A 103035-nucleotide genomic window follows, 5' to 3' on the forward strand; every position below is an offset into this window, starting at 1 on the left:
ATCCGCCGCACGCTCACTGACCCGATTGGATGGCCATGCCCAACCCGTTCGACCCTTCCATGCCCGCTCAGCGTTCCGACGCCGCTGCACGCCAGGCCGACCTGGAACGCGCCGCACGCCTGCGGAGACTGTCAGACGAAGACAGGGATGTGATCCGCCTCGCCAATGAGCCCGGCTATGGCCGCTGGCGTGAGCAGATCATCGCCATCGGCGGCTGCGGGCACCCGGTGTACCTGTCCGGCTCGACCATCACCCGGGACGGGGCAACCGGTGAGATCCTCTCCGCCTACTCCACTGCTGGGGAGCCTGGGGAACGCCTCGCCGTGCGCTGCCGCAATCGCCGCGCCTCGGTGTGTGCCCCGTGCTCGCGCCTGCACGCCGGGGACACCTTCCACCTGATCCGCGCTGGCCTGTCCGGCGGCAAGTCCGTGCCGGAAGCTGTACGGGAACGGCCCCGGCTGTTCGTCACGCTGACCGCGCCTTCGTTCGGCCCGGTGCACCGTGCGACCGATGGTAGGCCGTGCCGTCCGCGCCGGGATGATCCCCGGTGTGATCACGGGCTGCCCTCCGGCTGCGGCCTTGCCCACACTGACGGTGACGCGTTGGTCGGTCAGCCGCTGTGCCCGGCCTGCTACGACTACGTGGGCCATGTCCTGTGGCACGCGCATGCCGGGCGGCTGTGGGACCGCTTCACCACCGCCGTACGCCGCCACCTGGCCACCACCGCCCACGTGCCGCGATCCCGGCTCGGGGAACTGCTCACGGTGTCGTTCGCCAAGGTCGCGGAGTACCAACGCCGGGCGGCCGTGCACTTCCATGCCGTGGTGCGCCTGGATGGTCCTGGTGGGCCTGGTGATCCGCCTCCGGTCTGGGCGACGCCGGATGTCCTCCTCGACGCCGTGCACGATGCTGCCGCGTCTGGCTTCGTGACCGTGCCCGACTCGGACGCGTACGGCACGGAACGGGTGGCCTGGGGTGCCCAGCTCGATGCCCGGCCGATCCGGGCCTTCGGCGATGGTGACGGCTTGTCCGATGAGGCGGTTGCGGCCTATGTCGGCAAGTACGTCTCCAAGGGAGCTGCTGACACTGGTGCCGGGCTGGACCACCGCATCAACGGCCCAGCCGACATCCGCGCCGCCGTGGTGAGCAGCCACGTACGGGCCCTGATGGGCGTGTGCTGGCGGCTGGGCGGCCTGCCGGAACTGGAGCCGCTGAGGCTGCGCGCCTGGGCTCACACGCTCGGCTACCGGGGCCACATCCTCACCAAATCCCGCCGCTACTCGACAACGTACGGGGCGCTGCGGGCTGAACGCGCCGATCACCAGCACGCCGGTACCGGCCTGGCCGACAACCCCGACGCGATCACGGAAGCGGCCTGGCGCTACGTCGGCTCCGGCCACACCCCCGGCGCCGCACTCCTCGCCGCCGGAATCGCCGAAGACCTCGCCATCAACCGCGAGGTAGGACGCGAAGAGCGTGAATTCTTTTGACGCGCCTCTCTGATAACAAGGAGGACGGGGTAGCAGAGAGGGAGAGAAGGGAGGAGGAAGCTGCAAGGGACTGGATAGAGCGTCATGTCCGGGAGTCCCCGCCATTCTCGGATGATCAGCTGCGAGGCATAGGGGAAATCTTGGGAGTCAGGCTTCGCCGGAAGTCTTCCAGACGGGCTTGAGTAGATTCACGTCGAATGCCTTGTTCCCCTTGCCTCCCGGGAGCGTGATGACGGCGTGCAATGCCCGCTTTATCAGTTCTCGCTTCTGAGTCAGTGTCTTCGATCCCCACGATTCGGCGATGTTGGTCTCGGCTGCCTCGGCTGCGGCCTTCATCGCCAAATGGTCGGCCTGGTCGCTGCGAAGTTCCTTGATCTGACCTTCCATTGCAGGGAGGTTTCGGAAGAAGGTTTCATCATCGATCTTGCCCTGATGCCACTGGCTTTCGAGTGCCTTACGGCTCGCCACCGCACGCTCAAGGTCGTCCTCCTTGCCCCAGTCAGGGACGTCGCGTGCGGTGGTAGCCGCCTCGGCCTCAAGCTTGGCGATCACCAATTCTTCAATCCACTTGTCAGTCTTGTCGCCGCGCCGGTACGTCTTATTGCACCCTCCGTCGACGTTCTTCTTGCACATGTACGCGTGCTCATACTTCAGCCACTTATTGGCCTTGATGCCGATCATCTTGTTGTTGCAGACGGTGCCGTCCTCAAGGGTGCTGCCGCATCGCAAGATCCCTGTGAGCAAATATTTGTGAACCAAGCCACCGCGCGGATGGCCCGTACCGTGGCCGCGCTCCCGGATCGTCGCTGTGACGGCGAACCATTTCTTGGGGCTGATGATCGCATCCCATTCTCCGGTGACCGGTTGCTCGTCACCATCCCGGATCAACTCGCCTTTGATCTGTCGGTATCCGCACAGGCGCGGATTCACAAGAACCTGCTTCACGGTTTGATATTGGAAAGGGTTACCACGGCTGGTGATGAACCCTGCTTCCTTCCAGCGGGCCGTGATCTCCGCAATGGATGCCCCCGCAATCACATCGTCCACAGCCTGGCTGATCGCCTCGGCTTCGTCCGGGCGCGCAGTGATCTTGTCGTCGTCCCATCCGAAGGGCCGCCATGCCGACACGGACTGACCCCGAATGGCCCGGTTGCGGTGGCTGTTGCGGGAACGGCGCTGCTTCTTCCGGGTCTCCGCCAACGACATCGCGACGCCGACGAGACCCTTGATCTCGAAGCCCTCGGCGTAGAGGTCCTGCATCCCGTTGGAGTCGTGATAGACGCGGTCCTCCTGGTTTGTGAAGGCTCGAAGGTAACGCTCCCAGTCGCCGGGACGGCGGTACAGACGGTCGTCGTTCACGGCCATCACGCCATGGATGGGGTAGCCCTCGGGTGTCTGGCCGGCGGCAAGATCCTTGACCAACTGCTCGAAGTCGTCGCGGATCACCTCCTCTTTACTGGCGCTCTTGTCGTTGTCGGTGTAGCGGTAGACGACCAGCCAGTTGAACTTGCCCGCGTTGGTGGTCATCTCGCGGTGCTGATCTTCGATGCCGTGGGCGTCCTTGGCCCGACCGTCGAACGAGATGCGCGCGTAGCAGACCACGCACTTGAGGGTGGGGTCCGCTGCCAGCATGGCGCGGACTTCCTCGACGGATGGCAAGTCTTCCGGCACTCCCCGGAGCTTCTTGATGATCTCTTCGCGCTGTCCCATGCCGCCCCCTGTGGCTGCGAATGACCTGGTGGGACGACCGTACCTGATGTGTGTCTTCTATGTATGTTCTTCTCGATGAAGATCTCGCAGGACATCCGGCGCCGGCACGGCGGCGACCTGTCGCTGGACCCGGAGGAGGGCATGCGCCAGAAGTCCGAGGAGTTCGCGGCCGCGGGCAACCGGGTGTATCTCCCGATCGCCGACTAGTCCGGGAGGGGCACTAGTTCGGCTTGTTGTCCGGCCCGCCGAAGTCGGGGCTCGTGAAGTCGGGACTGGTGAAGTCCGGGCTGGTGAAGCGCCGTCCGGGCTCCGGGGATTCCTCGGGGCCCGGACTGGTGAAGTCCGGGCGGGAGTAGCCGAGGTGGGGCATGCGCGGGCCGCCCGTATTGCCGTCGTACGAGGAGGGGGCGGGGGCGGGTGCGCGGGGGGTGTCGGCGGCCTTGGCGAGGGCCTCGGCCAGGAAGGGCCGCAGGCCGCGTTCCAGCAGGGCCCGGCGCCAGGCGGCGCGGGCGAGGGCGACCTCGGGCGGGAGCTCGTCGGGGCCGTCGTGGAGGGCGGTGGAGCCGTTGCGCAGGGCGGTGAGCAGTAGGCCGACCATGGCGACGACGATGCCGAAGACCGCGACGCCCGCGAAGAGCCAGCCCACGCTGATCAGCGGCGCGGCGATGGCGGGCACGGGGTTTCCGAGGCGCAGCGCGTAGCCGACGACCAGGACGATGACGGCCGCGGCGCCGGCCAGCATCGGGGTGAGGACGGCGACGACGGCGAACAGCCCGGCCCCGCTTCCGTCCGGATCGGCGACCGGGGCCACGGCGGCCGCGTACCCCATGCCGGAGGAGACGGTGGGCGCGGTGGGCCCCATGGAGCCGACGCGGGCGCGTTGCCGCTCCTCGGTGGCCTCGCGCACCTGCTCGCGCACCTTGCGGTAGTGCTGGTACTCGGGCGCGGCGCAGGCGGCGATCGGCTCGGCCGCGCTGAGTGCCATGGTGCGCAGCTGTTCGGTGTTGAGCGGGTTGCCGCCCTCGTCCAGAGCGGCCTGGGTCTCGGCAGAGTGCAGCACCTCGTCGAGGGCGCGCTCGAAGTCCGCGCGGTCCTCGTTGAGCAGATGCTGAGCGCTGTTCATCTACATCCCCCGATGCTCCGTCTCCGGCCCCTCTCCGGAGCCCCGGCGGAAGTGGAGGAGAGCGTGCCTACGGATAACCCCGATGGTAGAGCGAGGAGGTGACAGCGTGACAGAGAGTTTGCGGAAAATGGCAGGCTAGGGCAGAAGTGGCAATTGCGCGACCAGCAGCTTGCCGTCCATGGTCACCCCGCCGTCCATCGCCACCGCGAGGTCGTCCGCGTACACATGCGGCCCCTCCACCACCGGCACCGCCCGTTCCTCGCCGTCGGCGGTGTGGTCGCCGCCGACCTCTCCGAGCAGGTACGGAATGGGGCTGTGGCCGTGCACGACCCGCTGCCCGCCGTAGGTGGCGAGCAGTTCGCGTGCGGCCTCTGGGCCGTCGTCGCCGCGGAAGGCGAAGCGTTTGGTGAACTTGCGGAACAGCTCCCAGCATTCGTCCGCATCGCCGCGCTGAAGCACGCCGGTCACCGCGTCGTTCATGGCGTCGATGGTGGTGCCGTAGTCCAGGTACGCGGTCGTGTCGGAGTGCAGCAGCAGGTGGCCGTCGGCGACGGTGGCCGCGTCGAGGCGGGACATCCAGGCGATGTGGTGGTCCTGGAGCCGTTCCATGTCGGTGGTCTGGCCGCCGTTGAGCCGCCAGGCGGCCAGGAAGGAGGCGGTGCCGGCCACGGAGTTGACCGGGGTGTCGCCGAAGCGGTGGGCGCCCAGCAGCAGCAGCTCGTGGTTGCCCATGAGGGCCTTGGTGTAGCCGCCGGCGGCGGCGGCCTCGGCGGAGAGCTGCATCACCAGCTCGATGACGCCGATCCCGTCCGGGCCCCGGTCGGTGAAGTCGCCGAGGAACCACAGCCGGGCGGTGCCGGCCGACCAGTGGCCCTCGGCGTCGATCAGCCCGGTCGCGTACAGCGCGTCGCGCAGTTCGTCGATGTACCCGTGCACATCGCCGACGACGTAGAGCGGCCCGGGGCGCGCCTCGGGTGCGGTGATCACCGGAAGATCGCGCTGGGTGGGGGTGTACTCCGGTGGGTACGCCTCGTGCTGCTCGTGCTCCCCGGCCACGGGGGCAGGGGCCAGCCGCGCGTCGGCCCGTGTGGGCTCGTAGCCCGCGGGCGCGGTGCCCACCGGGCTCCAGCCGCCAGCCGTCGCTTGTACGGGTCCCTGACCGGCCCCCTGAGTCATCGACCCCTCCACCTTCGCGCCGCCATCCGCCCATCATAGGAATGACGAAGTCGCAGCGTGACACACCTGGCTAGCGGGATTTCGGCGGGTGCCGACAAATCGCCACGCGGCGGGCGTTACTTCCGCCGGCTTCCCTTTGGTCCGCTTCCGGTTCCCGCCTATTCACCCGCGCCGCGCGGCGGACTGACCGTCGTGCGGGGCTGCCGGCGCTGCGACGAGGTGCGGACGATGAGGTCGGTGGGCATCACCTGCTGGACCGGGCTGCCGCTGCCGCCGCCCTCGATGGCGTCGATGAGCAGCTGGACGACGGCGGTGCCGATCCGGCCGGGCTTGAGCGACAGGGTGGTGATCGGCGGCTCGGTGGTCGCGTACACGCTGCTCTCGCTGCAGCAGACCAGCAGCAGGTCGTCCGGCACCCGCAGCCCGTATCTGCGCGCGGCGGCGAGCAGGTCGGTGCCGTTGGGGTCGAAGAGCCCGTAGACGGCGTCCGGCCGGTCGGGGCGGGCGAGCAGCCGGTCGGCGGCCACCGCGCCCGCGCACGGGTCGTGGGCCGGATAGGCCTCGTAGACCGGCTCCTGCCCGACCCGCGCGCACCATTCGAGGTACGCGGTGGTGGACAGCCGGGTGTACGTGTCCGTGCTGGTCCCGGTGAGCAGGCCGATCCGCCGGGCGCCGGCGGCGGCCAGGTGGTCGAGGATGTCCAGGACGGCGGCCTCGTGGTCGTTGTCGACCCAGGCCTGCACGGGCAGATTCCCCGCCGGGCGGCCGTCGCTGACCACCGGCACGCCCTGGCGGACGAGGTCGGTGACGACGGGGTCGTGGTCGGAGGGGTCGATGACCACGGTGCCGTCGAGCGCGACATTGCTCCAGACGTCGTGCCGCGAGGACGCGGGCAGGATCACCAGGGCATAGCCGCGCGCGAGCGCCGCCGAGGTCGCGGCCCGCGCCATCTCGGCGAAGTACGCGAACTCGGTGAAGGTGAAAGGTTCTTCCCCGTATGTGGTCACGGTCAGGCCGATGAGGCCCGATCTACCGGTGCGCAGTGTGCGGGCCGCAGCCGATGGGCGATAGCCCAGTCGGTCGGCGACCTCGCGCACATGGCGACGGGTGGCATCGGGCAGTCGGCCCTTGCCGTTGAGCGCGTCGGAGACAGTCGTGATCGAGACACCGGCCGCGGCGGCCACATCCCTGATGCCCGCCCGCTCCAGCCGGCGTCCGAACGGCCGGCTCGCCTGGTGGTTCCCTGCTGCTGTCATGGCGAGCCGATAGTAGGGCTCGGGTGGTCCGTTCGCGGGGCGTCGCGGAAGCAGCTTGACAGATACGTTTCTCCATGGCTGAGGCAGCCATCCAGCCTTGCATTCACAGGCGACACACAACATCGGGCGGTGCTTACGGACGTCCGCGCGACGATCTCCTGCTGAATGGTCCAGATTTCACGGAGGTATCAACTCACCTGTACGAGGGACGCGCGCCAGGGGTCGCGCCACCGGCGCACAGCCCTCTACCCAGGCCTCCCCCGGTCGCTTACGCCCTCGTATGGTGTGGTCATGAGCCCACGACTGCGCCCGGAGCTGGACGGCATCCCCATCTACAAGCCGGGGCGGCCCCCGGCCGTGATGGACGGGGTGACCGCATACAAGCTGTCCTCCAACGAGAACCCGTACCCGCCGCTGCCGGGCGTGCTCGAGACCGCTGTCTCCGCCGCGCAGTCCTTGAACCGCTACCCCGACCTGGCCTGCACCGCCCTGCACGCCGAGCTGGCCGACCGCTTCGAGGTGCCGGTCTCGCACATCGCCACCGGCACCGGCTCGGTCGGCGTGGCCCAGCAGCTGGTCCAGTCGACGGCCGGCGCGGGCGACGAGGTGATCTACGCCTGGCGGTCCTTCGAGGCCTACCCGATCATCGCGCAGATCAGCGGCGCCACGTCCGTCCAGGTGCCGCTGGACGCCGACGAGAACCACGACCTGGACGCGATGGCGGCCGCGATCACCGACCGGACCCGGCTGATCTGCGTCTGCAACCCCAACAACCCCACCGGCACCATCGTCCGCCGCGCCGAACTGGAGCGCTTCCTGGACCGGGTGCCCTCGGACGTCCTGGTCGTCCTGGACGAGGCCTACATCGAGTTCGTGGCCGACCCCGACTTCCCCAACGGCGTCGAGCTCTACCGCGACCGCCCGAACATCGCGGTGCTGCGCACCTTCTCCAAGGCGTACGGCCTGGCCGGGCTCCGGGTCGGCTTCGCCATCGCCCACGAGCCGGTCGCCGCCGCGCTGCGCAAGACCGCTGTGCCCTTCGGCGTGAGCCAGCTCGCGCAGGACGCCGCCGTCGCCTCGCTGCGCGCGGAGGACGCGCTGCTGGAGCGGGTGGAGGCGCTGGTGGCCGAGCGGGCCCGGGTCCACGAGGGGCTTGCCGCCCAGGGCTGGACGCTGCCGGAGACGCAGGCCAACTTCGTCTGGCTGCGGCTGGGGGAGCGGACCCTGGACTTCGCGGCCGCGTGCGAGCGGGCCGGCGTCACGGTCCGGCCGTTCCCGGGCGAGGGCGTACGGATCACCATCGGCGAGACCGAGGCCAACGACGTACTGCTGCGCACGGCGGAGGCTTTCCGCAAGGAGCTGTAGGAGTCCGCAAGCAGCCCCCGCGCTTGGCTGTCAAGTACCAAATAGGCTGATCAGCACCATGGCGTTCCCCCGTTTGCCCCCTCCCACCCCCCGGTGCGAGGGGGCAAAACTGTGTCAGTCATAATTTATCTTGTGAATGCGTTCACTTTCACAAGCGACGCTCAGCGGCCCGCCGGGCCAGTAACGAAGGAGGCGTGACGTGCAGCTCGCGCTGGACTCCGTCATCGTCGCGCGATGGCAATTCGGCATCACCACCGTCTACCACTTCCTCTTCATCCCCCTGACGATCTCTCTCGCCGCCCTGACCGCCGGCCTGCAGACGGCCTGGGTACGGACCAGCAAGGAGAAGTACCTCAAGGCGACCAAGTTCTGGGGCAAGCTGTTCCTGATCAACATCGCCATGGGTGTCGTCACCGGCATCGTCCAGGAGTTCCAGTTCGGCATGAACTGGTCCACCTACTCGCGGTTCGTCGGGGACGTCTTCGGTGCGCCGCTCGCCTTCGAGGCGCTGATCGCCTTCTTCTTCGAGTCCACCTTCATCGGGCTGTGGATCTTCGGCTGGGACAAGCTCCCCAGGAAGATCCACCTCGCCTGCATCTGGATGGTCTCCATCGGCACCATCCTGTCCGCGTACTTCATCCTGGCCGCCAACTCCTGGATGCAGCACCCGGTCGGCTACCGCTACAACAAGACCACCGGCCGCGCCGAGCTCACCGACTTCTGGCACGTCCTCACCCAGAACACCACCCTCGTCGTGGTCTTCCACACCCTCACCGCCTCCTTCCTCACCGGCGCCGCCTTCATGCTGGGCATCGCGGCCTACCACCTGGCCCGCAAGAAGCACGTCCAGGTGATGCGGACCTCGCTGCGGCTGGCGCTGGTCACCGCGGTCGTCGCGGGCCTGCTCACGGCCGTCAGCGGTGACCTGCTCGGCAAGGTCATGTTCAAGCAGCAGCCGATGAAGATGGCCGCCGCCGAGGCCCTGTGGGACGGCCAGTCCCCCGCCCCCTTCTCGGTCTTCGCCTACGGCAACGTCGCCGAGGGCCACAACACGGTCGCCATAGACATCCCCGGCCTGCTGTCCTTCCTGGCGGCGGACGACTTCACCTCGTACGTCCCCGGCATCAACGACGTCAACAAGGCCGAGCAGGCCAAGTACGGCCCCGGCGACTACCGGCCCAACATCCCCACCGCCTACTGGGGCTTCCGCTGGATGATCGGCTTCGGCATGACCTCCTTCGCGGTCGGCCTGGCCGGACTGTGGCTCACCCGCCGAAAGCTGTGGCTCGCACCCGAACACCGCACCGGCGACGACGAGCCACCGCATCTGATGCTGACCAAGGGCAGGCGGCTCGGGCCGACCCTCTCGACGTGGTACTGGCGGATCGGCCTGCTCACCATGGGCTTCCCGCTGATCGCCAACTCCTGGGGCTGGATCTTCACCGAGACCGGCCGCCAGCCCTGGGTCGTCTACGGACTGCTCAAGACCTCGGACGCGGTCTCTCCCACCGTCTCCACCGGCGAAGTCCTCACCTCGCTCATCGTCTTCACCGCCCTGTACGGGATTCTCGCCGTGGTCGAGGTCAAGCTCCTCGTCAAGTACGTCAAGGCCGGTCCGCCCGAACTCACCGAGGCCGACCTGAAATCCCCCACCAAGATCGGCGGCGACGATGACGACGCCGACCGCCCCATGGCCTTCTCGTACTAGAAACGGAGACGGACATGCACCTTCACGACGTCTGGTTCGTTCTCATCGCCGTCCTGTGGACCGGCTACTTCTTCCTCGAGGGCTTCGACTTCGGCATCGGCATCCTCACCAAGGCACTCGCCCGCGACCGTGCCGAACGCCGCGTCCTCATCAACACCATCGGCCCGGTCTGGGACGGCAACGAGGTCTGGCTCCTCGCGGCGGGCGGTGCGACCTTCGCCGCCTTCCCCGAGTGGTACGCCACCCTCTTCTCCGGCTTCTACCTGCCGCTGCTGATGATCCTGGTCTGCCTCATCGTGCGGGGAGTCGCCTTCGAGTACCGCGCCAAGCGGCCCGAGGAGGCGTGGCAGCGCAGGTGGGAGACCGCGATCTTCTGGACCTCGCTCGTCCCGGCCGTCCTGTGGGGCGTCGCCTTCGCCAACATCGTGCACGGCGTCAAGATCGACAAGGCGGGGGAGTACGTCGGCGGCTTCTGGGACCTGATCAACGTCTACTCGGTCCTGGGCGGTCTGGTGACCCTGACGCTGTTCACCTTCCACGGCGCGGTCTTCGCCTCCCTCAAAACCCTCGGCGACATCCGCGAGCGCGCCCGCCGCTTCGCGACCGGCGCGGGCATCGCGGCCGCCCTGTGCGCGTCGGCCTTCCTGATCTGGACCCAGCTCGACGGTGGCGACGCCAAGAGCGGGGCGACGGCGGCCGTCGCCGTCCTCGCGTTGCTGGCGGCACTCGGCGCGAATCTGCTGGGCCGGGAAGGCTGGTCCTTCGCCCTCTCCGGGATCACGATCGTCGCCGCCGTCGCGACGCTCTTCCTGACCCTGTTCCCGGACGTCATGCCGTCCTCGCTGAACGACGCCTGGAGCCTGACGGTCACCAACGCGTCCTCGACGCCGTACACGCTCAAGATCATGACGTGGTGCGCGGGCATCGCGACCCCGGTGGTGCTGCTGTACCAGGGCTGGACGTACTGGGTCTTCCGCAAGCGCATCGGCACCCAGCACATCGCCGACTCCGCCGCGCACTGACGGCCGTGCACTGAGAGGTGTGTTTCACGTGAAACCGATCGACCCCCGGCTGCTGCGCCACGCCCGCGCATCCCGCGCCTTCATCGCGGGTTCCGTCCTGCTCGGCCTCGCCGGGGCCGGGCTGGTCATCGCCCAGGCCATGCTCATCGCCGAGGTGGTCGTCGGCGGCTTCCAACACGGCCTCGGCGCCGGCGAGTTGCGCACCCCGCTGGTGCTGCTCGCCGCCGTCGCGGCCGGCCGGGCAGCCGTCGCCTGGCTCACCGAACTGTGCGCCCACCGCGCCAGCGCCGCCGTCAAGTCCCAGTTGCGGGGACGGCTGCTGGCCCGCGCCACGGAGCTGGGCCCCGCCTGGCTCACCACGCAGCGCAGCGGCGAACTCACCACCCTCGCCACGCGCGGCGTCGACGCCCTCGACGACTACTTCGCGCGGTACGTGCCGCAGCTCGGCCTCGCCGTCGTCGTGCCGGTGGCGGTGCTGGGCCGCATCGTCACCGAGGACTGGATCTCCGCCCTGACGATCGCTCTGACGCTGCCGCTCATCCCGGTCTTCATGGTGCTCATCGGCTGGGCCACCCAGGCCCGCATGGACCGCCAGTGGAAGCTGCTGAGCCGGCTGTCCGGCCACTTCCTCGACGTCGTGGCCGGCCTGCCCACCCTCAAGGTCTTCGGCCGCGCCAAGGCCCAGGCCGAGTCCATCCGTGCCATCACCGCCGACTACCGCCGCGCCACCCTGCGTACGCTGCGCATCGCCTTCATCTCCTCCTTCGCCCTCGAGCTGCTCTCCACCCTGTCCGTCGCCCTGGTCGCCGTCGGCATCGGCATGCGGCTCGTCGGCGGCGGCCTCGACCTCTACACGGGGCTGGTCATCCTCGTCCTCGCGCCGGAGGCGTATCTGCCGCTGCGGCAGGTCGGCGTCCACTACCACGCGGCGGCCGAAGGCCTGGCGGCGGCGGAGGAGGTCTTCGCCGTCCTGGAGACCGCGCCGGTCGTACGGGGCACGGCCGCGGCGCCCGACCTGCGTACGGCCACCATCACCGTCGACGGCGTCGCGGTCGCGGGCCGCCTCGGCGAGACGTCCCTGACCGTCGCCGCCGGCGAAACGGTCGCCGTGACCGGCCCCAGCGGCGTCGGCAAGACCACGCTGCTCGGCGCGCTGCTCGGCTTCACCGAACCGACCTCGGGCCGCATCCTCGTGGACGGTACCGACCTCGCCGCGTACGACCCCTCCGGCTGGCACCGCCAGATCGCCTGGGTCCCCCAGCACCCCCACCTCTTCCCCGGCACCATCGCCGACAACGTCCGCCTCGCCCGCCCCGACGCCACCCCGGCCCAGGTCCGTTCCGCCCTCGCCGACGCCGGTGCGGCCGACCTCGACCCCGGCGCTCTGCTGGGCGAGTCCGGCGCCGGTCTCTCCGCGGGCCAGCGGCAGCGGGTCGCCCTGGCCCGGGCGTTCCTCGCCGACCGTCCGCTGCTTCTGCTGGACGAGCCCACGGCGAATCTGGACGGCGACACGGAAGCCGCTGTCGTGGCGGCGGTCGAGCGCCTCGCGGTGGGCCGCACGGTGCTGCTCGTTGTGCACCGGCCGGCGCTGCTGGCGGTGGCGGACCGGGTGGTGCGGTTGGGCTTCGCCGATGCGGGTGGCGTTGTCGGCCGCGGGTCGGTGGCCGGGTTGGGCCAATCCTCCCCCATGGCTTCGCGTGGGGGGACCCCCACCTCGCTTCGCTCGCTTCAGGCGGACGGCCTACCCACAACCCGGTCGGCGAATTCAGCCCGTCCGGCGTTTGCGGACCCGGGGGAGCCGCACCCCGCAGGGGACCGGAGCGTGCTGCGGCGCGTCCGCCGCCACGGCGCCGGGGGCGGCCAGGGCGGCCGCTTCGCGGCGGCGGCCGGGCTGGGGGCGGTCGCGCTGCTCTGTGCGATCGGGCTGATGGCGACGTCCGGGTGGCTGATCTCCCGGGCCTCCCAACACCCGCCGGTGCTCTATCTGATGGTCGCGGTCACGGCGACCCGGGCGTTCGGCATCGGCCGCGCCGCGTTCCGGTACGCCGAGCGCCTCACCGCCCACGACGCCGTGTTCCGGTCGCTGGCCGACCTCCGGGTCGCCGTGTACCGCCGCCTGGAGCGGCTCGCGCCCGCCGGGCTGCGGGAAACCCGCCGGGGCGACCTGCTCTCCCGCCTGGTCGCCGACGTGGACGGGCTGCAGGACTACTTCCTGCGCTGGCTGCTGCCGGCCGCGACCGCCGTGACGGCCGCAGTGGTCACCGTGGGCTTCACCGGCTGGCTGCTTCCCGAGGCGGGCGCCGTCCTCGCCGTGGGCCTGCTCGCCGCGGGAGCCGGGATTCCCGCGCTGTCCGCCGCCGTGGCCCGCCGCGCGGAGCGCCGTATCGCCCCTGCCAGAGGGGAGTTGTCGACGCAGACCCTGTCCCTGCTGACCGGCACCGCCGAGGTGACGGTCGCGGGCGCGATGCCGGCCCGCCTCGGCGCGGCCGGCGACGCGGACCGCACCCTCACCGCGGTCGCCGCGCGCTCCGCCGCCGGAACGGCGCTGGGCGCGGGGCTGTCCGCCCTGGTCACCGGGATGACGGTGGTGGCCTGCGCCGTCGTGGGGTTGCAGGCGACCACGGGCGGCCGCCTGCAGGGCGTGGCGCTGGCGGTGATCGTCCTGACGCCCCTCGCGGCGTTCGAGGCCGTCGCCGGGATGCCGCTCGCCGCTCAGCACCGGCAGCGCAGCCGGCAGGCGGCAGGCCGGGTGTACGAGATCCTCGACGCGCCGGAGCCGGTCAGTGAGCCGGCCCTCCCGGCCCCGGCCCCGGAGAGCCCCTTCCCCGTCGCCGTACGAGGCCTGACGGCCCGCCACCCCGGCCGGCGGGCCCCGGCCATCACCGGCATCGACCTCGACCTCACCCCGGGCCGCCGGATCGCCGTCGTCGGCCCGTCCGGCTCGGGCAAGACCACGCTCGCCCACGTCCTGCTCCGCTTCCTCGACCGTGAGAGCGGCACGTACACCCTGGCCGGCCAGGACGCCGCCGAGCTCGACGGCGACGCCGTACGCCGCCACATCGGCCTGTGCGCCCAGGACGCCCACATCTTCGACAGCACCGTGCGGGAGAACCTGCGCCTGGCCAGGCCCGGCGCCCCCGACGCGGACCTGAGCGAAGCCCTCGCCGCCGCCCGCCTCGACCTGGACCTCGACACGGCCGTCGGCGAGCACGGCGCACGGCTGTCCGGCGGCCAGCGCCAGCGCCTCGCCCTGGCCCGGGCGCTGCTCGCCGGCTTCCCCGTCCTCGTACTGGACGAGCCCGCCGAGCACCTGGACCTGCCCACCGCGACGGCTGTCACCGCCGACCTGCTGGCCGCCACCGAGGGCCGTACGACGCTCCTGATCACCCACCGGCTCAGCGGTCTGGAGGCGGTCGACGAGATCGTCGTCCTCGACCACGGCCGGGTCGTCCAGCGCGGTACGTACGCGGAGCTGGCCGCCGCCGACGGACCGTTCCGCCGGACGCTGGAGGGGGAGCGCGCCGCTGATCTGCTGACCGCCTGATCAGCACCTACGCTCGATCCCATGGCAGAACGCCTCGCCAGGCTCCTGGACGCTGTGGACTCCGTCAGCACCGCCCTGCTCGCCGACGACGCCGGGCAGGCCGGGCAGGCCGGGCAGGCCGGGGCCGGGGGCGCCACGAGCGCCGTGAGCGCCCTGGACGTCGTCGCCACCGAGGCCCGCAAGCTGGCCGGCGCCGACGCCGGGCTGGTGCTGCTGCCGACCGGCGAGGGCGGCCTGGAGGTCGTCGCGGCCTCCGCCGACCGGCCGGAAGGGCTGGTCGGCACCGTCATCGAGCCGGACAGCCCGGTCGTGGAGCACCTGCTCGCCGGGGAGCCGGTCTTCATCGACGACTCGGCGACCGACCCCCGGATGACCACCGCCATCGCGCCGCGCTTCGGCCCGAGCATGATGCTGCCCCTGCGCAGCGGCAGCCGTGTCATGGGCACGCTCGCCCTGCCGCGTCTGCGGGGTGAGCCCGGCTACACCGCCGAGGAGCACCTCTTCGCCACGCAGTTCGCCGCCCAGGCGGCCCTCGCGCTGCTCCTCGCCGACGCCCAGCGCGACCGCGAGCGCCTCGCCGTCTACGAGGAGCGCGACCGCATCGCCCGTGACCTGCACGACCTCGTCATCCAGCGGCTCTTCGCCACCGGCCTGATGCTGCAGGGCGCCCAGCGCCGGGCCGACGACCCCACGATCGACCCCGAGATCAAGGACGGCATCGGCCGGGCCGTCGACGAGCTCGACGCCACCATCCAGGAGGTCCGCACCGCCATCTTCGCGCTCCAGCAGAGCCCCGCCGAGGCCCCCTCCGGGCTGCGCACCCGCGTCCTGCGCGAGGTCAGCACCGTCGCCGTGCCGCTGGGCTTCCAGCCCTCCGTGCGCTTCGTCGGCGCCATCGAGGCCCGGGTCGGCGAGCTGAGCGCCAAGAACCTCGTCGCCGCGCTCCGCGAGGCCCTGTCCAACGCGCTGCGGCACGCCGGGGCGTCCCGCATCGACGTCGTCATCGACGCCACCGCCGTCCTCGCCGACGGCTCGGCCGGCGTCCGCCTGGTCGTCTCCGACGACGGCGTCGGCATCCCCGCCACCGGCCGCCGCAGCGGCCTCAACAACCTTGCCCGCCGCGCCGAACTGCTCGGCGGCACTTCCACCTACGGCCCGCGGCCGGACGGCGCCGGCACGGCGATGGTCTGGGAGGTCCCGCTCTGAGGGCCGCCGACTACCCCAGGATCCGTTCGATGACGGCCGCCACCCCGTCCTCCTCATTGGCCGCCGTACGGTGCGTGGTGGCCGCCAGCACATCGGGGTGCGCGTTGGCGACGGCGTACGACGTGCCCGCCCACGACAGCATCTCCAGATCGTTGGGCATGTCGCCGAACGCCACGACCTCCGCCGCCGTGATGCCCCGCTCCGCACAACACCGGGCCAGCGTCGTGGCCTTGCTCACCCCGGCCCCGCTGATCTCCAGCAGCGCCGAAGGACTCGACCGGGTGATCTCCGCGTACGTCCCCGCCACCGCCCGCGCCGTGTCCAGGAAGACGTCCGGATCGATGGCCGGATGCTTCGCCAGCAGCTTCAGCAACGGCTGATGGCCCCCGGCATCCACCAGCAGCTCCTCCACCGGCGCCACCACCGCCTCCACGTCCGGGTCGTACGGCACATACTCCGGGTCGTACGCGAAGCCCCCCGTCCGCTCGACCGCGAAGGTCGTCCCCGGCACCGCCGCCCGCAGGGCTTGGAGCACCTGCAGCGCGTCCCGCGCGTCCAGCGGATAGGCCGCCAGCAGCCGGTCGCGGTGCAGGTCGTAGACGGCGGCGCCGTTCGCGACGATCGCCATCCCGTGGCGCGCGGTGTGCTCGGCGACCACGCTCATCCAGCGCGCCGGGCGGCCCGTGACGAAGAAGACCTCGATCCCCGCGGCTTCGGCGGCCGCGAGCGCGGCGATCGTACGGGCCGACACCGTCTTGTCGTCGCGCAGCAGCGTCCCGTCGAGGTCGGTGGCTATCAGCCGTGGCGTGGTCGGGGCCGCTGTGCGGGCGCCGGTGGACTGGGGAAGCTTGGTGGCTGAGGTCACGCGCTACATCCTCCTGTATACGGTTTTACGATGCCGAGTGCGACCAGTGCAGCACGGAGCGCAGTCGGTTGTCAGTGCCGGGTGCCACCATCGGGACATGGAGAAAGCAGAGCACGCCGACCGTGAACCGGTGCTGCTGGGCGAAGCTTTGGGCACCGTCCTGGACGGCATCCGTTTCGCCGCGCGCACCTCGATACCCGTCGCCGGCCCGACCGCTGGCCCGTCCTCCGCCTGCGACCACTGCGGCTCGGCCGCCGAGTGGCACCTCACCGTGCGCGGCCGCTGGATCATGATCGAGCCCGGCGCCTGGCCCACCGGGGCCATCCCCGCCGGCCGCCGCTGGCGCATCGCGGGCGACGGCACCGCCGTCAACCTGCGCTCCGCCGAGCCCTCCGACACCTGTCGCATCACCCACTTCGACATCTGCCCGGCCAGTCCCGCGCCGGTCGAGTCGCCGGTCCTGCTCTCCCTCTGGCGTCGCAACGCCCGCCGGGGAAGGGCGGATACGGCGGAAAGAGAGGTCAGCTGAGCTGGGCGGCCGCCTCGGTCGCGATGCGCTCGAAGACACCCATGTCCGCGTCGAAGACCGATCCGGGCACCGGCCAGTGGATCACGATCTCCGTGATCCCGATCTCCGCGTACCGGCCCGCGTAGTCCACAAAGGCGTCCAACGACTCCAACGGCCGCTCCGCCGTCGACCCCTGCAACAGGACGCGGTCCAGCTCACTCGTCTCCCGGTCGATCTCGGCGCAGGCGATCTCCAGCTTGTCCAGTTGCCGCGAGACCACCGCGGGGCAGTCCTCCACCGGAATGTCCCCCGGCCCGCGCGGATCGCCGTACGTCACCCACGCCTGCCCGTACCTCGCCGCAAGCTTCAGCCCGCGCGGCCCCGTCGCCGCCACCGCGAAAGGAATCCTCGGCCGCTGCACACACCCCGGGATGTTCCGCACCTCGTGCGCCGAGTAGAACTCCCCCTCGTACGTCACCACCGGCTCCGTCAGCAACCGGTCCAGCACCGGCACGAACTCCTCGAACCGGTCCGCGCGCTCCCGCGGCGACCACGCCGCCTGCCCCATCGCCGTAGCGTCGAAGCCCGTCCCGCCGGCCCCGATGCCCAGGGTGATCCGGCCGTCGCTCACATCGTCCAGCGTGATCAGATCCTTGGCCAGCGTCACCGGATGCCGGAAGTTCGGCGACGTCACCAGCGTCCCCAGCCGCATCCGCTCGGTCGCCGCCGCGGCCGCCGTGAGCGTGGGCACCGCCCCGAACCAGGGCGCGTCGCGGAAGCTCCGCCAGGACAGGTGATCGTAGGTGTAGGCGGTGTGGAAGCCGAGGTCCTCGGCGTGACGCCACACCTTCTGGCCTTCGGACCAGCGGTGGATGGGGAGGATGACAGTGCTCAGACGCATAGGAACGAGGTTACGGTCAGAATGCTCATGATCACCGACCGGACCTTCCGGGGCGGCCTACGATGACGGGATGCGGGTGCTCGTTGTCGAGGACGACCCCGGGATCGCCGATCTCCTGGTGCGGGGACTGAACCGGGCCGGCTATGAAGCCGGCAGCGTGTCCAGCGGACAGCAGGCACTGAGCGCCGTCCCGGAACCCGACGTCGTCCTGCTGGACCTGGGGTTGCCCGATGTGGACGGTATCGATGTGTGCCGTCGGCTGCGCAGCCGCTCCGGTGTGGCGATCATCGTGGTGACGGCCCGAGGCGAGGAAGGCGACCGGGTCGCCGCGCTCGACGAAGGCGCCGACGACTATCTGGTCAAGCCGTTCGGTCTGGCCGAACTCCTCGCCCGGATCCGGGCGGTGCTGCGACGGGTCCGCCCGGTCGACTCAGCCGGACCGGAGCTGCTGCGTCACGGCCTCCTCGTCGTGGATCCGCGCACCCACAAGGTCACCGTCGGCGAGCGGGAGGTGGCGCTCACCCCGAAGGAGTTCGACATTCTGGAGGCCCTCGCCGTCGACCCCGGCCGGGTGGTCACCCGGCAGGAGATCCTGGAACGAGCCTGGGACGCGCACTGGTACGGCCCGACCAAGGTGCTGGATGTGCACGTCGCCGCGCTGCGCCGCAAGCTCGGCGTGCCGGGGCTGGTCGAGACGGTGTACGGCAGGGGCTTTCGCCTCGGCACGCCGGACACGGCGCCGGACACCGTGCCGGACACGCCCACCGAGCCACCCGCACCACCGGTACCTCGATGACCCGGCGGATCGCCTTGGCCGTCATGGCACTGGTCACCGTGCTCCTGGTGCTGGCCGTCGTTCCGCTGGGGCTGTCGTTGTCCTCGCGCGAGCGCACGTCCTTCCGGGACAACGTCGAGGCGGCGGACCGGGCGATCGCGGCCGCCGCGGAGGAGCACCTGTCCGACCGGCATACGGCCGCCTCGACGCAGCAACTGCTGAACGGCGCGAAGCAGGCGAGGGACTGCGCGGCCGTCTTCGACTCCGACGGCAGCTTGGAGGCGGCCACCAGCTGTCCGGGACAGAAGGCCGCGGAAAAGAAGAAGGCCACCGGGGACTGGGCCGACCTCGCCCGCGGGGTGATCGCCGATCCGGAAACGGTCGCCCGGGAGAGTGACGACCGGCTCGTCGTGGCGGTCCCGATCGGTGACACCGCGCACCCCGTCGGCGCCGCAGTGCTCTCCCGGTCGGCACAACCGATGAACGACCGGATCTCGACGATGTGGTGGCGGCTGGCGCTGATCGGGGCGGGCGGCCTGATCGCCGGCGCGCTGCTGGCGGTGGCGCTCGCCCGCTGGGTCGGCCGCCCGCTGCGGGTCGTGGACGCCGCCGCCCGGGAGCTGGGCGAAGGCCGGCTGGAGGCGCGGGCGGCCGGCGGACGGGGGCCCGACGAGGTACGCAGGCTCTCGGCGACCTTCAACACCATGGCGGCCCGCATGGAGACGCTGATCCACGGTCACCGGGCCGTGGTCGCCGACGTCTCGCACCAGCTGCGTACGCCGCTCACCGCTCTGCGGCTGCGACTGGACGTACTGGCGGCGGACGCCGACGACGACATCGCGTCCGAACTCGCGGCGGCCCAGGAGGAGATCGGCCGCCTGTCCCGGCTGGTCGACGGACTGCTCGCGGTGGCCCGGGCCGAGAACGCCGTGCCGCGGCCGGTTCCGGTGCGGGTCGACGAGGTGGTGGAGGACAGGGTCGCCGCCTGGAAGCCGGTGGCGCAGGACAAGCAGGTCACGCTCACCGGCCGGTGTCCCACCGGGCTGACCGCTCACCTGGGGTCGGGGGATCTGGAGCAGGTGCTCGACAACCTGCTGGCCAACGCCCTGGACGCGGTGGGCGAGGGTGCGCGGGTACGTATCGAGGGTCACGCCCGCCGCGACCGCGTACTGCTGGCGGTGTCGGACAACGGCCCGGGCATGAGCGTGTCGGCGCGTGCGGCGGCCTTCCGGCGGTTCGGCAATCCGGAGGGGTCGGGCACCGGCCTGGGGCTGGCGATCGTGCACCGGCTGGTCACCGCCAACGGTGGCGTGGCGCGGCTGGAGGACGCCCCGGGCGGCGGTCTGACCGTCGTCCTGGAGCTGCCCGCCGGGGAGTCCTGACCACCTCAGGGTCTTCGGTATTTCCGGGTCTTAACCACTTCTGAAGACTCCCTGAACGGGTTCCTGACGGGCCGCGCGGCAGCCTGGGGGAGGAAGCACCGCCCTCGCTGCGAGGAGTTCTCTCCCATGTCCTTTCCCGACCCGCCCCGGTCCCCGCACCACCGCCCCGACCCCTCCGTCATGGCCGCCGTACGCCGCCGTGACCAGGGACGGCGGCGAGTGGGCCGCGCCACCCGCTGGGCGGTGGTCGCCGCCGTCGCGGGCACCGCCGCGCTCGGCGCGGGCTACGCGCACGCGATCCCCGGCGCCTCCGGCCAGCCGTCCACCACCAGCGGCAGCAGCACCCCGAGTACCTCGGGCCGTCCGCACTCCCCGGCGCACGCCCCCGGGACGACCTCGCAGGCGCCGCAGACCCAGTCGGGTGCGTCATGACCGCCCTTGCGGACCCGGCCGTACGGCGTGGCGAGCCCGCCCGTACGTCCTTCCGTGCGCTGGGCACCACGGCGGAACTGCTCACCGCCGACCCGGCCCGTGCTGACCTGGCCCTGGAGGTGTTGCGGGCCGAACTCGACGCCGTCGACGCCGCGTGCAGCCGCTTCCGCCCCGACTCCGAGCTCAGCCGTGCCAACGCCGCCGCAGGCACCGGCCGTCCGGTGCCGGTCGGGGCGCTGCTGGCCGAGGCACTGGGGGTCGCGCTGCGCGCCGCCGAACTGACCGAGGGGGCCGTCGACCCCACCGTGGGCCCGGCCATCGCGGCACTCGGCTACGACGTCACCTTCGCCGCGATCGCCCGGAACGGCCCGTCGCCCGTGCTGCGGCCCGCCACCGGATGGCGCGCCGTCGGCTGGGACCCGGCCCTGCGGCTGCTGGCGCTGCCCGCCGGTGCCGCGCTCGACCTGGGCGCCACCGCCAAGGCCCTGGCCGCCGACCGGGCGGCCCGCAAGGCCGCCCGTGCCACCGGCTGCGGGGTCCTGGTCAACCTCGGCGGCGACCTGTCGGTGGCCGGCCGGCCACCGGAGGGCGGGTGGCGGATCGCCATCGCCCACGACCACGCCGCCGTGCCCACCACGGAGGGACCGGTCGTCACGGTGCACGGCGGTGGCCTCGCCACCTCGGGCACCGCCGTCCGTGCCTGGCGGCGCGGCGGCCGGACCCGGCACCACATCATCGACCCGGTCACCGGCGACTCGGCGCTCGCGATCTGGCGCACCGTCACCGTGGCCGCCGCCTCCTGCGTGGACGCCAACACGGCCACCACCGCCGCGGTCGTCCTGGGCGAGCGTGCCCCCGGCTGGCTGCGCGGCACCGGGCTGCCCGCCCGGCTGGTCCGGGCCGACGGCTCCGTACACCGCCTCAACGGATGGCCGCCCGACGACGCGGCGGGGGGAGGTCCCCGATGACCGCCTCGGCGCACGCCCTTGTCGCGCTCGCCTCCTCCGGACCGAGCCCGCTCTGGTACGCCACCCGGGCATCCGGCACCGTCTCCTTGCTGCTGCTCACCGCCACGGTGGCGCTCGGCATCGCGGCCGGCGGCCGGTACGCGCCCCAGCGGATCGCCCGGTTCGAGGTGTCATCGCTCCACCGCAACCTGTCCCTGCTCACCCTCGCCTTCCTCGGCCTGCACATCGCCACCGCCGTGAGCGACAGCTACACCTCCATCGGCTGGTCGGCCGCCTTCGTCCCGCTCGCGTCGTCGTACCGGACGCTGTGGGTGGGCCTGGGGGCCGTCGCCCTGGACCTGCTGCTGGCCCTCGCGCTCACCAGCGCGGTCCGCCACCGCCTGGGGCGCCGCCGGTGGAAGGCGGTGCACTGGCTGGCGTACGGGGCATGGCCGGTGGCCCTCTTCCATGCCGCCGGGACGGGCACGGACACCCGGCTCGGCCCGCAGCTCGTGCTGTACGCGGCCTGCCTGGTGAGCGTGCTCGCCGCCGTCGGATGGCGGATCGCCCGCGCGACCGGCGATGCGGCGCGCCGGGCCGGGGTGTGGGCGCCGCCCGCCTCCGTACCGCTGCCGGTGACGTTCGGCGGGTCCGGGGCGAAAGACGCAGGAGAAGGAAGAGGAAACGAGTGAACCCCGACACGACCGACACCCTGACCCCGCGCTCTGCGCAAGGCGTGTACCCCCCGGCCGGCCCGTACGGGGCCCGTCTGCTGCACGGCTGGTACGAGACCGGCCGGCCCGCGGGACTCGCCGAGCACCTCGGCCTCTACGGCCCCGCGCCGCTGGCGGCGGCCGACGGGGCGCTGGTGAAGGCCGTCGAGCAGGCCGGGCTCACCGGCCGGGGCGGCGGGGGGTTCCCGACCGGCCGTAAGCTCCGCACCGTCGCCGGGAAGCGCGGGCCCGCGGTCGTGATCGCCAACGGCATGGAGAGCGAACCGGCCAGCAGCAAGGACGAGACGCTGCTCTTCCTCGCCCCTCATCTGGTCCTGGACGGGGCCGTACTGGCCGCCGCGTCGGTCGGCGCCACCACGGTCCACCTGTGCCTGGCCCGTACCCGCGACGGGCAGGAGCGGCAGCTCGCCCGGGCGGTGGAGGAGCGTCGCCGCGCCGGTACGGACCCGGTCCCGGTGGAGATCCACACCCTGCCGCACCACTTCGTCTCCAGCGAGGAGACCTCCCTGGTGAACTGGCTGAACGGCGGCGAGGCCCGGCCGCAGGCCACACCGCCCCGGCCCTTCGAGAAGGGCGTCGGCCGACGGCCCACCCTTGTCGACAATGTCGAGACCCTGGCCCATCTCGCGCTCATCGCCCGCTACGGTCCCGCCTGGTTCCGGGAGAGCGGCAGCCCGGAGACCCCCGGCACGACCCTGGTGACCGTCTCCGGCGCGGTCCGCACCCCCGGCGTGTACGAGGTGCCGATGGGCGGTTCCGTCGCCCGGGCCCTGGGCGTGGCGGGCGGTCCCACCGGCCGGCTGCGCGCGGTGCTCGCCGGCGGCTTCTTCGGAAGCTGGCTGCCGGTGCCGCTGAACGGCGTGGCGCTGGGCCGGGGCGCCGGAGTGCTGGCGGCGCTGCCCGAGGACGCCTGCGGCCTCGCGGAGACGGCCGCCGCGCTGGCCTATCTGGCAGGCCAGAGCGCCCGGCAGTGCGGGCCGTGCCGCTTCGGACTGCCGTCCGTGGCCGAGGACTTCGCCGAACTCGCCTGGGGGCGGCCCGGCGCGGCGCTGCTGGAGCGCGTGAACCGCCGGCTCGGTGTGCTTCCCGGCCGTGGCGGCTGCCGTCACCCCGACGGAGCCGCCCGGCTGGCCGCCTCCGCGCTCCGGGTCTTCGGCGACGACGTGCTCCGGCACGTCCGCTACGGGCCGTGCTCCCCCGCGTACGACGCCCTGGTCCTGCCGGTGCCCCCCGCACGGCCCCCGGGAGAGGAGGAATGGCGATGAACGAGAACGACCGGGCACTCGCCGTCGACTTCACCGTTTGCGACGGCCACGGCCTGTGCGCCGAACTCCTCCCCGAGCTGATCGGGTTGGACGAGTGGGGCTATCCGGTGCTCCGGGCCGCCATCGTCCCGGCCGGGCTGCTCCCGGACGCCCGTCGGGCTGTCGCCGCCTGCCCGGTGATGGCCCTGCGGCTGAGCCGGTGAAGCGGCCTGCCCCCGACCGTCCGGTCGGGGGCAGGCCTCACAGCTGTGCGAGGTCGGGCTACTTCTTGAAGCCGTAGTCCATCAGCTTCTTCGCGTCCGACGTGCGGTTGGTCTCCGAGGTGGACGCGAGGACCGTGCCGATGACCGTCTTGCCGTTCCGGGTGGCGGCGAAGACCAGGCAGTACTTGGCCTCCGGGCCCGAGCCGGTCTTGATGCCGATCGTGCCCGTGTAGGTGCCGAGCAGCTTGTTGGTGTTGGTCCACGACATGTAGCGGTAGCCGCCGCTCTTCGTCGTGACCTTCTGCTTCGTCGACTTCGTCTTCACGACGGTACGGAACGTCGAGTACTTCATCGCGCTGCTGGCGAGCTTCGTCAGGTCGCGCGGCGTCGAGTAGTTCGCGCCGCTCCCGATGCCGTCGAACGAGTCGAAGTGCGTGTTCGTCAGGCCGAGGGTCTTGGCGGTGGAGTTCATCTTGCCGATGAACGACGTCACGCGCTTGGCCCGCGTGGTCCCGGTGCCGTACTTGTCGGCCAGCGCGTACGCCGCGTCGCAGCCGGACGGGAGCATCAGCCCGTACAGGAGCTGGCGGACCGTCACCTTGTCGCCGACGATCAGGTGGGCCGAGGAGGCGTTCTTCGCGACGATGTAGTCGCTGTACGCCTTCTGGATCGTGACCTTGGAGTCCAGGTTGAGGTTCTTCTGCGCGAGCACCACCCGCGCCGTCATGATCTTGGTGGTGGAGCCGGTGGAACGACGAGTGTCCGCGGCCTTGGTGAAGAGGGTCTTCCCCGTGCCGTTGTTCATCACGAAGCCGCCCTTGGCGACGATCGTGGGCGTCGCGAGCGTGGCGGCCGACGCCGGAGTGGCGAACGCCGCGGCCGTCAGGACGGCTCCCGCGGTGACGACAACCGCGGTTGCGCGACGTATGCCCTTTATGCCGGTTATCAAGATGAGTGCTCCAAATGCCCCTGTGGTGCGGTCACATGACAATACTGCTCACTCACGAGACTCCTGAGACCGGGTAATGGATGTGCTCTCGGTGAAGGTTTTTTCCGGACCTCCACACCTCTGCGCGGACCACAGCCCGCGCCCTCGTTACTCCGCCCGGGTGGCGTTCATGTGTATATCGGCGCATCCAAGGTGCGGCTTCCACGAATCCGTGCTCGCTTTCCCCATCATCGGAGCAGGTTGATCGCCGTACATGAGGAAGTGAGAGGCCCATGTCCATCGCCAAGGTCACGACGTTCTGGAACGCCTTCATCGCCGTGCTCGTGAAGTGCGTTGCCGCTCTGGGAACCACGGTCACGTCCAGGGCCGCCAACGCGGCCACGCCGCGGCCGGCTGCCACCGAGGCCGCCGAACCCACCCGCCGCAACCTCCTGGCGACCATCCCCTCCCCCCGGTCGTTCGAGCCCCTCCCCGACCGGACGCTGCCTCCCACCATGAAGCAGCGCATCCGCGCCGAACGTCACGGCTCCTCCCCCGCCACCCGCAGCCTCCCCGGCGACCCCGGCGACCCCACCGACTCCCCGGCACCAACCGTCGCCGCCTGACACCCGGAGGCCGACAACTGGCCCTCCAAGGAAGCCCGGACCCCGAGTGGACGGTCGACCCGCGGCGTATGGCCCCTACGGGGAAGTCAGCCCGGAGTACGACACGGAACCAGCCCCCAGGGGTGACGACGGGGTGTGGCGTACGCCACTACCGTCGGGCCTGTGACTGTGATCGCCACTGAAGGCCTGACGAAGCGGTACCCGAGGGTGACCGCGCTGGACCGGCTGACCGTTGACATCAAACCCGGTGTGACCGGGCTTGTCGGGGCCAACGGGGCCGGTAAATCGACGCTGATCAAGATCTTGCTGGGCTTGTCGCCCGCGACGGAGGGCGGGGCGAAGGTCCTCGGGCTGGATGTGGCGACCGAGGGTGCGGCGATTCGCGCCGGGGTCGGGTACATGCCCGAGCACGACTGCCTGCCGCCTGACGTGTCGGCGACGGAGCTCGTCGTGCACATGGCCCGGATGTCCGGGTTGCCGCCGACGGCTGCCCGCGAGCGCACCGCGGACACGCTGCGGCATGTCGGCCTGTACGAGGAGCGGTACCGCCCGATCGGCGGTTACTCGACCGGTATGAAGCAGCGGGTGAAGCTGGCCCAGGCGCTGGTCCACGACCCGAAGCTGGTGCTGCTGGACGAGCCGACGAACGGCCTGGACCCGGTGGGCCGGGACGAGATGCTGGGGCTGATCCGGCGCGTCCACACGGACTTCGGGATCTCGGTGCTGGTGACGTCGCACCTCCTGGGGGAGTTGGAGCGGACCAGCGACCACATCGTCGTCATCGACGGCGGGACACTGCTGCGCGCCGACTCCACGAGCGACTTCACGCAGGCCACCGCCGCCCTCGCCGTCGAGGTGACCGACAGCGAGGAGCAGCTGCTCGAGAAGCTGACCGCCGCGGGCCTGACGGCGCACTCCGACGGCCGGCTGCTGCTGGTGGACATCGTGGGCGAAGAGACGTACGACACCGTGCGCGACGCGGTCGCGGAGCTGGGTGTCGGGCTCGTACGCATGGAGCAGCGGCGGCACCGCATTGCCGAGATCTTCCGGGGAGAGTCGCATGACAGCGCAGCCTGACGTCACCCCTGACGTCATCCATGACATCGGCTACCGCCACTACGACGGCCCGCGCCTGGGCCGGGCGTACGCGCGGCGGTCGCTGTACTCGCAGAGCCTGCGCGGTGCGTACGGCCTGGGCCGGTCGGCGAAGTCGAAGGTCCTGCCGATGATTCTGTTCGCGGTGATGTGCGCCCCGGCGGCGATCATCGTGGCGGTGGCGATCGGCACCAACATGACCAAGCTGCCGGTCGAGTACACCCGGTACGTGATCATCATGCAGGCGGTGATCAGCCTCTTCCTGGCCGCCCAGGCCCCGCAGTCCGTCTCGCTCGACCTGCGCTTCAAGGTCACGCCGCTGTACTTCTCGCGCCCGATCGAGCGGATCGACTACGTCGCCGCGAAGTTCGCGGCGCTGGCCACCGCGCTCTTCGCCCTCACCGCGATCCCCGTCGCCATCCTCTATATCGGGGCGCTGCTCGCGAAGTTCGACTTCGCCGACCAGACGGCCGGCTTCGCCAAGGCACTCCTGGCCGAGCTGCTGCTGTCGCTGCTCTACGCGGGCCTGGGCCTGCTGATCGCGGCGCTGACGCCGCGCCGGGGCTTCGGCGTGGCCGCGATCATCGCCGTCTTCACCCTCTCCTACGGTGCCGTCTCCAGCGTCCAGGCAGTGGCGTCGGTGCAGGGCAACCCGGGGGCGATCGGCTGGCTCGGCCTGTTCTCGCCGGTCACCCTCATCGACGGGGTGCAGACGTGGTGGCTCGGCTCCACCTCCTCGTACGTCGACGCGGCGGGCCCGGACTCGGCACTGGCCGGAGGGGTCTTCCTCGTTGTCCTGCTCGCCGTGATCGGCGGCTCGTTCGGCCTGCTGATGCGCCGCTACCGAAAGGTCGGACTGTCGTGACCACCCTGTCCATCGACCATGTGTCCCGCTGGTTCGGGAACGTCGTGGCCGTCAATGACGTCACGATGACGATCGGCCCCGGCGTGACCGGCCTCCTCGGCCCGAACGGCGCCGGGAAGTCCACGCTCATCAACATGATGGCCGGCTTCCTGTCCCCCTCCACCGGCAGCGTGACGCTCGACGGCGCCACGATCTGGCGGAACGAGCAGGTCTACCGCGAGATCGGGATCGTGCCGGAGCGGGAGGCGATGTACGACTTCCTCACCGCCCGCGAATTCGTGGTCGCCAACGCCGAGTTGCACGGACTGGCGAATCCGGGCGAGGCGGCCCGTAAGGCGCTGGCCACGGTCGAGATGGAGTACGCGCAGGACCGGAAGGTGGCGACGTACAGCAAGGGCATGCGGCAGCGGGTGAAGATGGCCTCGGCCCTGGTCCATGAGCCGTCGGTGCTGCTGCTGGACGAGCCCTTCAACGGGATGGACCCGCGGCAGCGGCTCCAACTCATGGATCTGCTGCGGCAGATGGGCGCGGACGGCCGCACCGTGCTGTTCTCCTCGCACATCCTGGAGGAGGTCGAGCAGCTCGCCAGCCACATCGAGGTGGTGGTCGCCGGGCGGCACGCCGCGTCCGGGGACTTCCGGAAGATCCGGCGGCTGATGACGGACCGCCCGCACCGCTATCTCGTACGGTCGAGCGACGACCGGGCGCTCGCCTCGGCGCTGATCGCGGACGCGTCCACGGCCGGCATCGAGCTGGACTGGCACGAGAAGGCGCTGCGTATCCAGGCGATCGACTTCACCGGCTTCACCGAGCTGCTGCCGCGCGTCGCCCGCGAGCAGGGCATCCGGCTGTACGCGGTCTCGCCGTCCGACGAGTCCCTGGAGAGCGTCTTCTCCTACCTGGTCACGGCGTAAGGAGCCGGAGCGATGTCTACTGTCTACAATCCCACCGTGGCCCGGCTCACCTACAAGGCCCTGCTCGGCCGCCGCCGGGCGCTGATCCTCTTCGCCCTGCCGCTGCTGCTGCTCGTGATCTCGGGCGCCGTACGGGCCTTGACCGGCGCCGACGACTCGACGGCCGCCTCGATCCTCGGGGGCTTCGCGCTGGCGACGATGGTGCCGCTGATCGGCGTCATCGCGGGCACCGGCGCCATAGGGCCGGAGATCGACGACGGGTCGATCGTCTATGTGCTGGCCAAGCCGCTGAAGCGGTCGACGATCATCCTCACCAAGCTCGTGGTCGCGATCGGCGTCTCGGTGGTCTTCTCCGCCGTGCCGACGATCCTCGCGGGCTACATCCTCAACGGCAACAGCCAGAATCTCGCGATCGCCTTCGGCGCCGCGGCGGCCGTGGCCTCGGTCGCGTACAGCGCGGTCTTCCTGCTGCTGGGGGTGGTGACCCGGCAGGCGGTGGTCTTCGGGCTGGTCTACGCCCTCGTCTGGGAGTCCCTGATCGGCAACCTGGTGCCGGGGGCGCGGACGCTGAGCGTGCAGCAGTGGGCGCTGGCGCTGGCACAGAAGGTCGCGGGCGACGGCAGCGCGGTCAGCTCGGACGTCGGGCTGCCGCTGGCGCTGGTGCTGCTGGCGGGCGTCACGGTGGTCGGCGCGTGGTTCGCGGGGCAGAGGCTGCGGACGCTGACGCTGGCGGGCGAGGAGTGAGCGGCTTACGGACGGGTAGGGCTCGGGGCCTGTCCCGCGACAGGCACTGACCCGAAAGAGTGGTCTTCGCCGGGCGGCGAGGCACGGCTCACGGCGTAGCGAAGTTCGGATAGTCACATTTACGGGTATGTCCGAGCCTCCGCTGGTCTTCGCCGCAGGCCTGTTCCTCGTCGCCCTCGGCCTGCTGCTTGCCGTGCTCACCCCATGGCTCAGCAGGCGGACGAGTGCGATCCGACTCCGGATTCCGGCCCGCCGCATGCCTGTCGCCGCCCGCCACCGGGCTACCGCTGCGGCGCGGGTGGTCGCCTGATCATCCAATCCCACCTGACGCACTACTTGAACCCTCAATGGAATAGCGCTACGGTCGAAGAAGTTGAAAGCCGTACCAACTAGTCCTCAGGAGTTCATCATGGGTCTGTTCAACCGCAAGTCCGAGAGCGACACCGACACCGTCACCGCCGGCCCGGACCTGGCCCACCTCACCGGTGACTACACGATTGACACGACCCACAGCGAGATCGGCTTCTCCGTCCGGCACGCCATGGTCACGACCGTGCGCGGCCAGTTCGCCGAGTACGACGGCAAGCTGCATCTCGACGGGAAGAACCCGTCCGCCTCCTCCGCCGACGTCACGATCAAGGTCGTGAGCATCGACACCAACCAGGAGCAGCGCGACGGCCACCTGCGCACCGGCGACTTCTTCGACGCCGAGACGCACGCGGAGATCACCTTCCGCAGCACCTCCGCCGAGCAGGTCGACGAGGAGACCTACCGCCTCGCCGGTGACCTGACGATCAAGGGCATCAGCAAGCCCGTGACCATCGACTTCACCTTCAACGGTGCCGCCAAGGACCTCTACGGCAACGAGCGAGTCGGCTTCGAGGGCTCCACCACGATCAACCGCACCGACTGGGGCCTGACCTACAACGCCGCCCTCGAGACCGGTGGCGTCCTGATCGGCGAGAAGGTCAAGCTCAACTTCGACATCTCCGCAGTCAAGGTCGCCTGAGCAGTCCGAAGCGCCATGCCCGAAAATGGGGTGGATGGCTGCCGACGAAAGCACCACGCAGCGCCGCCGCGTCACGCTCCACCTCAGTGACGCGGCGCGCTTCGTCGTATCCCGGGCCGTGCCCTGGGTGCGCTCCAGCCCGGGCACGCACCTGTGGCTGCTGATCCTGGCCGTCAACAGCGGCATCCTCGCGGTGGTCTCGCCGGAACTCCGCGAGTTCCTGCTGCATCACAACAGCACCAACCTCGTGGAGCTGCGGGCCCACCCCGTACGCGTCCTGATCGTCAGCGCCCTGTGGATAGAGTCGCCGTCGGCCTTCGCGCTCTACTTCCTCTTCTACGAAGTCGTCCACGCCCCCGCCGAACGCTGGCTCGGCACCGCCCGCTGGCTCGTCGTGGTCGCCACCGCGCACGTCGGCGCGACCCTCATCAGCCAGCGGGCCGTCCTGATGGGCATCAGCTACCACCGGCTGCCCAGATCCCTGGCCTACACCGTCGACATCGGCGTCAGCTACGGCCTCGCCGGCATCGTCGGCGTCCTCACGTACTACATGCCCCGGCGGCCCAGGCCGCTGCGTTGGCTGTACGCCGCCGCCGCGCTCGGCTTCTTCGGGTACCCCCTGCTGAGCAGCGGCCGCACCTTCACCGACCTGGGGCACTTCTCCGCCCTGCTGATCGGCTTCGCGTGCTACGCGCTCACGCCCCCGGGAAGAGCCCTTCGAGCACCGCGGCGACTCCGTCCTCGTCGTTGGAGGTCGTGACCTCGTCGGCGACGGCCTTCAGTTCCGCATGGGCGTTGGCCATGGCCACGCCGTACGCCGCCCACGCCAGCATCGGGAGGTCGTTGGGCATGTCGCCGAAGGCGATGGTGTCGGCGGACCGCAGACCGAGCCGCCGGGCGGCCAGCGACAGACCGGTGGCCTTGGTCAGGCCCAGCGGGAGCAGTTCGACGATGCCGATGCCCGACACCACGACGCCGACCAGGTCACCGGCGGCGGCGCGCGCCACGGCGGCGAGTTCGTCGTCGCCGACCGACGGGTCCGGGTGCTGGACGAAGATCTTGGCCAGCGGCTCGGCCCACAGCTCGTCCCGGCTGGTCATCCGCCCGTCGATGGGCTTGTCCCAGGCCAGCTCGAAGCCCGGCCCGACCAGGTAGCCGCCGTCCAGCCCGTCCCGTACGAAGCCGAGCTTCAGCTTGCCGGTCTCGGCCTCGATCTTGGCCATCGCGAGCTGCGCCGTCTGCCGGTCGAGGGTGACCGAGGTCAGCAGCCGGTGCTCACCCGCGTGGTAGACCTCCGAGCCCTGGCCGCAGACGGCCAGGCCTTCGTAACCGAGGTCGTCGAGGATGTGCTTGGTCCGGGATGCCGGGCGCCCGGTGACGACGATGTGCGCGGCGCCCGCCGCGGTGGCCGCGGCGAGCGCCCTGCGGGTGCGTTCGGAAACCTGGTGGTGGCTGTTGAGCAGCGTTCCGTCGAGGTCTGTGGCGATCAGCTGGTACGGAAGAGCGCTCACTTGGCGACCGGCTCCAGGACCTCGCGCCCGCCGAGGTAGGGCCTCAGCACGTCGGGGACGAGGACGGAGCCGTCTGCCTGCTGGTGGTTCTCCAGCAGCGCGACGATCGTGCGCGGCACCGCGCACAGCGTGCCGTTGAGCGTGGCGAGCGGGCGGGTGCCCTTCTCGTCGCGCATCCGGATCGACAGCCGCCGGGCCTGGAACTCATTGCAGTTGGAGGCCGACGTCAGCTCGCGGTACTTGCCCTGCGTCGGGATCCAGGCCTCGCAGTCGAACTTGCGCGAGGCGGACGCGCCGAGGTCCCCGGTGGCCACGTCGATCACCTGGAAGGGCAGGCCGAGCGAGGTCAGCCACTGCTTCTCCCAGTCCAGCAGGCGCTGGTGCTCGGCCTCCGCGTCCTCGGGCGCGATGTACGAGAACATCTCGACCTTGTCGAACTGGTGCACCCGGAAGATGCCCCGGGTGTCCTTGCCGTACGTACCCGCCTCGCGGCGGAAGCAGGGGGAGAAGCCGGCGTAGCGCAGCGGCAGCTTGCCGGCGTCGACGATCTCGTCCATGTGGTACGCGGCGAGCGGGACCTCGGAGGTGCCGACCAGGTAGTAGTCGTCCTTCTCCAGGTGGTACACGTTCTCCGCGGCCTGGCCGAGGAAGCCGGTGCCCTCCATGGCGCGCGGGCGGACCAGCGCGGGGGTCAGCATCGGGATGAAGCCGGCGGCGGTGGCCTGCGCGATGGCCGCGTTGACCAGGGCCAGTTCCAGCAGGGCGCCGATGCCGGTGAGGTAGTAGAACCGCGAGCCGGAGACCTTGGCGCCGCGCTCGACGTCGATCGCGGCGAGCAGTTCGCCCAGCTCCAGGTGGTCCTTGGGCTCGAAGCCCTCGGCGGCGAAGTCGCGCGGGGTGCCGATGGTCTCCAGGACGGTGAAGTCCTCCTCGCCACCGACGGGTACGTCGGGGTGGACCACGTTGCCGAGCTGGAGGAGAAGGCGCTGGGCTTCTTCCGCTGCCTCGTTCTGCTCGGCGTCGGCGGCCTTGACGGCGGCGGACAGCTCGCCGGTCCTCTTCAGGAGGTCGGCCTTCTCATCGCCCTGGGCCTTGGGGATGAGCTTGCCGAGTGCCTTCTGCTCGGCGCGCAGTTCGTCGAAGCGGTGACTGGACGACCTGCGTCGTTCGTCGGCGGAGAGCAGGGCGTCGACGAGCGCGACATCCTCTCCACGGGCGCGCTGGGAGGCGCGCACACGGTCGGGGTCCTCACGAAGCAGGCGAAGGTCAATCACGAGGACAGGCTACCGGTGCGGGGGCCTTCCCTGCGACAAGTTAAGGGCTTTATGAGGGGTTTTGTCCGATTCGGAGAAAAGGGGAGGGAAAAGCGATAACGGCCATAAAGTGGCCGTCAACCGAATTCTGTGTATCCCTCATGGGGGCGCAGTGCCCTTGTGGACAACGGGAGTTGAGCAGGTCCGGTGGTTGAGTTATCCACAGGGCGGGGTGGGGATTCCCCCGTTGTCCACAGGTTGTGTGTGCGAACTGTGGAAGACGGAGTTGATCATTCCGGGGGCTGAGTGCTCGGCTATGGATTCCCGGTTCAAACCCGTCTCACACTCCCCTTCGAGTGATATCTCTTCCCTCTATCGAGTTGTTCGAAGGGATGGCGCTGACGAACGGGCGCTCAGGGGTGACGTGCGCCACTGTGGACGGAGTTGATACCCCTGTACCGATTTGTCGACTAGGTCGGACTGCTCTGTCGACTTATCCCCAGGTAGTCCTCAGGGCCTGTGGATAACTTCGTGGATAACTCGAGCCCGGCTCCGGAACGGCTCAGGCGCGCCCGTCGAGCGCCCGGCCCAGCCAGTCCGCGGCCGCCGTGAACTCATCGTCGGTCGTCCCCTTGCGGACACTCGGCCGCACCTCGTCCGCCCGCGGGTACGACCCCAGGAACCGCACCTTCGGGCAGATCCGCTTCAGCCCCATCAGCGCCTCGCCCACCCGGCGGTCGGTGATGTGGCCCTCCGCGTCGATCGAGAAGCAGTACTGCCCGATGCCCTCGCCCGTCGGCCGCGACTCGATCCGGACCAGGTTCACCCCGCGTACGGCGAACTCCTGCAGCAGCTCGAGCAGCGCGCCCGGGTGGTCGTCCCCCAGCCAGAACACCGCCGACGTCTTGTCCGCCCCGGTCGGCGCGACCGGCCGCGCCGGGCGGCCGACCAGGACGAAGCGGGTCTGCGCGTTCGCCGCGTCGTGGATCTCGGTGACCAGCGGCTCCAGCCCGTACGTCGGCGCCGCGAACTCGCCCGCGAACGCCCCGTCGAAACGGCCCTCCTGCACCAGCCGGGCACCGTCGGCGTTCGACGCGGCCGACTCCCACACGGCGTGCGGGAGATGCGCCGCGAGCCAGTTGCGGACCTGCGGCTGGGCGACGGGATGTCCGGTCACCGTCTTCACATCCGACAGCTTCGTCCCGGGGCGTACCAGCAGTGCGAAGGCGATCGGAAGGACCACCTCGCGGTAGATGCTGAGCGGCGCGCCCGTGGCGAGCTCGTCGACGGTGGCCGTCACGCCGCCCTCGACCGAGTTCTCGATCGGCACCAGCGCGGCCGCCGCCTCGCCGTTGCGGACCGCGTCCAGCGCGGCCGGCACCGAGACCATCGGCACCAGCTCCCGCGTCGCGGCCTCCGGGAGGGTCCGCAGCGCGGCCTCGGTGAAGGTGCCCTCTGGTCCGAGATAGGTGTAGCGGCTCGCCGGCGACATGCGTTCAGCCTAACGGCTGCGCGCCCTCAGGCCTCCAGCAGGCGCTGGCCGACGTATTCGCCCTCGGCCGGGCCGCCCGGGACCGCGAAGAGGCCGCTGGACTCGTGGCTGAGGAAACGGGAGAGCCCGTCGCCCCGGTCGAGCTTGCGCTGGACCGGCACGAAGCCCGTCAGCGGGTCCGCCTGCCAGCAGACGAAGAGCAGACCGGCGTCCGGGGCGCCGTCGTCCCGATACCCGTCGTGGTAGGAGAAGGGCCGTCGCAGGATGGCGGCGCCGCCGTTGGACTCGGGCTTGGCGACGCGGATGTGGGCGTCGCCGGCGATGGCGAGCACGCCGTCCGTGAACTTGTCGAGGTCGACCGTGGTCGTCTCCGTACCGCCCTTGCCCGCCGACAGGGGTGCGCCGTCGGACTTTCGCCGGCCGATGACCTTCTCCTGACGGTCGAGGGAGAGGTTGTCCCAGGAGTCGAGCAGCATGCGGATGCGGCGTACGACCGCGTACGAGCCGCCGGCCATCCACTCGGGCGAGCCGGAGGACGGGACGAAGATCCGCTCGTTGAAGGTGGCGTCGGTCTGCTTCGGATTGTTCGTGCCGTCGATCTGGCCCATCAGATTGCGGGCCGTACGCGGCTCCGCCGTCGCCCCCGGCGTGCGGTTGAAGCCGTTCATCTGCCAGCGCAGGCGGGCGGCGTCCCCGGCCTCCTTCTGGAGGATGCGCAGGGCGTGGAAGGCGACGAGGCCGTCGTCGGAACCGATCTGGATCCACAGGTCGCCGTTGCTGCGCTTCGCGTCGAGCGCGTCGGCGGAGAAGTCGGGGAGCGGAGCCAGCGCCTCCGGTAGTTGCCTCTGCAGCCCCGCTTTGGCGAAGAAGGTGCGGCCGAAGCCGAAGGTGACGGTCAGCGAGGACGGACCGGCGTCGAGGGCGATCTGGTTGTCGCCGCTCGGCGTCCTGCCCGCCGTCATGGCCTCGGCCGCCGCCGACCAGCGGCGCAGCAGCGCGGCGGCGCCCTTGCGGTCCGTACCGGCGGCGAGGTCGAAGGCGACGAGGTGGCCGCGGGCCTGGAGTGGGGTGGTGATGCCGGCCTGGTGGGTGCCGTGGAAGGGGACGGTGGCGGCGCCGACCGACGCCAGGGCGGTGGGCTCGTCGCGCAGGGCCGACGCGGCGACGGCGCCGCTCGCGCTGCCAGCGACGAGCCCGGCGGCGCCGGCCGCGCCCGCTGTGCCGAGGAGGCGACGCCGCGAAATGGTGCTGTCGTTCGTCATCAGTTGATCTTCACTGTCTTCGTTTCGGTGATCTGGTCGATGTCGGAGGTGCGTACGGTCACGGCCATCAGCCACGCGCCGGGCATCGGCAGCTGGACGGTGGTAGAGGCCCAGTGGCCGGTGTCGATCTTTCCCAGGGTGACCGGCAGCGGGCCGATCTTCTTCGCGGTGAGGGTGAAGGCGACCTGCACCTCCGGGACGTCGCGGGCCTTCCCGTCCGTTCCGGTGATCAGCAGGTGCAGCTCGTTCTGCCCGGACGTCGCGGGGTCGAGCGTGACCTCCGCCGTCCCCTTGCCCTTCGGCCCGCCGGTGTCGAAGGGGAGCGTCACATCCAGCGGGTCCGGGGTCTTGGTGGCCGGCGCGGTCACCGTGCCGGCCGTGGTCGTCTCGGCGGCCGCCCGCCCCGGCTGCGTACCGGTCAGCACGGTGGTGACCGCCAGCACGGCGATCGCCACCACCACCTCGGCCAGGACCGACTTCCGCAGCCCCGTTCGCTCCGGGTCGGCGTCCCGCGCCTTCTTGGCCCGGTTCCTGGCCAACGCGGCTTCCTGGCGGGCCAGTTGGTCCGCCCGTTCGTCGCCGCCCTGGGCGCGCGCGCCCACCGGCACCTTGGCGGCCGCCGTCGTTGCCGTTGCCGGCTTGGCCTCGCCCAGGCGCGCGGTCCAGCGCCGCGAGAGCCAGGCCAGCTCCACGAGCAGGACGACCAGGCCGACCTTGACGCACAGCAGCTGCCCGTACGAGGTCGAGAAGAGCGCGTTCCAGGAGCCGACCTGCCGCCAGGACTGGTAGACGCCCGTCGAGACCAGCGTCACGACCGCCCCGAAGCCGATCCGCGAGAAGCGCCGCACAGCCTCGCGCTCGATGCCCTGTGTGTCCTGGCCCTTGAACAGCGCCGTCAGCAAGGCCACCAGCCCGCCGAGCCACACCGCCATCGCCAGCAGATGCAGGACGTCCACCGGCATCGCGACCGAGGACTGGATCCCCACCGACGCGTGCTCCGCCATCGCCCACGTCGCCGCCAGCCCGCCCGCGACGACCGTGCCGCCGATCGCCAGCCCCCACGCCAGGTCCTGCCGCTCGACCGGATCCTCGCGCTTCGCGTACGTACCGAACAGCACCGCGATGAACACCGCCCCGGCGGCGAGCAGCAGCAGCCGGGACAGCAGCGCCGCCCCGGGCCGGGTGTCCAGCACGTCCCGTACGGCGCTGAGATCGAAGGCGTCGCCCAGGCCACCGCCGTTCGCGTACGGCGCGCGCAGCATCAGCAGCGCGAGCGTCGCCGCCACCATCGCCGCCCAGCCGCCCACGACGAGCCGCCGCATCGGCCGCAGCGTCGCGCCGCGCGGCCAGCACACCCCGAGGAAGACGGCGGCGCCGACGAGCAGGGCGTAACCCGCGTACGAGATGTAGCGCGCGATCCCGTAGAGGGTGCCGACCACGCCGCCGCCGGCCTCCTGCTGGGGGAGCGCGACGGTGGTCTTCGACGGCGCCCCGATCGAGAAGGTGAAGGCGCCCGCGACGGGGTGGCTGTCCGCCGACACCGCCTTCCAGGCGACGGTGTACGTACCGTCCTTCAGGCCCGACCGCAGCGCGACGGCCGCCGTCTTGGCGCCGCCCGCGGTGGCGTGCGGCTTGCCGGTGTCGGCGCGGCGGCCGTCCGGGCTCAGGACGCGGACGGAGTCGTCGGCGAGCAGCACGCCTTCGGAGAAGGTCAGCTCCACCTGCGTCGGCGCGGTTTTGACGACCGCACCCTCGCCGGGGGTGGTCGTGAGGAGGGCGGCATGTGCCGACGCCGGGGCGGCGGCGCCGATGATGACGGCGAGCAGGGCGGCCAGGAGGACGAGCGCGCGCCGGACGGCCGTACGGCGGCTGCCCCCATGGGCTGTGTGCATGGCTCTCCTCAGTTCAGTTCCCCGGCCGGTAGCCGGCCGGCTCGACCGGCACTTGCACGTTTATCGCGTCGGCGCCGCGGAAGTGCAGTTGCAGCGGAACCTTCTCGCCGGCCAGCGGCTTGTGCTTCAGGTCCATCAGCATCAGGTGGTTGGCGCCGAGGCCGAGGACGAGCTTGCCGCCGGCCGGCACGGTGAAGGAGCCGACCTCGTGCATGCTGCTGTTCTTCGTCGTATGCATGGTGATGTCGGCGGCGAAGCCGCTCGTGACGGAGGTGAGGGTCGCGTCCGCGTCCCCTGTGTTGGTCACGGTGAAGTAGCCGGCCGCCATGTCGGCCAGCGCAGGCTGCGGAATGTAGGCGCCGCTGACCTTCAGCTGCGGGCCCTTCGAGGCGCAGCCGGTGAGAACGAGTGCCGACGAAGCCACCGCCGCCAGGGCCGCGACCGCGGCGAGCGCCGCGCGGTGCCTCACGGGTTCTTCCCCTTGATGATGGTCGGGAGGTCCTTCAGGAACTGGTCGGACGTCGTCCCGGACATGTAGAGCACATGCGCCATGTCGTCCTTGGGCGAGTACGCGAGCACCTGGGCGCCGTGGGTGGACGTGATGGAGCCGTCCTTCTCCTTCACCGGCTTCTCGACGTCGATGCCGACCGATCGCGCGCCCGCCTGGATGGTGGTGAAGTCGCCGGTCAGGCCGATGAAGCTCTTGTCCTGCGCGTTCAGCCACTCACCCAGCCGCTTGGGGGAGTCGCGGGCGGGGTCGGTGGTGATGAAGACGACCTGGAGCTTGGCCCGGTCGGAGGCGGAGAGCTTCGACTTGGCGATGGCGATGTCGCTCATCGTGGTCGGGCAGACGTCCGGGCAGTGCGTGTAGCCGAAGTAGAGCAGCATCGGCTTGCCCTTGGTCTCCTTGACCAGGTCGTACTTCTTGCCGGCCGTGTCCGTGAGGATCAGGTCCGGCTTCGGGAAGGGCGTGTCGACGACGGTGCCGGCCTCCTGCGAGGCGGTGATGACGGCGGCCGGCTCGCCCGACGAGCCGTCGGAGGAGCTGCCGCAGGCGGTGAGGCCGAGGGCGAGGGCGGCGAGCACCGCTCCCGTGGGCCAGTGACGTGGACGCATGAATCGATCCCCAGGAAGAGAGTTACGGGGCCGGGCCGGTCAGGCCGACGGAGTGGTGCGGCGGCGTCCGGCGAGCACGCCGAAGCCGACGCCCAGGATGCCGATGACGATGCCGAGGATGCCCAGGATGCGGGCGGTGGAGTCCGTGCTGTCGGCGGCCGCGGTCTCGGTGTGGTCGGCGACGGGGGAGGCGGAGGCGGGGGACGTGGCCGAGGCGTCGTGGCTGTGGCTGTCCGACGAGGCGGCGGTCAGCTCCAGGGTGGGCGCCGGGTGCTCGGGTTCGGCCTGGCCGGTCTGCTGCTCCTCGATCCAGCGGACGACCTGCTTGTTGTCGTACGTCTGGAGGGTCTTGAAGACCAGCTGGTCCGCGTCCGCGGGCAGCGGGCCGAGCGAGACCGGGAACTGCTGGAACTCACCCGGCTTGATCTGCCCGCCGCTCCAGGTGATCTTCGTGACGGCCTCGTTGACCGTCCCGTCGTCCGTCTTCAGCGGCGTCGTGAGCTTGCTCTTGGTGACCTTCACCGTCCAGCCGGCCACGGGCTGCGTGGCCACGGACGCGATGGGGTGGTCGGTCGGCAGATTGACCTCGACCTTGGTCGTCGAAGCGCTGTCGTCCTCGTTCGGGACCTTGAACGACACCGTGCTGTAGCTGCCCTTGGCGGCCGTACCCGGCTGCACCGAGACATGCGCGAAGGCGGGCACGGCGGCGAGCAGGACGGCGGTTCCGGCGGCGCCCGCGACGACGACGGCGCGGCGGCCGGATGGATGGTTCTTCAGGTTCTTCATGGCTGCAGGTACTCCACAGTCAGTCAGTGGTGAATGAACGGGGGGATGATGGCGCGCGCACGGCCCGCCACGGCCCCCTCCACCACTCGAACGTGAAGCCGGGGACGCCGCGGGTCAGGCCGCGAGACCCAGCGCCGGTGGCCCCCGCCGCGCCACGCTGTGCCGCAGCCGTACGGTGCGCGGCCGCCGCCGTCCCTCCGCGAACCGGGCCTGCCGGGGCAGGCCGGCGGCCGCTTCGCCGACGCTTCCGGCCACCAGCACCCGTACGAGCGCGAACGCGTACCGCAGCGACCGGGCCGACAGCCGCACCAGCCGCCACAGCGCGGCCTCGCCGCCCCGCAGCAGCCAGCCGGCGACCAGCGCGGCCAGCAGGTGCCCGATGACCATGGACAGCGAGTACGAGCCCATGGCGTCGGCGGTGCTGGTGTGAGCCGTGGTGCCCACGCCGGACATGCCCGACATGCCCGACAGGTGCGACGGGTCGAGCCCGGCACTTCGTACGACCCGCTCCGCCGTGGCCGGCGTCAGTCGCACGCCGTGGCCGTCGCACAGCAACCGCCCGGCGAGCGTCATCAGCCCCGCGCCCCGCGAGGCGGCGGCGGGCCGGGCGCACATCTCCCCGGCGTTGAAGAGCGCGTGCAGACCGAGCTGGCCCACCACCAGCCCCGCCGCGATGCCCGGCAGTGACCGCTCCCGCCCGGCCAGCGGCGCGGCGAACCCGAAGACCGCCACCCAGCCCGCAAGCAGCGGCAACCAGCCCACCACGTGGCCGGAGGCGAGGGTGTGCGCGGCCGCGGACAACACGACGCAGACCGCGGTGAACACCGCGGCCCGCAGCAGTCGCATATCGGCGCCGGCGCGCACGGAGAGAGCCATGACGAGCGTCATCTTCTCACCGTCTTCTCACCCCGTGTACGGCAGGGCCCGGCTCGCGATAAGGTGCGCCGCGCGCGCCCAGCCGCCCCTTTTACACCCGTGCGCCGGGGTCCGGCATCCGCCGAATGAGCGGTATCACGTCAACAGGGCGATTGCATCCGGCTCTTCGCGGCAATACGTAGGGGTATGTCGAGCCGCAGCCAGGAGGCTGGAGCATGAGCATCTGGTGGTCCCTCCATTTGCGGCGCGAGGCTGCGAGTGTTCCGCTCGCCCGACGTCTCCTCATGGGGACCATGGAGACAGCGGGCGTTGATCCGGACATCTCCTACGACCTCTCCGTCGCCCTCACCGAAGCGTGCGCCAACGCGGTCGAGCACGCCGCCGAAGGCGAGTACAGCGTCACCGCCCGCATCGACGGTGACCGCTGCCGCATCGAGGTCGCGGACTCCGGTCCCGGCTTCTCGTACGAGCAGCGCGCCTACGCCGCGCACCGGCTCGTCCGGCCCCTCTCGAAGAAGGACCAGGCGTCCACATCCGAGCACGGCCGCGGGCTGTTTCTCATCGAAGCGCTCGTGGATCACGTCCATTTCCACAACCGGCCCGGACACGGTGCCGTCGTCAGCTTCGACAAGATCCTCAAGTGGCGCGACGACTCCCTGCTCAAGGCGTCATAGACCGGCCCGCCCCCGCGAAACCCGGGGGCGGGGCGGCCTTTGCCCAGCTGTCAGGCGTCAGCTGTGCGTGTGCGAGCTGATGTGCGCCCGCAGATCCTCGCCGAATACCGCCAGCCGCTCACTCATGGCGCCCACCACCTGGTGCGTGGCGTCGAGCCGCCGGTCGATGCGCTCCACGCGCACCGAGATCCCGGCGATGACCGGCCCGAGCTCGCGCAGGGCGGACCCCACGTCGTGGAGGCATGATTCGACGTTCGTCACCCGCGCGTCGAGGCTGTCCAGGCGTGCGCCGATCGGACCTTCGAGGATCCGTACGGTGGCCTTGGCGGCGGTGTCGGTGACGAGATCTTCGAGCGAGACGTAGCCCGTGGACGGTTGCTGCGGTACGCGTCCGGCCGTCTCCTCGGCGTCGAGGAGATACGTACGGACCTGGCGGGCGACGTCGCTGTCGCGCAGGAGCATGGCGACGTTGAGGACGGTCCGGCGGGCGTAGAGCGTGAGGTGGGCGCGCCCTTGTGGATAACTTGAGTTTGAAGTGGACAGAGTGTCCACTTCAAAGCGTCGCAGGTCAGAGCCACGTAGCGTCTGTAGTCCGTTGTCTGTGAGCTCGTCACGATGGCGCTGAGTGAGCTTGTGGATAACGTCCTTGTGGACGCCGAAGTAGTCCGCGACGCCCTGCGTCGTCACATGCAGGCCGTCCGGCAGTAGCGCCAGCGCCTTCACCTTGTCGAGGACCTCGGTGCGGCCCACGACACTGTCGCGCAGGGCGCGCGACTCGATCAATGCGGTTTCCGGTGGCATGGAGATGCCTTCCCGTGTGGAATCGGTCGATGGCATTGCCCGTATCCAGGGCCAGGAGTGAGGGCTGCTCACGTATTCCACTCACTCTGCGACCGGGGGCTTTCTGTCAGCAGCCCGGCCATCCGCCACTTCACGCACTCTCGACGCCTCGAACTCCAGTTGCCCTCACGCATACGGGACAACGAGCCGATTAACGTACAGTCACGGCATGTTGATCGAACGCGAAGGATCACTGAGTCACGTCCCCGAGGCGTTCGGGCCGGTGGTGGAGGCGGCGCGGGAGCGGATCGCCGGGATGTTCGGCGGCGGGCGGCTGCACAGCGCGTATCTGTACGGGAGCATCCCGCGCGGCACGGCGGTGCCGGGGGTGTCGGACCTGGACCTGCTGCTGGCGCTGCGCGTCGAGCCGACCGAGGCGGACCGGGCCGACGCCCGCGCGCTCGGGGCGGGTCTGGACGCGGACTTCGCGCAGATCGACGGAGCCGGGGTGGTGCTGTCCAGCACGGAGACGCTGCTGAGTGAGCCGGAGCGCTACGACCTGGGCTGGTTCGTGGCCTGCCTGTGCACGCCACTCCTCGGCGAGGACCTCGGCCAGAAGCTGCCGCGCTACGAGCCGACCTCACTGCTGGCCCGCGAGACCAACGGCGACCTGGGCCAGAAGCTGCCGCCATGGCGCGAGCGGGCTGCGGCCGCCGTGACGGACGACGAGCGCAGGGCGCTGTGCCGGTTCGTGTCGCGGAAGGTCGTACGGACCGGGTTCACGCTGGTGATGCCGCGGTGGGGCGGCTGGACCAGTGATCTGGCCGAGTCGGCGCGGGTGTTCGGGCGGTACTACCCGGAGCGCGCGGAGCAGATGCGGGAGGCGGCCGGGCTCGCGCGAACGCCGAGCGCGGATCGGGCCGCGCTCGGCGTTCTGCGGATGCTGCTGGACGACCTCGGGCCGTGGCTGGCGGCGGAGTACACCGCCGTCCACGGCACGAAGGCCGTCAGGCCGGTCAGCCCTTGAGGGCCGCCATCCAGCTCTCGACCTCGGTGGAGCGGCGGGGCAGGCCGGCCGAGAGGTTCCGGTTGCCGTCGGCGGTGACGAGGATGTCGTCCTCGATGCGGACGCCGATGCCGCGGTACTCCTCGGGGACCGTGAGGTCGTCGGCCTGGAAGTAGAGGCCGGGCTCGACGGTGAGGACCATGCCGGGCTCGAGGGTTCCGTTGACGTACGTCTCCGTGCGGGCGGTGGCGCAGTCGTGGACGTCGAGGCCGAGCATGTGGCCGGTGCCGTGGAGGGTCCAGCGGCGCTGCAGGGCCAGTTCCAGGACCCGGTCGACGGGGCCGTCGAGGAGGCCCCATTCGACGAGCTTCTCGGCCAGCACCCGCTGCGCGGCGTCGTGGAAGTCACGGAAGGCGGCACCGGGCTTGACGGCCTCGATGCCGGCCTGCTGGGACTCGTAGACGGCGTCGTAGATCTTGCGCTGGAGGTCGGTGAAGCGGCCGCTGATGGGGAGGGTGCGGGTGACGTCGGCGGTGTAGAGGCTGTGGGTCTCCACGCCGGCGTCCAGGAGCAGCAGCTCGCCGGAGCGCACGGGGCCGTCGTTGCGGACCCAGTGCAGGGTGCAGGCGTGGGGGCCGGCGGCGCAGATGGAGCCGTAGCCGATGTCGTTGCCTTCGACGCGCGCCCGAAGGAAGAACGTTCCTTCGATGTAGCGCTCGGAGGTCGCCTCGGCCTTGTCCAGCACCTTGACGACGTCCTCGAAGCCGCGCGCGGTCGAGTCGACGGCCTTCTGCAGCTCCCCGATCTCCCACTCGTCCTTGACGAGTCGCAGCTCGGACAGGAACTCCTTCAGTTCGGCGTCCCGCTCTGCCGTCACCTTGTCGTGCAGTGCCGCCTCGAGGCCGGCGTCGTAGCCGCGTACGACCCGGACCGGGCCGGTCGCCTCGCGCAGCTCTTCGGCCGCCTTGCGTACGTCCCTGCAGGGCAGCCCCAGCAGCTGCTCGCCCTCGGCGAGGCTGTTGCGGCGGCCGGTCCACAGCTCGCCCTGGCCGTCGAGCCAGAACTCGCCGTTCTCGCGGGAGGAGCGGGGCAGCAGATAGGCGGTGGCGTCGTGGCCGCCGTCCGCACGGGGTTCCATGACCAGGACGGCGTCCTGGGTCTGGTCGCCGGTGAGGTGGACGTACTCGGTCGCGGCGCGGAAGGCGTACTCGGTGTCGTTGGCCCGCGTCTTCAGGTTGCCGGCCGGAATCACCAGGCGGTCCCCCGGGAAGCGGGCGGACAGCGCGGCGCGGCGCTTGGCGGCGTACGGGGCCTGCTCGACGGGCTGCAGGTCGTGCAGCTCGGTGTCGGCCCAGCCCGACTTCATCACTTCGGTGAGCTCGTCGGAGACGGCCGGGTACAGGCCGTTCTTCCGCTGCTTGATGGGCTCGTCACCTTCCGGGTTCTCCGGGGCGCGGTCCTCGGCCACGTCATGCCTCCTCGTGTAGACCAGGACCATCGTAAGTCCGTACCGGGCGGCCTCCGGCCGGTCAGTCGAAGCGTGCCGCGAGCAGCACCACGTCCTCCGGGCTGTCCAGCTCGTCCAGCCCGCCCGGGAGGACGGTGTGGAGGACGTGGTCGACCAGCACCCCCGGGTCCTCCAGGGCGCCGCGCGGCGCGGAGGCCGCGGCGGCGTGGAGGCGGGCAAGGGCACGGTCCATGGGTTCGCCGGTGCGGTGCAGGAGGCCGTCGGTGTAGAGGAGCAGGGTCTCGCCGGGGCCGGCCTCGAACTCGGCACTGGGTGCCTCCCAGCAGGAGAGCATGCCGAGCGGCGCGGACAGCGAGGTCTCCAGGAACTCGACCCGCCGGTCGCCCACGACGAGCGGCGGGCAGTGCCCGGCCCCGGCCAGCAGGACCTTGCGCAGCTCGGGCTCGGCGTAGCCGAACAGCGCCGTCGCGGCCCGGGCCGGTTCGGTGAGCCGCAGCAGCAGCTCCAGGTCGGAGAGTACGGCGACGGGGTCCTCGCCCTCCATCACGGCGTACGCCCGCAGGCTGGCCCGCAGCCGCCCCATCGCGGCGACCGCGCTCGGCCCCGAGCCGGTGACTCCACCCACGGCGAGGCCGAGGGCGCCTTCCGGCAGCGGGAGGGCGTCGTACCAGTCGCCGCCGCCGCGCGGCCCGGTGCGGTGCCGGGCGGCGAGGCGGACGCCGGGGACGCGGGGGAGCCGGGTGGGCAGCAGTTCGTCACGGAGGGTGGCGACGGTCGTACGGGCCCGGGCCAGCTCCACCAGCCGGGCGAGGTGCTCGGTGGCGTACCGGCAGTAGAGCCCGGCGAGGTGCCGCTGGCGCTCGACCGGCTGGGCGGGTTCGTCGTAGAACCACACGGCGGAGCCGAGCGCGCCGGCCACCTCGGCGCTGAGGCGGAGCGAGTAGCTGGCGCCGAAGCCCAGGTGAGCGGCGACTTCGCGGTGCCGGGGGTCGAGTCCGGCCTCGTGCAGCAGGTCGGCGTGGATGATCTCGGCGGCGGGCGCGGCCACTTCCGCCGGCACCGTCTCGATCGTGCCGAGGTCGGCCCGGCCCAGCCCGAAACCGACGGTGGTGTCCGGGCCGAGCAGGTCGGCCGGTTCGAGCATGGCCAATCCGCGTCGGGCGCCGAGCAGCGCCCCGCCGGCGCGCAGCAGTTCGCTCAGTGCGGCCTCCAGGGTGCTGGTTGCCGCGAGACGCTCCGTGAGCTCGTGGAGCGTCGTGAGATCCGAGATCCAGGAGGCCAACCGGTCCTGGATGGCCGCCAGTTGGTCGACCGGTCGGAAGTCTCCACGGCGTGGCTGCTGTTCGAGCATGGGCGCCGTGGGAGCGGGAGTGTGCGCCGATGTCGGAATGGGTGGGTTGATTCCGGCCACTTTTGGAAGGCGCGCGGCTGTCATGGCCGTCGGCTTTCACGATCTTCGTCGGAGCGGGCGCCCAGCTCCGCAGAGCAGCGCATTTCTGTCAATAGCATCGCAAACCCCCTGGTCATGCTGCGCCGCTATCAATGGCTTCACTTGTACCGCCTGATGCGGGGCATGTCCAGGATTGCCCTGGTAGACGGGCCGGTGTCGGAAACCGTATCCTTCACCGTCACCCTCTGCACCTTGGCTGAAAAGAGACACCGGGTGCCACAATTGGGGGTCGACTGTTGGGGTTCGACAGCGCGTCATATCCACGACAGTGGGTACGTACGAGGTGGGAGCAGGCGGCCAGGAACCCGGCGCCCGGCTCGAGCGTCTTAAACCACGCAGGCCGAAACTCCCCCCACGGCGGGGTGTTCGCACGGCGCACAGCCCAGCGGGACTACACAGAGCAATCGCAAGCAGGTGCCAAAGTGTGGCAAGCGCCATGCCGGCGCCACCCCCCGCCATGTTCCACGCTCGGCTTGAGACGTGATGCGCTGCCTCGTAAGCGGTGTGCTCCAGGTTACGTTGTGTAATGGGCAGATCCCTGGCTCCCTGAGCTCCCCTAGCGCTAACGGAAAGGACGAGCGCAGATGCGCGAGATCCTCGGAAGGCGACGCAAGAGCAGTCCGGAGCTGCTGACCGCGGCCCTCCTCTGCGCCGAGCAGTGGCGATGGCCCGTCGTGCCCGGTGCGGGCCCCGACCCGCGCGGCGGCCGGCGCAACCCGGCGGAGTTCGACTGTGCCTGCCTGCGCCCGGACTGTCCGGTGCCAGGTGCGCATCCACACGATCCCGGCCTGCTCGGGGCGACCTGCGATCCGCGCATGGTGCGCTGGTGGTGGACCGCGCGCCCCGATATGCCTCTGGTGCTTGCCACCGGCGAGCGCGTCTCGGCGGTGAGCCTCCCGGTCGCCGCCGGTCGGCGGTCGCTGGAGGTCTTCGACAAGCTCGGCGTCCGGCTCGGCCCGGTGGTGGCGAGCCCCACGCGGATGGCGCTGCTCGTCGCCCCGTACGCCCTGGAGGAGCTCGGCGAACTCCTCGACCGCCAGGAGTGGGTGCCCACCTCGCTCCGCTATCACGGGCAGGGCGGCTACGTGGTGCTGCCGCCGTCGCCCGTCGGGCCCGGGCAGGCGAGCTGGGTCCGGCCGCCGGTCGTCGAGGCTGCGGCGGATGCCGGGACGCGGGCTCCGTGGCTGCCGGACATCGGGGTCGTCATCAACACCCTGGTGCAGGCGGGCACGACCGAGCCCGACGGCACGCGGCTCACGTACTGAAGGTCTGAGGCCCCGGAGGGTGCCGAGGACCTGAGGGTCACTCTTTCGGGTTGGAGCAGGGGGCCGTTGTCCGGCGAGCGCCGCGCGGCCCTCTGATCAGGCCTGTTTCTGCCGCTATGTTCGGCCCATGAGCCGGATGGAGCGTGCCTCGAACCTGCGCCTGATCGCCCTCGCGAGCGTGGTCGCGATCTTCGCGCTGATTCCTCTGGCCGCCGCAGTCGCCGGCCCGCCCAGCGGCAGGGAACGCGGCCTGCTGGACCGCCTCCCCCTGCTGGGTACCGAGGAACCCGCCGACGAGCCCGCCCCCGAGCCCGACGACACCCGGCAGACCGCCTCCTGCGGCCCCCAGCTCGCCTCGCCCGACGGCCTGAGGGCGCAGACCTGCACCCTCACCGAGGACGGCGACACCTGGGCGCGTACGTACTACCGCAATGCGACCGGCCACCAACTCAGCGGCGTACTCACGCTGATGCGGCCCGACGGGCGGACGGTGCAGGTGACCTGTCCCATCGCGGCGGACCGGCGGACGGGAAGCTGCGAGACGCCGCGCGAGCGGACGGTCCCTGATGCCTATGCGGCAGTGGCGGAGATCGCGACGAAGGACGCGGACCGGCTGGTGCTGCGCGCCGGGTCCGGGCACTGAAGAGGCACTGAAGGGCGCCGAAGGGTGCAAAAGGGTCACGTGCGGCCACTGACAGGCCGGAAAGTTGAACGTCCGGTCGCTGGCGACGGGGGATGCACCAGCGACCGGACTGTTTAAACGGTAACAAGTTTTCGCTCGTACGCAAATTCGTACGCCCGGCTTCGCCGGCGGCAACGGCCCTTAACTACTGGGCCGTAGCGGAGTTGTGACCAGGATCACGTTCGGCCGTGCTCGGGCTCGGTTCGGGCCCGGCTCCGGCGCGGGCTCAGCTGAGGGTGATCTGGCGGTTGGTGAAGCCGCTGCGGGCCCGCCGCTCGTCGGCGTTGAGCGGCGCGTCGGAGGCCAGCGCCTCGGCCAGCCGCTCGGCGAACTCGGCGGCCGGCTTCTCCACCTCGTCCGCCGTCACCCCGACGGGCAGGTCCCACACCGGCACCAGCAGCCCGTGCGCCCTGAACGAGCCGACCAGGCGCGTGCCTTCGCCCAGCGAGGACGTACCGGCGGCGTGCAGCCGGGCCAGCGCGTCGAGCAACTGCTCCTCCGGATGCGGCATGACCCAGCGCAGGTGGTTCTTCTCCGGCGTCTCGCACCAGTACGCCGCGTCCACCCCCGTCAGCCGTACGGTCGGGATCGCGGCCGCGTTCGCCCGCTCCAGGGACGCCGCCACCTCGCCGGTCACGCCCTCCGCGTTCTCCAGCCAGAACTCGAACCCGGTGTGCACGACGGGCGCGAACGGCGCGTCGGGGTCCAGCAGATCCTGCAGCCTCGGCCCGTCCGGCGCCGGCCGTTCCCCGTCCACCGGCGAGCCCGGCTCGGCGGCCAGCGCGCGCTGCAGCGTGTCGGCGAGGTCCCGGCTGATGTCGCCCGACGCCGTGTCGTTCTGCAGCCCGAGCAGCACAGCGCCGGTGTCGCGGCGCAGCCCCGGCCAGGCCATCGGCAGTACGGTCGCCAGCGTCACGGACGGAACGCCTTCCGGCAGCCCGCCCTTCAAGGTCAGCTCGACGGTCGCGGCCGGCACCAGCTCGCGCAGCGCCACCCAGTCGCATTCACCGGGCAGCCCCTCGAACGGCCGCCGCACCAGCTCCGTCACCGCGTGCGCCGCCTCCCGGCCATGGCACGCCTTGTACCGCCGCCCCGAACCGCACGGGCACGGCTCGCGCGCCCCGACGACCGGGATCTCCCCGGCGTTGATCTGCGGGGCACTGGCCTTGGACGTCTTCGTCGGGCGCTTTTTCGCCATGGCTCGATCTCTCCCGGTAACGGCTGTGTTCCGGCCAGAGCCTAGCGGTCGGCGGCCTGCGGAAGGTCCTGTGAAGGCCTGCGGAAGGTGTTCGTACCCCTACGGAAGGTCTTCGAAGGGATCGGCGAAGTCGATGGGCACCTCGATACGCGGCGCGAGGTCATCCCGCCGGGCATGCCTCCCGCGTATCGGCAGCTGCGCCCACACCGTCACCTCGCCCGGCGCGTCCCGCACACCCCACCGCAGGGAAAGGCTTCGCACGATGCCGAGTCCGCGCCCGCCGCGCGCCGTGAGCGACGGGCTGGCCGGAAGCGGGCGGGTCGGGCCGCCGCCGTCCGTGACCTCGACCGTGAGCAGGCCGTCCTCGTCGATCCGCCAGGCGGCCCGGATACCGCGGCCGTCCCCGTCGCGTTCCCCGTCCCGCCTGCCGTCCGGATCAGCGCCGAGCGCCCGCGCGTGCCGGCACGAGTTGCTGAGCAGCTCGGACAGGATCAGCACCGCGTCGTCGATCACCGTGTCGGGAACTCCGTGCGAGAAGAGCTCCTTGCGGAGTCTCCGCCGCGCTTCAGCGACGCCCGTCGGACCATGGGGCAGGGCCATGGTCGAGGACGTCGGCACCTCTTGGGCCACCACCAACGCCACCCCCGAGACCTCCTTCACCCCACGCCACGGGATGGATGCCCTCCCGGCCTGGACCGGAAACCGGCCAACTGCGATCTCTTGGGGCACTCACACCGATCGAACACCGTGCGAACGCGCCGGTGCACTCCGTGTAAAACTTCGGCTCACCGGCCGAGCTGGGACAGCACCTGCTTGGGGCGGTTGGTGATGATGGCGTCCACCCCGAGCCGTACGCACAGCTCGACGTCCTGCGGCTCGTTCACCGTCCACACGTGCACCCGGTGCCCGGCCCGGTGCAGCTTCGCCACGTAGCCGGGGTTGGCCCGCAGGATGCGGATGCTGGGCCCGGCGATCCGTACGCCGGCCGGCAGCCGGCCGTCACGGTGCCTGGGCAGCACGTACTGCATGAGGAAGACCGTGGGCAGGCTCGGCGCCGCCAGCCGCACCCTGCGCAGCGAGCGTGACGAGAAGCTCATCACACGCACCGGGGACGGCTCGCCGGGCGCCGGCTTGGCCAGCCCGAAGCGGCCCAGAAGCTCGAGCAGCCGGTCCTCGACCTGGCCCGCCCAGCGGGTGGGGTGCTTGGTCTCGATGGCCAGTTCAATCCGCCGATCGGTGTCCGCGATCAGCCGCAGCAGCCGCTCCAGGGTCAGTACCCGGCTCAGATCCTCGGGATCGCCGTCGAAGCGGTCCGGGGCCTCCGCGTCCGCGTGCTGACCCTTCCACGAGCCGAAGTCGAGCGCGGCGAGATCGGCCAGCTCCATCGCGGAGACGGCGCCCCGGCCGTTGGACGTACGGTTGACCCGCCGGTCGTGTACGCAGACCAGCGTGCCGTCGGCAGTCAGCCGGACGTCGCATTCGAGGGCGTCGGCGCCGTCCTCGATGGCCTTGCGGTAGGCGGCGAGCGTATGTTCCGGGACATCCTCCGACGCTCCCCGGTGGGCGACGACCTGGATCGGATTCCCACCCGGGACGGCATCCCGGCCCGCACGCACATAAGTCACCGGGCTATCGTGCCACCGCGGAGCGGTCCAGCCGGTCCGCCGGGTGTTTACGGCGGTCTGACACCCGGTGGGAAAAGCTGTGTCCAGCCTGTCGGTTGCACTGAAAAATAGTGAGCCGCCACACACCCGCGTCCTTCCCGCGTCATGATGTTGAGGAGAACAGCTGTGAGCACCGAGAACGAGGTCGGCCCGGCTCCGGCTGCACCGGCGTCCGCGCCGACGCCGGAGCCGTCCGTGCCGCCCGTGCCGGAGGCGGAGCCGAAGACGGCCCAGCTGCCCACCGTGCCGCCGGCTCCTCCCGCCGCCCCGCCGGCGGTTCCGGCCCAGGCGCCCGCTGTGGCGCAGGCGGGGCCGCCCGCGGAGCAGCCCAGCGCGCCGCCGACCGCGCCGCCGGCCGCCCAGACCGCGCCGCTTCCGCCGGTCCCGGCCGCCTTCGCCGCCGCTTCGGCCGCCCCCGCCGGTCCGGCCGGCCCCGACTGGGGCGCGCCGCCGCCCACCGACCCGTACGGAGCCCCGTTCCCGGGTGCGGCGCCCGCGCCGAAGAAGCGCGGCAACGGTGGCCTGGTCGCCGCCGTACTCGTCGCCGCGCTGCTGGCGGGTGGCGTCGGCGGCGGCGTCGGCTGGTGGGCCGCCGACCGCTCCGACAACGGCTCCAGCTCCACCACGGTGGCCTCGTCCGGCAACTCCAAGGACCTCAGCCGCGCCTCCACCTCGGTCGCGGCCATCGCCAAGAAGGCCCTTCCCAGCGTCGTCACCATCGAGGCCACCGGCACCTCCGAGAGCGGCACCGGCACCGGCTTCGTCTACGACAAGCAGGGCCACATCCTCACCAACAACCACGTGGTCGCCCCCGCCGCCAACGGCGGCAAGCTCACCGCGACCTTCTCGAACGGCAAGAAGTACACCGCCGAGGTCGTCGGCCGTGCCTCCGGCTACGACGTCGCCGTGATCAAGCTCAAGGGCATCAGCGCCTCCCAGCTCACGCCGCTCGCCCTCGGCAACTCCGACACCACCGAGGTGGGCGACGCCACCATCGCGATCGGCGCCCCCTTCGGCCTCTCCGGCACCGTCACCACCGGCATCGTCTCCGCCATGAACCGCCCCGTCGCCTCCAGCGACGGCACCGGTTCCTCGGCCTCGTACATGTCGGCCATACAGACCGATGCCTCGATCAACCCCGGCAACTCCGGCGGCCCCCTCCTCAACGCCGAGGGCGCCGTCATCGGCATCGACTCCGCCATCCAGTCCACCGGCAGCTCCGACGGCACCTCCCAGTCCGGCAGCATCGGCCTCGGCTTCGCCATCCCCATCAACCAGGCCAGCCGCGTCGCCAAGGACCTCATCGCCACCGGCGTCCCCGTCTACCCGGTCATCGGCGTCTCCGTCGACTCCAGCTACACCGGCGAGGGCGCCAAGATCTCCACCGGCTCCGGGGCGATCACCTCCGGCGGCCCCGCCGACAAGGCCGGGCTCCAGGCCGGCGACGTCATCACCAAGTTCGACAACACCGTGATCGACTCCAGCCCCACCCTCATCGGCGAGATCTGGCAGTACAAGCCCGGCGACAAGGTCACCCTCACCTACACCCGCAACGGCACCTCCCACACCGCCTCCCTCACCCTCGGCGAGCGCAAGGGCGACAGCACCAGCTGATCACCCCCCTCCCCCCGGACCCGTTAGGCTGTCCCCGCGTCCCCCCACCCGGGCGGACGCGGGGTGGGTTGCCCGAGCGGCCTAAGGGAACGGTCTTGAAAACCGTCGTGGCAGCGATGTCACCGTGGGTTCAAATCCCACACCCACCGCACGTGAACGGCCCCTGACCAGGCAGATCGGTCAGGGGCTGTTGTGTTGCGTGCTGCCCGTGGATGCCCGCCGTTCCCCGGTGTTTTCCGCTCGATCGGGCACGACTGGGGGCACGTACGGGGCCTTCTGATCCGTAGCTACCCAACCCTCCAACCGGTGGACCTGTGTGGCGGGTCGCGGATCTGTCCTCCGGGGCGGCTGCGACGCTTCGCCCATGGCACCCAAGGCAGGCACCACCGAGAGTTCGGCAACGGCGCGAGTCGTCCTGCTGACACTCGCGGCCGGTCAGTTCCTGATGGCGCTCGACAGCTCTGTCATGAACGTCTCGATCGCGACGGTGGCCGATGACGTGGGCACGACGGTGACGGGTATCCAAGGCGCCATCACGGCCTACACCCTCGTGATGGCGATGTTCATGATCCCCGGCGGCAAGGTCGGGGCGCTGATCGGCCGCAAACGCGCGTTCATGATCGGCTGCGGCATCTACGGCTGCGGCTCGCTGGTCACGGCGCTCGCACCGAACCTGCCCGTGCTGCTGCTCGGCTGGTCGTTCCTCGAGGGGATCGGGGCGGCGCTCATCCTGCCGGCGATCGTGGCCCTCGTGGCTGGCAACTTCCCTGCTGAACGCCGCCCCGCCGCCTACGGACTGGTCGCGGCCGCAGGGGCCGTGGCGATCGCGGTCGGGCCGCTCATCGGGGGTGTCGCGACGACGTACTTCTCCTGGCGCTGGGTGTTCGCCGGTGAGGTTCTGATGGTGCTCGGCATCCTGGTGCTTGCCCGCCGCATCGCCGACGCTGCGAGCGACGAACGCCCTCGCATCGACCTCGTCGGCGCAGTGCTCTCCGCCCTCGGGCTCGGGATCTTCGTCTACGGGGTACTCCGATCGGATGAATGGGGCTGGTTCAAGCCGAAGCCCGACGCGCCTTCATGGCTCGGGGTTTCCCTGGTCGTGTGGCTGATGCTGACAGGTCTGCTTCTGATCTGGCTCTTCCTCCGCTGGGAGGCCCGCCTCGTGAAGCGGCACAGGGAACCACTCATTGACCCAGCAATGTTGCAGAACAAGCAGCTCACCGGCGGGCTGACGATGTTCTTCTTCCAGTACCTCGTGCAGATGGGTGTGTTCTTCGTCGTACCGCTCTACCTGTCGGTTGCCCTGGGTTTGTCCGCGCTCGCGACCGGTGCCCGCATCCTGCCGCTCTCGCTGACATTGCTGGCGGCCGCGATCCTGATCCCGCGCTTCCTCCCGGACGTCTCTCCGCGGCGGGTGGTGCGGCTCGGGATCCTTGCGTTGCTCGCAGGCGCGGTGGTCCTGATGGCCGCGCTCGACGCAGACGCCGGTGCGGAAATCGTCACCATCCCGCTCCTGTTGATCGGGCTCGGCATGGGCGCGCTGGCGTCCCAGCTCGGGTCGGTCACCGTGTCCGCAGTACCGGAAGAACAGAGCGCTGAAGTCGGCGGTGTCCAGAACGCCGTCACCAACCTCGGCGCCTCGATCGGTACGGCACTCGCCGGGTCGATCCTGATCGCCGCGCTCACGTCTTCGTTCCTGGCCAGCGTCGATCAGAATCCGGCGGTTCCGGCCGACGTCAAGAGTCAGGCGACCGTCCAACTTCAAAGTGGCGCACCCTTCCTGTCGGACGCCCAGCTCAAGACCGCCCTCGACGAAGCCGGCACAAGCACGGAAGTGACCCAGGCCGCGCTGGACGCAAACGCCGAGGCCAGGGTCGACGGCCTGCGCGCTGCACTCGCCATCCTCGCCTTCGCCGCTCTCCTCGCGTTGTTCTTCACCTCACGGATCCCGAGGACCCAGCCCCGCTCGACGGAGGTGTAGCCGCGGATGGCCTTGTTGTCGGGCCATCCCCGTGCGACGGCCCCCACCGCACCTCGGGGCAGTGGATAACGGGCTGATCATTGCGTGGGTTCAGATCCCACACCCACCGCACAGGTCGGCGTAGGTGCTGGTCAGATGGGGTGCACCTTTCGGAGGTGCACCCCATCGGCATGCGCCCCACCTCACCCGTATCCCAGGCTTGACCAGCCCGTATGGGCCATCTGTGGGCCAACATGTGCCCGCCCTCCAAGCACCGGATGGGCAAAGGGCAGTCACAGGTCAATCACGGTGTTCTCTTATGAACAACCGACAGGCTCTGCGTAGTTGCCCAAGCGATGGGAGAGCCGTCATGAACGACTACGACCACACAAGCCACTCGTCGGCCGGGTCAGCCCCGGCGACCATGGCCGCGCAAGCACGCCGGCCAAGCGTAGGGCGGTTGCTGTCGAAGAAAAGGGGTGGATGGATCGTGGCCGCCGGGCTGACGTGTGCGATGGCCGGACTCACCGGTGCCGGCACGTCGGCCGCGGCGGAAATCTCGTCGTCCGGGTCGCCCCTTTCGGCCGCAGCCACGCCCGCACCGACCGTAACGCCCACCGGCGGGCCCGTGACCGGGCCTGCCGCCGGGGGTGCGACCGGCATCGTCGACACCACGTCCACGTCGGGCTTCACCTTTGCGACGGCAACGGGTGTGGAGCTGACCGTCGACGAGGTGTCCTCCACGACCTACAAGAAGGGAACCCGCCGCATCTCGGCGAGCGCCGTGAAGGAGGGCGCAAGCGTCCTCGTCCTGGGGACGGTGGACAGCGCGACCATCACGGCTACGCACGTCATCGTGCAGCCCGGGGGCGACGGCGGAGCTGCGGCTGCCGAGGCGGCAGGGGTGATCCCCTTCCAGCAGGGGACGCCGTCCCCGACGAAGTCGGTCGGTCAGATCCCGGTCTACACCGAGGGAGAGGGGACGATCCTCAGCGGGACGACGGCGGACAAGGCGACGAAGGCCGCGCAGGCCGTCGTGCCCGGAGGCATCGTCGACCGCGTGGTGGAGCTGAGCGGCGGCGAGTACGAGGTCCACAACATCAGCATCAACTGGCCGCACCACGTCTTCGTCAACAAGGACTTCAAGGTCGTCGGCTACGAGTAGCCGACGCGACGGAGCGCCGGTGCCGGTGGCCGGCGCGGGTTGCCCCTGGCGGCGGGACGCCAGGGCATGGCAACGATGTCACCGTGGGTTCAGATCCCACACCCACCGCAGGTGAGCGGCCCCCGACCAGGTGACTCGGTCGGGGGCCGCTCTCGTACGTGTGGCTCGTGAGGGACCGTCGTTCCCCTGTCAAAGGCACTGGGCCGGCCCCGACTTCGAGGGAGGTTTGGGGATTGTCCGGGAATGTGGCGGAACGGTTCGGCCGTTGGGGGGCACGGGATTCGGGGGTCGGTGGGGGCGGCGGGATGGGCAGGGGGCGATATTGGAGGTTTGTCGACAGATCGTCACGCTTGCGAGCTAAATGACCCGGGAGGTCCGGTTGGGCGGGGATGGGGTGGGCAACTCTGATCTCGGCGACGTCGCAGAGCCGGCGGGGCGGTCGGCCAACCGGACCCCGCGAGCAAGCACCCCTGAAGGAGAATTCATGGCAAGCATCCGTACCGCTCGTGTCCTGGCCGCGATGGCGGCACTGCCGCTGGCGGCGGCGCTGTTCGCCGGGACGGCGATGGCTGACAACGGGGCGATCGCGGGCAACGGGTCGAATGCGACCGTGGTCAGCAACAGCGGCGGCAATGTCCGCGGTGACAACTTCGGCAGTGTGACGACGACGCAGCAGGCGGCCACGGGGGCGGGGGCGTCCAACCAGAACAACACGGCGAGCGTGGTGGGTTCGGCGTTCACGGAGATCCGGCAGTCGAACTGGGCCATCCACTTCGCACCGCAGGGATGACGGGGACCCGGGCCGCCTGAGCGGTCCGCGCAAGGGCGGCTGCGCGACGGCATCCTCAGTGCCGTCGCGCAGCCGTGTCCGGGAGGGTGAATTGTTTGTCCACAGGGTGTGGAAAACTTCTGGCCGCTTGACAGGATGGCCAACAGGAAAGAATCTGACGGGTAGTCAGATCAACTCTCTGGTGAGGCCGCCCCGTGCTCATACCCGCGCAGAACCGGACAACACCGGACCTCCTCGGCCGCCTCAAGGCGTACGAGGGCCAGGCTGCCGCCACCGGGGCGGCCGGCAAGGACCCGGTGAACCCGGCGATGATCCGGCACTGGTGCGAGGCCATGGGCCATGCGGTGCCGGAGGACGGAGCGGCGCCGGCGGCGATGTTGCAGGTGTGGACCATGGGCGGGCTGTCGGGGCACGGGGGCGGTGGGGGTGCCAGGACGCCGGCGTACGAGGAACTGCTGGCGCTGCTGGACGAGGCGGGGTGTACGTCGGTCGTGGCGACCGACAGCGAGCAGGAGTACGTACGGCCGCTGCGGCCCGGTGAGCGGATCAGCTTCGACACCGTGATCGAGTCGGTGTCGGCCCGGAAGTCCACGAAGCTGGGCGCGGGGCACTTCGTCACCACCCGGACCGAGATCCGGACGGCGGGGGGCGGTGAGCTGGTCGGCACGCATCGCTTCCGGATCCTCAAGTACGCGCCCGCGCCGCAGAAGTCCGCAGGGCCAAGCCGCCCCCGGCCGGTCGTCAACCGTGACAACGCCGGTTACTGGGAGGGCGTTCGCGACCACCGCCTCCTCATTCAGCGCTGCACCGGCTGCGGCGCGCTGCGGCTGCCCTGGCTGCCCGGCTGCGATGCGTGCGGCTCGCCGGGGTGGGACACCGTACAGGCGGGCGGTGCCGGCGTCGTCCATTCGTACGTCGTCATGCACCATCCGCCTTTCCCCGCCTTCGAACCGCCGTACGCGGTCGCGCTCGTGGAGCTGGCCGAGGGGGTGCGGCTGCTCGGGAACGTGGTCGGGGTGGCGTACGAGAAGGTGCGGATCGGGATGGGCGTCGGCCTGGAATTCCTGCGGGTGGACGAGGACATGACCGTGCCCGTGTTCCGGCCGGAGGTGTGAGGTGGAGGTCGGCGTGGTGCTGCCAGAGCTGCGGATTCCCGTCACGCGCACGCTGATCGTCGCGGGGGCGGTCGCGACCCGCGACTACCAGGACGTGCACCACGACGCCGAGGCCGCGCGGGCCAAGGGCTCGCCGGACATCTTCATGAACATCCTGACGACGAATGGGCTGGTCAGCCGGTACGTCACCGAGTGCTTCGGCCCGGCGACCACCATCAGAAGGTTGAAGATCACGCTCGGCGCGCCCAACTACCCCGGCGACGAACTGACGTTGACCGGGACCGTGACGGCGGTGGACGGCCCGTGCGTCACCGTCGAGGTCGTCGGCGCGAACGGCATCGGCCGGCACGTCACCGGCACCGTCGAAGTCGAGCTGGAGGTGGCGGCCCGATGAGCGTACGGAGCCGGGACAACCTGGGCGGGCGGGCGGCGATCGCCGGGATCGGGGCGACGGAGTTCTCGAAGGACTCGGGCCGCAGTGAGCTGAAGCTGGCGGTGGAGGCGGTGCGGGCGGCCCTGGACGACGCGGGGCTCACGCCGGCCGACGTCGACGGCATGGTGACCTTCACGATGGACACCAGCCCCGAGATCGCGGTCGCACAGGCCGCCGGGATCGGGGAGTTGGGCTTCTTCTCGCGGGTGCACTACGGCGGCGGCGCGGCCTGCGCGACCGTGCTGCAGGCGGCGATGGCGGTCGCGACCGGGGTGGCCGACGTGGTGGTCTGCTACCGGGCCTTCAACGAGCGGTCGGGGCGCCGCTTCGGCTCCGGGGTCCAGCACCGCGAGCCGTCGGCGGAGGGCGCGGCGCTGGGGGTGAACCTGCCGTCCGGGCTGCTGACCCCCGCCTCGTGGGTCGCCATGTCGGCACAGCGATATTTGTACGAATACGGCCTTGATGCGGAGGTCTTCGGCCACGTCGCGGTCGCCGACCGGCGGCACGCGGCCACCAACCCGGCCGCGTACTTCTACGGCAAGCCGATCACCCTGGCCGACCACGCCGCCTCCCGCTGGATCGTGGAGCCGCTGCGCCTGCTCGACTGCTGCCAGGAGACGGACGGGGGCCAGGCGATCGTGGTGACCTCCGCCGAGCGGGCCCGCGATCTGCGGCATCCGCCCGCGGTGATCCGTGCTGCCGCGCAGGGCGCGGGGCGGGCGCAGGAGCAGATGACCAGCTACTACCGGCGGGACCGGGACCTCGCCGGGCTGCCCGAGATGGCCGTCGTGGCACGGCAGTTGTGGCGGACGGCCGGACTGGGGCCGGAGGACGTCGACACGGCGGTGCTGTACGACCACTTCACGCCGTTCGTGCTGATGCAGCTGGAGGAGTTCGGCTTCTGCGGCCGCGGCGAGGGCGGCGCCTTCATGGAGGCCGGCCGGCTGCCCGTCAACACGCACGGCGGGCAGCTGGGGGAGGCGTATCTCCACGGCATGAACGGCATCGCCGAAGGCGTACGCCAACTGCGCGGCAGCAGCGTCAACCAGGTACCCGACGCCGCGCACGTCCTCGTCACCGCCGGGACCGGGGTGCCGACCTCGGGGCTGGTGCTGGGCGCGGACTGAGGCCCCCCGCAGCCCAGCAACCTGTCCGCGCCCGGCCCCGGCGGCGTCAGTCGCCCAGGCCCGCCCAGAACTCCGCGAACGTCAGCAGCCCGTCCTCGTTGATGTCCTTCGCCGCGATGACAGCCTGCGCCACCGTCTCGCTGACATAGGGGTCACCGAGCTCGGCCATGACCTTCTTGTACTCGGCCGCCGTGATGTACCCGTCGCCGTCCAGGTCGTACCGCTCGAACGCCGTCCGCGCCGACTCAATGTCCGCCATCGAAAGCTTCCCCTCCGTGTGTGCAGCTTGTCTGACCCGCACACATTAGCGGCGGTCGGTTTTACGGATAGAACAACCCGGGAGTCGCGGTGTAGACCCGGATCGGATAGTCACACGACCTCTCGAAAAAGGCCGGCGCCGACGACCGAGCCGCCAGCGTCTCGCCCCGCGCGTCCAGACCGTCCGCCATGACCGGCAGCCCAACAAGGGCAATGAGGCCGGCCACCCCCGCCAGCGGTCCGCGCCGCCACAGGGCGACCGACGCCACGACGGCCACCACTGCCGCCACCGGGATCAGCGCGAGCGCCGCGTACGTGTAGTGGTCCGGGGCCAGAGCGGCATGGCACAGCGCGTACTCCCTCGGCTTGCCCCCTGCCAGCATCGGCACCCGCTCGGCGAGGGCGAACAGCGGCAGCACCACGCCCGCCCCGGCCAGCAGACCCGCCCACCTACGACTGCGCACCCCAGCCATCCGCTTCCCCCTCCATCAGCGCCGCGATCTGTGCCACGCTCCACTCACCCGCCGCCCCCGGCCGCGCCGCCAGGTACTCGGCGATCCTCCCCGCCTCCCATGCCCCCGCCTCGACCAGCCCGGCGGCCAGATGCCCCAGATAGTGGGCGGCCGGCTTCCGCCAGGCCACGTCGGCGAGGGCCCAGGGCGCGGTGCAGGTCAGCAGTGTCCGCCCTTCGATCTCCCCGGCGCACACCACCGTCTCGTACCGCCCGTCCCCCAGCGTGACCCGCTCCCCCACCGCCAGCGTCCCCAGGTCGACGGCCAGATCGGCGTCCGGCAGCCGGTGCATCTCCTGGGTGGCGATGTCCGCGAACTGCCTGGCGGTCAGCAGATGCGCCCGGCCCCACACCACCCCGGGCGCATCGGGATCGTAGAAGGCCATCCCGCCGGTCCACCTCTTCGACTCGTACGCGAAGTAGACGCTTCCCGGCAGCTCAACGGCCACCGACCGCTCCGGCGGGCGCGGATCACGGCAGCCGCCCAGGTAGCGGGCGAGGCGGGCACCGTGCATGTTGGAGCCGTAGGACGCGTACCAGACCTGCATGGAAGCGCACACCTCCGAAGTTGGCAGCTCCTCCATTGAACCGAGTTTCCTCCTTCAACGTGATCGAACAGTGAGCCCTCCGGACGCCGCGCCCACCGCGGCGTCCATGCGGAAGTACGTTCACGAATCGGAGTCCACGGCCATGAAGCTCGCCAAGCGCCTCACCCTCACCGCCGCCGCCCTCGCCACCGCGGGCGCCGCCCTCCTCGCGACCGCCGCCTCGGGCCAGGCGGCGGACCAGCACCCGGTCCCGGCGCTCACCGGCATCCCCGCCGCGCTCCAGGTCCCGGACGGCAACCATCGTGTCGCCGTCCTCGACGCCAAGGGCGTGCAGACCTACACCTGCACCAACGGCGCCTGGACCTTCCTCGAGCCCGCCGCCACCCTCTGGGCCGGGAACGACCCCGCCAAGCAGCCGCTTGCCCTGCACTCCCGCGGCCCCGTCTGGATCTCCACCCGCGACGGCAGCGCCGTCAACGCCGCCGCCGCAGCCAGCGTCCCCCACGACGGCGCCATCCCCGAACTCCTCCTCAAAGCCACCGCCACCCGCGGCAACGGCCTCTTCGGCGACATCTCCTACGTCCAGCGCCTCCGCACCCACGGCGGCCTCGCCCCCACCACCCCCTGCACCGGCACCGCCCAGATCGGCGTCCCCTACTCCGCCACGTACGCCTTCTACGCCCCCACGCAGTGAGCCACTGCCCCGGGTACGACAAAGCCCCCTCCGGGATGATCCCGGAGGGGGTTGCTGTGCAGCCGGACCCAATTGGTCGTATTTATGGCTATATGTATCATTGTTACACCGCTTCGTGCCCCTAGGAAGGAGATCATCATGGGTGCCGAAGGGACATCGGGGACGGTGGTACTCGTCCATGGCGGTTTTGTCGACGGCTCCGGCTGGCAGGGGGTCTACAACCTCCTGAAGAAGGATGGCTACAGCGTCAGTGTCGTCCAGAATCCGACGCTGACACTCGACGGTGACGTCGCCGCGACCAAACGCGTCATCGATGCGCAGAGCGAACCGGTCATCCTCGTTGGCCATTCCTATGGCGGAGCGGTCATCACCGAGGCGGGGAACAGTCCCAATGTAGCGGGGCTCGTCTATATTGCGGCCTTCGCGCCGGACCGGGACGAGTCGGTGAACACGCTCATTGCCAACCCGCCGCCCGGAGCTCCCGTACCGCCGATTCTGCCGCCGCAGGACGGCTTCCTATTCCTCGACAAGGCGAAGTTCCCTGCTTCGTTCGCAGGCGACGTGGATGCCGAACCGGCCGCGTTCATGGCCGACTCGCAGGTCCCGTGGGGCGTTGACGCTTTGAGCGGCACGATCAGCGAGCCGGCGTGGCGGACCAAGCCCAGCTGGTATCTCGTCGCGACCGAAGACAAGATGATCCCCCCGGCAGCTCAGCGCTCGATGGCTGAGCGGGCCGGCTCAACTGTTGCCGAAGCCGCCGGTAGCCACGCGATTTTCCTGTCGCAGCCGGCAGTCGTTGCCGCGATCATCAAGAAGGCCGCTTCCGGAGTGCGCTCAGCCACGCGCTGAGACGACCAGAGCGCTTCCGGCTGCATCAGGCCGTCGGTACAAGGCTGAGTTGGCAGAACCGATGCCACCCGAAGGCGTCAGCTGTCCGAAGCGATGGGCGGCGGCTGATCAAGGGCGTTGCTGTACTTCGCTGCTGTACGGCACGAAAAAGGCCCCTCGGGAATGATCCCCAGGGGCCTCTGAGCTGCTGTGCACTCGGCAGGATTCGAACCTGCAACCTTCTGATCCGTAGTCAGATGCTCTATCCGTTGAGCTACGAGTGCTGGTGCTTCCCGGCGCTTTCCGGCCGGTCTGCGTTGCGGGAACAACATTACATGACCGGCCGCGTGAGGTGAAATCCATTGCCCGCACCCATGCTGAGCTGGGAAAACGCCGGAAGCCCCGGCCGGTGATCGGCCGGGGCTTCCGGACTGGAGCGGAGGCTGAGGGATTTGAACCCTCGATGGGATTGAAGTCCCAAACCGCATTAGCAGTGCGGCGCCATAGACCGGACTAGGCGAAGCCTCCAGACACGCCCGCGCGAGCGGGTGTGTGCAGATGATGGCACAGCCGGGCGGGCTGTCACCAATCGCAGACCAGGTTACTAGGCCTCGTACGGGCAGAGCAAAGCTGTTCCGCGGCGACGCGCCCACGATCGGGTGGATCAGGGGGGTGCGGGGGTGCGGGGAGGTAGGGACGGGGGCATGCGAATGAGCCGAATGACGCTGGCCGCCCTGTGGGCCGTCGGGCTGCCGTTGCTGACCGCGACCGGCGCGAGGGCGGCGGGGCCGGTGCCCGTGCCGTTGGGGGTGGACCGGCTGACCGTGACGGTGGACGACGGGGAGGACCACGTGGCGACGTATGAGCTGGTCTGCCATCCGGCGTCCGGGACGCTGCCGGACGCGCAGGCGGCGTGTGACCGGCTGGACGCGCTGGGAGGGCCGGTGGGGCCGCCGCCGGCGGGGCAGATGTGCACGATGATCTACGGCGGCCCGCAGAAGGCGACGGTGGTCGGCACCTGGCGGGGGGCGCCGGTACGGGCGCGCTACAACCGGGCCAACGGCTGTGAGACCGCCCGGTGGGACGACATGGCGCCGGTGCTGCCCGTGGCCGTGCCGACGGAAGGTGACGGACGCCACAATTCCGGATGGCGGCCGTGAACACTTCCATCCCGTACGGGACATGAGCATCCACGACCGCTGGCCCAACGACTGCCCGTACACTCGCTCTAGTGACAGGCCGCGAAGGCAGCGGCAAGATGGGCCGCCACCGGCAGCGCGGGGTCCACCGGGCCACCGCCAGCGGTGTGCGGCACATGCGGTACATCAGGGAGGACGCGTCTCGTGAGCAGCAGGCCATCCCGAGGCGCTGCTCGCCTCGCGGCAATACTGGACGCCCTGCCTGACGCGCTGCTCCTGGTCAACGCCAACGGCACCGTCGTCAACGCCAATTCGATAGCCCTGGAGACTTTCGAGTCCCCCGGCACGGCCCTCGTCGGGCGCGGGCTGCTCGACCTTCTGCCGGCCTTCGACTCCAAGCGCATCCCGGGCTCCATGCGGCGGCCCGATGACGACGACGGCCGGACGAAGCCGACCCGGATGGTCGCGCGGCGCACCGACGGCAGTGAATTTCCGGTGGAGGTTACGAGCGCGAATATCGACGACGCGCGCACCGCCTTCGCGGAGACCTACAGCTACACGGGCGACGAGCTGCTGATGCTGGTGGTCCGCGACCTCACCGGCGCCCTCGACACCGAGGCCGAACTCGCCCGCCAGCAGCGGCAGACCGAGATGATCCTGCGCGCCGCGTCCGAGGGTGTGGTCGGCGTCGACACCGAGGGCAGGGTGGTGCTGGTCAACCCGGCCGCCGCGCAGATCCTCGGCTTCCGCGCCACCGACCTCGGCGGCCAGGAGCTGCACCCGCTGATCCAGCACTCGCGCCCGGACGGTTCCCCGCTCCCGTACGAGGAGACCTCGCTGGCGGAGACCCTGCGTAGTGGCCTGAAGCACCGGGTACGAGGCCAGGTGCTGTGGCGCAAGGACGGCAAGGCGGTCCCGGTGGACCTGACGACGGCGCCGGTACGGGAGGGCGAGCAGCTGGTCGGCGCGGTCATGACGTTCACCGACCGGAGCCGCTTCAACGCCCTGGCCGCGCGCCACGCGCAGCTTCAGGCGGTGCTCAGCGAGTCGCTGCGCGGGCCGATCGACGAGCTGCGCGGCGAGCTGGTCGGCCTGGCCGCCGACCCGGCCGGGCACCTGTGGCCCGAGGCCAACCAGATCCTGCACCACCTCGCCGCCGGATACGCCCGCATCACCACCCTCATCGACAATGTGCTGGCCTTCCAGCGGCTGGACCGCGGCGAGGACAAGCTGGAGCGACTGACGACCTCCCTGGACAAGGTTGTCGCGGCGGGCGTCGAGGGCGCGGTCGAGCTGATCGGCCCCGGACGCGCGCAGTACGCGGTGCACGCGCCGCCCATAGAGGCCACGGTGGACGCCGACCGGCTGGCCCAGGCGGTCTCGCACCTGATCGCGGACGTCGCCGGGGTCGACGCGGCCGGGAACATCCCGGTGCTGCCCAGCGGCGGTGACTCCACGATCGTCGTGGCGGCGGCGCAGCGGGGCGATGTCGTACGGATCGAGGTGCGCGGCCCGCACGCGGGCGGCGACCCGGTGCATCTGCCCATAGCGCGCGGCATCGTGGAGCGGCACGGCGGCGTGCTGCAGACCCACGAAGTGCCGGGCCAGGGCAGCGCGTACGTCCTCGAGGTGCCGGTCGGCCCGGGCAAAGGCGCGGCGGCCGGCACGGTGAAGGAGCCGGTACGGGAGTCGGAGACGACGGTCATGCCGTTGCCGGCCGAGCCGATCCGGGGGACGACCACGAAGCCGGGCCCGCCCCGGCAGCGGCAGGCGTCGGAGGACGCGTCGGTGGCCGGTCCCGCTCCCGCCGGCGCCATCGCACTCCCGGCGGCGGCCACGGACACCCCGAGCGGCCGGCGCCGTGCGCTGCGACAGCCGGCGGACCAGACCCCGGAGCAGCCGGCCCAGCAGCCCCACCAGCCCGAGCATCCGCAGCCGCACCCGGAACAGCCGACGGGCCGCCGCGCCAGGCGCCCCGCCGCCGATGACAGCCAGGCGGGCCAGTCGGGCCAGGTGGGCCACCCCGGTCGGCCGTCGGGCCTCCCCGCGCTGCCCCCCGCCACGGCCGACGCCCAGGAAGCGCCCACCGGGCGTCGGGCCCGCCGCGCCCCGGAAGCCCCGGAGTGGCCGGAGGCGAACGGCTCCGCGCAGCGGCGGCCCTCGGCGATCGTCGACCCGCGCAAGCTCCCGGCGGCGGCCGAGGAGCGTCCGGCCATGCTCGAACTCGAGGCCCCGCCGCAGGTCGTCCAGCAGCAACAGCCGCAGCAACAGCCGCAACTGCCGCCGCAGCAGCATCCGTCGATCCCGGAGCAGACCCAGCGCGCCCCGCAGTCGCAGCTCCAACCGCAGCCCCAGGTCCAGGCCCCGCAGCCGCAGCCCCAACCCCCGGCCCCCCAGCCCCCCCTGCCCCAGGCCCAGCCGCATCCCCAGGGCGACACCCACGGCAGTCGGGCGATAAGCGTGCGCACCCTCGGCCAGGGCGTCCCCTTCGCCCAGCAGATCGCCGAGCAGACGCAGAGCGCCCCCAGCGGCCGCCGGCGCAAGCTCAACGCCCCCGCCGAGGGCGAGGCCCGCCCGCACCCCACCGTGCCGGAGCAGCAGCAACCCCAACAGCAGCAACCGCAGCAGCCGTCCGCCCAGCAGCCGCAGTCCGCCGGCCGGGCCTATGCCATAGGGGCCCCCACCGAGAGCGACGAGGGCCCGGAGCCGCTGGACGGCCCGAACGGCGCGGTCGACGTGACCGACGAGAGCGTGGCCGTCCTGGGCGAGCCGCGTCGGCTGCTCGTGTGGCCCGAGCCGGACGTCTCGACCCGCCAGGCGCTGACCGACCGCGGCTACCGACCGGTGATCGTACGCAGCCGGGAGGAGGTCGACGCGCAGGTCGCCGAGCCGCCCGCCGCGCTCTTCGTCGACCCGCTGACCGGCCCGATCACCCGCACCGCCCTGCAGTCGCTGCGCCAGGCCGCCGCCCAGGCCGAGGTCCCGGTGCTGGTCACCGCCGGGCTGGGGCAGGCCACCCGCGAAGCGGCGTACGGTGCCGATCCCGCCGTACTCCTCAAGGCGCTTGCGCCGCGCGACAGCGAGCAGCATCCGCCCCGGGTGCTGCTGGTGGAGAGCCATCTGCCCATCGCGGAGGCGTTCACCGGCACGCTGGAGCGGCGCGGGATGCAGGTCGCGCAGGCCGGTTCCGAGGCGGACGCGATGACGATCGCCTCACAGGTGCATCCGAACCTGGTGGTCATGGACCTGATGCTGGTCCGGCGCCGCAGGCACGGCATCGTGGACTGGCTGCGTGCCAACGGGCAGCTCAACCGCACTCCGCTGGTCGTCTACACCTCGGTGGACATCGACCCGGCCGAGCTGCCGCGGCTCGCCTCCGGCGAGACGGTGCTGTTCCTCGCGGAGCGGTCGACGAGCACGGATGTGCAGTCCCGGATCGTCGATCTGCTGAGCAAGATCGGTTCCTGACGCTCTTTCGGCTCACCCGAGTCGCAGGTGATCGTCCGTCATGTTCCGCTCGGAACGTCAAGTTGACCGCGCCCGCCCCCGGTCGGGTGCCGCACCGTTTCGAGGAACGCATGACTCAGCGATACGTCCCCGTCATCCCCCGGGCGCTCGCCGCTCCGATGCTCGCGCTGTCCCTGTTCCTGATCGTCGGACCGATGGGCGGCGTGGCATCGGCGGAGGGGCCGAGCGCGCCGGCCGAACAGGCGGTCGCCAAGGCCCGGCCCCGCGTGACGGACCGCGCACTGACGCTTCTCACTCCCACCACCGCCGACACCATCACCACCCGCCGCCCGGTCTTCAGTGGAACGGGCACGGCCGGTGACGTCGTCACCGTCTGGCCCGAGGACGGCGACCTGTACTGCTACGCCATTGTCGGCACGGACGGCAAGTGGATCTGCACGCCCACCCGGGACCTGCCGGTCGGCAACCAGGTCATCGCGGTCAACGAGTCCACCCCCGGCACCCCGGGCTCCAAGGGCCTGGTGCGGCTGCGGCTCTTCGTCACGCCGAATGCCACGACCACGGAAGAGCCCTGCCCACCCGGCAAGGACGACCAGAAGGACGACCAGAAGAAGAAGGACGACCACCACGAATGGGACCACCACGAGTGGGACCACCACTCCATCTTCGACTGGTGATCACCCCCATACGCGTACGGAGGGCGGCCCGTACCGCCCTCCGTACGCCTGTCCGGCTCAGCCCAGCCTGGTGACGTCCAGCTTCCCGTCCGCGTAGTCCCGGCGGATCACCTTCTTGTCGAACTTGCCGACCGAGGTCTTCGGCACCGCGGGGATGATCGCCCACCGTTCCGGCAGCTGCCAGTGCGCGATGCGCGCGGCGAGGAAGGCGCGCAGCGATTCGTACGTGGCCGTGGAGCCCTCCTTCAACACCACGGTGGCCAGCGGTCGTTCGCCCCACTTGTCGTCGGGGACCGCCACGACGGCCGCCTCGGCGACGTCGGGGTGGGCCATGAGGTGGTTCTCCAGCTCGACGCTGGAGATCCACTCGCCGCCGGACTTGATGACGTCCTTGGCCCGGTCGGTGAGGGTGAGATAGCCGTTGGCCGTGATCGTGCCGACGTCTCCGGTACGCAGCCAGCCGTCGGGGCTGAACTTGTCCTCGGGGCGGATCGGATCGGCGCCCGCGCCGCCGTAGTAGGCACCGGAGATCCACGGCCCGCGCACCTCCAGCTCGCCCGCCGACTCGCCGTCCCACGGCATCTGCTCGCCGTCCGGGCCGACGAGCCGGGCCTCGACGCCCGCAGGGAAGCGGCCCTGTGTGACGCGGTAGGACCACTCCTCCTCGGGCGAGAGGCCGGCCGGGGGGTGGGCGACGGTGCCGAGCGGGGAGGTCTCGGTCATGCCCCAGGCGTGGCAGACCTTGACGCCGTACTGCTCGTCGAAGGCCTTCATCAGGGCGGGCGGGCAGGCGGAGCCGCCGATGACCACGGCGCCGAGGGAGGAGATGTCGCGGGGCTTGGCGGCGAGTTCGGCGAGCAGGCCCTGCCAGATGGTGGGGACGGCGGCGGCGTGGGTCGGCCGCAGGGTCTCGATCATCTCGGCGAGCGGGGCGGGCTGCAGGAAGCGGTCGGGCATCAGCAGGTTGATGCCGGTCATGAAGGCGGCGTGCGGGATGCCCCAGGCGTTGACGTGGAACATCGGGACGACCGGCAGGGTCGTGTCCGCGGTGGTGAGGGCGAAGGACTCGGCCATGTTGACCTGCATCGAGTGCAGATAGATCGACCGGTGCGAGAAGAGCACGCCCTTGGGGTCGCCCGTCGTGCCGGAGGTGTAACACATGGCCGCGGCCTCGCGCTCGTCCAGCTCCGGCCAGTCGTACCTCGTCGGGCGGCCGGAGATCAGCGCCTCGTACTCGTGGACGGTGGCAGTGCTGCCCGCCAGGAGTGAGATGTCGCCGGGGCCGACCACGACCACGTGCTCGACCGACTCCATGGCCGGCAGCAGGGGGGCGAGCAGCTGCAGCAGCGAGCCGTTGACCAGGACGACGCGGTCGGCGGCGTGGTTGGCGATCCAGACGAGCTGGTCGGCGGGCAGCCGCAGATTCAGCGTGTGAAGGATCGCGCCCATGGAGGGGATCGCGAGATAGGCCTCGACATGCTCCGCGTTGTTCCACATCAGGGTGGCCACGCGCTCGTCGCGCTGGACCCCCAGCTCGTCGCGGAGCGCGTTCGCCAGCTGTACGGCACGTAGTCCCGTCTCCCGGAAGGTGCGGCGCTGCGGCTCGGCGTCACCGGTCCAGGTGGTGATCGTGGAATCCCCGTGCACTGTGGTGCCGTGCACCAGAATGCGGGTCACTGTCAGCGGAACGTCCTGCATCGTGCTCAGCACGGGGCCTCCTCGAAACGCGGCTACGCGAGGGTAGGCCTGCCCGTGCGGATCAGGGTCGGACAGGCCCTCGTCCGCGATTCTGGCTCCATACCGCGCGGTATGTCACTACCCAACGAGCAATTCGGGGTCTTCCCGTAGTTTTGACAGGGCGCGCGACACCGCGCTCTTCACTGTGCCCACCGACACCCCGAGGGCCTCGGCGGTCTGCGCCTCGCTCATGTCCTCGTAGTACCTGAGCACGACCATGGCCCGCTGCCGGGTCGGCAGCCGCGCTATCGCACGCAGCATCGCGTCGCGCTGTGCCTGGTGCTCGGCCCCGTCCGGGACCGAGTCCACCGCGGCGGGCTCGGGCAGCTCGTCGGTCGCGAACTCGTCGACGCGGCGCTTGCGCCACAGGGAGGTGCGGGTGTTGACCAGGGTGCGGCGGACGTAGCTGTCCAGGGCGCGGTGGTCGTCGATGCGCTCCCAGGCCAGGTAGGTCTTGGTCAGCGCGGTCTGCAGCAGGTCCTCGGCGTCGCTCGGGTTGGGCGTGAGCGAGCGCGCGGTACGCAGCAGCGCCGGGCCCTTGGTCCGTACGTAGCGGGTGAACTCATAGCGGGTGAACTCGCTGCTGCACACAGGCGTGGTCATGGCTCAACGCTATGAGCCGGGCCCGGCCCGGCGGATCCGCCGCAAGTCCCGAAGCGGGATCACCCTCAAGGAGTACGCCGGGGGCTGTCCTCACCTCCCGGGGGTGTACACGGACCCCGACTACCCCGAGACGATCGCCACGGGGGCGTCCATGCGGTTGCGGTCGATGTGCAGCTGCCGGCCGCCGTGCCGCTCCTTCACGTTGCCCGAGTACTGATGGATGCGGCGGTGCGGCTGCCAGGCCCCGGGGGACAGCATCGGCTCCCGGTGCACGGTCGGCGGCACCCGCCAGCGGGCGAACCAGATCACGCTGGGCATGTCGGGGATCCCGGCGGCGCGGGCCCGGCTCATGTGGGCGATGCCCGAGTCCGAGCTGCTGTAGAAGCCGGGCAGGTAGCCGGCCGCCCTGACCCGGCGGTTCCAGGCCCGTACGAAGGACAGGGTGGGAGTGGTGCAGCGGGCGCGGGTGACGCTGTACGCCTCCATGTCGAGGTAGAGCGGGCTGCGCGGGGCGAAGCCCAGGCCTGCCGCCCGGCTGACGGCGTCCTTTGCCTCGGCGGTGCCCTGGCGCCAGGGGTGGTGGCGGCTGATCCTGTGTTTGCGCTTGGCCTTGCTGAAGGCGCAGGGCGACTGCGAGCCGACGTAGATCGGGAGGACGTGCCAGCCCATCCGGTCGGTGCTGCGCACCCAGCCGCGGGTGAGGTGGGGCTGCTTGCGGCAGGCGCGCGCGGGGCCCGCGTAGTAGACGCCGACCGCGCGGTAGTCGGAGCGCAGCCAGGCCCGCATGGTGCGGGTCGTCGGGGTGTGGCAGGTGTCGAAGCCCCAGCCGCTGAAGATGCGCGGGCGCCCGAGGGCCGCGGCCGCGGAGCTGCTGCCCGTGGCGTCGTTCTGCGATCCGTCCAGTGCCTCGTCCGGGAACTGCCCACGCGGCGGGTCGACCTCGTCGGGCAGTCCGGCGACGTCCGGCAGACCGGTGATGCCGGCCAGATCGCCCACTCCGGTCACGTCGTCGGGGTCGCTGTCCGGCCCCGACGCGGCCACAGCCGCAGTGGCGGTGAGCAGGCAGAGGAGCACTGCCACGATCGCCGTCACAAGTCGGATGATCGGATTGCATTCGTGCATATGCCGAGTCAACGGTCAGGCCGTGTTCGCACCGGTCAGACACGCAGGGGGTTCATCCGTCTGCGTCACGCCTCGACGACGAAGAGCTGCGGCACCTCGGTCGCCCCGCACAGCCGCAGCGTACGGGCGTGCAGCGGCGGGCACCGCAGGACGAGCCGTACGGCCGGGTCGAGGCAGGCGACGCGGTGGACGAGGGTCGCGGCGCAGTGCGCGTCGATGAAGGACAGCTCGGTGAGGTCGATGATGCGCGGGGTCCCGGCGGGGCCGTCGAAGGCCTCGCGGAGGCCGAACTCGAACTCGGCCCGGGTGGCCAGATCCGCGTCGCCGCTCATCCAGAGGATGCCGTCACCGTGCTCGACGCGCAGCGCGTCCAGGCTCTGCAGTACGGACGCGGGGTGCGCGGCCGAGACCCGGCCGATGAGTTCGGGCGTGAAGCGACGGAGGTCGTACTCGCAGATCGCGGTGAAGCCGATGCCGGCGAAGACCGGGGTGAGCGCGGCCTCGTAGTCGATCAGGCTGTCGTGGTCGACGCCCGGCCGCAGCACCCACGACATGTCGCCCACGGCGCGGATGCCGGGGAAGCCCAGGCGGTGGGCGTCCTCCGTGGCCTGGACCCAGGCGGCGACCCGGGCCTCGGGCTCGAACCCGGCGTGCGGGTCGTACCCGGGTATGTCGTTCACCACGACGAGGCTGCCCCGCACCAGCGCCCGCCCGGCCGGCACGCCGAGCCCGGCCAGGTGGTTGACCGTTTCTTCCACGCTGGTCCCCGGGTCGGTGAAGAACATCACCAGTTCGCCCCTGGACAGCCCGATCTCGGCGAACGCCGCACGGATGTCCCACCGCGCGGCCTCGTCGTCGAACCCCAGACACGCATGATCCCCCGACGCCATACGGTCGACCGAGACCGCGCGAGGGCCGGTACCCCTGTCCATGCCGCGAACGTACGCCCGGCCCCGCCCCCGGTCGCCCTCTGGATCACCTTTGACCGCACTCTGTTTCTTTACGGCACCCCCTGGCCGCCGATGTCCCCCTCCACACCCGGACTTGCCTACCCCCGCAGTCCGATCATCAGCCCGCCACCACCTCCGCGAGCTGCCGCCACCCCGCCCGGGGGAGTTCCGCCCTGCTCTGGCCCTCCACGAGGAGTTGCAGGGCGACATGATCGGCGCCGGCGGCGTGGAAGTCGGCGATGCGGCTGCGGATGCGGTCGGGGGTGCCCCAGGCGGTGAGGGCGTCGACGAGGCGGTCGCTGCCGCCGTGAGAGAGGTCCTCTTCGGTGAAGCCGAGGCGGAGCCAGCTGTTGGTGTAGTTGGGGAGGGTCATGTAGAGGGCGAGGGTGCCGCGGGCGATGGCGCGGGCGCGGTCGGGGTCGGCCTCGAGGATGACCTTCAACTCGGGTGCGAGGAGGGGGCCTTCGCCCAGGATGGCGCGGGCCTGGGCGGTGTGCTCGGGGGTGACGAGGTAGGGGTGCGCGCCGGCGGCGTGGTCGCGGGAGAGTTCCAGCATGCGGGGGCCGAGGGCGGCCAGGACGCGGCGGTCGGCGGGGACGCCGGCCTTGTCCAGGTCCCCCAGGTACTGGGCCATCGCGGCGTAGGGCCGCCGGTAGCGTTCGCCGGCGAGGGCGGCGTGGCTGACGCCCAGGCCCAGCAGGAAGCGCCCCGGGTGGGCGGCTTCGAGGTCGGTGAAGCGGTCGGCGGTCTCCTCGGCCTCGTACGACCAGATGGGGAGGATGCCGGTCGCGAGGGTGATCGACGAGGTGGCGGCCACCAGGGGAGCCGCGTGCTCGACGCCGCTGCTGCCGCCCAGCCAGATGGCCCCGTAGCCGAGTTCCTCCAGCTCGGCGGCGGTCTCGGCGAGTTCGCCGGCCCGTGCGGGGTCCTCCGAACGCAGTGCGGTGTGCCAGATTCCGTAGCGGCCGACCGATGGCTTCACAGCTTCCTCCACCCAGAGTGTTCGATCCTGATCGTACGAACCTCGGAGTGAGTGAGGCTATTCCACTCCTTTAGGACTCCTTCATTCCGCTCTCATGTGCGGGTCCTAGCCTTCCCTCAAAGACCGCACCGACCACGGACAGTCTTTTCTCAGGTAATTCACAGATGACGAACAGTCTTCTCTAAGAAGCGACTCACAGGATTGCCACTATGACCGCGTCCTCATCTCCTGCAGCCGTCGACCTCACCCGCCCCGACGGTTCACCCGTCCGGGTCCTCGTCGTCGACGACGAAGCTGCCCTCGCAGACCTTCTGTCCATGGCCCTGCGGTACGAGGGCTGGGAAGTCCACACCGAAGGCAACGGCACCGACGCCCTGCGCTCCGCGCGCGAGTTGCGACCGGACGCCGTGGTCCTCGACGTCATGCTGCCCGACATGGACGGCCTGGAAGTGCTGGCGCGGCTGCGCCGGGAGTCGCCGGACGTGCCGGTGCTCTTCCTGACCGCCAAGGACGCCGTCGAGGACCGCATCGCCGGACTGACGGCCGGCGGCGACGACTACGTCACCAAGCCGTTCAGCCTCGAAGAGGTCGTCGCCCGGCTGCGCGGCCTGCTGCGCCGCTCCGGCGCGGCCGCGGCCCGTACGGAATCGCTGCTGGTCGTCGGCGACCTCGTCCTCAACGAGGACAGCCACGAGGTCAGTCGCAGCGGCACCGGGATCCACCTCACGGCCACCGAGTTCGAGCTGCTGCGCTACCTGATGCGCAACCCGCGCCGGGTGCTGAGCAAGGCGCAGATACTCGACCGCGTCTGGTCGTACGACTTCGGCGGCCAGGCCAATGTGGTCGAGCTCTACATCTCCTACCTCCGGCGGAAGATCGACGCCGGGCGCACCCCGATGATCCACACGCGGCGCGGCGCCGGCTACCTGATCAAGCCGGGCGAAGCGGTGTGACGCCGTCGTGACAGCCGACGTACTGGCAGGCCGGGTGGCCAGGTCGGGCCGGTCCGCCTCGGGCCGGGCGGGCAGGTCGGGCCGTGCGGCCCGCGGGGTCCCGCCCCGGCCCGACTATCGCCCCGGTCACCGGCCGCGCCGGGCCCTTTCCCTGCGTACGCGACTGGTCCTGTCGTCGATCGCGATGATCGCGGTGGTGTGCGCGGTCATCGGGGCGGTGACGACGATCTCGCTGCGGTCGTATCTCTACACACAGCTGGGCAACCAGGTCTCGGCCGTCGCGGACCGTGCGGCGGGACCGCTGGCGGCCCATCAGAGCAAGTACGGCGACGAGCTCGGCTTTCTGCGCAGCCCCGGCCTGCAGCCGGGCGTCATCGGCGCACACCTCACCGACAACCGGGCGGTGACCTCCGCCGGAATCGGGGTGCAGATCACGCCGGGTGAGGCGGTGGAGGTCCAGCAGTTCACGGCCGCGCAGAAGGCCGTGTTCGCGTCCGTGCCGCTGGACGCCGGGACGCACACGGTCACCATCCCCGGCTACGGCACGTACCGGGTGCAGTTGGTGCACACCGCCGCCGACACCAGCGGCTACACCGTCATCGGGCTGTCCACCACCGAAGTCGACGACACCATCAGCACCTACATCACCATCGAGGCCCTCGTCGCCGCCGCCGGGCTGATCGCCGCGGGCCTCGCCGGCTCCCTGATGATCCGTTACTCGCTGCGCCCCCTGCACCGCGTCGCCGCCACCGCCGCCCGGGTCTCCGAACTGCGGCTCGACAAGGGCGAGGTGGCCCTCTACGACCGCGTCCCCGACGGCGACACCGACCCACGCACCGAGGTCGGCCAGGTCGGCGGCGCGCTCAACCGCATGCTCGGCCACGTCGCCGGGGCGCTCAACGCCCGCCAGGAGAGCGAGACCCGGGTCCGGCAGTTCGTGGCCGACGCCAGCCATGAGCTGCGTACCCCACTGGCCTCGATCCGGGGCTACGCGGAGCTGACCCGGCGCGGCCGGGAGCAGATCGGCCCGGACACCCGGCACGCGCTGGGCCGGATCGAGTCCGAGGCCGCCCGGATGACGACGCTGGTCGAGGACCTGCTGCTGCTCGCCAGGCTGGACGCCGGGCGGCCGCTGTGCCTGGAGGCCACCGACATGTCGCCGCTGGTCGTGGACGCGGTCAGCGACGCGCGCGCGGTCGGCCGGGACCACAGGTGGCGCCTCGACCTGCCCGACGATCCGGCGTGCGTGCTCGGCGACCCGGAGCGGCTGCACCAGGTGCTGACCAATCTGCTGGCCAACGCCCGTACGCACACCCCACCCGGCACCACGGTGGTGGCCCGGGTCGTGCCCACCGACTTCGAGGTCCTGGTCGAGATCGCGGACAACGGTCCCGGCATCCCACCGAACCTGCTGCCGCACGTGTTCGAGCGCTTCGCCCGTGGCGACGCGTCCCGTTCGCGGGCGGCCGGGAGCACCGGACTCGGCCTGGCGATCGTGCAGGCGGTGGTCACCGCGCACGGCGGCCGGGTGAGCATCAGCAGCGTCCCCGGGGAGACGGTCTTCAGGGTTCATCTGCCTGTAACGCACTCACAGGTGGGTCTCAGTTTGGCCACAACGTCATGACAGGGCGTCGCCGCAAAGTAGATGCCATGCGCACTCAACAGCTCCCGCCGAGTGGCACGTCGTCCCCTGATCTGGGGGCCCTGCCCGCTCGAGAGCACCTGGCTGTCTCGCAAACCGAGCCAGTGCTCGATGTCGTGATCCCCGTATACAACGAGGAGAAGGACCTCGAAGGTTGTGTGCGCAGACTGCACGCGCACCTCGCCCGGACCTTCCCGTACCCCTTCCGTATCACCGTCGCGGACAACGCCAGCATCGACCGCACCCCCGCCGTGGCCCAGATGCTGCAGGCCGAGATCCCCGAGGTCCTGTCCTTCCGACTTGAGCAGAAGGGCCGCGGGCGGGCCCTGCGGACCGTGTGGTCCGCCTCCGACGCGCCGATCCTCGCCTACATGGACGTGGACCTCTCCACCGACCTGAACGCGCTGCTGCCGCTGGTCGCCCCGCTGATCTCCGGCCACTCCGACCTCGCGATCGGCTCCCGGCTGGCCCGGTCGTCCCGGGTCGTGCGCGGCGCCAAGCGCGAGTTCATCTCCCGTACGTACAACCTCATCCTGCGCGGCTCGCTCGCCGCCCGCTTCTCCGACGCCCAGTGCGGCTTCAAGGCGATCCGCAAGGACGTCGCCGAGCGGCTGCTGCCGCTGGTCGAGGACACCGGCTGGTTCTTCGACACCGAGATGCTGGTGCTGGCCGAGCGCGCCGGCCTGCGGATCCACGAGGTCCCGGTCGACTGGGTCGACGACCCCAACTCGACGGTGGACATCGTCAAGACGGCCACCGACGACCTCAAGGGTGTCCTGCGGGTCGGTCGCGCCCTGGCCACCGGCGCGCTGCCGCTGGACCGGCTGCGCCGCCCCTTCGGCGACGACCCGCGCGACCGCGACATCGCCGATGTGCCCGTCGGTCTGGCCCGGCAGCTCGTCGGCTTCTGCGTCGTCGGCGGCCTCAGCACGCTCGCGTACCTGCTGCTCTTCTCCGTCTTCCGGCTCGGCATGGGCTCGCAGCTCGCCAACGCGCTGGCCCTGCTGGTCTCCGCGGTCGGCAACACCGCGGCCAACCGCCGGCTGACCTTCGGTGTACGCGGACGGGACAAGGCCGTGCGGCACCAGGCGCAGGGCATGGTGGTCTTCGCCATCGGCCTCGCGCTGACCAGCGGTTCGCTGGCCGCGCTGAGCGCCGCCAACCCGCAGGCCTCGCACGGCACCGAGCTCGCCGTCCTCGTCGCGGCCAACCTCGCGGCGACCGTGCTGCGCTTCCTGCTCTTCCGGGCCTGGGTCTTCCCGTCCCAGGGCGACGACGAGGACGGCGGCCGGCCGTCCTCGCGGAAGCCGCTGCAGCCCGTGCAGCAGGTGACCCCCGTGCAGGTCCGTCCCGGCACCCCGTACGACAACACCTCGTACGAGACCACCCCTCACGACAGCGGCACGTACGCCTCCACCACCGGCTACGACGGCCGCGGCGCCGGCCTCCCCGCCGAGCAGCCGTACCCGTACGCCGAGGTCCCGCAGGGCGGCACCCCCTGGCGGGTCAGCGGCCAGACGGGATACGGCGACGAGACGGTGCAGATGCGCCCCATCGACCCCCACGAGCACGACCCGAGGAGTAATCGATGACCACGTCCCGTAACGAAGGGGCCCCCACCGGGGCCCCGACGGACGGCACGTCACCCTGGCGGTCGCCGGAGGAAATCTCTCCGGCGCCGCCCAGCGGCGTTTCGGCCCCGGCGCCAACGCCCCCGCCCCCGGCCCATCCGCCGGCCGGCGTGCAGCGCACTCCGGTACCGGTAGGTGCGCCTGCGCCAGGAGCGGCGCCCGGTTCGACGGCCGTCGCGGTCGCCGAACCCGTCGCGGCCGAGCCGGTCCTGGTGGGCTCCGGCGGTGACGGCACACCGCCCCCGCCCGGCGAGGGCGGCGGCGGTGGAGGCGGTGACGGCCAGGGGCCGCGCGGCTTCACCACCCGGGTGTGGCGCGGACGACCCGAGGACGCGGCGTGGGTGCGCCCCGCCTTCCTCGGGCTGTTGCTTGTCACTGCCCTTCTGTACCTGTGGGACCTGAGCAGCTCCGGTTACGCCAACTCCTTCTACTCCGCCGCCGTTCAGGCGGGCAGCAAGAGCTGGAAGGCCTTCTTCTTCGGCTCCTCGGACGCCGGGAACTTCATCACCGTCGACAAGCCCCCGGCCGCGCTGTGGCCGATGGCCCTGTCCGTCCGCGTCTTCGGCCTCAGCTCCTGGGCGATCCTTGTCCCCGAGGCCCTGATGGGCGTCGCGACGGTGGGCGTCCTGTACGCCGCCGTACGCCGCCGCTTCAGCGCCGCCGCCGGTCTCATCGCGGGCGCCGTGCTGGCGCTGACCCCGGTCGCCGCGCTGATGTTCCGCTTCAACAACCCCGACGCGCTGCTCGCGCTGCTGATGGTCGTCGCCGTCTACTGCGTGCTGCGCGCGTTGGAGAACGCGAACACCAAGTGGCTGGTGTGGGCCGGTGTCGCCTTCGGCTTCGCCTTCCTCACCAAGACCCTCCAGGCCTTCCTGATCCTGCCGCCGCTGGCCATCGTCTACGCGGTCTGCGCACCGGCGACGCTGAAGAAGCGGCTCGTCCAGCTCGGCTACGCGACCCTGGCGCTCATCGTCTCCGGTGGCTGGTGGGTCGCCATCGTCGAGCTGTGGCCCGCGTCCTCGCGCCCGTACATCGGCGGGTCGCAGGACAACAGCTTCCTGTCCCTGACCTTCGGCTACAACGGCTTCGGACGCCTCACCGGCAACGAGGCCGGCTCGGTCGGCGGCCGGGGCGGCGGCGCCGGCAGCCGGTGGGGCGCGACCGGCATCACCCGGCTCTTCGGGTCCGACATGGGCGGCCAGATTTCCTGGCTGCTGCCCGCCGCCCTCATCCTGCTGGTGGTGGGCCTCTGGCTGACCTGGCGGGCGACGCGTACGGACACGCGGAGGGCCGCCTATCTGCTGTGGGGCGGCTCGCTGCTGTTCACCTTCGTGACCTTCAGCTTCATGTCCGGCATCTTCCACGAGTACTACAACATCGCCCTCGCGCCCTACATCGCGGCGCTGGTCGGCATGGGCGCGACGGCACTCTGGGAACGCCGTTCGCACATCGCCGCCTCGGTGGTCCTCGCCGTCACGGTCGCGGTCACCGCGATCTGGTCGTACGTCCTGCTCAACCGCTCCGCGGACTGGTACCCGTGGGTGCGCTACGCCGTCCTCATCGGCGGTGTCGTCGCTGCCCTGGGCCTGCTCCTCGCGGCACGGCTCGGCAGGCAGCTCGCCCTCGCCTCGGCGGGCCTCGGCCTGGCCGCCGCGCTGGGCGGCCCGCTCGCGTACACCCTGCAGACCGTCAACACCGGCCACACCGGCTCCATCGTCACCGCCGGTCCCGCCGTCCAGGGCGGCAGGGGCGGCTTCGGCGGCGGCGGTGCCGGCGGGATGCGCGGCGGCGCGGGCGGCTTCCCCGGCGGCATGCGGGGCGGCACCGGCACCCAGGGCGGCGGGGGAGGCTTCCCCGGCGGTACGCAGGGCGGTACGCAGGGCGGCCAGGGCCAGCAGGGCCAGAACGGCCAGGCCCAGCGGGGCGGTCCCGGCGGCGTGACGGGCGGCGCGGGCGGTGGCGCCCGTGCCGGTGGCATGGGCGGCCTGGGCGGCTTGCTCGACGGCGCCACCGTCAGCAGCCAGATGAAGGCACTCCTGGAGCAGAACGCCTCCGACTACACCTGGGTCGCGGCCACGCTCCGCTCCCAGAACGCCTCCAGCTACCAGCTCGCCACCCAGGACCCGGTCATGGCGATCGGCGGCTTCAACGGCAGTGACCCCGCCCCCACCCTGGCCCAGTTCAAGCAGTACGTGGCGGACGGCAAGATCCACTACTTCATCGCCTCCGGCGGCGCCGACAGCGCCGACGCGGGCGCCGGTGGCGCAGGTGCCGCCGCGGGTGGCGGTGCGGGCGCCGGTGCCGCCGGTGGTGGCGGCATGGCCGGCATGGACAGCAGTGGTACCGGCTCCCAGATCACCTCGTGGGTCGAGTCCACCTTCACCAAGAAGACCGTCGACGGTGTCACCGTCTACGACCTGACCAGCGCCAACAGCTGACCCGACCGAAAACCCGAGAGGGCGGTGACCTTGCGGTCACCGCCCTCTCGCGTTCGCTTCTCCGGCGTTCTACTCCTCCGGCGCCAGCCGTGCCGGGCCCCTCTTTTTTGGCGTCCCTCGCGCTGCTCGGCGCTGGCGCGCCTCCCAGGCTTCGGGCCGCTGCGCCGGACTCCGTCCGTCGGGGCGGGGCCGGCGTTCTACTCCTCCGGCGCCAGCCGTGCCGGGAAGCCGCCCGTGGCGATGGGTCCCCAGCGTTCGGGGGTGATGCGGATCAGGGACTTGCCCTGCTTGAGCATGGCCTCGCGGTATTCGGCCCAGTCGGGGTGCTCGCCGGAGATGTTGCGGAAGTACTCGACGAGAGGCTCGACGGACTCGGGGACGTCGACGACCTCGGCGGTGCCGTCGATCTGGACCCAGGGGCCGTTCCACTCGTCGGAGAGGACGATGATGCTGACGCGCGGATCGCGGCGCGCGTTACGGGTCTTGGCCCGTTCCGGATAGGTGGAGACGACCAGCCGCCCGGCGTTGTCGAGCCCGCAGGTCAGCGGGGATCCCTGGGGCCGCCCGTCGGCGCGGGTGGTGAGCAGGATGGCCCGGTGGCGAGGGCGTACGAACTCCAGGAGCTGGTCGAGTCCGACAGCGGTGTTGGTCGCGATGTAGGCAGCCATGACGGCAGCCTACGGCGACACGATCAGTTCTGGTGGACGGTGTCCCTGCCGGGGCCGCCGGACAGGGTGTCCGTGCCCGTGCCGCCGCGCAGGAGGTCGTTGCCGCTGTTGCCGTAGAGGTCGTCCTTGCCGGTTTCGCCGAAGAGCCTGTCGTCGCCCGTGCTGCCCTTGAGGGTGTCCCCGGCGTCGCCGCCGTGCAGGCTGTCGTTGCCGGCGTCGCCCCACAGGAAGTCGGCGTGGAGTCCGCCGTAGAGACGGTCGTCGCCGTTGCCGCCGGAGAGCTTGTCGACGCCTCCGCCGCTGTGCAGAACGTCGTTGCCGGCGTCGCCCCACAGGATGTCGTCCGAGTCGTAGGCGGTCACGTTGTCGTTGCCGGAGCCGCCGTGGAGCTCGTTGGGGTAGGCGGAGGTGCCGGTCAGGACGTCGGCGCCCGCGCCGCCGAACTCGACCGCGGCGGCGGCGAGGTGGTCGTTGCCGTCCTGACCGTAAAGGATGTCCTGTGTGGTGCCCTTGAGGCTGTCGTTGCCCGTGCCGCCGTAGACCGAGCCGTACGCGCCGTTGCCCGCGTCGGCCGTGGCGGTGTCGTCGCCGTCGCCGAGGTCGGCGACGTACAGATGCTTGTAGTAGTCGCTGTCGCCGTTGCCCGCGGTGGTGCACTGGACGCTGGTCGGGTCGGCCGGGTCCGGGTACGAGCAGCCGCTGCCGGCGGTTATCGTGACGGCGTCGGCGAAGGTGAAGACGTAGGCGCTGCTGTACGTCTCGCTGATGATCAGCTTGTTGGCCTGCCCGGACGCCGCCTTGTAGTGGACGGTACCGTCGTCGCCGACATAGGCCGAGGCGGTGGCCGCCGTGCCGGCCGCCAGGGCGGTGGGTGCCAGGAGCATCGTGCCACCCGTGGCGAGGGCGAGCGCGGCGGTGGCTCCGAGGATTCTGTGCGTATGCATGAAGGGGCCTTTCCTCGCTGGGCGGGTCAGTTCTGGTGGAGCGTGTCCTTGCCGGGGCCGCCGGAGAGCGTGTCCTTGCCCTGGCCGCCGTACAGCACGTCGTTGCCGCTGTTGCCGTAGAGCTTGTCGTCGCCGTGGCCGCCGTAGAGCGTGTCGTTGCCCTTGCCGCCTTCGAGGAGGTCGGCGCCGGCATAGCCGTAGAGCGTGTCGTTGCCGGAGTCGCCGTAGAGGCCGAAGCTGTCCCCGGTGTCGGTGCCCTTGAGGATGTCGTTTCCGGAACCGCCGTGGCACTCGCTGTCGCAGTCGGTCAGCGTGTCGTTGCCCGCCCCGCCGAAGGAGCCGATGGACCACTCTCCGCCGCTGCCGGCGAGGTGGTCGTTGCCGTCCTGGCCGTAGAGTTCGTCCCACGCAGTGCCGTGCAGGGTGTCGTTGCCCTTGCCGCCGTATATCGCGCCGTACGTGCTGCTCCCGTTGTCGGTCGCGGTGTCGTTCCCGTCGCCGAGGTCGACGATGAACACGTAGCCGTCGTCGTCCATACCCGGGCCCCAGGCGGTGCACTGGACCGTGGTGAGGTCGGCCGCGTCGGGGTAGGTGCAGCCGGTCCCGGCGGTGATCTTGACGTCGTCGGTGAAGGTCATGAGGTAACCGTCGTTGTCGCTGTAAGTCTCCGAGATCGTCAGCTTGTTCGTCTGGCCGGCGGCGGCCTTGTAGTACGCCTTGTTGCCGCTGACGTAGGCGGAGGCTGTCGTCTCCGTGGCCCCCTGGGCGGCGGATGCCATGAGCATCGTGCCGCCCATGGCGAGGGCGAGCGCGGCGGTGGCGCCGAGAAATCCGTACGTGCGCATGCTGATGAAACCTCTCGCAGGGTGTCGGGTCGTTGCCTGTGCGATCAGACCTTGTGGAGGATGCTGGCGCCGGAGCCGCCGTGCAGCACGTGGTTGCCGTGGTTGCCGTACAACGCGTCGGTCCCGTCGCCGGCATCGGGCGCGGTGCGCGTCACGTATGTCAGGTCGCCTGAGTTGGGGTGCGCGCAGTCGGTACCGGCGGTGATCTCGACGATGTCGTCGATGGAGTAGGTGTCCGTGTCGGCGGACGAGTCGTAGCCGGCCCACTCGACGGTCACGTCGTCGGTCTGGCCGTCGGCCGCCGGGTGGTGGACCTTGCCGTCGCTGACCGTCGCGGTGGCGGGGGCGGTGCCGGCCGGGGCGTTCCGGGCGAGGAGTCCGGTGCCGGCGGACATGGCGAGGCGGTCGTCGATGCCGGCCGGACGGGCGCGGCGGGAGCGTTGGCGATGTGCGGGCACGTGATGCCTCCGGGGGAGCGGAACCTGCTTCCGATCACCCGTTGGACACCGGCCTCCCGGCGGGGGTTGTGCCGCTGCGGCGCTTCTCAGCGGTCTTTAAGGCTTTCCGCCGTGTGTTCAGCTCGCCGTCACCGGGGCTTCGCCTTGGATCGCCTGAACGTCCAGTTCCACCTTGAGGGTTGTGCCGATGGCGGCGATGCCTGCCTGCACGACCTGGTTGTAGTTCATCGAGAAGTCCTCCTGCCGCAGCTCCGTCACCGCCCGGAAAGCCGCCCGCACCCCGCCCCACGGGTCCGGACCGGTGCCGAGGTAGCGCAGGTCCAGGTCGACCGGACGCGTCACGCCGTGCATGGCCAGCTCGCCGTGGACGGTCCAGCGGTCATCGCCGGACGGGGTGATGGCGGTGCTGCGGTACGTCAGCTTGGGGTGGACGTCGGCGTCCAGGAAGTCGGGGGAGCGCAGGTGGCCGTCGCGCATCGCGTTGCCGGTGTCGATGGACGCCGCCTCGATGACGGCCTCCACGGACGACCGCAGCGGGTCCTCGGCGATCTCGATCCGCCCCCCGAACTGCGTGAACCGCCCGTGCACACTGGACAGCCCCAGATGCTGCGCCACCGCGCTCACGGTGCTGTGCGCCGGGTCGATCGTCCACACCCCCGGCGGCGGCAGCTCCACACCGCCGGTCCGGGCCAGCAGCAGCGTGCCGAGGTCAGCGTTGCCGGATGCCGTGACGATCGCCGTCTGGGCGACCGGGCGGTACCCGAGCGCGGTGACGATCACCGTGTAAGCCCCGGCTGTCAGGACACCGGTCCTTACCGTGCCTTCGCCGCCCGCGGGCTCGCGGACGATCTGCTGCCCCGTCATGTCGGTGACGGTGAGCACGGCGTGCGGGACGGCCCAGCCGTCCTTGGTACGAATGCGGGCGCTGATGGGCATGGCTGTCGTTCACTCTCCATAGAGAAAGGGTTGGGGCCCGGCCTTGTGACGGCCTCGGCCGTCCCCTGCTCCGGTCGTCGGCCGGGCCCCCGCCGGTCCGTGCGCCTCCGCAGCGGCATGGACCGGCCGTTTGGTGTGGTCACCCCTGCGGGTGACCGAGCTCCACGTCGAAGCCCTCCGCGCCCCGCCCGTCGACGGTGAGCGCGGTGGCCACCGGCGGGTATCCACTGGCGATGAGCGAGTACTCGCCCGCGTCCAGGTCGGTGAAGGCGTACGCGCCGTCCGAGCCCGTCGTGGCCGTGCCGACCACGTTCCCGGCCATGTCGACCAGGGTGACCCGGGCATCGGCGAGCGGCCGCCGGTCGGCGCCGCCGCGTACGGTGCCCAGCACCTGTGCGCCGGACCGCAGGACGATCTCCGTACGCGTGAGGCCGTGTCCGCCGACCTCGACGACGGACGCGGTGGGCCGGAAGCCGGTCGCGTTGACGGCGAGCGTGAAGTCACCCGAGGGCAGCTCGGCGAAGGTGAAGGAACCGTCGGCGTCGGTCTTGCCGGTGGCCAGGACCTCGCCCCGGACATCGGTGACGACCACCATCGCCCCGCCGACCGGCAGCCCGCCGTCGGCGGCCGTGACGTGCCCGGCCAGCCCGCTGGTGCCGGCCAGCACCACGTCGTACGGGACCGGCTCCTCGCCGACCACGACGGTGGACGCCTGCGGCTGGTGGCCGTCGGCGGCCGCGATGAGCACGTACGAGCCGGCGCCCGGGGCCTGGAGCACGTAGCCACCGTCGGCCTGGGCGGCGGCCCGGCCGAGCTGGCGGCCGGTGAGGGAGATCAGCGTGAGCGTTGCGCCGGCCACGCCGGTGCCGTCGGAGTCGCGTACCTGGCCGTGAACGGCGGTGCCGGCAACGACGGGGAAGGGCACGGACTCGGTCTCCGGCAGGCCGGCAGCCGCGACGGCCGCTGCCGCGGCCTCCGGCTCGGGAGCCTGCTCGGCGGCGCCCGCGGCCTGCTGCAGGCCGCTGTGCGACCTCAGGGCCACTTCCTTGACGAACAGCACCAGGATCAGCGCGATGAGGGCGAACGGCGCCGCAGCCAGGAAGACATCGGCGACACCGTGTCCGTACGCGCTCTCGACGACATGGCGGATCGGGGTCGGAAGCTTGGCCAGACTGGGGATGGAGTCGCCCGTGCCGGTGCTCTTGACGCCCAGGGCGGACAGCCCGTCCGTCACGTAGTGCGTGATGCGGTTGGAGAGCAACGCGCCGAGCGCCGAGACGCCCACCGCACCGCCGAGGCTGCGGAAGAAGGTGACCAGGGAGCTGGCGGCACCCAGTTCGTGCGGCTGCACCTGGTTCTGGGTGGCGAGCACCAGGTTCTGCATCATCATGCCGATGCCGAGGCCGACGAGCGCCATGTAGATGGCCATCTGCCAGTACACGGTGTCGTACCGGACGGTGCCGACCAGGCCGAGGCCGGCCGTGAGCAGCACGGCGCCGGCGATGAGCCAGCCCTTCCAGCGGCCGGTCCTGGTGATGAAGCGGCCGGAGAGGGTCGAGGAGACGAACAGGCCGGCGATCATCGGAATCGTCATGACGCCGGACATCGTCGGCGACTTGTCGCGCGCCAGCTGGAAGTACTGGCTGAGGAAGACCGTGCCGGTGAACATCGAGACACCGACGAAGAGGCTGGCGATCGAGGTGAGGGTGATCGTCTTGTTGCGGAACAGCCGCAGCGGGACGATCGGCTCGTTCACCTTGGACTCGACGAGGATGAAGATCGCGCCGAGCACGACCGAGCCGCCGACCATGGCCCCGGTCTGCCAGGACATCCAGTCGTACTTGGTGCCCGCGAAGGTGACCCAGAGCAGCAGCAGCGAGACGGCGGCGGCCAGGAAGAAGGCACCCAGCCAGTCGACCTTGACGTCACGCTTCACGACCGGGAGCTTCAGGGTCTTCTGGAGCACGATCAGCGCGATGATCGCGAACGGCACGCCGACGTAGAAGCACCAGCGCCAGCCGAGCCAGCTGGTGTCGGTGATGACACCGCCGAGCAGCGGGCCGCCGACGGTCGCGACCGCGAAGGTCGCGCCCAGGTAGCCGCTGTAGCGGCCGCGCTCACGCGGCGAGATCATCGCCGCCATGACGATCTGGGCCAGTGCGGACAGACCGCCGACGCCGACGCCCTGCACGACACGGCAGGCGATCAGCATGGTGGGGTTCTGCGACAGACCGGCGGCCATCGAGCCGGCGACGTAGATGATCAGGGCTATCTGGACCAGCATCTTCTTGCTGGTGAGGTCGGCGAGCTTGCCCCACAGGGGGGTCGTCACCGTCATGGCGAGCAGCGAGGCCGTGACCACCCAGGTGTAGGCGCTCTGGCTGCCGTGCAGATTGGCGACGATCTCCGGGAGGGCGTTGGTGACGATCGTGGACGACAGGATCGCCACGAACATGCCGAGCAGCAGCCCTGACAGCGCCTCCATGATCTGCCGGTGCGACATGGGGGCCGCGTGACTGCCGTGGGCGTCGCTCCCCCGCACACCGGTCTCTGGTGATGCGGTTGTTGCCATCGTCATCCTCTTCACTACGCGTGTGTACGGGGTAGGGGCCGGGGTTCGCAGAAGCCGGTCCGCAGCCTGTCCAGCAGGTCGGTGAACCGCTCCACGTCCTCGTCCGGCCAGTCGCTCAGGCGCTCGGCCAGCACTCCGGCGACGTGGTCCTGGGCGGTGCGCAGGGCCAGGTCGCCGAGTGCGGTCAGGCGCAGGAGGCGTGACCGCCTGTCCAGGGGGTCGGGTGCGCGCTCGATCCAGCCGCGCTCCGCGAGGTGTGCGACATGGCGGCTGGTGACCGACATGTCGATGTCGAGCAGCTCGGCGAGGCGGCTCATTCTGATCTCGCCGTTGCGGCTGATCACGGACAGCACACCGGCCGAGGCCGGCGGGCAGTCCGGAGGCATCGCGCGGGCCATCTCCCGGACGACCGCGAGCGTGCCGCGCAGTTGGCTCGCGAGCTCCGCGAACTGCTGCTGCGTGGCCATGCTGCCTCCCTTGTAGTTGCCTAGAGCAACCTTAAAGGTGGTTGGTTGTTGCAGGCAAATTGTTTGAGGGGTCAGAGGGTAAAAAATTGGTAAAAGGAACGGCCCGCCCCTGGTCGAGGGGCGGGCCGTTCGCGTGAAGACGCAGGTCGGGGTGGGGTCAGGCGGAGGCCTCGGTCAGCTTGGCCAGCTCGTCGCCGGTGAGCTTCAGGTCCGCCGCCGCGAGGAGGGCGGGCAGCTGCGCGGTGTTCCGGGCGCTGGCGATCGGCGCCACGACGGTGGGCTGGGCCGCCAGCCACGCCAGGGCCACGGTCGCGACCTCGGCGTCATGCGCCGCCGCCACCTCGTCCAGAGCCGCCAGGACACGCGGCCCGCGCTCGGTCTGCAGGTACTCCCCGGCCCGCTGCGCACGTGGGCTGTCGACCTCGGCTCCGGGGCGGTACTTGCCGGTCAGGAAGCCCTTGGCCAGCCCGAAGTACGGCACCGAGGACAGTCCGTGCGCCTCGACCACGTCGCGCAGCGGGCCCTCGTAGCCCTCGCGCTCCACCAGGTTGTAGTGCTGCTGCAGCGCGACGTACTTCGCCAGGCCCTCGCGGTCGGAGAACTCCAGCGACTCCGCCAGCCGCTCCGGGCTGATGTTGGACGCCGCGATGTAGCGCACCTTGCCCTCGCGGACCAGCTCGTCGAGGGTCGTGATGATCTCCGCCACCGGCACCTCGGGGTCGTCGAAGTGCGTGTAGTAGAGGTCGATGCGGTCGACGCCCAGGCGGCTGAGCGAAGCCTCCGCCGCGCCCTTGATGGTGTCCCGCTTCAGGCCCGTGAAGTCCGGGTGCCGGGCGACCTTGGTGGCGACGATGATGTCGTCGCGCTTGCCGCGGGCCGCCAGCCACTTGCCGATGATCGTCTCGGAGTCCCCGCCGGTGTACATGTCGGCCGTGTCGACGAAGTTGCCGCCGCCGGCGGCGAACGCGTCCAGCACGGCGAAGGAGGTCGGCTCGTCAGCTGTCCAGCCGAAGACATTGCCGCCGAGGTTGAGCGGGAAGACGTCGAGTTCCGAGTTACCGATACGTGTCATGTGCCGTTTGAGCGCATTGGTGGTCGCCGGTATTCCCGCATTTCCGCGCCCTGGGGTGCCCGTCGTACGGCGAATTCGCTAGGGTTCCGGCACATGAGCACTCCCAGCAGCCCCGAGAACAACTACGACCCGGCCGGCAGCACCCAGATGTTCCGCGCCTTCGTGGAGGAGGCACCGCCGCAGCAGGCAGCGGCCTCGGCCGCGGGCGGCAGCAAGGCCGGCGTGATCATCGGCGTCATTGCGGCGGTCGTGGTGGTCGCCGTCGTGGCGTGGTTCGCCCTGTCGTAAGTGTCGTAAGTAAGGCATTTGCCTAACGAAGCCCTTTGTTAGGCAGTTACCTAACAAATCACCCCATTAACCCCGGCTAACCGAGCGAGACATCCTGGGTCTCGATGTGCATGCCCAGCGGCACCCGCCAGGCGTCCACACAGATCTCCCAGGTCTTCTCCTTCTTCGCGCCGCCCTTTACCGGCACCGGCACCGGCTTTTCGGTGTCGATGGTCGCCCAGTCGATGCCGAGCACGCCGATGATGTGCGTGCCGAAGGTGACGGTGCCCGATGTCGCCGCCTTGTCGCCGGTGTTGGTGAAGGTCACGGTGACGTACTCGCACCAGCGGACGTCCGAGGCTGCCCGGACGGGCGCGCTGACCGTGAGCCGTGCCGGCGCCGCGCTCGCGGCAGGGGCTGTCGCTGTCGTGGACGGCGCCGAGGAGGCCGGCGGCGCCGTCGAAGGCCGTGCCGTCGTGCCGCCGGACCCGCCCGGCGCCGTACGGCTCGTACTGCCCCCGCCCCCGTCAGCCCCGCCACCCGCGCCGCTGCCCGTCGTGGAGCCGTCCGGCGCCGCCGTGCCGCCGCCACCATGCTCCCCGGCACCGGGAGCGGAGGCGCCCGGCGCCCGGTGCGTGGACGACGCCGTGCTCCCGTCCAGCGGCACCAGATCGACGCCGCCGCCCGGTGGGACGTTCGCCGTGGCGCCCGGTGAGGGCCCGGCGGAGCCGACGGCCACGTACCCGGGGTCCGTACCGTCGCCCGGGCCGAAGGTCGCGAGCACGCCCAGACACACCACGGCCGCCGAGGCGGCGGCAAGGACCGCGCCCCGGCGGCCAGTCGGTATGTGCACCAGCAGCACCATCGCGCCAGTGTACTGACGAACCGTCAGGAAAGAACAGATCTCCTACACTTCGGCGGTGAGACCGTCCCGCAGCTGGGCCAGGGTCCGGGTCAGCAGCCGGGAGACGTGCATCTGGGAGATGCCGACCTCCTCGCCGATCTGCGACTGGGTCATGTTGGCGAAGAAGCGGAGCATGATGATCCGCCGCTCACGCGGGGGCAGTTGGGCCAGCAGGGGCTTGAGCGACTCGCGGTACTCCACGCCCTCCAGCGCGGTGTCCTCGTAGCCCAGGCGGTCCGCCAGCGAGCCCTCGCCGCCGTCGTCCTCGGGCGGCGGGGAGTCCAGCGAGCTCGCGGTGTAGGCGTTGCCCACCGCGAGGCCGTCGACGACGTCCTCCTCCGACACCCCGAGCGCGACCGCGAGTTCGGCCACCGTCGGCGACCGGTCCAGCTTCTGTGCGAGCTCGTCGCTGGTCTTCGTCAGCGCCAGCCGCAGCTCCTGGAGCCTTCGCGGGACGCGTACGGACCACGAGGTGTCGCGGAAGAAGCGCTTCACCTCGCCCACGATCGTGGGCATCGCGAAGGTCGGGAACTCCACACCGCGGTTGCAGTCGAAGCGGTCGATCGCCTTGATCAGGCCGATGGTGCCGACCTGGACGATGTCCTCCATCGGCTCGTTACGGCTGCGGAAGCGCGCTGACGCGTACCGCACGAGCGGGAGGTTGAGTTCGATGAGGGTGTCCCGGACGTAGGTCCGCTCGGGGCTGTCCTGGGACAGCTGTGCGAGCCGCAGGAAGAGCGAGCGGGACAGGCTCCGGGTGTCGACCGCGGTGTCGACGGTGACAGCGATATCGACGGCGATGTCGATCTCGGGCTCGGCGTCGGCGACACTGTCGACGGGGTCGGTGGTGGTGATGTCGATGGCCTCGCCGCTGAGAGCGTCGGCCGGCGCTGCGTCGGGACGGAGCACCTTAGGACTGCCCACTTCTACGGACATGCCACCCCCTTGAGGTCGCGGACGGGTGTCGCGGGCGACGGTTCGTTCCCCAACTGGAATACCGGTCGTCGGCCCGCGACAAACGCGGTACCCGCAGAATGTCACACGTCGGCAACACGATGTAGCGCCATGTCGACTTATCTTCGCAGGACGGTTAATCCCCGTCAGCTACGCTTCGAGCTGATTTGCGGATCTCAGCCGGGCGAAGCTCCGCGACAGCAGTCGCGACACATGCATCTGCGAGACCCCCAGCTCCGCACTGATCTGCGACTGCGTCAGATTCCCGAAGTAGCGCAGCAGCAGGATCCGCCGCTCCCGCTCCGGCAGCTGCACCAGCAGATGCCGTACGAGGTCCCGGTGCTCCACCCCGGTCAGCGCCGGGTCCTCGTAGCCGAGCCGGTCCAGCAGCCCGGGCGCCCCGTCGCCGCCCTCCTGGGCCGCCTCCAGAGAAGTCGCGTGGTACGCCCGGCCCGCCTCCAGGCAGGCCAGCACCTCCTCCTCGGCGAGCTTCAGCCGGGCCGCGATCTCCGCCGTCGACGGGGTGCGGCCGTGCAGCACCGTCAGATCCTCGATCGCCCCGCTCACCTGCACCCACAGCTCATGCAGCCGGCGCGGCACGTGGACGGTCCGTACGTTGTCCCTGAAGTAACGTTTGATCTCGCCGACCACCGTCGGCATCGCGAAGGTCGGGAACTGCACCCCGCGCTCCGGATCGAACCGGTCGATCGCGTTGATCAACCCGATCGTCCCGACCTGGACCACGTCCTCCATCGGCTCGTTGCGGCTCCGGAACCGGGCTGCCGCGTACCGCACCAGAGGCAGGTTCACCTCGATCAGCGCCGCCCGCACCCGGGCGTGCTCCGGCGTGCCCTGTTCGAGGCCGGACAGCTGCTCGAAGAGCACCTGCGTAAGGGCCCTCGCCTCCACCGCATTGGTATTGGTGCTCCTGCCGGTGCCCCTGTTCGCGCTCGGGGCCCCCGCGTCGGCACCGCTGCCGTTCGCTGGTGACTCCGTACGGGCAGACACGGACATAGCACCCACCCTCATCGGTCCACTCATCCGTCAAAAGCGGTCATAGCATCACAATTCATGTGCACTGTGTGCAAGCACCGTATAACGCCGTGTTGAAGGCGAGTTGACCTTGACTTGCCCATCGCTTGCCATTCGTCGCACGACAAAGCCCCCCGCCCGCCGGGCGAGGGGCTTGCGCTGACGGAGTGGCGGCTAGAACTCGTAGTCCGCGAGCACCCAGGTGGCGAACTCCCGCCACTGCGCCACACCGGCCTGGTGGGCGGGGTGCTCCAGATAGGCCTTCAGGGCGTCCGCGTCCGCCACGGAAGAGTTGATCGCGAAGTCGTAAGCGATCGGCCGGTCCGACACATTCCAGCCCACCTCCCACGACTCCACCTCGGGGATCAGTGCCCCCAGTTCCCGGAACGCCTTCGCCCCGGCCTCGACCCGCGGCTCATCGCGTCCGACGCCCTCGTTGAGCTTGAACAGGACCAGATGGCGTATCACGCTGCTGCACTCCTCACCGGCACCTCGCCGGTCAGTTGACCAGCTGGGTCATGAACTCGCCGACGCCCTGGGCGGCGTCCGATATGCCCTGAAACCCTACCTGTACGAGGTCCGCGGCGCGTGCCGGCGAATTGATGATCGTATAGAGCACGAACACCACGACGACGTACATGGTGATTTTCTTCGCCTGCGCCATGCGTGGAGTGTATCCACCGGATGGCGCAATCAGGCCATAGCGAAACGAGCCCCAGCCGATCTTCGGCGGAGGCTCGTCCCGATTTGGTGCAGAAGCGGTAGCGGTGGGATTTGAACCCACGGAGGAGTTGCCCCCTCACACGCTTTCGAGGCGTGCTCCTTAGGCCGCTCGGACACGCTACCGAGAGAGAGCTTAGCGGACGCGCGGGTGTGCTCCGAAATCGTTTGAGCAGCCCGGCCGGCCGGCGTGATCAACCGGTCCGGAAGAAGCGGGTGAGGAGGGCGGCGCACTCGTCGGCGAGGACGCCCGTGATCACCTCCGGGCGGTGGTTGAGGCGGCGGTCGCGGATGACGTCCCAGAGGGAGCCGGCGGCACCGGCCTTGGGGTCGACGGCGCCGTAGACGACGCGGTCGAGGCGGGACAGGACGATGGCGCCGGCGCACATGGTGCAGGGCTCCAGGGTCACCACGAGGGTGCAGCCGGTGAGCCGCCACTCTCCGACCGCCTTGGCGGCCTCGCGGATGGCGAGGACCTCGGCGTGGGCGGTGGGGTCGCCGGTGGCCTCGCGTTCGTTGCGGCCGTGGCCGATGACCGTACGGCCGTCGGGGCCGAGCACGACCGCGCCCACCGGCACGTCGCCGGTGAGCGGGGCGAGCTCGGCCTCCCGGAGGGCATGGCGCATCGGCCCGGCCCACGGATCGCGCAGTGGGTCGGGCGACGGCGACGGGGAACTCAGCGGACCGCCTCCAGGACGTCGGCGCAGCCCAGCGTGTCGGCGATCTCGCCGAGTGCCTCGCCGGTCAGTGCGCCGTCGCCGCTGAGGGCCAGCAGCTCCTTGTCGCTCATGCCGAAGTCGCCCAGTATGTCGGCGTCGCCCAGCGGGCCGACCGGTACCGGTTCCTCCACGGGTCCCGGGACCACGTCCTCGTCGTCGGTCTCGTTGTCACCTTCCTCGGTGCCGTCGAGGTCGACGAGGTCGTCCAGGTTGTCGGCGGCGCCGGGGTCGCGGCCGAGCAGTTCGTCGGTGAGCAGAATCTCCCCGTACGAGCTGCGGGCGGCGGCCGCGGCGTCGGATACGTAGATCCGCGGATCCTCCTCGCCGTCAACGCGGACGACGCCGAACCAGGCGTCCTCCTGTTCGATGAAGACCAGGACTGTCTCCTCCTCGGCCGAGGCCGCACGGGCCAGGTCGGTCAGGTCGCCGAGGGTTTCCACATCGTCGAGATCGGTCTCGCTCGCTTGCCAACCGTCCTCGGTGCGCGCGAGCAGTGCGGCGAAGTACACCGTGACTCTCCCACAGGTCTCAGGCCGTCCGGACTGGGCGGAGCGCCATTCTGCCTTTCTCCCCGCCCACTCGGCATCGTGGCAGAAACCTGGGCTCCGCGAAGGGTCTTCCGCGCTGCGTCGTGCCAGGCCGTCCGGCTTTTTGCTCTACGTGGACCAGTGAACCGCTTCCGCGGCCCCTCGTCGGGGCCGCCGACGGACTACCAGCGGAAGGTCCGCATCCGCATCTGCTGCCGCGCCCGGGCCGCCCTGGCGCGGCGCGGCTGGACCCGCTCGCGCAGCTCCTTCGCCTCGTTGAGCTCCCGCAGGAACATCGCGCGGCGGCGCCGGCGCTCCATGTCGCGCTCTTCCTGCGTACCCGGCTCGTCGGACTCAGCCATGGGGCACCACCCCTAGTGATCCACTGCCCGGGGGTTGATCCGGGCGTATGTGCACGCCTTCCCTCTTCAGTGTGGTTTGAAGCGCACACTCTCGCAGGCCGCGGACTCGGGGCGGGCATCGGTGGTACGCGACGCGCACGGCTAAAGTCGTGGGCATGCGGACCCACGTTGTCGACCACCCCCTGGTGGCGCACAAACTCACCACCCTGCGCGACGAGCGCACCGACTCGCCGACCTTCCGGCGCCTGGCCGACGAGCTGGTCACCCTCCTCGCCTACGAGGCGACGCGCGATGTGCGTACGGAGCAGGTCGACATCAAGACACCCGTGGCGAAGACCACAGGCGTACGGCTGTCCAGCCCGAAGCCCCTGGTCGTCCCCATCCTGCGGGCCGGCCTCGGCATGCTCGAAGGCCTCGTACGCCTCCTGCCGACCGCCGAGGTCGGCTTCCTCGGCATGATCCGCGACGAGGAGACGCTGGAGGCCCAGACGTACGCCACCCGGATGCCGGAGGACCTCTCCGGCCGCCAGGTGTACGTACTCGACCCCATGCTCGCCACCGGCGGCACCCTGGTCGCCGCGATCAACCTGCTCATCGAGCGCGGCGCCGACGACGTCACGGCCGTCGTGCTGCTGGCCGCGCCGGAGGGCGTGGCCACGATGGAGCGCGAGCTGGCCGGCAAGCCGGTCACCGTCGTCACGGCGGCCGTCGACAGCCACCTCAACGAGGTCGGCTACATCGTCCCGGGCCTGGGCGACGCGGGCGACCGGCTGTACGGCACGGCCTAGGCGTAGAGCTGCTACCAGGCCGCGCCGGGGCCGCTGGAGGCTGCTGGGGGCCGCCGGGGGGCTGCTGGGCGTCTGCCTAGCAGCCCTTCTTGGCGCCGGGCGCCGGTGACGGGCTTGCCGTCGCCAGCACCTTGAGCGCCTTGGCGGCCGCCTTCTCGGCGGACAGCTTCTTGAAGCCCTTGCCGATCATCACGTCGACCGTCGTACCGGACCGCTTGGCGTCGACCTTGGTCACGGTCCCCGTCACCTGCGCGCTCACCACCTTGAGGGCGGCCGTTGCCTTCGTACCGCCGAGCAGCAGTGCGGACTGCGTGACCTTGCGGTCGTACTCGGGCGGCGCGTTGCCGAAGGTGCCGATCTTGAAGCCGCGGGCGGCGAGCTGGTCGGCGGTGTCCTTGGCCAGGCCGCTCTTCGACGTCGCGTTGAAGACGTTGACCGTGATCGCGCCGGGCGCGGGCAGCGCGGTGGAGGCCGGCGAGGCGGCCGCCGACGCTTCCGACGGCGACGCCGAGGCACGGCACTGCTGCTTCTTCGCTGCGGCCGCCTGGGTGGCTCCGTCGCCCTTGCCCTGACCACCGCCGCCGAAGACGTTGATGAGCTGCAGTGTGCCGTAGCCGATCAGGCCGACCACGACGACCGTCCCGACGAGGGCGAACAGCAGGCGGCGCCGGCTTCTGGGGCGGCGCATCCGCGGGTACTGGTTCCCGGTGATGCGGTACTTCCCGCCCATGCCGGGGGGAGTCAGCATGCTCATAGGCGCAGCGTAATGCGGGATGCGCCCCAGGCCTACTAAACGATCAACCAATAGGGCGCAGGTGAACCCGAAAGGACGAACGGCGGACTGACCGGACGTCAGCCGCGCGTGTCATCAGGGTCGTCAGAGCGGTCGGAGTCGCTATCGGCGGCGCTGTCGGACTTGCTGTTTGACTCGCTGTCGGACTCGCCGTCAGGGTCGCTCCGGGCGTCATCGCGGACTCAGTCCATTTCGAGCACGCGCGCGTGCAGCACCTGCCGCTGTTGCAGTGCGGCGCGTACGGCGCGGTGCAGCCCGTCCTCCAGGTAGAGATCGCCCTGCCACTTCACGACATGCGCGAAGAGGTCCCCGTAGAAGGTGGAGTCCTCGGCCAGCAGCGTCTCCAGATCCAGCTGCCCCTTCGTGGTGACGAGCTGGTCGAGGCGTACCGGGCGCGGTGCGACGTCCGCCCATTCACGGGTACTTGTCCGGCCATGGTCGGGGTACGGCCGCCCGTTTCCGATGCGCTTGAAGATCACACGGAAAGCCTACCGGGCAAGCGCGTACGGGCGCAGCAATGGCGCGGGAGTGCGATGGTGGGCAAACCAGCCGATACCGGGAGCTATGCCCATGCCGACGGAGCCGCAGGACGCCGTTGTCGCCGCAGAGACCATCGCCAAGGGGTACACCTTCACCGGCCCCGCTCTTGACCTCGGCGCCCTCCTCTGGGACGGCGCATGCCTGCCCGACGCCCCGATCCGCCTCCCCCTCGGCGTACTCAACCGCCACGGCCTCGTCGCCGGCGCCACCGGCACCGGCAAGACCAAGACGCTCCAGCTCATCGCCGAGCAGCTCTCCGCCGCCGGCGTCCCGGTCTTCCTCGCCGACATCAAGGGCGACGTCTCCGGCATCTCCGCCCCGGGCGCGCCCGGCGACCGTACGGCCAAGCGCGCCGCCGAGGTCGGCCAGCAGTGGACGCCGGCCGGCTTCCCCGCCGAGTTCTACGCCCTCGGCGGCATGGGCGCCGGCATCCCGCTGCGGGCGACGGTGACCAGCTTCGGGCCCGTCCTGATGTCGAAGGTCCTCGGCCTCAACCCCACCCAGGAGCAGTCCCTCGGCCTGATCTTCCACTACGCCGACACCAAGGGCCTGGAGCTCATCGACCTCAAGGACCTCCGCGCCGTCGTCACCTTCCTCACCTCCGACGACGCCGGAAAGAAGGAACTCAAGACCATCGGCGGCATCTCCCCCGCCACCGCCGGCGTGATTCTGCGCACCCTCACCGCCTTCGAGGCCCAGGGCGCGGGCGCCTTCTTCGGCGAGCCGGAGTTCGACACGTCCGAGCTGCTGCGCACCGCCGCCGACGGCCGCGGCATCGTCTCCGTACTGGAACTCCCCGAGGTCCAGGACCGGCCGCAGCTCTTCTCGACCTTCCTGATGTGGCTCCTCGCCGACCTCTTCGAGGACCTCCCGGAGGTCGGCGACCTCGACCGGCCCAAGCTCGTCTTCTTCTTCGACGAGGCCCACCTGCTCTTCAACGACGCCTCGAAGGCCTTCCTGGACGCCATCACCCAGACCGTCCGCCTCATCCGCTCCAAGGGCATCGGCATCTTCTTCGTCACCCAGACCCCGAAGGACGTCCCCGGCGATGTCCTCGCCCAGCTCGGCAACCGCGTCCAGCACGCCCTCCGCGCCTTCACCCCCGACGACGCCAAGGCGCTGCGCGCCACCGTCCAGACCTTCCCCCGCTCCCCCTACGACCTCGAGGAGCTCCTCACCACCCTCGGCACGGGCGAAGCCGTCATCACCGTCCTCAGCGAAACCGGCGCCCCCACCCCCGTAGCCGCCACCCGCCTCCGCGCCCCCCAGTCCCTCATGGGCCCCGTCGACCCCACCACCCTCAGCGCCGCGGTCGAGGCGTCCCCCTTGTACGGGCGCTACGCCCAGGCGATCGACCGCGAATCGGCGTACGAAAAGCTCTCGGCGCCGACAGCGGCCCCTGCGCCCCCGACCCCTGCCGCCCCCGCGAAGAAACCCGCCCCCGCCAAGGAACAGCCCGGCGTCGTCGAGCAGGTCGTCGGCAGCGGCGCCTTCAAATCCCTCGCCCGCTCCATCGGCACCCAGCTCGGCCGCGAGATCACCCGCTCCCTCTTCGGCACCTCCAAGCGGTCCCGCCGCCGCTGAGCCCAAGGGCCAAGGGCCCAAGGGCCCAAAGCAAAGACCCCCCACGCACCCGCCAGAGCTCACCTACCCTTGCTGCCTTCCGGCCCTGGGGGAGTTCAGCGAGATAGCGCCACGTGAGGGGCTGCGCTCAGCCTACCCGATCGGATCACCTGGGATCGAGTTCGCTAGCACCCCCTCGCGTCTTGTAATGTTTGCCGCGGAGGATTCGCCTAGTGGCCTAGGGCGCACGCTTGGAAAGCGTGTTGGGGGCAACCCCTCACGAGTTCGAATCTCGTATCCTCCGCACCCGCCCACCAGGGCAAACGTCGGCCCCGGCAGCCTAGCTGCCGGGGCCGACGTTGTTCGAGGGTTGCAGTTTGGGTTGCAGTTGCCGAGATCAACCGCTGGGACGAACATGCCGTCGGCCGGTCGACCCCCTCCGAGCGACCGAAGATCAACTACGAGGGCCCCACTGCAAGAGTCTGATCAAGCTGTCGGACCGGGTACAGCCCCGGGAGCAGGCCGCGCTACCGAGACTCCGCCTCGCAGAAAGCCTTCAAAGCGCGGCTGCGGTGCCCTGTCGCACGGCCCCGTCGACAGGGCCAGAAGCCAAGTAGCATTATCTGCTTGAGGTGACGGGTCCTCAGCCGACCCTCGGTGAGAAGGTAGGGGAACGTGGCAGCTGAGCCGATGCCCACGAAGCCGATCAGTCCGGCCGCGTACGGTGCGCTCGAGACCTCCCTCAAGCACATCTTCTGGTACAAGAACGACCTCGAAGGCTTCATCCGCCGGTGGACCAAGGGATACCCGGAGCTCATTGCTGAGCTCGATTTCTCTGGCTACAAATGGCAGACCGCCGACGAGTTCGTGGACCGGCTGCACGCCAACGAACGGCGATACGGCGACCTGGCTATCAGCCTCATGACCGAGGTTTCGGAGATGACGAGTTTCCCCAAGCTCAAACGGCACGAGGATGCCGACATGCTGATCACCGAAGCCCGGGAGGCAGTGGCAGCACTGAAGAGTTGCGTCGACCGGCACCGGGGCCTCATCGCGGACGAGGCCCGCTTCACGAGCGACCTGGCGGACCACCGCGCGGCGACCGAGAGCCGCCGCAGTTTTGCCCAGCGACTTTCGGAGTTGAAGGACGAGTTCTTGCGCTTGGAGGCAGAACCCAATCGCCAGAAGGCCGGACGTGAGTTCGAGCCATTCCTCAACCAGCTCTTCCGCCTGTTCGACCTGGACCCACGGCTGTCCTACAGCCTGCCTTACGAGCAGATCGATGGATCCATCACCTACGACACCGACGTGTACATCGTGGAGGCGAAGTGGTTGAAGGAGCCGGTTGAGGTCCATTACCTCGGCAGCTTCGTCGAGAAGGTGCGGCACAAGGGCAAGAACGCGCTCGGCTTGTACATAAGCGTGCGCGGGTTCACGAAAGGCGCCAAGGAGCGCTACGCCGAGGGGACGTGCTTCATCACGATGGAGGGCGTCGACCTCTTCGCAGTGCTCGACGGGCACACCACGCTCGATGAGCTGCTGAGCCGCAAGAAGCGGCACGCCAACGACACCGGCAGTTGCTACTACCCTGCCTCGCTGATGATGAGTGAGTGACTCGTTGCGGCTCTGCCGCAACGCTGGGCCTGCGCTGTGGTGCCGAGCACGGTGGGCGATACAAACCGTCGAAACCTACCGGTGGAGCAAGGGCCCGGTCGGGTGACCGTGCCCTCGCCCTTGCGGATGCTCTGATCAGTCAGCACCCTGCCCCCAGAGCAGGCCGCCGACCTTGTCGGCGGTGTCCCTGAGGACCCGGCCGGTCAGATGCTGGTACCGGCGCCGCATGCGGGCGGACTTACCAGGCTCCCAGCCCATGATCGCGTCGACGATGGTGTCCGAGACCCCGAGGATCAGAAGAACCGTTCCTGCGGTGTGGCGGGCGTCGTGCAGGCGGCCCTCGCGGATGCCCGCCGACTTCAGCAGGGCCTTCCACTTGTGGTGGTCGGTGTTCGGGTTGAGCGGCTCGCCCGTCGGCGAGGTGAAGACGTACCCCTTCTCCACCCACAGGTCGCGGGCGATGCGACGCTCGTGCTCCTGCTGGTCTTTGTGCTGCGCGAGCAGCTTGATCAGAGGGTCGGGAACGCCGATGGGCCGACGGCCGGCGCGGGACTTGGTGTCCTTCGTCTCCCGGCGGATGTTGATCTTCTGGGGGCAGTAGCCGGGCTTGCGTCCGCAGCGGTCGCCGCATCCGTGCTTGTAGCGGGGTCGCAGCCGGCCACGGTGGACGACCAGCACGCCGAGGTCGAGGTCGACGTCGGCCCACTTCAGACCGAGTACCTCACCCTGCCGCAGCCCGAGGGCCAGGGCGATGACCCAGCGCGCCGCGTTCCGCTGCTTGTCGGCCTCTTCGAGGAGGCTCTGGATCTCCTCGACCGAGTACGGCTCGACCTCTTCCTCTTCCAGGCGGGGAGCCTTCGCGATCCTCGCCGGGTTCACGTTGAGATGCCGTCGGCGTACCGCTTCGTTGAGGGCGGTGCGTACGGTGCGGTGGACCTGGTGGGCGGTTCCGGCTGAGCTGCCGTTGTCCTGCATCTTCTTGTAGAAGCGCTCCAGGTGCTCCGGCTCCAGCCTGTCCAGGCGATGGGCGCCGAGGCCGGGGATGAGGTGGTGGTAGACCGCGACGCGGTAGCCGTCGATGGTGTTCTCGGAGACGTGCAGTGCGGCGATGTTCTCGACCCAGTGGGTCAGCCACGACTCAAGCGTCCAGACCTGACCGGCCTTGCGGACGTTGCCGGAGTCGCGCTGCCGCTCCAACTCCCGGACCGCCTTGGTCACCTCGGGGCGAGTCTTGCGCTTGACGTGGCGGCGATCGGACTTGCCGTCGTCCTTGACGCCGACGGTGACGTAGCCATGCCACTTGCCGTCCTTGCCGAGGTAGATGGTGGAGGCGCCGTTGGGCTGGCGGGACGTTCCCTTCTTGGCCATGGTCCGCCCCCTCAGGCCGCGGTGGTGAAGTCGGCGGCGGTGAGGCGCTTGGCGAGGAAGTCGCCCACGGCCTCGGCGGGTATTCGGCGCAGACGGCCGATCGTGACGGACGGGATCTCGCCGGAGGAGACGTACTCGTACATCTTGGTGCGGCCGATGCCGATGCGGCGGGCGGCCTCCTCGACGGTGAGGGCGACGAGGGTGGGGTCGCCGGGCGTGTTGCCGCGAGCCGTCATGAGGGCGAGGAGGTCGTCCTCGCAGATGCCCAGGAGGTGGGCGATCTGGGAGATGGGCAGGGGGTGCTGAGGCAAGGGAGGCTCCATGCCCGGCGGACCTTTTGGGACGGCAATCCCTGGTCTGCCGGTTGATCGTTCTTGGATGGGCGGTTGTGGGTGTGCGGGGTTCCTGGGTCCTGGGCGTTCGCAGCGCTCAGGGGCAGGCGGGGTGATGGCAGTGGGGTTATTCGCCTTTGCGGTGGAGTTCGTGGGGTTGGGGGAGGTTGATGGTGTCGTGGGCGAGGGCGTTGGAGACGACGGTGTCGACGTCGTCGGCGATGTCGGGGTGGTTGTCGAGGTAGATGTCGAGGGCGTCGCGGGCCTGGGTGAAGGCGAGGTTGGCGCGTTGGACGTCGCCCCAGGCGCGGCGGATGACTTCGACGAGTTCCATGGCTCTGGCGTGGGCGGCCAGGCGGGGAGGCCCGGCGAGGCTGTCGAGGGAGAGGCCGAAGATCTCGGCGAAGCCGATGGCCTCGTCGAGGTTGACGCGGCGTTTGCCGTTTTCGATGCGCCAGACGGCGGAGGGGTTCATGTCGTAGCCGGCGGCGTTGAGGCGGTCGGAGACGGCGTTGGTGCTCCAGCCGCGCGTCTCGCGTTCGAGCTTGATGCGGACGGCGAGGTTCTCCTCGCCGCTGAGCGGCGCGGACTCCTCGGGCGGGGCGTCGTCTGTCACCGGGTCGACTCCTCCTTCTCGTAGTGGCTCTCTGCGGTTTGCAGCAAGGTCAAAACAGTAGCATGCCTCTGCGGATTGCAGAAATGCTCTGCGAATCGCAAGGTGGGTGGTACTGTTGATCTCCACCACCGAACCGACTTGCGAGAGACGCCCAGAGACGACAGAACCCCCGGCGCTGCGAACGCCGGGGGTTGAAGCAGAAACCTTGACGACCGCCCATCCAAGAACGATCAACCGGTAGGCCGGGATTGCCGTCCCATATGGCCACCGGGTAAGGAGTCTCCGTGCCCCAGGGTACGACGCCCCCACCCAACCCCGCATCCCCCGCCCGCCACGCCCTGCCGAAAGCGGGGTCGTGAACTGTGGCGCGCATCCGCACCATCAAGCCCGAGGCCTTCGCCTCCGAATCCCTGGCCGCCGTGTCGCTGTCCGCCGAGCGGACCTTCTTCGGGCTGCTCACCCAGGCCGACGACCATGGCCGCTTCCGCGACCAGGCCGCCGTCATCACCGGACTGCTGTGGTCACTGCGCCCCGACCACAGCCCCATGGACGTGGAGAACGACCTCGCCCAGCTCGCCGACGCCGACCTCATCTGCCGCTACGCCGGCCAGGACGGCAAGCGATACCTGCACATCGTCACCTGGCACCTCCACCAGAAGATCAACCGCCCCAGCGGCGTCCGCAACCCCGCCTGCCCCCACCACGACACCGCCCAGAACGGGGTCCCCTCACCTCGTACTCGGGGAGCCGTCACGGAGGACTCACTGAGCCCTCACGTACCCCTCAGTGAGGGCTCGCGGAATTCCATCACTCCCTCCGTGAATCTCGAAGGCCCAGGTCAGAAGGTTCTTAGCGACTCCTCAGTGAACCCTCACGGAGGACTCCGTGAGTATGCGGTGAGCCCTCAGGGTCCGGATCTAGGACCTAGGATCTTGGACCTAGGATCTGTTCCTTCGGGGGGCGCAAGCGCCCCCGCGCCCGAGATCGTCTCTGCCCGGCAGCTGATCCGCGAATACGTCACCGGGTGCGCCCATCGGCCGCCCGAGAAGTTCCTCGGCCACCTCGGCCGGGAGATCAACGAGCTCCTCGCCGAACGCATCGACCCCGCCCACATCCGCGCCGCCCTGGACCGCCTGCGCACCAAGGGGCTCAGCCCCAGCGTGCTGCCGAGCCTGGTCAACGAGGTCATGAACGCACCCGCCGCAGCCGCCGGAAAGGTGCGGCAGGGATTCTCGGCTACCGTGCACCGCCACACGCCGTGGACCAACCCCACGGACCCGGCCGCCTACGACGAGGAGCTGTGACCATGGACCCGCAGACCCTCGGCACCACCGCCCTGGCCAGCCGCCTGTCCGGCATCCTCACCGCCCGTGGCATCACCCCCGACCTGTCGGCCCACCTCGGCCCCGTCGCACCGGCTGGCGGCCATGTCGCGGCCCTGCAGGCGGCGGAGGTGCGCATCCCGCCCCGCTACCAGGCGGCCCTCGCCGACCATCCCCAGGTCCAAGCGTGGATCCAGCAGCTCATCCGCGCCGCCCGCCCCGGCCCTGACGGGACCTCGGGTATCGCCCGGGGCGGGTCGCTCCTGCTGGCCGGGCCCACCGGCACGGGCAAGACCCACCAGGCGTATGGAGCGATCCGCAGCCTGCTGACCGCCGGGGTCCGGTTGCGCTGGTACGCCACTACCGCCGCCGACCTGTACGCCAACCAGCGCCCCCGCCAAGGCCACGACGGCGAGCGCGACCTTCAGGCCCTGATGCGCTGCCCGCTGCTGGTCCTGGACGACATCGGCGCGGCCAAGGCCAGCGAGTGGACCGAAGAGCTGACCTACCGGCTCATCAACCACCGCTACGAGCAGCTTCTACCGACCCTGCTCACCACCAACCTGCCCATCCGGGACCTGCGCGCCGGCCTCGGCGACCGCATCACCTCCCGCCTGGCGGAGATGACCGAGCGGGTCACCCTCACCGGCCCCGACCGCAGACGCCACACCGCCGCCTGACCGGCCCGCCGCACCCCCTTCACCCCGGCACCAGGCGCTTCCTCGCCCGGACACCGCCACCCTTACCCGCGCCGAGCGGCGGAACCGCCCTGCCCGCGCCCGGCCGCCCCCACCTGATTTCGGAGTTCGCATGCCCTCTACCACCCCGCCGTCCACCCCGACCAGTCTGCGTGAGCGCCGATGGCGTCGTCCCCTGTGGTTCGACCGGCTAATCGTCATCGCCCTCGGCACCTCCGCGTTCGTCCTGTCCTTCAACTCCCTGCGCCAGGTCGCCGTCGCCATCCACACCGCCCCGGCCTTGAGCTTCCTGTTCCCCATCGTCATCGACGGCTTCATCGCGTACGGGATCCGCGCCCTGCTCGTCCTGCGCGAGGCGTCCCTCGGCGCCAGGCTTTACGTCTGGGCCCTGTTCGGCGCCGCCACCGCCGCCAGCCTGTGGGCCAACGCCCTGCACGCCGTCCGCCTCAACGGACCCGGCGTCCACGTCCTGACCCTCGGCAACCACACCGTCGCCGTCCTCTCCGCCATCGCACCCCTGGCCCTCGGCGGAGCCACCCACCTCCACATCCTCGTCACCCGCCACGCCACCCACCACGAACCCGCACCCACACCAGGTGAGGCGACGGCGACGGCCGAAACCCCGTCGACCATGATTCCGGCCGAGCCAACAGCGATTCCGGCCGCACGACTGGGCGCGATCCCGACGGACGCGCGACCGGAGCTGTCGAGCGCTCCCCACGAGCCGACCACTGGATGCGTCGAATCCACCACAAGGAGCGAATCGGACGCGGCGGCCGACCTTCACACGGACAGCCACGAGCCCGCAGTTTTCGAAGACGACCCTGGTCAGCGCGAGGACGGTGATTCCGGCCACCGTGAACAGGTCGCACGGGGCGGTCGCCGGGCAGAGGCAACCATCGAACAGCTCGCCCAGATCGTCGCCCAAGCCCACCCCGATTCCGGCCCGCTGACCCGCGCCATGGCCCGCCGCGCCATCGAAGCCCAAGGACTATCGGCGGGCAACGAGCGCATCACCGAGGCCCTCCGGCAACTCCAGCACGGTGAAGCGGCCCGGCCGCACCCCAACACCGACTGAACCGGCCAACCACGCGGGGTGCCCGGAGAACCGGCCGCCAGTTCCCCGGGCACCGCACCTCGTCACCCAACACAACGTCCAAGGCCACCCCCACCGCCAGCCAGGTCAGCAGAACCCGCCCGTCTGCGCGTCCCACCGCACAAGGAACAGCCGTGAACCAGCCCCAGCCCGCCCCATCTGCCCGTCCATCCACCACCGTTGGCGGAGCAAGCTACTGCGGTGGACCGGCCCAAAGGGTTGGCACCCCGCCGGGGCGCCCCCCCGGGGGGGGGGGGGCGGGGGGGTAGCCCTCGGGGGGGCGAGGGCGCCCCCCCGCCCGCCGG

At 70.7% G+C, this 103035-nt stretch carries 99 protein-coding genes, 5 tRNA genes, 1 other RNA gene and 2 pseudogenes; 52 read left to right on the plus strand and 55 right to left on the minus strand.

Annotated elements, in window-relative coordinates:
- Positions 1–59 precede the first annotated feature (59 nt).
- On the plus strand, positions 60–1490 hold the full coding sequence (locus ACFXJ5_RS06300; RefSeq protein ID WP_384627586.1) for a replication initiator: 1431 nt from the start codon (positions 60–62) through the stop codon (positions 1488–1490).
- A gap of 147 nt (positions 1491–1637) precedes the next feature.
- On the opposite strand, the gene ACFXJ5_RS06305 is transcribed toward ACFXJ5_RS06300, so the two are convergent.
- Positions 1638–3200, minus strand: coding sequence for a recombinase family protein (locus tag ACFXJ5_RS06305; protein WP_384627589.1), 1563 nt, complete (start codon positions 3198–3200; stop codon positions 1638–1640).
- Between the two features lie 63 nt (positions 3201–3263).
- Here ACFXJ5_RS06305 and ACFXJ5_RS06310 point away from each other — a divergent pair.
- A pseudogene (locus tag ACFXJ5_RS06310) lies at positions 3264–3407 on the plus strand (thiamine biosynthesis protein ThiC); the annotation flags it as partial.
- Between the two features lie 13 nt (positions 3408–3420).
- Here ACFXJ5_RS06310 and ACFXJ5_RS06315 read toward each other — a convergent pair.
- The 3 genes from ACFXJ5_RS06315 to ACFXJ5_RS06325 form a co-directional block, all read right to left on the minus strand.
- Complete coding sequence (locus tag ACFXJ5_RS06315) at positions 3421–4323, minus strand: hypothetical protein (protein ID WP_384627592.1); 903 nt, start codon at positions 4321–4323, stop codon at positions 3421–3423.
- Positions 4324–4458: 135 nt separating this feature from the next.
- Positions 4459–5499: a metallophosphoesterase gene (locus ACFXJ5_RS06320; protein WP_384627594.1), complete on the minus strand. Its 1041-nt coding sequence runs from the start codon at positions 5497–5499 to the stop codon at positions 4459–4461.
- Between the two features lie 158 nt (positions 5500–5657).
- Positions 5658–6755: a LacI family DNA-binding transcriptional regulator gene (locus tag ACFXJ5_RS06325; protein WP_384627597.1), complete on the minus strand. Its 1098-nt coding sequence runs from the start codon at positions 6753–6755 to the stop codon at positions 5658–5660.
- Positions 6756–7046: 291 nt separating this feature from the next.
- Here ACFXJ5_RS06325 and hisC point away from each other — a divergent pair, with 291 nt between their 5' ends.
- From hisC to ACFXJ5_RS06350, 5 genes and pseudogenes are all read left to right on the plus strand, one after another.
- Positions 7047–8120, plus strand: coding sequence for a histidinol-phosphate transaminase (gene hisC, locus ACFXJ5_RS06330; RefSeq protein ID WP_384627599.1), 1074 nt, complete (start codon positions 7047–7049; stop codon positions 8118–8120).
- 199 nt (positions 8121–8319) lie between these two features.
- Positions 8320–9828, plus strand: coding sequence for a cytochrome ubiquinol oxidase subunit I (locus tag ACFXJ5_RS06335; RefSeq protein WP_384627600.1), 1509 nt, complete (start codon positions 8320–8322; stop codon positions 9826–9828).
- Positions 9829–9842: 14 nt separating this feature from the next.
- Positions 9843–10850: a cytochrome d ubiquinol oxidase subunit II gene (gene cydB / locus ACFXJ5_RS06340; protein WP_384627602.1), complete on the plus strand. Its 1008-nt coding sequence runs from the start codon at positions 9843–9845 to the stop codon at positions 10848–10850.
- A 28-nt stretch (positions 10851–10878) separates the two neighbouring features.
- Positions 10879–14394 carry a thiol reductant ABC exporter subunit CydD gene (gene cydD, locus ACFXJ5_RS06345; RefSeq protein WP_384627604.1) on the plus strand — a complete coding sequence of 1172 codons (3516 nt, stop codon included), beginning with the start codon at positions 10879–10881 and terminating at the stop codon, positions 14392–14394.
- 24 nt (positions 14395–14418) lie between these two features.
- Positions 14419–15600: pseudogene (locus ACFXJ5_RS06350) on the plus strand (GAF domain-containing sensor histidine kinase); the annotation flags it as partial.
- A gap of 10 nt (positions 15601–15610) precedes the next feature.
- On the opposite strand, the gene ACFXJ5_RS06355 reads toward ACFXJ5_RS06350, so the two are convergent.
- Complete coding sequence (locus tag ACFXJ5_RS06355) at positions 15611–16465, minus strand: HAD family hydrolase (protein ID WP_384627606.1); 855 nt, start codon at positions 16463–16465, stop codon at positions 15611–15613.
- 97 nt (positions 16466–16562) lie between these two features.
- Here ACFXJ5_RS06355 and ACFXJ5_RS06360 point away from each other — a divergent pair, with 97 nt between their 5' ends.
- On the plus strand, positions 16563–16994 hold the full coding sequence (locus ACFXJ5_RS06360) for a DUF6083 domain-containing protein (RefSeq protein WP_384627609.1): 432 nt from the start codon (positions 16563–16565) through the stop codon (positions 16992–16994).
- Here the strand turns inward: ACFXJ5_RS06360 and ACFXJ5_RS06365 are convergent.
- Positions 16987–17874 (minus strand): LLM class flavin-dependent oxidoreductase, encoded by an 888-nt coding sequence (locus tag ACFXJ5_RS06365; RefSeq protein WP_384627611.1) that lies wholly within the window; start codon positions 17872–17874, stop codon positions 16987–16989. The genes ACFXJ5_RS06360 and ACFXJ5_RS06365 overlap by 8 nt on opposite strands.
- Before the next feature lie 70 nt (positions 17875–17944).
- Between ACFXJ5_RS06365 and ACFXJ5_RS06370 the strand changes: the two genes are divergently transcribed.
- The 7 genes from ACFXJ5_RS06370 (at position 17945) to ACFXJ5_RS06400 (ending at position 23612) form a co-directional block, all read left to right on the plus strand.
- The gene (locus tag ACFXJ5_RS06370; protein ID WP_384627614.1) at positions 17945–18670 is read left to right on the plus strand and encodes a response regulator transcription factor; all 726 of its coding nucleotides are present in this window, start codon (positions 17945–17947) and stop codon (positions 18668–18670) included.
- On the plus strand, positions 18667–20031 hold the full coding sequence (locus ACFXJ5_RS06375) for a sensor histidine kinase (RefSeq protein ID WP_384627617.1): 1365 nt from the start codon (positions 18667–18669) through the stop codon (positions 20029–20031). The genes ACFXJ5_RS06370 and ACFXJ5_RS06375 overlap by 4 nt, the downstream gene beginning before the upstream one ends.
- 126 nt (positions 20032–20157) lie before the next feature.
- Positions 20158–20463 carry a hypothetical protein gene (locus ACFXJ5_RS06380; protein WP_384627620.1) on the plus strand — a complete coding sequence of 102 codons (306 nt, stop codon included), beginning with the start codon at positions 20158–20160 and terminating at the stop codon, positions 20461–20463.
- Positions 20460–21431: an FAD:protein FMN transferase gene (locus tag ACFXJ5_RS06385; protein ID WP_384627622.1), complete on the plus strand. Its 972-nt coding sequence runs from the start codon at positions 20460–20462 to the stop codon at positions 21429–21431. The genes ACFXJ5_RS06380 and ACFXJ5_RS06385 overlap by 4 nt, the downstream gene beginning before the upstream one ends.
- On the plus strand, positions 21428–22102 hold the full coding sequence (locus tag ACFXJ5_RS06390) for a ferric reductase-like transmembrane domain-containing protein (RefSeq protein ID WP_384627625.1): 675 nt from the start codon (positions 21428–21430) through the stop codon (positions 22100–22102). The genes ACFXJ5_RS06385 and ACFXJ5_RS06390 overlap by 4 nt, the downstream gene beginning before the upstream one ends.
- Positions 22099–23409: an NADH-ubiquinone oxidoreductase-F iron-sulfur binding region domain-containing protein gene (locus ACFXJ5_RS06395; RefSeq protein ID WP_384627627.1), complete on the plus strand. Its 1311-nt coding sequence runs from the start codon at positions 22099–22101 to the stop codon at positions 23407–23409. The genes ACFXJ5_RS06390 and ACFXJ5_RS06395 overlap by 4 nt, the downstream gene beginning before the upstream one ends.
- Positions 23406–23612 carry a ferredoxin gene (locus tag ACFXJ5_RS06400; protein WP_384627629.1) on the plus strand — a complete coding sequence of 69 codons (207 nt, stop codon included), beginning with the start codon at positions 23406–23408 and terminating at the stop codon, positions 23610–23612. The genes ACFXJ5_RS06395 and ACFXJ5_RS06400 overlap by 4 nt, the downstream gene beginning before the upstream one ends.
- Before the next feature lie 58 nt (positions 23613–23670).
- On the opposite strand, the gene ACFXJ5_RS06405 is transcribed toward ACFXJ5_RS06400, so the two are convergent.
- Positions 23671–24561, minus strand: coding sequence for a D-alanyl-D-alanine carboxypeptidase family protein (locus tag ACFXJ5_RS06405; RefSeq protein ID WP_384627632.1), 891 nt, complete (start codon positions 24559–24561; stop codon positions 23671–23673).
- Positions 24562–24833: 272 nt separating this feature from the next.
- Here ACFXJ5_RS06405 and ACFXJ5_RS06410 point away from each other — a divergent pair, with 272 nt between their 5' ends.
- From ACFXJ5_RS06410 to ACFXJ5_RS06445, 8 genes are all read left to right on the plus strand, one after another.
- On the plus strand, positions 24834–25166 hold the full coding sequence (locus ACFXJ5_RS06410) for a DUF6344 domain-containing protein (RefSeq protein ID WP_384627635.1): 333 nt from the start codon (positions 24834–24836) through the stop codon (positions 25164–25166).
- A gap of 162 nt (positions 25167–25328) precedes the next feature.
- The gene (locus ACFXJ5_RS06415; protein WP_384627638.1) at positions 25329–26243 is read left to right on the plus strand and encodes an ABC transporter ATP-binding protein; all 915 of its coding nucleotides are present in this window, start codon (positions 25329–25331) and stop codon (positions 26241–26243) included.
- Positions 26227–27126 (plus strand): ABC transporter permease, encoded by a 900-nt coding sequence (locus ACFXJ5_RS06420; RefSeq protein WP_384627641.1) that lies wholly within the window; start codon positions 26227–26229, stop codon positions 27124–27126. Before ACFXJ5_RS06415 ends, ACFXJ5_RS06420 begins: the two co-directional genes overlap by 17 nt.
- A complete protein-coding gene (locus ACFXJ5_RS06425; protein ID WP_384627644.1) occupies positions 27123–28040 on the plus strand; it encodes an ABC transporter ATP-binding protein in 918 nt (305 codons plus the stop codon). Before ACFXJ5_RS06420 ends, ACFXJ5_RS06425 begins: the two co-directional genes overlap by 4 nt.
- Before the next feature lie 12 nt (positions 28041–28052).
- Complete coding sequence (locus ACFXJ5_RS06430) at positions 28053–28784, plus strand: ABC transporter permease subunit (protein ID WP_384627646.1); 732 nt, start codon at positions 28053–28055, stop codon at positions 28782–28784.
- Between the two features lie 127 nt (positions 28785–28911).
- Positions 28912–29094, plus strand: coding sequence for a hypothetical protein (locus tag ACFXJ5_RS06435; protein WP_384627649.1), 183 nt, complete (start codon positions 28912–28914; stop codon positions 29092–29094).
- A 99-nt stretch (positions 29095–29193) separates the two neighbouring features.
- Positions 29194–29793 (plus strand): YceI family protein, encoded by a 600-nt coding sequence (locus tag ACFXJ5_RS06440; protein ID WP_384627650.1) that lies wholly within the window; start codon positions 29194–29196, stop codon positions 29791–29793.
- A gap of 34 nt (positions 29794–29827) precedes the next feature.
- Entirely contained in the window at positions 29828–30553 is a 726-nt protein-coding gene (locus ACFXJ5_RS06445; RefSeq protein ID WP_384627653.1) for a rhomboid-like protein, read from the plus strand.
- On the opposite strand, the gene ACFXJ5_RS06450 is transcribed toward ACFXJ5_RS06445, so the two are convergent.
- The 9 genes from ACFXJ5_RS06450 to ACFXJ5_RS06490 all read right to left on the minus strand — a co-directional run bounded on the left by ACFXJ5_RS06450 (position 30489) and on the right by ACFXJ5_RS06490 (position 39993).
- Complete coding sequence (locus tag ACFXJ5_RS06450; RefSeq protein ID WP_384627656.1) at positions 30489–31304, minus strand: HAD family hydrolase; 816 nt, start codon at positions 31302–31304, stop codon at positions 30489–30491. The two genes, ACFXJ5_RS06445 and ACFXJ5_RS06450, sit on opposite strands and share 65 nt — an antisense overlap.
- On the minus strand, positions 31301–32578 hold the full coding sequence (serS, locus tag ACFXJ5_RS06455) for a serine--tRNA ligase (protein WP_384627658.1): 1278 nt from the start codon (positions 32576–32578) through the stop codon (positions 31301–31303). Before serS ends, ACFXJ5_RS06450 begins: the two co-directional genes overlap by 4 nt.
- A gap of 541 nt (positions 32579–33119) precedes the next feature.
- On the minus strand, positions 33120–34049 hold the full coding sequence (pheA, locus tag ACFXJ5_RS06460; protein WP_384627661.1) for a prephenate dehydratase: 930 nt from the start codon (positions 34047–34049) through the stop codon (positions 33120–33122).
- A gap of 26 nt (positions 34050–34075) precedes the next feature.
- Positions 34076–35311, minus strand: coding sequence for an iron uptake transporter deferrochelatase/peroxidase subunit (gene efeB / locus ACFXJ5_RS06465; RefSeq protein ID WP_384627663.1), 1236 nt, complete (start codon positions 35309–35311; stop codon positions 34076–34078).
- Complete coding sequence (locus tag ACFXJ5_RS06470; RefSeq protein WP_384627666.1) at positions 35311–37203, minus strand: copper resistance CopC/CopD family protein; 1893 nt, start codon at positions 37201–37203, stop codon at positions 35311–35313. Before ACFXJ5_RS06470 ends, efeB begins: the two co-directional genes overlap by 1 nt.
- A 13-nt stretch (positions 37204–37216) precedes the next feature.
- Positions 37217–37672: a copper chaperone PCu(A)C gene (locus tag ACFXJ5_RS06475; protein ID WP_384627669.1), complete on the minus strand. Its 456-nt coding sequence runs from the start codon at positions 37670–37672 to the stop codon at positions 37217–37219.
- Complete coding sequence (locus ACFXJ5_RS06480) at positions 37669–38319, minus strand: SCO family protein (protein WP_384627671.1); 651 nt, start codon at positions 38317–38319, stop codon at positions 37669–37671. The genes ACFXJ5_RS06475 and ACFXJ5_RS06480 overlap by 4 nt, the downstream gene beginning before the upstream one ends.
- 39 nt (positions 38320–38358) lie before the next feature.
- Positions 38359–39105 (minus strand): YcnI family protein, encoded by a 747-nt coding sequence (locus ACFXJ5_RS06485; protein ID WP_384627674.1) that lies wholly within the window; start codon positions 39103–39105, stop codon positions 38359–38361.
- A gap of 114 nt (positions 39106–39219) precedes the next feature.
- Positions 39220–39993 carry a hypothetical protein gene (locus ACFXJ5_RS06490; protein ID WP_384627675.1) on the minus strand — a complete coding sequence of 258 codons (774 nt, stop codon included), beginning with the start codon at positions 39991–39993 and terminating at the stop codon, positions 39220–39222.
- Between the two features lie 203 nt (positions 39994–40196).
- Between ACFXJ5_RS06490 and ACFXJ5_RS06495 the strand changes: the two genes are divergently transcribed.
- On the plus strand, positions 40197–40655 hold the full coding sequence (locus tag ACFXJ5_RS06495; RefSeq protein ID WP_384627677.1) for an ATP-binding protein: 459 nt from the start codon (positions 40197–40199) through the stop codon (positions 40653–40655).
- Positions 40656–40712: 57 nt separating this feature from the next.
- Here the strand turns inward: ACFXJ5_RS06495 and ACFXJ5_RS06500 are convergent, their stop codons facing one another.
- On the minus strand, positions 40713–41456 hold the full coding sequence (locus tag ACFXJ5_RS06500; protein ID WP_384627680.1) for a hypothetical protein: 744 nt from the start codon (positions 41454–41456) through the stop codon (positions 40713–40715).
- A 208-nt stretch (positions 41457–41664) separates the two neighbouring features.
- Here ACFXJ5_RS06500 and ACFXJ5_RS06505 point away from each other — a divergent pair, with 208 nt between their 5' ends.
- Complete coding sequence (locus ACFXJ5_RS06505; protein ID WP_384627683.1) at positions 41665–42462, plus strand: nucleotidyltransferase; 798 nt, start codon at positions 41665–41667, stop codon at positions 42460–42462.
- On the opposite strand, the gene ACFXJ5_RS06510 is transcribed toward ACFXJ5_RS06505, so the two are convergent.
- Together ACFXJ5_RS06510 and ACFXJ5_RS06515 are read right to left on the minus strand one after the other, a co-directional pair.
- Positions 42452–43909, minus strand: coding sequence for an aminopeptidase P family protein (locus ACFXJ5_RS06510; RefSeq protein WP_384627685.1), 1458 nt, complete (start codon positions 43907–43909; stop codon positions 42452–42454). The two genes, ACFXJ5_RS06505 and ACFXJ5_RS06510, sit on opposite strands and share 11 nt — an antisense overlap.
- Before the next feature lie 61 nt (positions 43910–43970).
- A complete protein-coding gene (locus tag ACFXJ5_RS06515; RefSeq protein ID WP_384627688.1) occupies positions 43971–45344 on the minus strand; it encodes a PP2C family protein-serine/threonine phosphatase in 1374 nt (457 codons plus the stop codon).
- 599 nt (positions 45345–45943) lie between these two features.
- On the opposite strand from ACFXJ5_RS06515, the gene ACFXJ5_RS06520 reads away from it, so the two are divergent.
- A complete protein-coding gene (locus ACFXJ5_RS06520; protein ID WP_384627691.1) occupies positions 45944–46624 on the plus strand; it encodes a bifunctional DNA primase/polymerase in 681 nt (226 codons plus the stop codon).
- A 127-nt stretch (positions 46625–46751) separates the two neighbouring features.
- The gene (locus ACFXJ5_RS06525; protein WP_384627694.1) at positions 46752–47267 is read left to right on the plus strand and encodes a hypothetical protein; all 516 of its coding nucleotides are present in this window, start codon (positions 46752–46754) and stop codon (positions 47265–47267) included.
- A 265-nt stretch (positions 47268–47532) separates the two neighbouring features.
- Here ACFXJ5_RS06525 and ACFXJ5_RS06530 read toward each other — a convergent pair whose 3' ends face one another.
- The 3 genes from ACFXJ5_RS06530 to ACFXJ5_RS06540 all read right to left on the minus strand — a co-directional run bounded on the left by ACFXJ5_RS06530 (position 47533) and on the right by ACFXJ5_RS06540 (position 50129).
- Positions 47533–48504 (minus strand): DUF5926 family protein, encoded by a 972-nt coding sequence (locus ACFXJ5_RS06530; RefSeq protein ID WP_384627697.1) that lies wholly within the window; start codon positions 48502–48504, stop codon positions 47533–47535.
- 99 nt (positions 48505–48603) lie between these two features.
- Entirely contained in the window at positions 48604–49146 is a 543-nt protein-coding gene (locus tag ACFXJ5_RS06535; RefSeq protein WP_384627700.1) for an ATP-binding protein, read from the minus strand.
- A gap of 143 nt (positions 49147–49289) precedes the next feature.
- Positions 49290–50129: a glycerophosphodiester phosphodiesterase gene (locus tag ACFXJ5_RS06540; protein ID WP_384627702.1), complete on the minus strand. Its 840-nt coding sequence runs from the start codon at positions 50127–50129 to the stop codon at positions 49290–49292.
- Between the two features lie 165 nt (positions 50130–50294).
- On the opposite strand from ACFXJ5_RS06540, the gene ACFXJ5_RS06545 reads away from it, so the two are divergent.
- The 8 genes from ACFXJ5_RS06545 to ACFXJ5_RS06580 all read left to right on the plus strand — a co-directional run bounded on the left by ACFXJ5_RS06545 (position 50295) and on the right by ACFXJ5_RS06580 (position 58372).
- Complete coding sequence (locus ACFXJ5_RS06545; protein WP_384627705.1) at positions 50295–51782, plus strand: S1C family serine protease; 1488 nt, start codon at positions 50295–50297, stop codon at positions 51780–51782.
- Positions 51783–51844: 62 nt separating this feature from the next.
- Positions 51845–51931, plus strand: a tRNA-Ser gene (locus ACFXJ5_RS06550).
- A 215-nt stretch (positions 51932–52146) separates the two neighbouring features.
- A complete protein-coding gene (locus tag ACFXJ5_RS06555) occupies positions 52147–53763 on the plus strand; it encodes an MFS transporter (RefSeq protein ID WP_384627708.1) in 1617 nt (538 codons plus the stop codon).
- A gap of 469 nt (positions 53764–54232) precedes the next feature.
- A complete protein-coding gene (locus tag ACFXJ5_RS06560; RefSeq protein WP_384627710.1) occupies positions 54233–54907 on the plus strand; it encodes a hypothetical protein in 675 nt (224 codons plus the stop codon).
- A 484-nt stretch (positions 54908–55391) separates the two neighbouring features.
- Positions 55392–55697 carry a hypothetical protein gene (locus ACFXJ5_RS06565; protein WP_384627713.1) on the plus strand — a complete coding sequence of 102 codons (306 nt, stop codon included), beginning with the start codon at positions 55392–55394 and terminating at the stop codon, positions 55695–55697.
- Positions 55698–55891: 194 nt separating this feature from the next.
- A complete protein-coding gene (locus ACFXJ5_RS06570) occupies positions 55892–56812 on the plus strand; it encodes a bifunctional MaoC family dehydratase N-terminal/OB-fold nucleic acid binding domain-containing protein (RefSeq protein WP_384627715.1) in 921 nt (306 codons plus the stop codon).
- Position 56813: 1 nt separating this feature from the next.
- A complete protein-coding gene (locus tag ACFXJ5_RS06575; protein ID WP_384627717.1) occupies positions 56814–57206 on the plus strand; it encodes a MaoC family dehydratase in 393 nt (130 codons plus the stop codon).
- Positions 57203–58372, plus strand: coding sequence for a lipid-transfer protein (locus tag ACFXJ5_RS06580; protein ID WP_384627720.1), 1170 nt, complete (start codon positions 57203–57205; stop codon positions 58370–58372). Before ACFXJ5_RS06575 ends, ACFXJ5_RS06580 begins: the two co-directional genes overlap by 4 nt.
- Before the next feature lie 46 nt (positions 58373–58418).
- Here ACFXJ5_RS06580 and ACFXJ5_RS06585 read toward each other — a convergent pair whose 3' ends face one another.
- From ACFXJ5_RS06585 to ACFXJ5_RS06595, 3 genes are all read right to left on the minus strand, one after another.
- Positions 58419–58631, minus strand: a complete 213-nt coding sequence (locus tag ACFXJ5_RS06585; protein WP_384627723.1) for an EF-hand domain-containing protein — start codon at positions 58629–58631, stop codon at positions 58419–58421.
- Positions 58632–58692: 61 nt separating this feature from the next.
- Positions 58693–59094 (minus strand): hypothetical protein, encoded by a 402-nt coding sequence (locus tag ACFXJ5_RS06590; protein WP_384627724.1) that lies wholly within the window; start codon positions 59092–59094, stop codon positions 58693–58695.
- A complete protein-coding gene (locus tag ACFXJ5_RS06595; RefSeq protein WP_384627726.1) occupies positions 59081–59689 on the minus strand; it encodes a histone deacetylase in 609 nt (202 codons plus the stop codon). Before ACFXJ5_RS06595 ends, ACFXJ5_RS06590 begins: the two co-directional genes overlap by 14 nt.
- 106 nt (positions 59690–59795) lie before the next feature.
- On the opposite strand from ACFXJ5_RS06595, the gene ACFXJ5_RS06600 reads away from it, so the two are divergent.
- Both ACFXJ5_RS06600 and ACFXJ5_RS06605 read left to right on the plus strand, forming a co-directional pair.
- Positions 59796–60383: a DUF3455 domain-containing protein gene (locus ACFXJ5_RS06600; protein ID WP_384627729.1), complete on the plus strand. Its 588-nt coding sequence runs from the start codon at positions 59796–59798 to the stop codon at positions 60381–60383.
- 138 nt (positions 60384–60521) lie between these two features.
- On the plus strand, positions 60522–61232 hold the full coding sequence (locus tag ACFXJ5_RS06605) for an alpha/beta hydrolase (protein WP_384627731.1): 711 nt from the start codon (positions 60522–60524) through the stop codon (positions 61230–61232).
- A 190-nt stretch (positions 61233–61422) separates the two neighbouring features.
- Here the strand turns inward: ACFXJ5_RS06605 and ACFXJ5_RS06610 are convergent.
- Positions 61423–61495 (minus strand) — tRNA-Arg (locus ACFXJ5_RS06610).
- Between the two features lie 153 nt (positions 61496–61648).
- Positions 61649–61739, minus strand: a tRNA-Ser gene (locus ACFXJ5_RS06615).
- A 176-nt stretch (positions 61740–61915) separates the two neighbouring features.
- Here ACFXJ5_RS06615 and ACFXJ5_RS06620 point away from each other — a divergent pair.
- The 3 genes from ACFXJ5_RS06620 to ACFXJ5_RS06630 all read left to right on the plus strand — a co-directional run bounded on the left by ACFXJ5_RS06620 (position 61916) and on the right by ACFXJ5_RS06630 (position 66495).
- The gene (locus ACFXJ5_RS06620) at positions 61916–62371 is read left to right on the plus strand and encodes an SSI family serine proteinase inhibitor (RefSeq protein WP_384627733.1); all 456 of its coding nucleotides are present in this window, start codon (positions 61916–61918) and stop codon (positions 62369–62371) included.
- A 183-nt stretch (positions 62372–62554) separates the two neighbouring features.
- A complete protein-coding gene (locus ACFXJ5_RS06625; RefSeq protein WP_384627736.1) occupies positions 62555–65818 on the plus strand; it encodes a PAS domain-containing protein in 3264 nt (1087 codons plus the stop codon).
- 110 nt (positions 65819–65928) lie between these two features.
- Positions 65929–66495, plus strand: coding sequence for a hypothetical protein (locus tag ACFXJ5_RS06630; protein WP_384627739.1), 567 nt, complete (start codon positions 65929–65931; stop codon positions 66493–66495).
- 57 nt (positions 66496–66552) lie between these two features.
- On the opposite strand, the gene ACFXJ5_RS06635 is transcribed toward ACFXJ5_RS06630, so the two are convergent.
- The 5 genes from ACFXJ5_RS06635 to ACFXJ5_RS06655 form a co-directional block, all read right to left on the minus strand.
- The gene (locus ACFXJ5_RS06635; RefSeq protein WP_384627741.1) at positions 66553–68205 is read right to left on the minus strand and encodes a long-chain fatty acid--CoA ligase; all 1653 of its coding nucleotides are present in this window, start codon (positions 68203–68205) and stop codon (positions 66553–66555) included.
- 105 nt (positions 68206–68310) lie between these two features.
- Complete coding sequence (locus tag ACFXJ5_RS06640; RefSeq protein WP_384627744.1) at positions 68311–68835, minus strand: SigE family RNA polymerase sigma factor; 525 nt, start codon at positions 68833–68835, stop codon at positions 68311–68313.
- A gap of 120 nt (positions 68836–68955) precedes the next feature.
- Positions 68956–69927 carry a DUF1906 domain-containing protein gene (locus tag ACFXJ5_RS06645; RefSeq protein ID WP_384627747.1) on the minus strand — a complete coding sequence of 324 codons (972 nt, stop codon included), beginning with the start codon at positions 69925–69927 and terminating at the stop codon, positions 68956–68958.
- 95 nt (positions 69928–70022) lie between these two features.
- Positions 70023–70889: an MEDS domain-containing protein gene (locus tag ACFXJ5_RS06650; protein WP_384627750.1), complete on the minus strand. Its 867-nt coding sequence runs from the start codon at positions 70887–70889 to the stop codon at positions 70023–70025.
- A gap of 136 nt (positions 70890–71025) precedes the next feature.
- The gene (locus ACFXJ5_RS06655) at positions 71026–71889 is read right to left on the minus strand and encodes an LLM class F420-dependent oxidoreductase (protein WP_384627753.1); all 864 of its coding nucleotides are present in this window, start codon (positions 71887–71889) and stop codon (positions 71026–71028) included.
- Between the two features lie 209 nt (positions 71890–72098).
- On the opposite strand from ACFXJ5_RS06655, the gene ACFXJ5_RS06660 reads away from it, so the two are divergent.
- The 4 genes from ACFXJ5_RS06660 to ACFXJ5_RS06675 all read left to right on the plus strand — a co-directional run bounded on the left by ACFXJ5_RS06660 (position 72099) and on the right by ACFXJ5_RS06675 (position 78553).
- Entirely contained in the window at positions 72099–72842 is a 744-nt protein-coding gene (locus tag ACFXJ5_RS06660) for a response regulator transcription factor (protein WP_206305395.1), read from the plus strand.
- A gap of 184 nt (positions 72843–73026) precedes the next feature.
- A complete protein-coding gene (locus tag ACFXJ5_RS06665; RefSeq protein WP_384628339.1) occupies positions 73027–74466 on the plus strand; it encodes a sensor histidine kinase in 1440 nt (479 codons plus the stop codon).
- Positions 74467–74492: 26 nt separating this feature from the next.
- Positions 74493–76076, plus strand: coding sequence for a glycosyltransferase (locus tag ACFXJ5_RS06670; RefSeq protein WP_384627756.1), 1584 nt, complete (start codon positions 74493–74495; stop codon positions 76074–76076).
- Complete coding sequence (locus tag ACFXJ5_RS06675) at positions 76073–78553, plus strand: ArnT family glycosyltransferase (RefSeq protein WP_384627759.1); 2481 nt, start codon at positions 76073–76075, stop codon at positions 78551–78553. Before ACFXJ5_RS06670 ends, ACFXJ5_RS06675 begins: the two co-directional genes overlap by 4 nt.
- 197 nt (positions 78554–78750) lie before the next feature.
- Here ACFXJ5_RS06675 and ACFXJ5_RS06680 read toward each other — a convergent pair whose 3' ends face one another.
- From ACFXJ5_RS06680 to ACFXJ5_RS06715, 8 genes are all read right to left on the minus strand, one after another.
- Entirely contained in the window at positions 78751–79221 is a 471-nt protein-coding gene (locus ACFXJ5_RS06680) for a PPOX class F420-dependent oxidoreductase (RefSeq protein WP_384627762.1), read from the minus strand.
- Between the two features lie 23 nt (positions 79222–79244).
- Positions 79245–80165, minus strand: coding sequence for a calcium-binding protein (locus tag ACFXJ5_RS06685; RefSeq protein ID WP_384627765.1), 921 nt, complete (start codon positions 80163–80165; stop codon positions 79245–79247).
- A 26-nt stretch (positions 80166–80191) separates the two neighbouring features.
- Positions 80192–81010 (minus strand): calcium-binding protein, encoded by an 819-nt coding sequence (locus tag ACFXJ5_RS06690; RefSeq protein ID WP_384627768.1) that lies wholly within the window; start codon positions 81008–81010, stop codon positions 80192–80194.
- 44 nt (positions 81011–81054) lie between these two features.
- On the minus strand, positions 81055–81468 hold the full coding sequence (locus ACFXJ5_RS06695; RefSeq protein WP_384627771.1) for a hypothetical protein: 414 nt from the start codon (positions 81466–81468) through the stop codon (positions 81055–81057).
- A gap of 117 nt (positions 81469–81585) precedes the next feature.
- On the minus strand, positions 81586–82404 hold the full coding sequence (locus ACFXJ5_RS06700; protein WP_384627773.1) for a YceI family protein: 819 nt from the start codon (positions 82402–82404) through the stop codon (positions 81586–81588).
- Positions 82405–82543: 139 nt separating this feature from the next.
- On the minus strand, positions 82544–84907 hold the full coding sequence (locus ACFXJ5_RS06705; protein ID WP_459253982.1) for an MFS transporter: 2364 nt from the start codon (positions 84905–84907) through the stop codon (positions 82544–82546).
- A gap of 83 nt (positions 84908–84990) precedes the next feature.
- Positions 84991–85443 carry a MarR family winged helix-turn-helix transcriptional regulator gene (locus ACFXJ5_RS06710; protein ID WP_384627779.1) on the minus strand — a complete coding sequence of 151 codons (453 nt, stop codon included), beginning with the start codon at positions 85441–85443 and terminating at the stop codon, positions 84991–84993.
- 157 nt (positions 85444–85600) lie between these two features.
- The gene (locus ACFXJ5_RS06715) at positions 85601–86515 is read right to left on the minus strand and encodes an aldo/keto reductase (protein WP_384627782.1); all 915 of its coding nucleotides are present in this window, start codon (positions 86513–86515) and stop codon (positions 85601–85603) included.
- A gap of 93 nt (positions 86516–86608) precedes the next feature.
- On the opposite strand from ACFXJ5_RS06715, the gene ACFXJ5_RS06720 reads away from it, so the two are divergent.
- Complete coding sequence (locus ACFXJ5_RS06720) at positions 86609–86803, plus strand: hypothetical protein (protein ID WP_384627785.1); 195 nt, start codon at positions 86609–86611, stop codon at positions 86801–86803.
- A gap of 76 nt (positions 86804–86879) precedes the next feature.
- On the opposite strand, the gene ACFXJ5_RS06725 is transcribed toward ACFXJ5_RS06720, so the two are convergent.
- The 9 genes from ACFXJ5_RS06725 to ACFXJ5_RS06765 form a co-directional block, all read right to left on the minus strand.
- Positions 86880–87647 (minus strand): hypothetical protein, encoded by a 768-nt coding sequence (locus ACFXJ5_RS06725; protein WP_384627787.1) that lies wholly within the window; start codon positions 87645–87647, stop codon positions 86880–86882.
- Positions 87648–87689: 42 nt separating this feature from the next.
- On the minus strand, positions 87690–88622 hold the full coding sequence (locus ACFXJ5_RS06730) for an RNA polymerase sigma factor SigF (protein WP_384627789.1): 933 nt from the start codon (positions 88620–88622) through the stop codon (positions 87690–87692).
- Between the two features lie 168 nt (positions 88623–88790).
- Positions 88791–89654, minus strand: a complete 864-nt coding sequence (locus ACFXJ5_RS06735) for an RNA polymerase sigma factor SigF (protein ID WP_384627791.1) — start codon at positions 89652–89654, stop codon at positions 88791–88793.
- A 192-nt stretch (positions 89655–89846) separates the two neighbouring features.
- Positions 89847–90140, minus strand: a complete 294-nt coding sequence (locus ACFXJ5_RS06740; protein ID WP_384627794.1) for a Dabb family protein — start codon at positions 90138–90140, stop codon at positions 89847–89849.
- A gap of 31 nt (positions 90141–90171) precedes the next feature.
- A complete protein-coding gene (locus ACFXJ5_RS06745; RefSeq protein WP_164836454.1) occupies positions 90172–90336 on the minus strand; it encodes a hypothetical protein in 165 nt (54 codons plus the stop codon).
- Between the two features lie 95 nt (positions 90337–90431).
- Positions 90432–90518: transfer RNA gene (locus tag ACFXJ5_RS06750), tRNA-Ser, on the minus strand.
- A 68-nt stretch (positions 90519–90586) separates the two neighbouring features.
- On the minus strand, positions 90587–91018 hold the full coding sequence (tadA, locus tag ACFXJ5_RS06755) for a tRNA adenosine(34) deaminase TadA (RefSeq protein ID WP_384627796.1): 432 nt from the start codon (positions 91016–91018) through the stop codon (positions 90587–90589).
- A 50-nt stretch (positions 91019–91068) separates the two neighbouring features.
- Positions 91069–91620: a tRNA adenosine deaminase-associated protein gene (locus ACFXJ5_RS06760; protein ID WP_384627799.1), complete on the minus strand. Its 552-nt coding sequence runs from the start codon at positions 91618–91620 to the stop codon at positions 91069–91071.
- 200 nt (positions 91621–91820) lie between these two features.
- Positions 91821–92000 carry a hypothetical protein gene (locus tag ACFXJ5_RS06765; protein WP_384627802.1) on the minus strand — a complete coding sequence of 60 codons (180 nt, stop codon included), beginning with the start codon at positions 91998–92000 and terminating at the stop codon, positions 91821–91823.
- Positions 92001–92155: 155 nt separating this feature from the next.
- Between ACFXJ5_RS06765 and upp the strand changes: the two genes are divergently transcribed.
- Positions 92156–92788 carry a uracil phosphoribosyltransferase gene (gene upp / locus ACFXJ5_RS06770; RefSeq protein ID WP_384627804.1) on the plus strand — a complete coding sequence of 211 codons (633 nt, stop codon included), beginning with the start codon at positions 92156–92158 and terminating at the stop codon, positions 92786–92788.
- A 76-nt stretch (positions 92789–92864) separates the two neighbouring features.
- Here the strand turns inward: upp and ACFXJ5_RS06775 are convergent, their stop codons facing one another.
- Entirely contained in the window at positions 92865–93542 is a 678-nt protein-coding gene (locus ACFXJ5_RS06775; protein ID WP_384627807.1) for a LytR C-terminal domain-containing protein, read from the minus strand.
- Positions 93543–93763: 221 nt separating this feature from the next.
- Positions 93764–94060: a type II toxin-antitoxin system VapB family antitoxin gene (locus ACFXJ5_RS06780; RefSeq protein ID WP_127361428.1), complete on the minus strand. Its 297-nt coding sequence runs from the start codon at positions 94058–94060 to the stop codon at positions 93764–93766.
- A gap of 91 nt (positions 94061–94151) precedes the next feature.
- Between ACFXJ5_RS06780 and ACFXJ5_RS06785 the strand changes: the two genes are divergently transcribed.
- Positions 94152–95705 (plus strand): helicase HerA-like domain-containing protein, encoded by a 1554-nt coding sequence (locus ACFXJ5_RS06785; RefSeq protein WP_384627810.1) that lies wholly within the window; start codon positions 94152–94154, stop codon positions 95703–95705.
- Between the two features lie 29 nt (positions 95706–95734).
- Here the strand turns inward: ACFXJ5_RS06785 and ffs are convergent.
- Positions 95735–95831: signal recognition particle sRNA small type (ffs, locus tag ACFXJ5_RS06790), an RNA gene on the minus strand.
- Between the two features lie 72 nt (positions 95832–95903).
- On the opposite strand from ffs, the gene ACFXJ5_RS06795 reads away from it, so the two are divergent.
- Together ACFXJ5_RS06795 and ACFXJ5_RS06800 are read left to right on the plus strand one after the other, a co-directional pair.
- Positions 95904–95988, plus strand: a tRNA-Ser gene (locus ACFXJ5_RS06795).
- Between the two features lie 371 nt (positions 95989–96359).
- The gene (locus ACFXJ5_RS06800) at positions 96360–97298 is read left to right on the plus strand and encodes a restriction endonuclease (protein WP_384627813.1); all 939 of its coding nucleotides are present in this window, start codon (positions 96360–96362) and stop codon (positions 97296–97298) included.
- A 135-nt stretch (positions 97299–97433) separates the two neighbouring features.
- Here the strand turns inward: ACFXJ5_RS06800 and ACFXJ5_RS06805 are convergent, their stop codons facing one another.
- The 3 genes from ACFXJ5_RS06805 to ACFXJ5_RS06815 all read right to left on the minus strand — a co-directional run bounded on the left by ACFXJ5_RS06805 (position 97434) and on the right by ACFXJ5_RS06815 (position 99614).
- Positions 97434–98666: a tyrosine-type recombinase/integrase gene (locus ACFXJ5_RS06805; RefSeq protein ID WP_384627816.1), complete on the minus strand. Its 1233-nt coding sequence runs from the start codon at positions 98664–98666 to the stop codon at positions 97434–97436.
- An 11-nt stretch (positions 98667–98677) separates the two neighbouring features.
- The gene (locus ACFXJ5_RS06810) at positions 98678–98977 is read right to left on the minus strand and encodes a helix-turn-helix domain-containing protein (protein WP_384627819.1); all 300 of its coding nucleotides are present in this window, start codon (positions 98975–98977) and stop codon (positions 98678–98680) included.
- 148 nt (positions 98978–99125) lie between these two features.
- Positions 99126–99614, minus strand: a complete 489-nt coding sequence (locus ACFXJ5_RS06815) for a helix-turn-helix domain-containing protein (protein ID WP_384627822.1) — start codon at positions 99612–99614, stop codon at positions 99126–99128.
- 362 nt (positions 99615–99976) lie between these two features.
- On the opposite strand from ACFXJ5_RS06815, the gene ACFXJ5_RS06820 reads away from it, so the two are divergent.
- From ACFXJ5_RS06820 to ACFXJ5_RS06830, 3 genes are all read left to right on the plus strand, one after another.
- Complete coding sequence (locus ACFXJ5_RS06820) at positions 99977–100918, plus strand: hypothetical protein (RefSeq protein ID WP_384627824.1); 942 nt, start codon at positions 99977–99979, stop codon at positions 100916–100918.
- Positions 100919–100920: 2 nt separating this feature from the next.
- On the plus strand, positions 100921–101616 hold the full coding sequence (locus tag ACFXJ5_RS06825) for an ATP-binding protein (protein ID WP_384627826.1): 696 nt from the start codon (positions 100921–100923) through the stop codon (positions 101614–101616).
- Between the two features lie 130 nt (positions 101617–101746).
- Complete coding sequence (locus ACFXJ5_RS06830; protein ID WP_384627829.1) at positions 101747–102712, plus strand: DUF2637 domain-containing protein; 966 nt, start codon at positions 101747–101749, stop codon at positions 102710–102712.
- The last annotated feature ends 323 nt before the right edge of the window (positions 102713–103035 follow it).

The organism is Streptomyces sp. NPDC059373 (genome assembly GCF_042751495.1).
Classification (GTDB): domain Bacteria; phylum Actinomycetota; class Actinomycetes; order Streptomycetales; family Streptomycetaceae; genus Actinacidiphila.

Coding starts and splice junctions, on each gene's coding strand:
- hisC (WP_384627599.1), top strand. CDS start 7,047: ATGAGCCCACGACTGCGCCCGGAGCTGGACGGCATCCCCATCTACAAG.
- ACFXJ5_RS06520 (WP_384627691.1), top strand. CDS start 45,944: ATGCGCGAGATCCTCGGAAGGCGACGCAAGAGCAGTCCGGAGCTGCTG.
- ACFXJ5_RS06830 (WP_384627829.1), top strand. CDS start 101,747: ATGCCCTCTACCACCCCGCCGTCCACCCCGACCAGTCTGCGTGAGCGC.
- ACFXJ5_RS06730 (WP_384627789.1), bottom strand. CDS start 88,622: ATGTCCGTAGAAGTGGGCAGTCCTAAGGTGCTCCGTCCCGACGCAGCG.
- upp (WP_384627804.1), top strand. CDS start 92,156: ATGCGGACCCACGTTGTCGACCACCCCCTGGTGGCGCACAAACTCACC.
- ACFXJ5_RS06765 (WP_384627802.1), bottom strand. CDS start 92,000: ATGGCTGAGTCCGACGAGCCGGGTACGCAGGAAGAGCGCGACATGGAG.
- ACFXJ5_RS06690 (WP_384627768.1), bottom strand. CDS start 81,010: ATGCGCACGTACGGATTTCTCGGCGCCACCGCCGCGCTCGCCCTCGCC.
- cydB (WP_384627602.1), top strand. CDS start 9,843: ATGCACCTTCACGACGTCTGGTTCGTTCTCATCGCCGTCCTGTGGACC.
- ACFXJ5_RS06430 (WP_384627646.1), top strand. CDS start 28,053: ATGTCTACTGTCTACAATCCCACCGTGGCCCGGCTCACCTACAAGGCC.
- efeB (WP_384627663.1), bottom strand. CDS start 35,311: ATGACGAACGACAGCACCATTTCGCGGCGTCGCCTCCTCGGCACAGCG.
- ACFXJ5_RS06745 (WP_164836454.1), bottom strand. CDS start 90,336: ATGGCGCAGGCGAAGAAAATCACCATGTACGTCGTCGTGGTGTTCGTG.
- ACFXJ5_RS06505 (WP_384627683.1), top strand. CDS start 41,665: ATGTTGATCGAACGCGAAGGATCACTGAGTCACGTCCCCGAGGCGTTC.
- ACFXJ5_RS06365 (WP_384627611.1), bottom strand. CDS start 17,874: ATGCGTCTGAGCACTGTCATCCTCCCCATCCACCGCTGGTCCGAAGGC.
- ACFXJ5_RS06525 (WP_384627694.1), top strand. CDS start 46,752: ATGAGCCGGATGGAGCGTGCCTCGAACCTGCGCCTGATCGCCCTCGCG.
- ACFXJ5_RS06435 (WP_384627649.1), top strand. CDS start 28,912: ATGTCCGAGCCTCCGCTGGTCTTCGCCGCAGGCCTGTTCCTCGTCGCC.
- ACFXJ5_RS06480 (WP_384627671.1), bottom strand. CDS start 38,319: ATGCGTCCACGTCACTGGCCCACGGGAGCGGTGCTCGCCGCCCTCGCC.
- ACFXJ5_RS06685 (WP_384627765.1), bottom strand. CDS start 80,165: ATGCATACGCACAGAATCCTCGGAGCCACCGCCGCGCTCGCCCTCGCC.
- ACFXJ5_RS06675 (WP_384627759.1), top strand. CDS start 76,073: ATGACCACGTCCCGTAACGAAGGGGCCCCCACCGGGGCCCCGACGGAC.
- ACFXJ5_RS06715 (WP_384627782.1), bottom strand. CDS start 86,515: ATGACACGTATCGGTAACTCGGAACTCGACGTCTTCCCGCTCAACCTC.
- ACFXJ5_RS06725 (WP_384627787.1), bottom strand. CDS start 87,647: ATGGTGCTGCTGGTGCACATACCGACTGGCCGCCGGGGCGCGGTCCTT.
- ACFXJ5_RS06585 (WP_384627723.1), bottom strand. CDS start 58,631: ATGGCGGACATTGAGTCGGCGCGGACGGCGTTCGAGCGGTACGACCTG.
- ACFXJ5_RS06775 (WP_384627807.1), bottom strand. CDS start 93,542: ATGAGCATGCTGACTCCCCCCGGCATGGGCGGGAAGTACCGCATCACC.
- ACFXJ5_RS06665 (WP_384628339.1), top strand. CDS start 73,027: ATGATCGCGGTGGTGTGCGCGGTCATCGGGGCGGTGACGACGATCTCG.
- ACFXJ5_RS06410 (WP_384627635.1), top strand. CDS start 24,834: ATGTCCATCGCCAAGGTCACGACGTTCTGGAACGCCTTCATCGCCGTG.
- ACFXJ5_RS06390 (WP_384627625.1), top strand. CDS start 21,428: ATGACCGCCTCGGCGCACGCCCTTGTCGCGCTCGCCTCCTCCGGACCG.
- ACFXJ5_RS06315 (WP_384627592.1), bottom strand. CDS start 4,323: ATGAACAGCGCTCAGCATCTGCTCAACGAGGACCGCGCGGACTTCGAG.
- ACFXJ5_RS06385 (WP_384627622.1), top strand. CDS start 20,460: ATGACCGCCCTTGCGGACCCGGCCGTACGGCGTGGCGAGCCCGCCCGT.
- ACFXJ5_RS06530 (WP_384627697.1), bottom strand. CDS start 48,504: ATGGCGAAAAAGCGCCCGACGAAGACGTCCAAGGCCAGTGCCCCGCAG.
- ACFXJ5_RS06300 (WP_384627586.1), top strand. CDS start 60: ATGCCCGCTCAGCGTTCCGACGCCGCTGCACGCCAGGCCGACCTGGAA.
- ACFXJ5_RS06710 (WP_384627779.1), bottom strand. CDS start 85,443: ATGGCCACGCAGCAGCAGTTCGCGGAGCTCGCGAGCCAACTGCGCGGC.
- ACFXJ5_RS06490 (WP_384627675.1), bottom strand. CDS start 39,993: ATGACGCTCGTCATGGCTCTCTCCGTGCGCGCCGGCGCCGATATGCGA.
- ACFXJ5_RS06580 (WP_384627720.1), top strand. CDS start 57,203: ATGAGCGTACGGAGCCGGGACAACCTGGGCGGGCGGGCGGCGATCGCC.
- ACFXJ5_RS06400 (WP_384627629.1), top strand. CDS start 23,406: ATGAACGAGAACGACCGGGCACTCGCCGTCGACTTCACCGTTTGCGAC.
- ACFXJ5_RS06565 (WP_384627713.1), top strand. CDS start 55,392: ATGGCAAGCATCCGTACCGCTCGTGTCCTGGCCGCGATGGCGGCACTG.
- ACFXJ5_RS06495 (WP_384627677.1), top strand. CDS start 40,197: ATGAGCATCTGGTGGTCCCTCCATTTGCGGCGCGAGGCTGCGAGTGTT.
- ACFXJ5_RS06360 (WP_384627609.1), top strand. CDS start 16,563: ATGGAGAAAGCAGAGCACGCCGACCGTGAACCGGTGCTGCTGGGCGAA.
- ACFXJ5_RS06420 (WP_384627641.1), top strand. CDS start 26,227: ATGACAGCGCAGCCTGACGTCACCCCTGACGTCATCCATGACATCGGC.
- ACFXJ5_RS06595 (WP_384627726.1), bottom strand. CDS start 59,689: ATGCAGGTCTGGTACGCGTCCTACGGCTCCAACATGCACGGTGCCCGC.
- ACFXJ5_RS06805 (WP_384627816.1), bottom strand. CDS start 98,666: ATGGCCAAGAAGGGAACGTCCCGCCAGCCCAACGGCGCCTCCACCATC.
- ACFXJ5_RS06620 (WP_384627733.1), top strand. CDS start 61,916: ATGCGAATGAGCCGAATGACGCTGGCCGCCCTGTGGGCCGTCGGGCTG.
- ACFXJ5_RS06785 (WP_384627810.1), top strand. CDS start 94,152: ATGCCGACGGAGCCGCAGGACGCCGTTGTCGCCGCAGAGACCATCGCC.
- ACFXJ5_RS06825 (WP_384627826.1), top strand. CDS start 100,921: ATGGACCCGCAGACCCTCGGCACCACCGCCCTGGCCAGCCGCCTGTCC.
- ACFXJ5_RS06305 (WP_384627589.1), bottom strand. CDS start 3,200: ATGGGACAGCGCGAAGAGATCATCAAGAAGCTCCGGGGAGTGCCGGAA.
- ACFXJ5_RS06720 (WP_384627785.1), top strand. CDS start 86,609: ATGAGCACTCCCAGCAGCCCCGAGAACAACTACGACCCGGCCGGCAGC.
- pheA (WP_384627661.1), bottom strand. CDS start 34,049: ATGTCGCCGGCGAGCCGCTACACCTATCTCGGACCAGAGGGCACCTTC.
- tadA (WP_384627796.1), bottom strand. CDS start 91,018: ATGCGCCATGCCCTCCGGGAGGCCGAGCTCGCCCCGCTCACCGGCGAC.
- ACFXJ5_RS06325 (WP_384627597.1), bottom strand. CDS start 6,755: ATGACAGCAGCAGGGAACCACCAGGCGAGCCGGCCGTTCGGACGCCGG.
- ACFXJ5_RS06445 (WP_384627653.1), top strand. CDS start 29,828: ATGGCTGCCGACGAAAGCACCACGCAGCGCCGCCGCGTCACGCTCCAC.
- ACFXJ5_RS06485 (WP_384627674.1), bottom strand. CDS start 39,105: ATGAAGAACCTGAAGAACCATCCATCCGGCCGCCGCGCCGTCGTCGTC.
- ACFXJ5_RS06555 (WP_384627708.1), top strand. CDS start 52,147: ATGGCACCCAAGGCAGGCACCACCGAGAGTTCGGCAACGGCGCGAGTC.
- ACFXJ5_RS06640 (WP_384627744.1), bottom strand. CDS start 68,835: ATGACCACGCCTGTGTGCAGCAGCGAGTTCACCCGCTATGAGTTCACC.
- ACFXJ5_RS06470 (WP_384627666.1), bottom strand. CDS start 37,203: ATGCACACAGCCCATGGGGGCAGCCGCCGTACGGCCGTCCGGCGCGCG.
- ACFXJ5_RS06500 (WP_384627680.1), bottom strand. CDS start 41,456: ATGCCACCGGAAACCGCATTGATCGAGTCGCGCGCCCTGCGCGACAGT.
- ACFXJ5_RS06650 (WP_384627750.1), bottom strand. CDS start 70,889: ATGGACAGGGGTACCGGCCCTCGCGCGGTCTCGGTCGACCGTATGGCG.
- ACFXJ5_RS06515 (WP_384627688.1), bottom strand. CDS start 45,344: ATGACAGCCGCGCGCCTTCCAAAAGTGGCCGGAATCAACCCACCCATT.
- ACFXJ5_RS06605 (WP_384627731.1), top strand. CDS start 60,522: ATGGGTGCCGAAGGGACATCGGGGACGGTGGTACTCGTCCATGGCGGT.
- ACFXJ5_RS06630 (WP_384627739.1), top strand. CDS start 65,929: ATGACTCAGCGATACGTCCCCGTCATCCCCCGGGCGCTCGCCGCTCCG.
- ACFXJ5_RS06375 (WP_384627617.1), top strand. CDS start 18,667: ATGACCCGGCGGATCGCCTTGGCCGTCATGGCACTGGTCACCGTGCTC.
- ACFXJ5_RS06705 (WP_459253982.1), bottom strand. CDS start 84,907: ATGTCGCACCGGCAGATCATGGAGGCGCTGTCAGGGCTGCTGCTCGGC.
- ACFXJ5_RS06660 (WP_206305395.1), top strand. CDS start 72,099: ATGACCGCGTCCTCATCTCCTGCAGCCGTCGACCTCACCCGCCCCGAC.
- ACFXJ5_RS06680 (WP_384627762.1), bottom strand. CDS start 79,221: ATGGCTGCCTACATCGCGACCAACACCGCTGTCGGACTCGACCAGCTC.
- ACFXJ5_RS06600 (WP_384627729.1), top strand. CDS start 59,796: ATGCGGAAGTACGTTCACGAATCGGAGTCCACGGCCATGAAGCTCGCC.
- ACFXJ5_RS06735 (WP_384627791.1), bottom strand. CDS start 89,654: ATGTCCGTGTCTGCCCGTACGGAGTCACCAGCGAACGGCAGCGGTGCC.
- ACFXJ5_RS06370 (WP_384627614.1), top strand. CDS start 17,945: ATGCGGGTGCTCGTTGTCGAGGACGACCCCGGGATCGCCGATCTCCTG.
- ACFXJ5_RS06440 (WP_384627650.1), top strand. CDS start 29,194: ATGGGTCTGTTCAACCGCAAGTCCGAGAGCGACACCGACACCGTCACC.
- ACFXJ5_RS06320 (WP_384627594.1), bottom strand. CDS start 5,499: ATGACTCAGGGGGCCGGTCAGGGACCCGTACAAGCGACGGCTGGCGGC.
- ACFXJ5_RS06700 (WP_384627773.1), bottom strand. CDS start 82,404: ATGCCCATCAGCGCCCGCATTCGTACCAAGGACGGCTGGGCCGTCCCG.
- ACFXJ5_RS06380 (WP_384627620.1), top strand. CDS start 20,158: ATGTCCTTTCCCGACCCGCCCCGGTCCCCGCACCACCGCCCCGACCCC.
- ACFXJ5_RS06670 (WP_384627756.1), top strand. CDS start 74,493: ATGCGCACTCAACAGCTCCCGCCGAGTGGCACGTCGTCCCCTGATCTG.